The organism is Alteromonas australica, from assembly GCF_000730385.1.
Classification (GTDB): domain Bacteria; phylum Pseudomonadota; class Gammaproteobacteria; order Enterobacterales; family Alteromonadaceae; genus Alteromonas; species Alteromonas australica.
Window position 1 is genome coordinate 1382838 of the sequence record NZ_CP008849.1, and the last position, 115343, is coordinate 1498180.

The 115343-nt window shown below is 45.1% G+C and carries 100 protein-coding genes and 6 tRNA genes (2 of these 106 cut by a window edge); 58 read left to right on the forward strand and 48 right to left on the reverse strand.

What is annotated here, in order from left to right:
* Positions 1 to 272, forward strand: the 3' portion of a protein-coding gene (locus EP13_RS06125) for a serine hydrolase domain-containing protein (protein ID WP_044056522.1). Its footprint begins 1738 nt before the window's first position; 272 of the gene's 2010 nt are visible here — the last part of the coding sequence; the start codon falls outside the window, past its left edge; the stop codon is at positions 270 to 272.
* A gap of 256 nt (positions 273 to 528) precedes the next feature.
* Here EP13_RS06125 and nth read toward each other — a convergent pair whose 3' ends face one another.
* From nth to EP13_RS06170, 9 genes are all read right to left on the reverse strand, one after another.
* On the reverse strand, positions 529 to 1164 hold the full coding sequence (nth, locus tag EP13_RS06130; RefSeq protein WP_044056523.1) for an endonuclease III: 636 nt from the start codon (positions 1162 to 1164) through the stop codon (positions 529 to 531).
* Between the two features lie 30 nt (positions 1165 to 1194).
* Complete coding sequence (locus EP13_RS06135; RefSeq protein WP_044056524.1) at positions 1195 to 1890, reverse strand: electron transport complex subunit E; 696 nt, start codon at positions 1888 to 1890, stop codon at positions 1195 to 1197.
* A complete protein-coding gene (gene rsxG, locus EP13_RS06140; protein WP_044056525.1) occupies positions 1887 to 2540 on the reverse strand; it encodes an electron transport complex subunit RsxG in 654 nt (217 codons plus the stop codon). The genes EP13_RS06135 and rsxG overlap by 4 nt, the downstream gene beginning before the upstream one ends.
* Positions 2541 to 2545: 5 nt before the next feature.
* On the reverse strand, positions 2546 to 3631 hold the full coding sequence (rsxD, locus tag EP13_RS06145) for an electron transport complex subunit RsxD (RefSeq protein ID WP_044056526.1): 1086 nt from the start codon (positions 3629 to 3631) through the stop codon (positions 2546 to 2548).
* Positions 3628 to 5868 carry an electron transport complex subunit RsxC gene (gene rsxC, locus EP13_RS06150; RefSeq protein WP_044056527.1) on the reverse strand — a complete coding sequence of 747 codons (2241 nt, stop codon included), beginning with the start codon at positions 5866 to 5868 and terminating at the stop codon, positions 3628 to 3630. Before rsxC ends, rsxD begins: the two co-directional genes overlap by 4 nt.
* A 3-nt stretch (positions 5869 to 5871) precedes the next feature.
* The gene (gene rsxB / locus EP13_RS06155; protein ID WP_044056528.1) at positions 5872 to 6441 is read right to left on the reverse strand and encodes an electron transport complex subunit RsxB; all 570 of its coding nucleotides are present in this window, start codon (positions 6439 to 6441) and stop codon (positions 5872 to 5874) included.
* Entirely contained in the window at positions 6441 to 7022 is a 582-nt protein-coding gene (rsxA, locus tag EP13_RS06160; protein ID WP_044056529.1) for an electron transport complex subunit RsxA, read from the reverse strand. Before rsxA ends, rsxB begins: the two co-directional genes overlap by 1 nt.
* Before the next feature lie 197 nt (positions 7023 to 7219).
* A tRNA-Asn gene (locus EP13_RS06165) sits at positions 7220 to 7296 on the reverse strand.
* 28 nt (positions 7297 to 7324) lie between these two features.
* Positions 7325 to 7401: transfer RNA gene (locus tag EP13_RS06170), tRNA-Asn, on the reverse strand.
* Between the two features lie 1183 nt (positions 7402 to 8584).
* Here EP13_RS06170 and EP13_RS06175 point away from each other — a divergent pair.
* The 5 genes from EP13_RS06175 to EP13_RS06195 all read left to right on the forward strand — a co-directional run bounded on the left by EP13_RS06175 (position 8585) and on the right by EP13_RS06195 (position 13858).
* Positions 8585 to 9883: an MATE family efflux transporter gene (locus EP13_RS06175; RefSeq protein ID WP_081869563.1), complete on the forward strand. Its 1299-nt coding sequence runs from the start codon at positions 8585 to 8587 to the stop codon at positions 9881 to 9883.
* Positions 9884 to 9898: 15 nt separating this feature from the next.
* Positions 9899 to 11914 carry an excinuclease ABC subunit UvrB gene (uvrB, locus tag EP13_RS06180; protein ID WP_044056530.1) on the forward strand — a complete coding sequence of 672 codons (2016 nt, stop codon included), beginning with the start codon at positions 9899 to 9901 and terminating at the stop codon, positions 11912 to 11914.
* 179 nt (positions 11915 to 12093) lie between these two features.
* Positions 12094 to 13020, forward strand: coding sequence for a LysR family transcriptional regulator (locus EP13_RS06185; RefSeq protein ID WP_044056531.1), 927 nt, complete (start codon positions 12094 to 12096; stop codon positions 13018 to 13020).
* Positions 13021 to 13187: 167 nt separating this feature from the next.
* Entirely contained in the window at positions 13188 to 13460 is a 273-nt protein-coding gene (locus tag EP13_RS06190) for a hypothetical protein (RefSeq protein ID WP_332309689.1), read from the forward strand.
* Positions 13457 to 13858 carry a hypothetical protein gene (locus EP13_RS06195; protein WP_044056532.1) on the forward strand — a complete coding sequence of 134 codons (402 nt, stop codon included), beginning with the start codon at positions 13457 to 13459 and terminating at the stop codon, positions 13856 to 13858. The genes EP13_RS06190 and EP13_RS06195 overlap by 4 nt, the downstream gene beginning before the upstream one ends.
* Here EP13_RS06195 and queC read toward each other — a convergent pair.
* Positions 13855 to 14517 carry a 7-cyano-7-deazaguanine synthase QueC gene (gene queC / locus EP13_RS06200; RefSeq protein WP_044056533.1) on the reverse strand — a complete coding sequence of 221 codons (663 nt, stop codon included), beginning with the start codon at positions 14515 to 14517 and terminating at the stop codon, positions 13855 to 13857. The two genes, EP13_RS06195 and queC, sit on opposite strands and share 4 nt — an antisense overlap.
* Positions 14518 to 14634: 117 nt before the next feature.
* Between queC and queE the strand changes: the two genes are divergently transcribed.
* A complete protein-coding gene (gene queE / locus EP13_RS06205) occupies positions 14635 to 15285 on the forward strand; it encodes a 7-carboxy-7-deazaguanine synthase QueE (RefSeq protein ID WP_044058790.1) in 651 nt (216 codons plus the stop codon).
* A 49-nt stretch (positions 15286 to 15334) separates the two neighbouring features.
* Positions 15335 to 16201 (forward strand): type 2 periplasmic-binding domain-containing protein, encoded by an 867-nt coding sequence (locus EP13_RS06210; RefSeq protein WP_044056534.1) that lies wholly within the window; start codon positions 15335 to 15337, stop codon positions 16199 to 16201.
* Between the two features lie 68 nt (positions 16202 to 16269).
* On the opposite strand, the gene asnB is transcribed toward EP13_RS06210, so the two are convergent.
* Positions 16270 to 17940, reverse strand: coding sequence for an asparagine synthase B (gene asnB / locus EP13_RS06215; protein ID WP_044056535.1), 1671 nt, complete (start codon positions 17938 to 17940; stop codon positions 16270 to 16272).
* Positions 17941 to 18330: 390 nt separating this feature from the next.
* Between asnB and EP13_RS06220 the strand changes: the two genes are divergently transcribed.
* Complete coding sequence (locus EP13_RS06220; protein ID WP_044056536.1) at positions 18331 to 19113, forward strand: RMD1 family protein; 783 nt, start codon at positions 18331 to 18333, stop codon at positions 19111 to 19113.
* Positions 19114 to 19167: 54 nt separating this feature from the next.
* Here the strand turns inward: EP13_RS06220 and EP13_RS06225 are convergent, their stop codons facing one another.
* Complete coding sequence (locus tag EP13_RS06225) at positions 19168 to 20832, reverse strand: M28 family metallopeptidase (protein ID WP_044056537.1); 1665 nt, start codon at positions 20830 to 20832, stop codon at positions 19168 to 19170.
* A gap of 69 nt (positions 20833 to 20901) precedes the next feature.
* On the opposite strand from EP13_RS06225, the gene EP13_RS06230 reads away from it, so the two are divergent.
* Entirely contained in the window at positions 20902 to 21759 is an 858-nt protein-coding gene (locus EP13_RS06230) for a DUF3025 domain-containing protein (RefSeq protein WP_044056538.1), read from the forward strand.
* 23 nt (positions 21760 to 21782) lie between these two features.
* On the opposite strand, the gene EP13_RS06235 is transcribed toward EP13_RS06230, so the two are convergent.
* From EP13_RS06235 to EP13_RS06315, 17 genes are all read right to left on the reverse strand, one after another.
* Positions 21783 to 22484, reverse strand: a complete 702-nt coding sequence (locus tag EP13_RS06235) for a YIP1 family protein (RefSeq protein WP_044056539.1) — start codon at positions 22482 to 22484, stop codon at positions 21783 to 21785.
* 145 nt (positions 22485 to 22629) lie between these two features.
* On the reverse strand, positions 22630 to 24357 hold the full coding sequence (locus tag EP13_RS06240) for an SLC13 family permease (protein ID WP_044056540.1): 1728 nt from the start codon (positions 24355 to 24357) through the stop codon (positions 22630 to 22632).
* A gap of 16 nt (positions 24358 to 24373) precedes the next feature.
* The gene (cysN, locus tag EP13_RS06245; RefSeq protein WP_044056541.1) at positions 24374 to 25789 is read right to left on the reverse strand and encodes a sulfate adenylyltransferase subunit CysN; all 1416 of its coding nucleotides are present in this window, start codon (positions 25787 to 25789) and stop codon (positions 24374 to 24376) included.
* Position 25790: 1 nt separating this feature from the next.
* Positions 25791 to 26582 carry a 3'(2'),5'-bisphosphate nucleotidase CysQ gene (cysQ, locus tag EP13_RS06250; RefSeq protein WP_044056542.1) on the reverse strand — a complete coding sequence of 264 codons (792 nt, stop codon included), beginning with the start codon at positions 26580 to 26582 and terminating at the stop codon, positions 25791 to 25793.
* Positions 26583 to 27179, reverse strand: coding sequence for an adenylyl-sulfate kinase (cysC, locus tag EP13_RS06255; RefSeq protein WP_044056543.1), 597 nt, complete (start codon positions 27177 to 27179; stop codon positions 26583 to 26585).
* Positions 27179 to 28093, reverse strand: a complete 915-nt coding sequence (cysD, locus tag EP13_RS06260; RefSeq protein ID WP_044056544.1) for a sulfate adenylyltransferase subunit CysD — start codon at positions 28091 to 28093, stop codon at positions 27179 to 27181. Before cysD ends, cysC begins: the two co-directional genes overlap by 1 nt.
* Before the next feature lie 239 nt (positions 28094 to 28332).
* Complete coding sequence (putP, locus tag EP13_RS06265; RefSeq protein WP_044056545.1) at positions 28333 to 29841, reverse strand: sodium/proline symporter PutP; 1509 nt, start codon at positions 29839 to 29841, stop codon at positions 28333 to 28335.
* Positions 29842 to 29978: 137 nt separating this feature from the next.
* The gene (locus tag EP13_RS19365) at positions 29979 to 31904 is read right to left on the reverse strand and encodes a GGDEF domain-containing protein (protein WP_269746860.1); all 1926 of its coding nucleotides are present in this window, start codon (positions 31902 to 31904) and stop codon (positions 29979 to 29981) included.
* Positions 31905 to 32146: 242 nt separating this feature from the next.
* Positions 32147 to 32851 carry a DUF3379 family protein gene (locus tag EP13_RS06275; RefSeq protein WP_044056546.1) on the reverse strand — a complete coding sequence of 235 codons (705 nt, stop codon included), beginning with the start codon at positions 32849 to 32851 and terminating at the stop codon, positions 32147 to 32149.
* Positions 32844 to 33401 (reverse strand): sigma-70 family RNA polymerase sigma factor, encoded by a 558-nt coding sequence (locus tag EP13_RS06280; RefSeq protein WP_044056547.1) that lies wholly within the window; start codon positions 33399 to 33401, stop codon positions 32844 to 32846. Before EP13_RS06280 ends, EP13_RS06275 begins: the two co-directional genes overlap by 8 nt.
* 171 nt (positions 33402 to 33572) lie before the next feature.
* Positions 33573 to 35417 carry a DUF885 domain-containing protein gene (locus EP13_RS06285; protein WP_044056548.1) on the reverse strand — a complete coding sequence of 615 codons (1845 nt, stop codon included), beginning with the start codon at positions 35415 to 35417 and terminating at the stop codon, positions 33573 to 33575.
* Between the two features lie 67 nt (positions 35418 to 35484).
* Positions 35485 to 37221, reverse strand: a complete 1737-nt coding sequence (locus EP13_RS06290; RefSeq protein WP_044056549.1) for a BatD family protein — start codon at positions 37219 to 37221, stop codon at positions 35485 to 35487.
* The gene (locus EP13_RS06295) at positions 37222 to 39174 is read right to left on the reverse strand and encodes a vWA domain-containing protein (RefSeq protein WP_044056550.1); all 1953 of its coding nucleotides are present in this window, start codon (positions 39172 to 39174) and stop codon (positions 37222 to 37224) included.
* 3 nt (positions 39175 to 39177) lie between these two features.
* Positions 39178 to 40194, reverse strand: a complete 1017-nt coding sequence (locus EP13_RS06300) for a vWA domain-containing protein (RefSeq protein WP_044056551.1) — start codon at positions 40192 to 40194, stop codon at positions 39178 to 39180.
* Entirely contained in the window at positions 40187 to 40729 is a 543-nt protein-coding gene (locus EP13_RS06305) for a DUF4381 domain-containing protein (protein WP_052364311.1), read from the reverse strand. The genes EP13_RS06300 and EP13_RS06305 overlap by 8 nt, the downstream gene beginning before the upstream one ends.
* Positions 40729 to 41691 (reverse strand): DUF58 domain-containing protein, encoded by a 963-nt coding sequence (locus EP13_RS06310; protein WP_044058793.1) that lies wholly within the window; start codon positions 41689 to 41691, stop codon positions 40729 to 40731. Before EP13_RS06310 ends, EP13_RS06305 begins: the two co-directional genes overlap by 1 nt.
* A 3-nt stretch (positions 41692 to 41694) precedes the next feature.
* Complete coding sequence (locus EP13_RS06315; protein ID WP_044056552.1) at positions 41695 to 42651, reverse strand: AAA family ATPase; 957 nt, start codon at positions 42649 to 42651, stop codon at positions 41695 to 41697.
* Between the two features lie 308 nt (positions 42652 to 42959).
* On the opposite strand from EP13_RS06315, the gene fadI reads away from it, so the two are divergent.
* From fadI to EP13_RS06330, 3 genes are all read left to right on the forward strand, one after another.
* Positions 42960 to 44270: an acetyl-CoA C-acyltransferase FadI gene (gene fadI / locus EP13_RS06320; protein WP_044056553.1), complete on the forward strand. Its 1311-nt coding sequence runs from the start codon at positions 42960 to 42962 to the stop codon at positions 44268 to 44270.
* Between the two features lie 19 nt (positions 44271 to 44289).
* On the forward strand, positions 44290 to 46428 hold the full coding sequence (gene fadJ, locus EP13_RS06325; protein ID WP_044056554.1) for a fatty acid oxidation complex subunit alpha FadJ: 2139 nt from the start codon (positions 44290 to 44292) through the stop codon (positions 46426 to 46428).
* Positions 46429 to 46627: 199 nt separating this feature from the next.
* Positions 46628 to 46810, forward strand: a complete 183-nt coding sequence (locus tag EP13_RS06330) for a hypothetical protein (RefSeq protein ID WP_231497932.1) — start codon at positions 46628 to 46630, stop codon at positions 46808 to 46810.
* Between the two features lie 156 nt (positions 46811 to 46966).
* Here EP13_RS06330 and EP13_RS19295 read toward each other — a convergent pair whose 3' ends face one another.
* From EP13_RS19295 to EP13_RS06340, 3 genes are all read right to left on the reverse strand, one after another.
* On the reverse strand, positions 46967 to 47137 hold the full coding sequence (locus EP13_RS19295) for a hypothetical protein (protein WP_172655504.1): 171 nt from the start codon (positions 47135 to 47137) through the stop codon (positions 46967 to 46969).
* Between the two features lie 196 nt (positions 47138 to 47333).
* Positions 47334 to 51881, reverse strand: a complete 4548-nt coding sequence (locus tag EP13_RS06335; RefSeq protein WP_044056556.1) for an EAL domain-containing protein — start codon at positions 51879 to 51881, stop codon at positions 47334 to 47336.
* 192 nt (positions 51882 to 52073) lie between these two features.
* A complete protein-coding gene (locus EP13_RS06340; protein WP_044056557.1) occupies positions 52074 to 54821 on the reverse strand; it encodes an insulinase family protein in 2748 nt (915 codons plus the stop codon).
* 169 nt (positions 54822 to 54990) lie between these two features.
* On the opposite strand from EP13_RS06340, the gene sixA reads away from it, so the two are divergent.
* Positions 54991 to 55506, forward strand: a complete 516-nt coding sequence (sixA, locus tag EP13_RS06345) for a phosphohistidine phosphatase SixA (protein WP_231401150.1) — start codon at positions 54991 to 54993, stop codon at positions 55504 to 55506.
* A gap of 163 nt (positions 55507 to 55669) precedes the next feature.
* Entirely contained in the window at positions 55670 to 55858 is a 189-nt protein-coding gene (locus EP13_RS06350; RefSeq protein WP_044058795.1) for a hypothetical protein, read from the forward strand.
* On the opposite strand, the gene EP13_RS06355 is transcribed toward EP13_RS06350, so the two are convergent.
* Both EP13_RS06355 and EP13_RS06360 read right to left on the reverse strand, forming a co-directional pair.
* A complete protein-coding gene (locus tag EP13_RS06355; protein ID WP_044056558.1) occupies positions 55855 to 57147 on the reverse strand; it encodes an HlyC/CorC family transporter in 1293 nt (430 codons plus the stop codon). The genes EP13_RS06350 and EP13_RS06355 overlap by 4 nt on opposite strands.
* A 129-nt stretch (positions 57148 to 57276) precedes the next feature.
* Positions 57277 to 58068 (reverse strand): cytochrome C assembly family protein, encoded by a 792-nt coding sequence (locus EP13_RS06360; RefSeq protein WP_044056559.1) that lies wholly within the window; start codon positions 58066 to 58068, stop codon positions 57277 to 57279.
* A gap of 299 nt (positions 58069 to 58367) precedes the next feature.
* Between EP13_RS06360 and ffh the strand changes: the two genes are divergently transcribed.
* Positions 58368 to 59804, forward strand: a complete 1437-nt coding sequence (gene ffh, locus EP13_RS06370; protein WP_044056561.1) for a signal recognition particle protein — start codon at positions 58368 to 58370, stop codon at positions 59802 to 59804.
* 52 nt (positions 59805 to 59856) lie between these two features.
* Here ffh and EP13_RS06375 read toward each other — a convergent pair whose 3' ends face one another.
* Entirely contained in the window at positions 59857 to 60888 is a 1032-nt protein-coding gene (locus EP13_RS06375; RefSeq protein ID WP_052364312.1) for a hypothetical protein, read from the reverse strand.
* A gap of 387 nt (positions 60889 to 61275) precedes the next feature.
* Here EP13_RS06375 and EP13_RS06380 point away from each other — a divergent pair, with 387 nt between their 5' ends.
* From EP13_RS06380 to EP13_RS06400, 5 genes are all read left to right on the forward strand, one after another.
* Entirely contained in the window at positions 61276 to 64986 is a 3711-nt protein-coding gene (locus tag EP13_RS06380; RefSeq protein WP_044056563.1) for an ATP-binding protein, read from the forward strand.
* Positions 64983 to 65618 carry a condensin complex protein MksE gene (locus tag EP13_RS06385; RefSeq protein WP_044056564.1) on the forward strand — a complete coding sequence of 212 codons (636 nt, stop codon included), beginning with the start codon at positions 64983 to 64985 and terminating at the stop codon, positions 65616 to 65618. The genes EP13_RS06380 and EP13_RS06385 overlap by 4 nt, the downstream gene beginning before the upstream one ends.
* Positions 65615 to 66835, forward strand: coding sequence for a hypothetical protein (locus tag EP13_RS06390; RefSeq protein ID WP_044056565.1), 1221 nt, complete (start codon positions 65615 to 65617; stop codon positions 66833 to 66835). The genes EP13_RS06385 and EP13_RS06390 overlap by 4 nt, the downstream gene beginning before the upstream one ends.
* 293 nt (positions 66836 to 67128) lie before the next feature.
* Positions 67129 to 67551: a tellurite resistance TerB family protein gene (locus EP13_RS06395; protein WP_044446678.1), complete on the forward strand. Its 423-nt coding sequence runs from the start codon at positions 67129 to 67131 to the stop codon at positions 67549 to 67551.
* Positions 67548 to 68765 carry an alpha/beta hydrolase gene (locus EP13_RS06400; RefSeq protein ID WP_044056566.1) on the forward strand — a complete coding sequence of 406 codons (1218 nt, stop codon included), beginning with the start codon at positions 67548 to 67550 and terminating at the stop codon, positions 68763 to 68765. Before EP13_RS06395 ends, EP13_RS06400 begins: the two co-directional genes overlap by 4 nt.
* A 7-nt stretch (positions 68766 to 68772) precedes the next feature.
* Here EP13_RS06400 and EP13_RS06405 read toward each other — a convergent pair whose 3' ends face one another.
* The 4 genes from EP13_RS06405 to EP13_RS06420 all read right to left on the reverse strand — a co-directional run bounded on the left by EP13_RS06405 (position 68773) and on the right by EP13_RS06420 (position 76373).
* The gene (locus EP13_RS06405) at positions 68773 to 71877 is read right to left on the reverse strand and encodes an efflux RND transporter permease subunit (RefSeq protein ID WP_044056567.1); all 3105 of its coding nucleotides are present in this window, start codon (positions 71875 to 71877) and stop codon (positions 68773 to 68775) included.
* Complete coding sequence (locus tag EP13_RS06410; RefSeq protein WP_044056568.1) at positions 71870 to 72925, reverse strand: efflux RND transporter periplasmic adaptor subunit; 1056 nt, start codon at positions 72923 to 72925, stop codon at positions 71870 to 71872. The genes EP13_RS06405 and EP13_RS06410 overlap by 8 nt, the downstream gene beginning before the upstream one ends.
* A 104-nt stretch (positions 72926 to 73029) precedes the next feature.
* Complete coding sequence (locus EP13_RS06415) at positions 73030 to 74805, reverse strand: ABC transporter transmembrane domain-containing protein (protein WP_044056569.1); 1776 nt, start codon at positions 74803 to 74805, stop codon at positions 73030 to 73032.
* 290 nt (positions 74806 to 75095) lie between these two features.
* A complete protein-coding gene (locus EP13_RS06420) occupies positions 75096 to 76373 on the reverse strand; it encodes an O-acetylhomoserine aminocarboxypropyltransferase/cysteine synthase family protein (RefSeq protein ID WP_044056570.1) in 1278 nt (425 codons plus the stop codon).
* A gap of 254 nt (positions 76374 to 76627) precedes the next feature.
* On the opposite strand from EP13_RS06420, the gene EP13_RS06425 reads away from it, so the two are divergent.
* The 7 genes from EP13_RS06425 (at position 76628) to EP13_RS06455 (ending at position 81574) form a co-directional block, all read left to right on the forward strand.
* On the forward strand, positions 76628 to 77260 hold the full coding sequence (locus EP13_RS06425; RefSeq protein ID WP_044056572.1) for a DsbA family protein: 633 nt from the start codon (positions 76628 to 76630) through the stop codon (positions 77258 to 77260).
* Between the two features lie 79 nt (positions 77261 to 77339).
* On the forward strand, positions 77340 to 78662 hold the full coding sequence (locus EP13_RS06430; protein WP_044056574.1) for a M20/M25/M40 family metallo-hydrolase: 1323 nt from the start codon (positions 77340 to 77342) through the stop codon (positions 78660 to 78662).
* Positions 78663 to 78865: 203 nt separating this feature from the next.
* Positions 78866 to 79117: a 30S ribosomal protein S16 gene (rpsP, locus tag EP13_RS06435; RefSeq protein ID WP_044056576.1), complete on the forward strand. Its 252-nt coding sequence runs from the start codon at positions 78866 to 78868 to the stop codon at positions 79115 to 79117.
* 23 nt (positions 79118 to 79140) lie between these two features.
* Positions 79141 to 79662, forward strand: coding sequence for a ribosome maturation factor RimM (rimM, locus tag EP13_RS06440; RefSeq protein WP_044056577.1), 522 nt, complete (start codon positions 79141 to 79143; stop codon positions 79660 to 79662).
* Positions 79663 to 80424, forward strand: a complete 762-nt coding sequence (gene trmD / locus EP13_RS06445) for a tRNA (guanosine(37)-N1)-methyltransferase TrmD (RefSeq protein ID WP_044056578.1) — start codon at positions 79663 to 79665, stop codon at positions 80422 to 80424.
* A gap of 18 nt (positions 80425 to 80442) precedes the next feature.
* Positions 80443 to 80802, forward strand: coding sequence for a 50S ribosomal protein L19 (rplS, locus tag EP13_RS06450; RefSeq protein WP_044058798.1), 360 nt, complete (start codon positions 80443 to 80445; stop codon positions 80800 to 80802).
* Between the two features lie 130 nt (positions 80803 to 80932).
* Positions 80933 to 81574, forward strand: coding sequence for a trimeric intracellular cation channel family protein (locus EP13_RS06455; RefSeq protein ID WP_044056580.1), 642 nt, complete (start codon positions 80933 to 80935; stop codon positions 81572 to 81574).
* Between the two features lie 226 nt (positions 81575 to 81800).
* Here the strand turns inward: EP13_RS06455 and EP13_RS06460 are convergent, their stop codons facing one another.
* Entirely contained in the window at positions 81801 to 82520 is a 720-nt protein-coding gene (locus tag EP13_RS06460) for an enoyl-CoA hydratase/isomerase family protein (RefSeq protein WP_044056581.1), read from the reverse strand.
* Positions 82521 to 82917: 397 nt separating this feature from the next.
* On the opposite strand from EP13_RS06460, the gene EP13_RS06465 reads away from it, so the two are divergent.
* Both EP13_RS06465 and tyrA read left to right on the forward strand, forming a co-directional pair.
* On the forward strand, positions 82918 to 84009 hold the full coding sequence (locus tag EP13_RS06465; RefSeq protein WP_044056582.1) for a 3-deoxy-7-phosphoheptulonate synthase: 1092 nt from the start codon (positions 82918 to 82920) through the stop codon (positions 84007 to 84009).
* A gap of 40 nt (positions 84010 to 84049) precedes the next feature.
* Positions 84050 to 85198 (forward strand): bifunctional chorismate mutase/prephenate dehydrogenase, encoded by a 1149-nt coding sequence (gene tyrA, locus EP13_RS06470; RefSeq protein ID WP_044056583.1) that lies wholly within the window; start codon positions 84050 to 84052, stop codon positions 85196 to 85198.
* Between the two features lie 76 nt (positions 85199 to 85274).
* Here the strand turns inward: tyrA and pheA are convergent, their stop codons facing one another.
* The 3 genes from pheA to yciH form a co-directional block, all read right to left on the reverse strand.
* Positions 85275 to 86456, reverse strand: coding sequence for a prephenate dehydratase (pheA, locus tag EP13_RS06475; protein WP_044056584.1), 1182 nt, complete (start codon positions 86454 to 86456; stop codon positions 85275 to 85277).
* Between the two features lie 271 nt (positions 86457 to 86727).
* Positions 86728 to 87531: a response regulator gene (locus EP13_RS06480; RefSeq protein ID WP_044056585.1), complete on the reverse strand. Its 804-nt coding sequence runs from the start codon at positions 87529 to 87531 to the stop codon at positions 86728 to 86730.
* Between the two features lie 45 nt (positions 87532 to 87576).
* Positions 87577 to 87909, reverse strand: a complete 333-nt coding sequence (yciH, locus tag EP13_RS06485; RefSeq protein WP_044056586.1) for a stress response translation initiation inhibitor YciH — start codon at positions 87907 to 87909, stop codon at positions 87577 to 87579.
* A 217-nt stretch (positions 87910 to 88126) separates the two neighbouring features.
* Between yciH and EP13_RS06490 the strand changes: the two genes are divergently transcribed.
* The 8 genes from EP13_RS06490 (at position 88127) to EP13_RS06525 (ending at position 96913) form a co-directional block, all read left to right on the forward strand.
* Positions 88127 to 88432 (forward strand): STAS domain-containing protein, encoded by a 306-nt coding sequence (locus EP13_RS06490; protein ID WP_044056587.1) that lies wholly within the window; start codon positions 88127 to 88129, stop codon positions 88430 to 88432.
* A gap of 46 nt (positions 88433 to 88478) precedes the next feature.
* Positions 88479 to 90131, forward strand: coding sequence for an ATP-binding SpoIIE family protein phosphatase (locus EP13_RS06495; RefSeq protein ID WP_044056589.1), 1653 nt, complete (start codon positions 88479 to 88481; stop codon positions 90129 to 90131).
* Positions 90132 to 90228: 97 nt separating this feature from the next.
* Positions 90229 to 90672 carry a tellurite resistance TerB family protein gene (locus tag EP13_RS06500; RefSeq protein ID WP_044056590.1) on the forward strand — a complete coding sequence of 148 codons (444 nt, stop codon included), beginning with the start codon at positions 90229 to 90231 and terminating at the stop codon, positions 90670 to 90672.
* A 218-nt stretch (positions 90673 to 90890) separates the two neighbouring features.
* The gene (locus EP13_RS06505) at positions 90891 to 92972 is read left to right on the forward strand and encodes a putative bifunctional diguanylate cyclase/phosphodiesterase (protein ID WP_044056591.1); all 2082 of its coding nucleotides are present in this window, start codon (positions 90891 to 90893) and stop codon (positions 92970 to 92972) included.
* A 231-nt stretch (positions 92973 to 93203) separates the two neighbouring features.
* Entirely contained in the window at positions 93204 to 93488 is a 285-nt protein-coding gene (locus tag EP13_RS06510; RefSeq protein ID WP_231401149.1) for an EF-hand domain-containing protein, read from the forward strand.
* Positions 93489 to 93586: 98 nt separating this feature from the next.
* Positions 93587 to 94984, forward strand: coding sequence for a sensor histidine kinase (locus EP13_RS06515; protein WP_044056593.1), 1398 nt, complete (start codon positions 93587 to 93589; stop codon positions 94982 to 94984).
* A 1-nt stretch (position 94985) separates the two neighbouring features.
* Positions 94986 to 95576 carry a hypothetical protein gene (locus EP13_RS06520; protein WP_044056594.1) on the forward strand — a complete coding sequence of 197 codons (591 nt, stop codon included), beginning with the start codon at positions 94986 to 94988 and terminating at the stop codon, positions 95574 to 95576.
* Positions 95573 to 96913: a sigma 54-interacting transcriptional regulator gene (locus EP13_RS06525; RefSeq protein WP_044056595.1), complete on the forward strand. Its 1341-nt coding sequence runs from the start codon at positions 95573 to 95575 to the stop codon at positions 96911 to 96913. The genes EP13_RS06520 and EP13_RS06525 overlap by 4 nt, the downstream gene beginning before the upstream one ends.
* Positions 96914 to 96930: 17 nt before the next feature.
* Here EP13_RS06525 and EP13_RS06530 read toward each other — a convergent pair whose 3' ends face one another.
* Positions 96931 to 97860 (reverse strand): DUF72 domain-containing protein, encoded by a 930-nt coding sequence (locus EP13_RS06530; RefSeq protein ID WP_231497933.1) that lies wholly within the window; start codon positions 97858 to 97860, stop codon positions 96931 to 96933.
* A gap of 166 nt (positions 97861 to 98026) precedes the next feature.
* On the opposite strand from EP13_RS06530, the gene aspS reads away from it, so the two are divergent.
* From aspS to EP13_RS06620, 18 genes are all read left to right on the forward strand, one after another.
* A complete protein-coding gene (gene aspS, locus EP13_RS06535; RefSeq protein ID WP_044056596.1) occupies positions 98027 to 99787 on the forward strand; it encodes an aspartate--tRNA ligase in 1761 nt (586 codons plus the stop codon).
* A gap of 3 nt (positions 99788 to 99790) precedes the next feature.
* Complete coding sequence (gene nudB, locus EP13_RS06540) at positions 99791 to 100231, forward strand: dihydroneopterin triphosphate diphosphatase (RefSeq protein ID WP_044056597.1); 441 nt, start codon at positions 99791 to 99793, stop codon at positions 100229 to 100231.
* Entirely contained in the window at positions 100231 to 100749 is a 519-nt protein-coding gene (gene ruvC, locus EP13_RS06545) for a crossover junction endodeoxyribonuclease RuvC (RefSeq protein ID WP_044056598.1), read from the forward strand. Before nudB ends, ruvC begins: the two co-directional genes overlap by 1 nt.
* A 56-nt stretch (positions 100750 to 100805) precedes the next feature.
* Positions 100806 to 101426: a Holliday junction branch migration protein RuvA gene (gene ruvA, locus EP13_RS06550; RefSeq protein WP_044056600.1), complete on the forward strand. Its 621-nt coding sequence runs from the start codon at positions 100806 to 100808 to the stop codon at positions 101424 to 101426.
* 26 nt (positions 101427 to 101452) lie between these two features.
* Positions 101453 to 102457 carry a Holliday junction branch migration DNA helicase RuvB gene (ruvB, locus tag EP13_RS06555; protein ID WP_044056601.1) on the forward strand — a complete coding sequence of 335 codons (1005 nt, stop codon included), beginning with the start codon at positions 101453 to 101455 and terminating at the stop codon, positions 102455 to 102457.
* Between the two features lie 418 nt (positions 102458 to 102875).
* Positions 102876 to 103274 (forward strand): tol-pal system-associated acyl-CoA thioesterase, encoded by a 399-nt coding sequence (gene ybgC / locus EP13_RS06560; RefSeq protein WP_044056603.1) that lies wholly within the window; start codon positions 102876 to 102878, stop codon positions 103272 to 103274.
* Complete coding sequence (gene tolQ / locus EP13_RS06565; protein ID WP_044056605.1) at positions 103264 to 103956, forward strand: protein TolQ; 693 nt, start codon at positions 103264 to 103266, stop codon at positions 103954 to 103956. Before ybgC ends, tolQ begins: the two co-directional genes overlap by 11 nt.
* A gap of 30 nt (positions 103957 to 103986) precedes the next feature.
* A complete protein-coding gene (gene tolR, locus EP13_RS06570) occupies positions 103987 to 104412 on the forward strand; it encodes a protein TolR (RefSeq protein WP_044056606.1) in 426 nt (141 codons plus the stop codon).
* 12 nt (positions 104413 to 104424) lie between these two features.
* Positions 104425 to 105204, forward strand: coding sequence for a cell envelope integrity protein TolA (gene tolA, locus EP13_RS06575; RefSeq protein ID WP_044056608.1), 780 nt, complete (start codon positions 104425 to 104427; stop codon positions 105202 to 105204).
* 4 nt (positions 105205 to 105208) lie between these two features.
* Positions 105209 to 106564, forward strand: coding sequence for a Tol-Pal system beta propeller repeat protein TolB (gene tolB / locus EP13_RS06580; protein WP_044056610.1), 1356 nt, complete (start codon positions 105209 to 105211; stop codon positions 106562 to 106564).
* 40 nt (positions 106565 to 106604) lie between these two features.
* Entirely contained in the window at positions 106605 to 107171 is a 567-nt protein-coding gene (gene pal, locus EP13_RS06585) for a peptidoglycan-associated lipoprotein Pal (protein WP_044056611.1), read from the forward strand.
* A complete protein-coding gene (ybgF, locus tag EP13_RS06590; protein ID WP_044056613.1) occupies positions 107171 to 107965 on the forward strand; it encodes a tol-pal system protein YbgF in 795 nt (264 codons plus the stop codon). The genes pal and ybgF overlap by 1 nt, the downstream gene beginning before the upstream one ends.
* Positions 107966 to 108284: 319 nt before the next feature.
* Positions 108285 to 108360: transfer RNA gene (locus EP13_RS06595), tRNA-Lys, on the forward strand.
* Positions 108361 to 108384: 24 nt separating this feature from the next.
* Positions 108385 to 108460 (forward strand) — tRNA-Lys (locus tag EP13_RS06600).
* An 88-nt stretch (positions 108461 to 108548) separates the two neighbouring features.
* Positions 108549 to 108624: transfer RNA gene (locus tag EP13_RS06605), tRNA-Lys, on the forward strand.
* A 237-nt stretch (positions 108625 to 108861) separates the two neighbouring features.
* Positions 108862 to 109917: a quinolinate synthase NadA gene (nadA, locus tag EP13_RS06610; protein WP_044056614.1), complete on the forward strand. Its 1056-nt coding sequence runs from the start codon at positions 108862 to 108864 to the stop codon at positions 109915 to 109917.
* A gap of 142 nt (positions 109918 to 110059) precedes the next feature.
* Positions 110060 to 110149, forward strand: a tRNA-Ser gene (locus EP13_RS06615).
* A 371-nt stretch (positions 110150 to 110520) separates the two neighbouring features.
* Positions 110521 to 111423 carry an SDR family oxidoreductase gene (locus EP13_RS06620; RefSeq protein WP_044056616.1) on the forward strand — a complete coding sequence of 301 codons (903 nt, stop codon included), beginning with the start codon at positions 110521 to 110523 and terminating at the stop codon, positions 111421 to 111423.
* Between the two features lie 127 nt (positions 111424 to 111550).
* Here EP13_RS06620 and EP13_RS06625 read toward each other — a convergent pair whose 3' ends face one another.
* Positions 111551 to 111979 carry a ferritin-like domain-containing protein gene (locus EP13_RS06625; RefSeq protein ID WP_044056617.1) on the reverse strand — a complete coding sequence of 143 codons (429 nt, stop codon included), beginning with the start codon at positions 111977 to 111979 and terminating at the stop codon, positions 111551 to 111553.
* 298 nt (positions 111980 to 112277) lie between these two features.
* On the opposite strand from EP13_RS06625, the gene EP13_RS06630 reads away from it, so the two are divergent.
* Positions 112278 to 112775 (forward strand): M48 metallopeptidase family protein, encoded by a 498-nt coding sequence (locus EP13_RS06630; RefSeq protein ID WP_044056618.1) that lies wholly within the window; start codon positions 112278 to 112280, stop codon positions 112773 to 112775.
* A gap of 123 nt (positions 112776 to 112898) precedes the next feature.
* On the opposite strand, the gene EP13_RS06635 is transcribed toward EP13_RS06630, so the two are convergent.
* Positions 112899 to 113330, reverse strand: coding sequence for a hypothetical protein (locus EP13_RS06635; RefSeq protein ID WP_156026736.1), 432 nt, complete (start codon positions 113328 to 113330; stop codon positions 112899 to 112901).
* Positions 113331 to 113376: 46 nt separating this feature from the next.
* Positions 113377 to 113613, reverse strand: coding sequence for a hypothetical protein (locus EP13_RS06640; RefSeq protein ID WP_044056620.1), 237 nt, complete (start codon positions 113611 to 113613; stop codon positions 113377 to 113379).
* 195 nt (positions 113614 to 113808) lie between these two features.
* Between EP13_RS06640 and EP13_RS06645 the strand changes: the two genes are divergently transcribed.
* Positions 113809 to 114459 carry an HAD family hydrolase gene (locus EP13_RS06645; protein WP_044056621.1) on the forward strand — a complete coding sequence of 217 codons (651 nt, stop codon included), beginning with the start codon at positions 113809 to 113811 and terminating at the stop codon, positions 114457 to 114459.
* Between the two features lie 58 nt (positions 114460 to 114517).
* Here the strand turns inward: EP13_RS06645 and EP13_RS06650 are convergent, their stop codons facing one another.
* Positions 114518 to 115343: the 3' portion of a patatin-like phospholipase family protein gene (locus EP13_RS06650; RefSeq protein WP_081869461.1), read on the reverse strand. It continues 233 nt past the right edge of the window; the window shows 826 of its 1059 coding nt (coding positions 234-1059); its start codon lies beyond the right edge, outside the window; it ends in the stop codon at positions 114518 to 114520.

A 115343-nucleotide genomic window follows, 5' to 3' on the forward strand; every position in this document is an offset into this window, starting at 1 on the left:
CGCATGAGCAACTAAATGAATATACAGGTAGATACTTTTCCAATGAACTAGAGGTGCTATATACAATAGCCATCAATGAAAAAAATAAGCTGACTGTTAAACTATACACGTCACCAACCCTAGAATTAGTACCTTTGGAACAAGACACCTTTAGTGAAACAAGCATGATTAACACTGATCTAATTTTTATTCGCAACGAAATCGGTAAGGTGACTAAGCTTGAATTAAGTAATGGTCGCACGCAAGGCGTGGTGTTTGAGCGAATGCCCTAACCGAGGTATCAGGCAAGAGAGGACTTAGCTACCTCGTTATCGCGGCGGAGCAGTGATCCCCTAAACTCACAAAAATCTTCAATGATACAATAGCCACAGCGCGGCTTTAGTTCGGAGCAATTTTATCGTAAACACTTTTTACAAAAGTATGGCGTCGCTCCAAGAACATGGCAGAGAATGTTTAAGAGCAAAAGTATTAGTTAAAAGCTACGGTAAATTGATGTAAATAAGCCATTTGAATATTATTCAACTATCTTTATTCTTCAGTTTTATCTTTAAACTCACACAAATCTTCAATAATACAACTTCCACATCTTGGTTTACGGGCAATACAGGTGTAACGTCCGTGCAAAATCAGCCAGTGGTGCACATCCACTTTAAATTCTTTAGGCACCACTTTTAGCAGCTTTTCTTCTACTTTTTCGACGGTCTTACCCATGGCGAATTTTGTGCGGTTGCTTACGCGATAGATGTGGGTGTCTACCGCTATGGTAGGCCAGCCGAAGGCGGTATTTAAAACCACGTTCGCTGTTTTTCTTCCCACGCCGGGTAAGGCTTCTAGCGCTTCACGGCTTTCCGGTACTTCACCGTTGTGTTTTTCAACCAAAATCTCACTCAGCCGATGCACGTTTTTGGCTTTGGAGTTATAAAGGCCAATGGTTTTTATATACTGAGTAAGGCCTTCTACGCCTAAGTCGGCGATAGCTTGGGGCGTATTCGCCACCGGAAAAAGTTTGTCAGTGGCTTTATTAACACCCACGTCGGTTGATTGGGCCGATAAGGTAACGGCGACTAACAACTCAAAGGGCGTTGAGAAGTTTAGTTCGGTAGTGGGATGAGGGTTCGCATCTCGTAATCGAGTTAGAATTTCGCGACGTTTGGCATTATTCATCTGACGTTCTATATCTTCTTAAAATGAAAATTAAACACTTTCGGCGGTTACACGAACACGTTCGGCTTTTTCTTTTACGGTATGCGTTTTTTCAGCAATGCGTGCGTCAACCATATTTTTTATGGCAATGAGTAACCCCATGCCTAAAAAGGCGCCAGGGGGGAGAATTGCCAGTAAGAATGGATAATCTGTTTCAAAAAACACTAGTGTCCAGTTTTGTGCTACTGGGCCGAAAAGGCGGTCAGCACCCGCGAACAGAGTTCCTGCCCCTAAAATTTCACGCATGCCGCCTAGAACAACCAGTACAAATGTAAAGCCAAGCCCCATTACTAGGCCGTCATAAGCGGCGGGAAGGGGCGTGTTCTTCGACGCAAAGGCTTCTGCTCGACCAATAATGGCGCAGTTGGTCACAATGAGAGGGATAAAAATGCCCAGCGCCAAATAAAGCTCGTAGGTGAAGGCATTCATGAGTAGCTGAATAATCGTTACAAAGGCTGCAATAATCATAACGAAAACTGGGATTCGAATTTCGTTACGTACAATATTTCTCACAAGGGAAACGGTGACATTGCTACCTATGAGTACGAGTAATGTAGCCAAGCCTAGCCCAAGGCCATTGATAAAGGTTGCAGTTACCGCTAAAAGCGGGCACAACCCGAGCAATTGCACTAGTGCCGGGTTATTTTTCCAAATCCCTTGCAGGGTTAGATCGCGATAGTCGTTCATGATGACACCTCACTTGTAGGCGCGGTGGTTAGGCAAGCATTAGGAGCAGAAAACAGTTTGCTTTGCTCCTCAGCGGCAAACAGAAGCGCATTTTTTACTGCACTTACTACGGCTCTAGGGGTGATGGTTGCCCCAGTAAATTGATCAAACTCGCCACCGTCTTTTTTTACTTGCCAAGGTGCTAAGGCATCGGCATTAAACCGTTTTCCAGTAAATTGGGTTATCCAATTGCTTACCGATAATTCTATTTTGTCGCCTAGCCCAGGTGTTTCTTTATGCTCTAGAACCCGTACTCCTAGTACTTTGAGCTGGGTGTCTACGCCAATCACTAATTCAATGTCGCCACTGTAGCCATCGGGCGCTGTGGCTTCTAGAACAAGTGCCGAGGGAGCGCCATTTAGCGTGGCACGATATACCCGGTGGGGCAGGGTATTGCCCAGTTGCTTTGATACCACTTCAGTGCAGTCTGCATACATGGCATTGTCATGTAATTTATGGGGAACAACTTCATTAAGCACGCTTAATAACTTACGTGCTTTTTGTTGTTCAATTCGCGGCTCGGTAGCAAAAAATGTCATGGCAATGAGCGCCGTGGTGATTACCGCGAATGTGCCTAACATCAGCCCATTTTTCGCCAGAGTATCTTTCATCTGCGTTAGTCTCCCCGTTGAACCTTGCGAACGCCACGACCATAGGTACGAGGTTTGGTGTAATAATCTATTAGAGGAACAGCCATGTTCATAATAATAACAGCAAATGCAATGGCATCGGGGTAGCCGCCAAAGGTACGTATAATGACCACCCAAAAGCCAATGGCTGCACCGAAAATAATTCGCCCTTTAGGCGTGGTTGAAGCAGACACCGGGTCGGTAGCAATAAAAAATGCCCCTACCATGACCGCCCCATTTAACAGGTGGAAGAGTGGTGATGCAAAGTAATCGCTGTCTACCATGTGAAGCAGCGAGGATAAAATGGCTACTGCTAATATAAGGCTTAATGGAATGTGCCAACCGATGACTTTTAGTCTTACTAGCCAAACGCCCCCTAATAGGTAGGCTAGGCTAACCCAGCCCCATCCGGCACCGGCTGCATCAAAAAAGCCACCTTGAAAAATGGGTTGAACAAGCGATTCAGAATAAGTTAGCCCTTGAGTTAAATTGGTTTTTAATGTGTCCAAGGGAGTGGCCATAGTGACGCCATCGGCAATGGTGCGCAGCTGAGTGACATCGTAGCCGCTGGTGGTATAGCCACTGAAAATTAGCGATACCGAATCTAACAAATTGGGCGTAATGCTGGCATGGGTAACGGGTACTAACCAAAGGCTCATGGCTGCGGGGAAGGAAATGAGTAGCACTACATAGGCAATCATGGCGGGGTTAAATATATTAAAACCTAGCCCGCCATACACATGCTTTGCGACCACAATAGCAAAAAATACACCTGTTACTGTCATCCACCAAGGCAGTGTAGGGGGAATACTTATGGCAATAAGCAGGCCAGTCACTACCGCTGAATAATCGGTTAATGTGCGCTCGATAGGCCGTTTTCTAAGCCATAGTATAATACCTTCAAACACAGTGGCGCTGATGACGGCAAGTAATGCTTGAATGAGTACGCCCCAACCAAAAAAGTACGCCTGCGCCAAAATGCCGGGGAGCATGGCATAAACCACCAAGCGCATAACTTGGCCGGTATCACGCCTTACTCTTTGGTGTGGTGAACTAGATAACGATAATTTCATGAATTTTTCTCACGCTCAGCTTTCGCCTTCTTGGCTTTTGCCTTAGCCACAGCCGCTGCAATTCGAGCTTTTTTCTCTGCGGCGGGATCGGATACGTCTTGCTGCTCAGCCTGTTCACTGGATTGCTCGCTGCTTTGGGAAGAAGGTGTTTTGGTTTCTTCTGCCGTTTCTTGTTGCGTGGCTTTTTTCGCTTTAGCTTTCGCAACGGCAGCGGCAATTCGCGCCTTTTTGCTGTCTGCTTCATCAGTAGACAAACCGGCAGGGGGCCTCGATACAGGTGCGCTTTCTTCTTTAGCGCCGTCGCTAGATGAGTCTGTTTTGTTCTCAGTTGCCGCATCAGACATTGACGCTTTAGCTTGCGCCGCTTTCTTGGCTTTAGCGCGAGCAACGGCGGCCGCTACCCGGGCTTTTTTCTCATCTGCCGCTGATAATTCAGTTTGCTGTGGCGGTGAGTCAGGCGCGTTCGTGGCTGATTCACTCGACGGCGTAGCAGATGTTGTTTCGGCCTGTTGTGCGGCTTTTTTCGCTTTTGCTCGTGCAATAGCGGCAGCAACTTGTGCCTTCTTCGCGTCTTTGGCGCTATCGGTTTCTGTAGACTGGCTTAGGCTTGCTTCATCAGCACTCGCCTGAGCTTGCTGAGCGGCTTTTTTGGCTTTTGCTCGTGCCAATGCCGCTGCTACTTTATCTTTCGCAGCACCGCCTTTAGCGCTCTCAGAACCGCTGCTAGCGGTTGTTGTGGTTTTATTATTAGTGGCGGCTAAACGTGCCTCTTTTGCCTTACGATGTTTTTCTTCTCGTTCCCGTTTTTCTCTCGCTAAACGTTCATTGCGTGCTTCAAATCGTTGTTTGGCTTTTTCTGCTTTATTGCGCTCATCTCTTTGCAGTCTAATTTCAGATTTCGCTTGGCGATAATAGTGAACCAACGGAATTTCACTCGGGCATACGTAAGCACACGCGCCACATTCAATGCAATCGAATAAATCGTACTCTTCTGCTTTGTCGTATTCTTTTGCTTTCGCGTGCCAAAACATCTGTTGAGGCAATAGTGAAGCGGGGCAGGCATCAGCGCAGGCGCTGCAGCGAATACAGGGCCGTTCTGCGTTATCCGCCACAAGTTCTTTTTTGCTGGGAACTAACAAGCAGTTAGTTGTTTTCACCACCGGAATGGTAGCGTCTGCTAGCGCAAACCCCATCATTGGCCCACCCATAATAACCCGGGGGCTTTTTTGTTTTTTAGGTTGGTATTTGGCGGCGTCAAGTAAGTGAGAGACTGGCGTACCTAGCAATACGCGGAAATTTCGCGCATGTTCTACTGCGTCGCCTGTCACGGTAACAATTCTTTCAATCAAGGGCTTACCGTGCAATATAGCATCGGCAATAGCATAACATGTGCCCACGTTAAACATGATTACCCCTACATCGGCAGGTAATCCATTACGTGGAACTTCGCGCCCGGTGAGAACTTGAATAAGCTGTTTTTCACCGCCAGCGGGGTACTTGGTTTCTACTGGTACAACCCGATATTCTTGTTTATCTTGGCAGGCAATATTTAAGGCCTCAATGGCCTGAGGTTTATTGTCTTCAACCGCGATAATAATAGCTTTTGGTGAAACAAGGTGATTGAGAATATCTAGACCTTGTCTAATTTGCCAGGCGTGTTCACGCATTAGCCTATCATCAGAGGTGATGTAGGGTTCGCACTCCACACCATTAATCACTAAGAATTCGACGGGTTTACTGTTTGCGGTTTTTATATGGGTAGGGAAACCTGCTCCACCCATGCCCGCGACACCGGCCTGGCAGATTGCTTCAATAACCTGGCTTTTATCACGCTGCTGATAATCCATCAATGGCGTGAGTTCTCCCCATGTATCCTTGCCATCAGGTTTTATACTCACACACATTTCGGTTAGCCCACTTGGGTGAGCGACTACGTGAGGGGCAATGGCAATGATCTCGCCTGAGGTAGGTGCATGTACCGGCACAGAGTAGGGCGATGTGGTGGTGGATATCGGTTGCCCTTTGAAAACATAATCACCCACGCTAACGCAGCATTGCCCTTCAGAGCCTACATGTTGGCGCAAAGGCAGCACTAGGATATCAGGCATTGGAGCCGTGGCGATTGATTCTGTATTAGACAGCGATTTTTTGTCGTCAGGGTGCACACCACCAGGGAAAGAAAATAGCTTTCCCGCGTTTAATGACTCGATGATGTGATCAAAACTTGGATACTTCAACGCTCAAGACACCATTTTAATAGGAATATCACCCTTGGGTGATGAAGAAAAGTCCCATTTCCATGTAGCAGTTGTCTCTGTTACTGGAACCATGTCTATACAATCTACAGGGCAGGGATCTACACATAAATCGCACCCTGTACATTCTTCTGCAATTACCGTGTGCATGTGTTTGGCTGCGCCAAGTATGGCATCTACGGGGCAGGCCTGAATGCATTTAGTGCAGCCTATACATTCATCTTCTCTTATGAAGGCTACTTTCTTGACGTCTTCTTCGCCGTGGGCATCGTCTAGAGGCTTGGGTTCAACGCCCATTAAGTCGGCTAATTTTTTAATTGTCGACTCGCCACCGGGAGGACATTTGTTAATTTCATCGCCATTGGCAATGGCTTCAGCATAAGGACGACAACCGGGGTAGCCACATTGGCCACATTGGGTTTGCGGAAGCACTTCGTCAATCTGATCGACTAAGGGGTCGGCATCTACCTTAAAGCGAATACTGGCATAGCCTAAAATAAGCCCAAAAAGTAGCGCCAGTGCGCCCAACGCGATAACGGCATAGGTAATGGTCATTATATTTTCACCAATCCACTAAAGCCCATGAACGCGAGAGACATCAAGCCCGCTGTAATCATCGCAATAGACGCCCCTTTAAAGGCCACGGGAACATCGGCTGCGGCCAAACGTTCTCGCATGGCGGCAAATAAAACAAGAACAAGAGAAAAACCTACAGCAGCACCAAAGCCGTAAATTAGGCTTTCAATAAAAGTGTGTTGTTCAGTTAAGTTCAATAATGCAACACCAAGTACCGCACAATTTGTCGTAATGAGGGGAAGGAAAATGCCCAGAAGGCGATAAAGGGTAGGGCTGGTTTTGTGAACCACCATTTCTGTAAATTGTACCACAACAGCAATAACCAGAATGAAGGCTAATGTGCGCAAATAGCCAATACCCAAGGGTGCTAATAAATAGGTTTCTACGAGGTAACTGGTTGCTGAGGCAAGCGTCAGTACAAAGGTTGTCGCCATAGACATACCCATAGCGGTTTCTAGTTTGCTGGACACACCCATAAACGGGCATAAGCCTAGAAACTTAACCAGAACAAAATTGTTTACTAATACTGTGCCTATAAGAAGCAATAAAAAATCAGTCATGAAAATAACAATTCCCGTTTAAGGGCGTGATGGGCGTTGCCCATTTATGAATTCAAAATTTTGGCTGCTATTATCGCCTTTTAAGGGCAGATTAACAACTTGATTGAATTAGGGTTATTTAATGTCTTTATTCGTAAATTTCGAAGGAAATCTTAAAAAGGTCTTGCTGGGAGATTATCGCGTATGAGCCAACTAAGTGGCTCCCCCTCCCCGACTCGAACGGGGGACCTGCGGATTAACAGTCCGTCGCTCTAACCAACTGAGCTAAGGGGGAATCGACACCTAAGTTGTTGATGAAAAGTTGGCTCCCCCTCCCCGACTCGAACGGGGGACCTGCGGATTAACAGTCCGTCGCTCTAACCAACTGAGCTAAGGGGGACCTGCTTTTCAACGGAGGCGAATATTAAAGAGGTACTCGGTTGCTGTCAACAACCTTCCGCATTTTTTTGTGCTAAGTGGACAAAAAATAGCTTTTTAGCGCTTTTGTGCTTAATTAAGCACCAAATGCCGAAAAATAATGGTTATTTATTGAGCCATTGGCGTCACCCACTGAAATAGTAGGCACAGACGTCGATGCCATTTTTTTCTAAGTAAGGGATTTTATTTCCTATCCCGATTATAAAACATCTATAACAAAATAGAATAACAAAAGCTTTGATTACTGAGTGTATATACAGTATTTAATAAATGTGTAACCTGTACGTAAGTATCGCAAGGTTAGTTGTTACTTACCTTACCAAAATCATTTGTCACAAAAAGTAGCGTGGTTACTGGCTTGTAGCTACTTATCCACTAAATCTGTGGATAAGTGTGTTGATAGATGTTTTTTGCCGCCACATGAACACTGATCATGTGGAGTATGATCAACCGCTATTGGTGTTAATTATGTTGTTATTTACATATAAAATAGTCACTTAGGTGTTTTTAATTGATCTGCCTAGATGATCTTTTTAGATCTAGTGGACAAAAAATATCTTGTGTGTTAAATCGCCGAATGCACACTTGGTGAACGATTTTTGCGGTCGCCGCGAAGTGGAATTTACAAATGTTTAACAATCATTGCGTAAAATCAATAAATTACAAATAGCGCTTTCTAAAATACGTGGTGACTTATAAACGACATCTAGATGTCACAAATTTGTCACGGAGCCGAAAGCGTTGGTTAACTATCCCATGGAGTAAACTAGCAGGACTTCGACTGCAAAAACGATCATTTACACGGGTTTCGTTTAATAATTAGACGAAAGTTTAAAAAACACCCCTGCTTTCGTCAAATCGGGTAGGGAGTGAGATGGCCTTCTCTCATTTTAGAAGCTTGGTCGATTTATCGTAGCTTATTAAGAGTGCGTCCCTTAGACTTATGCTCTTTGATTCTTGGAATCGGTAAAATCAATATGCTGCTACCGAGAACGGTGAAGCCCAAAACGTGAGTAGTGGGCTTAGCGCTACATTTAAAACCTATAACACTGAGAGGGCTCGTGAGTAAAAACACGTCTGCTGGCAAAACATCCAGTTTAATTGAAGGTGATATCAGTTCCACATTGAAGCGCATGACCATTCCAATGATTCTGGGCATGATCATGATGATGAGCTTCGGGTTGATAGATACCTTTTTTGTCAGCTTACTGGGCACTGAGCAACTTGCCGCTATTAGTTTTACTTTCCCTGTGACGTTCACCGTGATTAGTCTTAACATTGGTCTGGGCATTGGCACATCTGCCATTATTGGCAGACTACAGGGTAGCAATGATTTAACCTTATCCCAGCATTATGCTACCGGTTCACTCATGTTATCCGCCATATTGGTGGGAAGCTTGGCTTGCGTGGGTTATTTCACGATCGAGCTCGTTTTCTCTATGTTAAACGCCCCAGTTTTATTGATGCCTTATATTTATGACTATATGGGGCTGTGGTATCTCTCTAGCGTTTTTCTCTCGCTACCTATGGTTGGCAATAGTGTACTTCGGGCGTGTGGTGACACGCGTACGCCAAGTGTTGTAATGGCAAGCGTAGGCGGTATTAACGCTATTCTTGACCCTGTCTTTATTTTTGGCTTTGGTCCGGTACCGGCCATGGGCATTCAAGGTGCCGCATTAGCCACCCTGCTAGCGTGGTGTGTGGGCGCGTTTTGGATCCTGTATCTGTTAGCGGTGCAACGTAAATTAATGTTACCTAGGCTGTTGTCTTTTACTGAGTTAAAGGCCAGTAGCAGTGAAATACTGCGTATTGGCCTTCCTGCAGCGGGAGCCAATATGTTAACCCCAATAGCCGGTGGAGTGATGACAGCGGTTGTCGCTGCTTATGGACCCGCCGCAGTGGCTGCGTGGGGCGTAGGGAACCGGTTGGAGTCTATTGCCAGTATTCTTGTATTAGCATTGTCTATGACGCTTCCTCCGTTCATAAGCCAAAATGTTGGGGCAAATAAAATAGACCGGGTGAAACGCGCTTATTCGTTAACTCTCAAATTTGTGCTTTTTTGGCAATTCACCGTATTCGTCATTATGTGGGTGTTATCCACGTGGATAGGCGCTGCGTTTGCGAAAGAACCCGAAGTGTCAGCACTTATTCAGTTATTTCTCATGATAGTGCCGCTAGGCTATGGCATGCAGGGTATTATCATACTTACCAACTCTTCGCTAAATGCAATGCATCGGCCTATGAGCGCGCTAGCATTAAGTGTGATCCGATTATTTGTATTTTTCGTCCCAATAAGTGTAGCCGCGAGTTATTTGTATGGCTTAAAGGGGCTGTTCTGGGGAACAGTTATTGCAAACATCGCAATGGCATGTGTGTCGGTGGTGGTGTTTCAACGAGCAATCACGCAATTCGATGCTAGCGACGTACACAATGAACGCAAGTAAAAAAGGTAGTGTTTAATGAGTAAAGGATTTGAACTCCATTCAAATTACAAGCCAGCAGGCGATCAACCCAACGCTATAGCTACCCTTGTGGATGGGCTAGAGAGTGGGTTAGCCGCGCAAACCCTATTGGGCGTTACTGGCTCAGGAAAAACCTTTACTATGGCAAACGTGATTAGTGAAGTGCAACGTCCTACCTTAATTTTGGCGCACAATAAAACCCTTGCTGCGCAATTGTATGGCGAAATGAAAGAGTTCTTCCCCAACAATGCGGTAGAGTACTTTGTTTCTTATTACGATTATTATCAGCCGGAAGCCTACGTTCCTAGTACAGATACCTTCATTGAGAAAGATGCCTCAATTAACGACCACATTGAGCAAATGCGATTATCTGCGACTAAGGCGCTGATGGAGCGCCGGGATGTCGTAATTGTGGCAAGTGTGTCTGCAATATATGGTTTGGGCGACCCTGAATCCTATATGAAAATGCTGCTCCATTTGCGCCAAGGCGACACCATGGATCAACGGGACATATTACGTCGTCTTGCTGAATTACAATATAAACGCAACGATTTAGCTTTTGAGCGGGGCACATTTCGTGTGCGTGGCGATGTTATAGATATTTTTCCCGCCGATGCAGAAAAGCAAGCGGTTCGGGTTGAGCTGTTTGATGATGAAATAGATAAAATAAGCCTTTTCGACCCGCTTACCGGCGCGGTCGATAAATCGGTTGTCCGGGCAACGGTGTTTCCGAAAACCCACTATGTTACACCTCGAGAAAAGATTCTCGATGCTATCGAGCGTATTAAAGGTGAGCTAAAAGAACGTAAAACTCAGTTGCAACAGGCAAACAAATTACTGGAAGAGCAACGTATCTCTCAGCGTACACAGTTTGATATCGAAATGATGATGGAGTTGGGGTACTGCTCTGGGATAGAAAACTATTCTCGTTACCTTTCTGGTCGGGCGCCAGGCGAGCCACCGCCAACCTTATTAGATTATTTCCCAGCGGATGGCTTAATGTTTATAGATGAATCTCACGTTACCGTATCGCAAGTGGGAGCCATGTACAAAGGGGATAGATCCCGCAAAGAAACCTTAGTTGAATTTGGATTTCGTCTTCCATCAGCGTTAGATAATCGCCCGCTTAAATTCGACGAATTTGAACAAATATGCCCTCAAACTATTTATGTGTCTGCAACGCCAGGCGAATATGAATTGAATAAAACGCAGGGCGATATTGTAGAGCAAGTTGTTCGTCCTACGGGCTTACTGGATCCTGAAATTGAAGTTCGCCCTGTTGCTACTCAGGTGGACGATGTGCTTTCTGAGATTCAAAAGCGGGTGAAAGTTGATGAAAGGGTATTGATTACCACGCTGACTAAGCGAATGGCAGAAGATTTAAGCGAATACCTTAACGAACACGGTGTGAAAGTCAGGTACTTGCACTCAGACATTGATACCGTGGAACGTATCGAGATTATTCGAGACTTACGGATTGGTAAGTTTGATGTGCTCGTGGGAATTAACCTGTTACGAGAAGGCCTTGATATGCCAGAGGTGTCTTTGGTTGCAATATTAGATGCCGATAAAGAAGGTTTCCTACGCGCAGAGCGTTCACTCATTCAAACAATCGGTCGGGCCGCCAGACACATTAATGGCCGAGCCATTTTGTATGCCGATTCTATTACTAAATCTATGCGTAAAGCCATGGACGAAACCGGGCGTCGTCGTCAGAAGCAAATCGAACATAATACGGCGAACAACATTACCCCTATGCGTTTGAATAAGCCTATTACCGATATTATGGATTTAGGCGAGGGCGCTCACCCTGCGTCTGGAAAGGTGCGGCTACGCAAAGTTGAAGAGAAGAAAAAACAACAAAAAGCGGCCAGTGCTACCGACCTTATGGATCAGATTGCAGAGCTGGAAAAGCAAATGTTCAATTATGCCCGAGAGCTTGAATTTGAGAAGGCGGCATCCTTACGGGATGACATTGAAGCGTTAAGAAAACAAGTTGTGGCCCTCTCTTAACCTCTAACTGCTTATACTAAAGTTTTAGTATGAGGTGAGATAACCACAATATTGGCCAATAAGCGAAATTTTTACTGTAAATTACGGTAGAAAGGCCAATTTTATCGTTGTAATAAAAGGACGACTTGCATATAGTCACTTATTGAGTATCTATAACTATACCTAAAACGGGTGACTCTATGCTAAACCGTCTACAGGAATCGGATATAAAGCTACTTCGCGTGTTCTACGCAGTAGCAAGCTGCAACGGATTTACTGCGGCAGAACCAGTGTTGCGTATGCAGCGTCCCAACATAAGTGCTGCCATTAAAAAGTTGGAAGAGCGTCTTGATCTTGTTCTTTGTCATCGAGGCAGAGGCGGTTTTCAAATGACGAAAGAAGGCGAAGTTGTATTCCAAGAAACAAAACGTATCTTCAACGCCTTCGATAACTTCGTATTTAATTTAAAATCACTTCACGATGATTACTCAGGGCACATTACGTTAGTGTTAATGGCAGGCTTACCGCTATCTATGCACTTAGCTGTAAGTAAAGCGGTTAAAAGTACAATGAAAAAGTTTGATGATATTCATGTGAATATCCAAACCCGCTTGTACAATGAAGTTGAGCATGTGGCGTTATCAGGTGAATGTCACTTGGTTGTTTCTACCTATGATATGGTAAAACCTGAGTCGGTTACCTTCCACCCAATTGGTATTGCTACCGAAGGGCGACTTTATTGTGCGCCTACTCATCCGTTAGCCAAATACCGTGATTGTGAATTACCCGACAACGTGAATATTGAGGACTACCCTGCGATTGGTATTTCAGGCTTATCGTCAGCCAATTATATTGAAGATGAATCACGTTTAGCCATTCAAACATTTTCAGACTCTTTTGATGCAGCCATGTCGGCCATTATGACTGGCGAATATGTTGGTTTATTACCAGACTACATGGCTAAAGAGCAGGGCGCGGCACTCGGGCTGGTGCCTATTGCCAACGGCAGTTTGTTTAACTTCAGCCATAATCTATTTGTTATCAACGGAAAAAATACTCGTCTTAACCCTGTATTAAGGCACTGTATTAAAGAACTTACTTACTTTATTGCGGAAAGCCAAAAGTAGGCCTTCCCCCATTTTCTCAGCGAGAATGTATGCCATAATGAATGCCCTAATCGATAGGGCATTTTTATTGGGTAAACGCTATTTTTTTCATAAGTAAATTGTTCGCTTTTTTCTTTGGCGCGTTTAGTTGTTTCGCGCTCCATACCCTGCTGCAAGTCCCAGTAGTATTGGCAGCGGCAATAGTTGGGTTAGCAGGTAGCTTTTGGAATTTCCCAGCATCATATGAACATCACCCACAAGCGGCCATTTACGCGGGAGCCTTTGCTGGCATGTGCTCGGGAAACTACATTGAATCGTGGTGGTTACTTGCACTTATCTGTGTGCTTGGCGCTAGTTTTTATACGGTTACCCGTGGCTTGTTTACCGGCTTTGGAGGTCGGCTAGGTGCAATTGCTTTCGTGGCGGTGGCTGGTGGATTGGTCGTAAGGGACTTTCTATGACGGTGATCCTAATATTTGCCTCTTCGTTGCTTGGTGCATGGTTAACCTATTTCCTTTCACATCACGCTAAGTTTACACCTGTTCGCGCTTCTAGTTTACTCACGTTATTGTTCTATTGCGTACTGTATTTATTGGGTGTAGCTCCGGATATGTGGGCTGCGGCATTTTTTGGTGGAAGTTTTGTAGGAATGAGCGCGCCTCACCGATTTGGAATGATGGCTGTCACTGTGGCAGGTAGCCTGTTTGCTGCCTGTTACGAGGTATTATTGCCGTTTATCGCTGGTGTGGGCGGCGCGCTAGGGGTGAGTGCGTTTCTTTCTGTCGCCGCGGTACATTTTCTCACACGGCTACTTGCTAAGGTGAAGGCGAAAGAAAGCCCCTCACAAAGCACACGTTAGTGTGCTTCATACTCAAGGGGGTCGGTTGCATTGTTGTCGCGAAAGGCTTCTAAGCGCTCTTCACAGGCACCACATTTTCCACAAGCTTTCTCTCGCCCATTGTAGCAGGTCCAAGTTAGCCCATAATCTAAGCCCATTTTCAGTCCATCGGTAAGAATATCGGTTTTACTCACTTTTAAATAAGGGCTAACAATGTCTACCGGGGTGTAGTTGGCAATGTGACAAACATCATTCATTTTTTCAACAAACTCTGGTCGGCAGTCCGGGTAAATAGCGTGGTCGCCAGAATGCGCGCCATAGTACACTTCATTTGCTTCTAAGCTCACAGCGTAACCCACCGCCAATGAAAGTAAAATCATGTTCCTATTGGGTACCACCGTTTGCTTCATGCTAGGTTCTTCGTAGTGGCCTTCAGGCACTTCAATATCTGAGGTTAACGACGAACCGCCAATTAAGGTGTTAATGGCGCTGATGTCCACCACTTTGTGAGGAATGTTTAAAGACCGACATACGTTTGCGGCGTAATCGAGTTCCTTTTTATGACGCTGTCCGTAGTCGAACGATAATGCGTTTACTTTTTTTCCATCTCTTATGGCTTTGTGTAAGACGGTGAAGGAATCCATCCCGCCTGAATAGATAACAACGACGTTTTCTGACATAGTTTTTAAAATTTAAGAAATTATACCCGAATTTTATGTGATCCTTGGTAAAATCCCAACATACAATTGTAAAAGGGCTAAATTTTGTCGACATCTATCACACTCAGCATTAATGAAATGTTTGAAACCATTCAGGGCGAAGGGGCACATACGGGGATCCCGTCTATTTTTGTTCGCTTGCAAGGATGTCCGGTTGGTTGTCCGTGGTGTGATACAAAACATACCTGGACGCTGGATGATGCTCTGGTAACTACAGCGCAAGCCGTCATTGCAAAAAATGAAGAGTCAGAGCATTACTTTGATGTCAACGAAAATGAATTGTTGGCCTTGTTTGCAGCGCAAGGTTATGTGGCGAAGCATGTGGTTATTACAGGGGGGGAGCCTTGTATGTACGATTTAATCCCACTCACCGAGTTATTGCATAACCGTGGCTATACCACACAAATTGAAACCAGCGGTACGTTTGAAGTGCGTTGTGACCCACGTACATACGTCACTGTGTCGCCCAAAATTAATATGAAAGGGGGCATGGAAGTATTGGTAAGCGCGCTAGAGCGGGCCAACGAAATTAAACACCCCATTGCAATGCAAAAGCATATTGATGAACTTGATATCCTGCTAGAAAAAGTGTCATCCCTAGACGGTAAACAAGTGTGTTTACAACCCATCAGCCAACAGGCACGTGCCACCGAGTTAGCCGTCAAAACCTGTATTTCCCGTAATTGGCGTCTATCATTACAGACGCACAAATATATCGGTATTGAATAATAAACATGCTAAGTACTGAATTAATGTTGGATTTAAGGGAGCGGTGTTCATGAAATGTATTTTCACGCTGTTGATGACTTTTTGGGGCTTTCTTTTATCGCCTGTTGCAGACGCTGCATTGTGGACAATTACCTACCCGCGCCCCATTGACGATACAGATGCGCGTACCGAGTACCCTATTGCGTTACTTAAGCTGGCCCTAGACAAAACAGGTGTTAATTACGAGTTGTTACCCTCAGACCGAATTTTGCTTACGGGCAAAGCACTTCGGCAGTTAAGGGAAAATCGCGAAGTGAATGTTGTTTGGAGTATGACCGATACTCAGCGAGAAAAGGATTTGCTCCCTATTCGTATTCCCATTGCCAAAGGGTTAATTGGTATGCGGGTGTTCGTGATTAACGAAGAGAAAAAAGATAAATTCGCACAGGTAAAGTCGAAGGGCGACTTATTGAAGCTTACTCCTTTGCAAGGAGAAGAATGGCCAGATACGAAAATATTGCAAGCAAACGGGTTTAACGTTTTTACGGTGCCAGAATTTAAACAAGCTTACGCGCTGTTATTGCAGGGGAAAGGCGACTTTTTTCCACGCTCGGTGATTGAAATAACAGCTGAAATGGAAACGGCAGGGAGGGGGTCTGTTCTGCAAGTTGAACCCGAAATGGCGCTCTATTACCCCACTGCCATGTATTACTTTGTGAGCAAAAGTAACCCCACGTTAGCAAGGTTAATTGAAACGGGATTAGAGCGAGCTATAGCCGATGGTTCTTTTGATGATTTGTTTCTTTCTACCCACAAAACGTTACTTGAATCTTTAAATATGGATTCTCGACGAATATATACGTTGGAAAATCCATTACTCCCACCGAACACGCCGGTGGGAAATAAGCAATTGTGGTACTCGGTGGTCACGCCATAATATTAAGCGAGTACAAAAAAAACAGGCCGCATAGCGGCCTGTTTTCATTGGTTATACGAAGGGGAGTATTAAGACTCGCCTGCGTGAACGTCTTTCATTGAACGACCCGACGGGTCTGCATTGTTCTTGAAGCTTTCATCCCATTCCAGTGCTTCTACGGTACTACAGGCGATAGATTTACCACCTGGCACACATTTGGCGGCACTTTCTTGTGGGAAATATCCTTCAAAAATGGTGCGGTAGTAATACCCTTCTTTGGTATCTGGCGTATTTACTGGGAAGCGGAATTCTGCGGTAGCGAGTTGTTGATCGCTCACTTCGCCTTCAACAAACTCTCTTATTGAATCAATCCAAGAGTAACCCACACCATCACCAAACTGCTCTTTTTGACGCCATAACACTTCTGCTGGCAAGGTATCACCATTATCAAATGCTTTACGTAAAATCCATTTTTCCATTTTCCCGTCTAGACACATTTTGTCTTGAGGGTTAAGGCGCATAGCAACGTCAATAAAGTTCTTATCTAAGAAAGGCACACGGGCTTCCACACCCCAAGCAGAAGTCGCTTTGTTCGCCCGGGCGCAATCAAACATATGAAGGCGATCGAGTTTACGCACTGTCTCTTCATGGAACTCTTTTGCGTTAGGTGCTTTGTGGAAGTACAAGTAACCACCAAAGATTTCATCCGCTCCCTCTCCTGACAATACCATTTTAATGCCCATCGCTTTTATTTTGCGGGTCATCAAATACATTGGCGTTGCCGCGCGAATAGTCGTGGTATCGTAAGTTTCCAAGTGGAAAATTACGTCACGGATGGCATCAAGGCCTTCTTGAATAGTGAAGTTGATTTCATGGTGAACGGTACCAATCATGTCAGCGACTTTTTTCGCAGCTTTAAGATCTGGCGCACCTTCTAAACCTACCGCGAAGCTATGTAAGCGAGGCCACCATGCATCAGTTTTATCTTCGTCTTCTACGCGCTTAGCCACATATTTTGCGGCAACCGCTGACACCAATGAAGAATCTAATCCACCAGACAGTAACACGGCATAGGGAACATCAGACATCATGTGCGACTTCACTGCTTTTTCAAACGCCACACGTAAATCTTCTAAATTGGTGGTGTTATCTTTTACCGCGTCATATTCCATCCAGTCGCGTTTGTAGTACTTGGTGACCTTGCCTTCTTTGCTCCATAAGTAATGACCTGGAGGGAATTCGCTGATGGTCTTACACATAGGTGCGAGCGCTTTCATTTCAGACGCTACATAGAAGTTACCGTGTTCATCATACCCCGTGTATAACGGGATGATGCCAATATGGTCACGTGCAATTAAATACGCATCTTGTGTTTCATCGTAAAGAACGAATGAAAACATGCCTTCCAACTCATCAATAAACTCAATGCCTTTTTGTTGGAATAACGGCAAAATAACTTCGCAATCAGAGCGTGTTTTGAACGGGTAAGGCTGTGCTAAATTTTCAGCAAGTTGCTTGTGGTTATAAATTTCACCATTCACGGCTAATACTTGGTTGCCATCTTGGCTTATTAATGGCTGAGCACCAGTATCAACGTCTACAATAGCCAGTCTTTCGTGACAAAGAATGGTATTGTCATTATTCCAGATACCCGACCAGTCAGGGCCACGGTGGCGCAGAAGTTTGGATAAATCGAGGGCTTGGGTTCTGAGTTCAGACACGTCGGTTTTGATATCAAGGATACCGAAAATACCACACATAAAACGGATTCTCTCTGTTCACTTGTTGAAAAATTAATGAAGTTTTCTGTCGGGTACTCGTTTAGAGCATGCGAAGGTTTTTGCTTTTATTTTATCTTCTTATTCGCTTGCCCTTGAATGTGCCAGTCTGACAGGAAATTGCAAGCACATTATGATGAGAAAATGGAAATTATTATTCCAAAAACATCGTTACTGGCTAAGGTTGTGTGTTAATTAAACACTTTTGCATGGCGTTTGAATAACCTGCTTAACGGGGGAGCGGGATACGTTGCCGAACCCTATTCATATTTGTTATTTTTATCTTATTGATTTCTATTGGTTTATATTTGTATCCACAACCATAAATTGCGCGCATAATCCTGCCGAATTTTCCACCATTTGGTTTTAGGTATGCCATTTATTCATCATCGTGTGTCAGCTTATCTTGTGCCTGAAGAAATGTTTACTCAGTGTACATTTAATATGCAGGTTGTTCGTTACAGAGACTCCAGCTATTTCCCTTTGCAAGGGGGAGAAGCGTGGGTATTTGCGTATGGGGTTATTATTTTCTGGGGCGCTGAGGACGTGGAGCGCACACTTTTATTGCAACAACTCAATCTATCGGGGGCGCTATTAAATACGGAACATCAAGAGCATTTTCATTTCGAAATTACCGAGGGCGGGTTAAAAATTCAGCATGACATGATTCACCTTGGGGATAGTGAACCGCTGTTACGACTGTCTATTAGCCATGCAATTGCTCAGTCACTGAAACTTAATGAGTATGAACAACAAGCGCAAACAACCATCTCTCAGTACGCTTATCTTCCAAGAGCGTTGGCGCAAACAGGAAAGATAAATTTGAGTCGTTCAGCACTGGCGAAAATCCGTGGTCATTTATTCAGTACTAAAAGTGACATCTTTTTACATTACGGCTTGTTGGATACCCCAGAGTTTTTTTGGGAATATCCCGAATATGAATACGCCTATAGTGCAACTGCCCGTTATTTAGATATTAGTTCTAGAGTAGGCCTATTATCCAATAAGCTGGATGTGATCCATGAGCTTTTCGAGATGTTAGCGGATGACTTAAATCACAAGCATTCCTCGTTTCTAGAATGGATAATTATTTTGCTTATTGCATTTGAAATTGCGACCTTCGGAGCCGAAGAACTTAAAGCCATCTTCATGTGAAAAAGCCCGCCAGTTTTTTTAGCCTGGCGGGCTTTTGTTGCTATAGCAGCATTCTTAGTGGGTACGCTGAAACTCGCTAGTGGAGCGCCACGCAGGCCATTTGTCTGCGTTGGCGACGTTTACGCCAACGTCGAATAGCATTTGGGTATCTTCAACCACACCGCCTAAATCCCAGTCTTCACGGTATTCATCGCAAACTTGGTGATAACAACCCGTTTTGATGACTTTCATACGCTTGCGGTATTTTGCCACCTCTTCATTTAAAGGCTCATCTCCGCCTTCTGCGTAGAGTGCAGGTACACCTTGTTTGGCGAAACTGAAGTGATCTGAGCGGTAATAATAGCCTGCTTCGGGTCGATCTTCCTGAGTGAGCGTACGCCCTTGCTTCGCGGCTGCTTTTTCAAGGTAGTCTTCTAATTCAGATTTCCCCATGCCGACCACTGCTACATTTTTTGTTTTGCCCAACACATTCATGGCATCCATATTGATATTCGCGACGGTTTTATCCATGGGAATAACAGGATGAGTGGCGTAGTATTTACTGCCGAGTAAGCCTTGTTCTTCGGCAGTCACGACGAGAAATGACACTGAACGCTTTGGTCGAGGCGTTAGGTTGGCATAGGCTTTTGCCATCGTAAGAATTGCGGCAGTACCTGTTGCGTTATCTAGGGCGCCATTGTAAATCTGATCGCCTTCTTTGCTCTCATCTTTACCTAAATGATCCCAGTGAGCTGTATAAATAACATGTTCGTCGGGAAGTTCAGCACCAGGCAAGGTGGCTATCACATTGTGACTTTCTGACTTTTTGAATGTATTTTTAACAGTAACTGAAGCGGTAAGGTTCATTGGCTGATGATAAGGACCTTGCATCGCCTTGGCCTTTTCTTCATAAAAATCTAGTCCAGCATCGCTAAATACTTTTTGTGCTGCATCAAGGGTTAGCCAGCCTTCCATCGCAACACGGCTAGCCCCTTTATCTTCGCTAACTAAACCATATTGTGGGCCACTCCAGCTATTGGCAACCACCGACCAGCCATAAGAAGCCGGCGCTGTTTCGTGAACGATGATTGCACCAGCGGCGCCTTGGCGGCTAGCTTCTTCATATTTGTAGCTCCATCGACCGTAGTAAGTCATGGTGGTGCCTTGAAATTTGCCGCTTTCGGGGTTTTCAAAACCGGGATCATTGACCAATATCACCACGGTTTTGCCTTTTACGTCGAGCCCTTCATAGTCGTTCCAATCGTACTCTGGCGCATTTACACCATAGCCCACAAACACCAACTCGGAGTCTTCAAGCGCAATGGTGGCTTGCTCACGTTTTGATGAGGCAACCATATCCTTTTTATAGGCAAATTGGTTATCGCCAATGGTCATTGTCATATCTGGATCGGCGGTAATTTCCATTAAGGCGACTTTTTGCAAATAACTGTCGCCGTTTCCAGGTTGAAGACCTGCGTTTTTAAACGCATTAACGAGGTATTCGATGGTTTTTGTTTCACCAGGTGTGGTGGGCAGACGTCCTTCAAATTCATCGGAAGACAAGGTTTTAAGCGGTGCACGAATATCGCTATCGGATATACCTGAGTAAATCGCCTCAAAGTTGCTGCTTTGCACTGCATCAGGCTTAGCATCATTTTGAACGCCACTGTCGTTATTAGGGGAGCAAGCAACTACACTTAATAGGGTAGGTACAAGCAAGGGCAAAAACATTTTTTTCATTGTTAGTCTCTGTTTGCTCTACAATATCACCCAGTATAGAGAAAACCGTATTTCAACCCAATAGTTTGTATGAATTTCAGTGAATTGCTTTGGCAACCGGATGTTTTACGCACCCAGTGTGCACAGCCAGTATTAGCGGTGCTTAATCATGCTGGCTTACTTGATAGTGCTTCTTTTCCCAGTGCGCATCAACTTAACCAAGTGGCTAGAGCATCAAGGGAAGTGTGGCATGGCCCCGAATTTAAAGCGCAAGGTGAATACCCAGAATCGGAATCTCGGTACTACGAAGCGATTATCGCTGAGGATAGCCAAGTGCCCACACGAGAAAACAGTTGGCATGACTTATTCAATGCGCTTGTGTGGATTCAGTTCCCCCGAACAAAGGCGCTACTGAATAGATTGCATATGGAAGATATCAATCTAAAAGGCGCGCATCCAAGAACACCGAGACGAAATAGGATCACCCATTTTGATGAATGTGGTGTGGTCATCGCCGTAGAAGAAGATCACCTTCAAAAAGGTAATGTGTTGCTTAGCCAACTGGCTCACCACCAGTGGAATCAGGTCTTTTTAGAAGAGCGCAGCGCTTGGGGAGAAATCCTCCATCCATTTGTTTTCGGGCATGCGAATTTTGAGATGATGTTATCGCCTTTTGAAGGGTTAACTGGCAAATGGTTGGCAGTTAAAGTGCCTAGGGGCTTTTCTAATGAGAACGTAGAAAGGCAACATGAACGCTTGGATGTGGCTTTGTGTGAGCGTATTCAAGCCCTAGACAACTTTAATCGTGCGCCACTGCTGAAGCCCATTCCACTGCTTGGTATTCCTCATTGGTATCAGGAACAAACGCCGTGTTTTTACGAGAATAAGGACTATTTTCGTCCGATGAGCGTGTCTTCTAAACCTAGCGTGCAGTTGCCACTGACCTAACATCAGCGGCAACGCGCTATGGTTTATGTGAGGGCGAATAGGGCAAACAAGGACGTGAAAAACACCGAGGGAGCGGCGGCGATGATGACGCTCTTTTTCGTTGAAAACGAAGTCCAACGAGCAATACCAACAGCCATCAAGTAAATAGACCAAAGGGTAATTAGACTTAATCCCGATGCGACACCGTACCACTGAGATGACATTTCAATACCCAGAACAAAAGCCAATGAGAAGGGGGCCAGTATCGCGGGTGAAACTTGGTGATCGGCCCAAAATAGCAATAGTGCTACTGCGACCAGAGAGTTAATTACCGCGGGCATCGCAGTCCACCACATGAAACCGTACCAGTCAGTAAACCCGAATACATGGCTATCGTCATTGCGCGTGCAAAGATGAAGGTAAAGAGCCATGATGGCCTGAATTACAATAAAGCCTATGCCAGTAAATACGACATGCTGAAGCATAAACGCAGAACGGGTCATAAATGCACGGCGCTGGTCAATTTCTGCAGGGCTTAAATCGCCTTCCGTGGAAATGATTAAATCTTGATACCAGGCAATATCCACAAAGTTGACAAACAAGTATTGTGGGAGTAATGCCATAACAATAACGACGATAAAGGCGACCCAAGACCAGTTGTTTTTCTCACCAACTGCCGTAAACACGCCGCCCGGCTTGAAAAAAATATCGTTACACGCTTGAAGGGGGTTAGTAACTGAGTGCATCCTATGCTCCAGATTTTTATGGGTTATTTTTTTTAATTGTAAAACCTAGACTACTGGCTATTTCTGGCTAAGTACAGGCGTAGAACGAAAAAAAGAGACACTCTTTGGTAAAAAAATGTGTCTCTTTTTTGCTTTAATTATCCACTTATTGCAGATAGGTAAAGTTGAGTAGTATTAGCACAATACTGCTATACAGTGCGGATACCGGTAAGCCTATCTTTATAAAGTGCTTAAATTGATAATTTGCAGCGTTAAACACTAGCAAGTTAGTTTGATAGCCAAAGGGCGAGATGAAGCTTGCACTTGCCGCGAAGGCGACGGCTAACGCAAATGGCATTAGCGGAGCGCCAATAATCTCTACCAACCCGTAGGCAAACGGAAACATCAAGGCTGCCGCTGCGTTATTGGTCACAAACTCGGTAAGCACGAGTGTTGTCACGTAAACCACAATCAACGCCACAAACCAATTGGTGTCTGCGAGAAATGGCATTAAGTGAGCGGTGGTGTTACTAATGACCCCCGAGCTCTCCAGCGCAGTGGCTAGGCTTAATGCACCCACAATCACAATAATCAGGTTGAGCGGTAAATTACGCTTCATTTCACCATTGCTGGTTACTCGGGCACCAATTAACACTGCCGCTAGAACAAGTAAGCCCATGGCTAGTGAAACCAAGTTTGATGCAGCTAGAGCGACAATCGTGATAAACCCACCTAAGGTGATCCACTCTTGCTTATTTGACAATGGGCGGGCAATGCGTTGCTCAGACAGAATAAAGAAGTTCTTATTGAGGTTTTGTCGGGTGGCAAAGTCAGGTCCTGCAGCCAGCAACAGATAATCGCCCGCTTTCAGCTTTATTTCACCGAGTTTGCCGGATAATTGCTCACCGTCTCGGCGAATAGCCACCACCGCAGCATCAAAAAGTGCGCGAAAGCCCAAGTTTTTAATGGTTTGACCTATCACCTGTGCACGGTTGGCAATCACTACTTCAGTGAGGCTCTCTCTTAACACACCATCGGTTTCAGCAAACATGCTTAACCCTTTTATGTGGCTAAGGTTTTCAAGCTTTTGTACATTGCCAGAAAAAATAAGTTTGTCTTGCTCTAAAATTATTAGATCGGGAGAAACCGGAGAGATCAGGTTGCCATCTCTAACGACTTCCACGAGAAAGAGTTCAGGCAAGTTTCTTAAGTGGTTTTGCTCAACGGTTTTGCCGATAAGTTCAGACCCCGCCTCGACTTCCGCTTCAACCATGTACTCGTGGTAGTTATTGTTTTTCCCCGAAATGGTGGGCAGTAATGGCGTAAGAATAAACATCAGTAAGCCACAACTAAGACCTGCAATTGTGCCATACAGTGTAAAGTCAAAAAAGTTAAATCCTGGGTGACCATGTTCTTGAAGAAAACTATCTACAATTAAGTTAGTTGAGGTACCTATTAACGTAACTGTGCCTCCAAGAATAGCGGCATAGGAGAGCGGGATCAGTAAACGCGACGCAGCATGATATTGGTTTTGTTTGATAGGCCCAATGAGACTAGCCACAATGGCCGTATTGTTCAGTAACGCAGATGATACAAACGTTAACGAAAAAAGCCGCCAATACGACTGCTTAAAATTTGGCGTGACGAGCTTTCGCCCAATACGTTTAATCAGTGCTGTTTTATCTATAGCGCTGCTGACTAGCAGCAATAGGACAAGAGTGATCAGACCTTTGTTGGTCAGGTTTAGCAAAATATCGTCCAGCGTGAGTTGCTGCGTAAGCAGCAACCCTAACACTGCACCTGAAAACACAGTTGAAGGGCGTTGATGACTAAAAACCAACGCCAGTATCGTACCGGCGAAAATCGCCAGTACGATGAACTGGTTTATATCCATTTATGTCCAGCCCTGTTTACAGCTTGCTAATATCCACAGAGTTCCAATGTGGGAAGTGTTTACGAACCAGTGCATTGAATTCTAATTCGAACTCAGAGAAGTTAGGTGATTCGTGTTGTGCATCAGCAGCAATAGCGTCAATCACCATACCCGCACCCACGGTGCCATTGGTCAGGCGGTCAATCACTATAAATGAACCAGTTGGACGGTTACGCTTGTAAGGGTCGCAGGCGATAGGCTGAGTGAATTTAACGTCTACCACGCCAATTTCATTCAGATTCAAGTGCATTGCGTCTTTTTCATCAAGGGTGTTTACATCAATCTGATTGTCGATGTGGGCAACCACACCTGTCGTAGACTTAGTCGCAAATTTAAACAAGTATTGCTTGTTTGGCATTAACGGCTCTTCTGACATCCATACGAGGTGCGTTTTAAATTGTGTAGATAACAATGGAAGGTTATCTGACTTTACAATCATGTCGCCACGGGAAATGTCAATTTCGTCTTCAAGGGTTAATGTCACCGCTTGAGGCACGTATGCGCGCTCTTGATCACCTTCAAAGGTCACCACTTGCTTAACCTTGGACGTCTTGCCCGAGGGTAACGCGGTAATTTCGTCACCTGGAGCTACTTGCCCAGACACTACCGTGCCAGCAAAACCACGGAAATCAAGGTTGGGGCGATTAACATATTGAACAGGGAAGCGGAAATCTTCGTGATTGTCGTCTTCACCAATTTCAATGTTTTCCAGCATTTGCATCAATGGCGTGCCATCGAACCAAGGTGTTTTTTCACTTTGGCCCACCACATTATCGCCTTCTAGCGCTGAAATAGGGACGAATTGAATATCAGGTATATCAAGTTGCTCAGCAAACTTCAGGTAATCTTGCTGAATTTGGTTGTACACCTCTTCGGAATAATCCATTAAGTCCATTTTGTTAATAGCCACAATAACGTGCTTAATGCCAAGTAGTGAAACTAAGAAAGAGTGACGCTTAGTTTGCACTTTAACGCCGCCACGGGCATCCACAAGAATGATGGCAAGATCACAGGTTGAGGCACCGGTAACCATGTTACGGGTATATTGCTCGTGTCCTGGGGTATCAGCAATAATGAACTTACGCTTATCTGTAGAGAAGTAGCGGTAAGCCACATCAATGGTAATACCTTGTTCACGTTCTGACTGAAGGCCATCAACTAAAAGTGCCAAATCCACTTTTTCGCCAGTGGTACCCACTTTCTTACTGTCTTTAGTAATGGCAGCAAGTTGATCTTCATAAATCATTTTTGAATCGTGAAGCAAGCGGCCAATAAGGGTGCTCTTGCCGTCATCTACGCTACCGCAAGTAAGGAAACGTAGCATGTCTTTTTGTTCGTGTTGCTCTAGGTAAGACAGAATGTCCTGTCTTAATAATTCGTTTTCGTTGTTCATGTTATGCGCTCACAAGGAAAAAGGGGTTTAACACTGATTCTTTTTGGTTATAGGTCAAAGCATCAGCATTGTTATCTAGTGGGTTTGCTGGGTCGAGAACGGTGACATTCGCGCCTGCGGCGAGAGCCACAGCATGAGCTGCACCGGTATCCCATTCAGACGTAGGGCCTAAGCGTGGGTAAAGATGCGCTTCACCTTCTGCTACTAAACACAGTTTAAGCGAGCTGCCCATGGCCACAAGTTCAGTGTCGCCAGATAATTGGGCAAGCAAGTTTTGTATTTCAGGGCTTTGATGTGAGCGGCTGCCCACAATCTTCCATACTTCGCTTCCGTCATGCTTACGAGCAGAAATCGGGGTGAATGCACCGTCTACCTCTGTCCATGCACCTTCACCTACTACGCCGACATAACTTTTATTAAGCGCTGGAGCATACACAACTCCCAGGGTAGGTTTACCGTCTTCAATAAGGGCAATGTTAACTGTGAATTCACCGTTTTTCTTAATGAACTCTTTGGTACCATCTAGGGGGTCAACCAGCCAATAAGATTGCCAGCTTTTACGTTCATCCCATGCAATATCTGCTGATTCTTCAGACAAAATAGGTAAATCTGAAACTGACTCAAGGGCGTTAACAATGACGTTATGTGCGGCTAAATCAGCTTCTGTCAAAGGGCTGGTGTCTTGTTTCTCATAAATAGCGAAATCTTTTTCATAAATCGCCATTATTTCTGCACCAGCGTCTTTCGCTATACCCAAGATGGATTGGGTTAATGAATTAATCGGCACTGACATTTATACGAGTCCTTTTTCTTGCAGCAAAGCATACAAACGTTCAACGGTTTGCTCTGCTGGCTCATCCTGATAGGTGAGGTGAATTTCCGGCGCTTCTGGCGCTTCATAGGCCGAATCTATACCGGTGAAATCCTTAATCTCTCCGCTACGCGCTTTTTTGTATAAACCCTTAGGGTCGCGGCTCTCGCAAACTTCAAGAGGTGTGTCGATAAAGACTTCCACAAATTCACCTTCTTCAAGCAAACTGCGGCAGTAGTCACGATCCGCCTTAAAAGGGGAAATGAACGCAGTGAGTACAAGGGTTCCAGCATCTACAAATAGCTTAGCGACTTCGCTAATGCGACGAATGTTTTCAACACGATCTTTATCACTAAAGCCTAAGTCTCCACAAAGTCCGTGGCGCACGTTGTCACCGTCAAGTAAATACGTGTGCTTGTTTTGCTCGTGAAGCTTTTTCTCAAGCAAATTGGCTAGCGTCGATTTACCTGAACCGCTAAGGCCTGTAAGCCAAAACACCCGTGGGTTTTGGTTCAGCTTTTCAGAACGTGTTGTTTTATTGACTTCGTGCTTATGCCAAACAACATTGTCGGTGGCCATTAGAAGTACCCTTCCATTTTTTTCTTCTCCATAGAGCCCGCACTGTCATGGTCGATAACACGGCCTTGACGTTCAGAGGTCTTAGTAAGAAGCATTTCTTGAATAACTTCGGGTAAGGTGGCGGCTTCTGACTCTACCGCACCTGTAAGTGGGTAACAGCCTAGCGTACGGAAACGTACAGAGCGCATTTCTGGGACTTCACCTTCTTCAAGTGGCATGCGATCGTCATCAACCATAATAAGTACGCCATCTCGCTCAACCACTGGGCGAGGCTTAGACAAGTACAATTGAGGAATATCAATGTTTTCAAGGTAGATATATTGCCAAATGTCTAGCTCAGTCCAGTTAGACATTGGGAATACGCGAATGCTCTCGCCTTTATTAATTTGCGAGTTATAGATATTCCAAAGTTCTGGACGCTGATTTTTTGGATCCCAGCGATGGTTTTCGTCACGGAATGAGTAAACACGTTCTTTCGCCCGTGATTTTTCTTCATCTCGACGTGCTCCACCAAATGCTGCGTCGAATTTGTATTTGTTCAGCGCTTGCTTTAGTGCAGCTGTTTTCATGATGTCAGTGTGTTTAGCCGAACCATGAGTAAAGGGGCCAACACCTTGCTCAACACCTTCTTCGTTAATGTGAACAAGCAAGTCAAAGCCGTGCTTTTCTGCTTGTTCGTCGCGGAATTTGATCATTTCACCAAATTTCCAGGTGGTGTCTACGTGCAAAAGCGGGAAGGGGATTTTACCCGGGGCAAAGGCTTTACGGGCAAGGTGAAGCAATACAGAAGAGTCCTTTCCAACAGAATAAAGCATCACTGGGTTTTCAAACTCAGCGGCGACTTCACGGAAAATTTGGATACTCTCGGCTTCGAGTTGTTTCAAATGCGTTACAGACGGGATACTAGCAGTCATTTTGAAGTCCGATTTATGTTATATGCAAAAAAGTTATATGCGGGTTATTTTTCTGCATAGAAGATAACATATTCATTTAGTCCCTGGCTAATGCCATTTTGATATTTAAAATACTTCTGTTATTCCAAGAAATAAATCTGTCATGCAATTGAAGCATAAGTCACACGCGGAGGGAGAATAGAGACAAAAAAGCCCCAGAAAGGTAAACTTTGCTGGGGCTCTTATGAGTAACGGTTAAGCTATTTTCTTGCGTTTAGTTTTTGCTGGAATAAATCGAAGGTATTCACCACGCCGTCACGAGGCGTACCTGATTTGCTCAAAATCATAATGGTTAAACTCGAAAGAATGAACCCAGGTACAATTTCGTACATCCAGTCACCTAAAGGTTGCCCTGCAATTTCGATGGGTAAGTAAATCCAAAGTAATACTGTGACCGCTCCCACGACCATGCCACCGAGCGCAGCGCGACGGGTCATTTCTCGTTTGAACAAACTAAATAGTACCAGTGGACCAAATGCCGCACCAAAGCCCGCCCATGCATTACTGACTAAGGTGAGGATAGTGCTGTCTCTGTCGTAGGCAAGAAAAATAGCCACAAGTGCTACGGCCACCACGCTTACTCTTCCTGCGATGACCAATTCTTTATCGGTAGCATCGCGGCGCACGAATGCTTGATAAAAATCGCTAGTCAATGAACTTGAGGTAACTAACAACTGAGATGAAATAGTACTCATGATGGCGGCCAAGATTGCGGCGAGTAAAAAACCACCAATGAAGGGGTGAAACAAAATTTGCGACAAGTAAATAAACACCGTTTCAGGGTCTATGGTGTTATTGTTGCCTGTGACATATGCCAGCCCGAATAGACCTGTCATTAAGGCCCCGATAATAGACACAATCATCCAACTCATGCCTATGTTACGCGCCGTGGGGATATCATCAACAGAACGAATTGCCATAAAGCGCACAATGATATGAGGTTGTCCAAAGTAACCTAACCCCCAAGACATGAGCGACACAATGCCAATAAAGGTAAGTGCTTCGTTTGAAGAGGCATCCATAAAGGCATCAAATAATGCGGGATTAATGTTGTCCAAAGCATCTATAGATGCACCTATGCCACCGAGTTCGGTAATCACCACCGCAGGCACCATGATTAACGAAATGAACATAATGCAGCCTTGCACGAAATCGGTCATGCTGACAGCCATAAAACCACCCACCAAGGTGTAGGCCACTACCACACCTGCGGTAACGTATAAGCCGGTTTCGTAGGTTAAACCGAAAGAGGTTTCGAAGAGTTTTCCGCCAGCCACAACGCCTGATGAAGTGTAAAGCGTAAAGAAGATAACAATTACCACCGATGCGATAACTCGCAATAATCGTGAATTATCGTTAAAGCGGTTTTCGAAATAGTCAGGTAATGTGATTGAGTTATTGGCGACTTCGGTGTAAACGCGGAGTCGGGGGGCCACTAACATGTAATTAGCCAGTGCACCGAGTGTAAGCCCTACAGCTATCCAGCCAGCAGAGAGGCCTGATACATACATGGCGCCCGGTAAGCCCATTAACATCCAGCCGCTCATGTCAGAGGCGCCAGCAGACAATGCTGTGACAGCAGGGCCTAATTGTCTACCACCTAGCATATAGCCTTCAACATTGGTGTCTGTTTGCCGGTAAGCAAATAAGCCTATACCTAGCATCACTACAAAGTACAAACCCAACGAGATTATCGTGCCAGTATCCATATAAATTCCCTGTGTTTTTTATTTCATGCTAACACCAATGGCGCAGAGTCTCTATGCCAGTGGAACACCTTGCACGATTTCTATACGATGTTGGGGAAATAAAGGATTATATAAGGCGAGTAGCAACTACACTGGGGTTAAACTTGCTCTGTGAAATACCTTTGTATTGATACGGTTTCTATTTTGCCTCGGCCGGCATTTTTCGCCTTATAAAGCAGGTGGTCGCAAGCTTTTATAATTTTTTCGATATTCTTCTCGCCTTTAATTTCGACCACTCCGGCTGAAAAACTCACTGAGAAAACTTCGTCGGTTGCTTGCCAGTGGGTGTGTAATTCCATAGAACGTTTTATATCTTTAAGCAGCGTAGCTGCGTTGTCTTCATTGGTGTCATGCAAATAAAGCAAAAACTCTTCTCCGCCATACCGACAAAAGGTGTCCGTTTTGCGAATACGTTCACGGGTAACTCTACCAAAGGTAGACAATACTTCATCGCCCACTACGTGGCCGAACCTGTCATTAATTCGTTTGAAATGATCAAGGTCGATAAGTACTAGACAAGAAGTCACCTTAGAACTCATCGGTTTCGACACGGCTCGAAACATGGCTCTGCGGGTAAAGGCACCGGTAAGATCATCAATGTCGCCGAGTTTCGCCTTCGAGCGCTGACCACGCCAGAACCAAAACAGTAGCAAGGTGGTTAACGCCGCCACCACACCAAACAATATGGCTTGTAGTCGTTCTGCTTTTAAAGCGAGGTTTTGTTTGTCTTTACTGAGCGCCAGCCTTTGCAGTTTGCTAATGGTTATATCACGCTCTAAAGGAGAGTCGTTGACAAGGTTATCAAGTTGCTCCGGCAAGTTGCGAGATTGCACCAGCAAGTTTTCATATTCTTGCTGATGAAACAGAGCTTTTTCAAAATCGCCCCTTAGTTTATAGATGTTTCTAAGCTGCTGATGCTTATTCAATTGGATGGGCGTATCGTAAAAAGAAGAGGTTGCTCTCTCATTCATAGTTGAAACGTAGCGATAAATTGTATTTTCGAATTCTTTTTCTGACCCTACTATTGCCGCACGAATTGCGCTCAATTCTTCATAGGCGGGTGCAATACTATTTGGCAATTGAACATCTTTGTACTTAGCTAAGTTTTCTGTGAGGGATAATATATTTGCACGATCTAGCGTTGTGTTTCTTTGTAAATAGATATTGGTTTGAAGCCAAAGACTATAAAGTGTTTGTTCAAGACTGAGGTTTTCTTTAGAAACTTGCTTGGCTTCCTCTGCCATTTCAATCGCTTTATCAAACTCTCTTAGTTGCACAAATGCATTGACCACACCTGTAAAGTGGTAAGCGTTTAGTTCTGAGTGTTTCTTTACTTCTTCTAGCGCGTATTGTTGATGCTTCAATGCCCGGTTTACGATATTTAAGCTGACATAGGCGTCGGCAAGCCAAGAGTGTGCAAGCTTCTTATCAAGAATTGTTTCTAAACTATATTCTTCATCGAAAGGCAAAAGGTAGGGTAGGGCATACTCTAGTTCGACAACGGCTTTCATAGGGTTTAGTTCCGAGTATTCCATGGCAAGCCAGATACTCGCTACAGCCGCAGCTTCGGGCTCTCCGGTTTCTAATGCTTCTTTTTTTAGAACATAAAGCTGCGGAATACTATGTTTTAACCTTTCACTATTTTCAACATAGCGGTTGGCTGCTTGAGATAGGATAAAAAGGGCTCTCAATGCAACGTATCGCTTAACATTTATTTCTTTCACATATTTCCAATCAGACGCCGACACGCTACCTATTGGTTCTATAGGTAACCTTGGAGTGTCTGAATTAGTTGCTGTTATTTCATAGAGTACAGCTCGAATAACACTGCCTAGCGTTGAACTGTCTTGCTGAATATTACTTTTAATAATGAGTGAGGTTATTTCGTCATTACTAAGCCCAAATGGACTGTTCCACATATAAACGACTGTGTTTACAAGATTGCCCAATTGGCGAAACTTTTCTTCTTCAGCCGTCTGGTTGATATTGGCGGTGGTGGGAAAGGCTGAAAATACTAAAGCCAAAAAGAGGATTAAGTAGGGTCTGAATTTTATTTTTAGGTGACAACAGGGCGCATACATACAATGAGCTCTACTTCTACTTAACAACTGCCATAAAGCAGGTGAGTTTTAGTTTACTGTAACTGGTTAGACCTTAGTATAGGTTATCTCGGGGCATTTGAATACCTGTACGAGAGGACAGTACTGAAAATAAAAAATCGGCCTGCTGGGCCGACTTTAAATTTTTATTTTCAATAGCTTACTGATTAAATCGAGAATTGGATTTTTTCCGACACTTGCTTTTTCATTTCACTGAGGTCAGCGTCTTTACTGCCTACAACCATGACATTGGCATGGGTTAACTCCATGCTCTCACCGTGATATTGCTTGTCGTCAAACTCACTCGGTACACGAATATCCCCACGCTCAGGTACGATGAACACAGACATCTTTCCTTGTGGCGTATTCACAATAAGGTGCAAGCTTCTAACGGTACTTAAATGGCAGTAATTAGCCACTTCCACATCACCTATCATGTCGGTAAAGCTAGCGCCAAAACTGGCGAGTTTTGCGTTTACCATCTCTAAGTTCACTGGCAGCAGGGAATGCGCTCGCTCAGTTTCTGCATATTGCATATGAGCCAAGGCTTGTCCGCCAATGCTGATTGGCTGGTGGTACCACATTGTGAATCCAATACCAAAGGTAAATGCCACCGATGCCGCTAATGCCATATACCATCTACTGCGTTTTTGATACCGTTTGAATTCGCTTGCGGACTGTTGCCATATAAGACGATGGGATAAGTCTTCTGGTACATCAACCTTCACCGCTTTTCTTAATTGTCGGTCTAGCTGAATTTGCTCATTCCAAAATTTACGCTTGTTGTCGTCCTGTTTTGCAGCATCGACAACGTCGTTGTCAGTCGTTTCTGGATCGGCATAAATTCTGCGCCTAAATTCTAACTCATCCATTTATACGACCTCGCTGTTCACTCTCATTTTCCAGTGATTCTCTTAATTGATTCCTAGCTCTAAACAATCGCGTCATCACGGTGTTTTTGTTTAAACCGAGTTGATTAGCAATCTCTTCTCCACTGTAGCCAAAGATAAGCTGAAGTATCAAAGGCTCTCTATATTCCAATGTTAAGCTACCTAGGAGTCGGTGAAGCTCTCTGTCTTGAATATCTTCATCAGCGCGCTGGGTATCATCGTGAATACTGACATCCTCAATGTCGACAACGTCTAATTGCTTACGCTCGAATCGCCGGGCGTTTTCGCGCCTGAGTATGGTAATTAGCCAAGACTTTGCTGCTTTTTCGTCATTTAACGCGTCAAGGGAGCGCCATGCGCGAAGAAATGTTTCTTGCACAATGTCCTCAGCTACGCTTCTGTCTTTGACCAACCAGTAGGCGTAACGATATATGTCTGCATGAAAAGCTTTTACAAGCGCCTCATATCTTTTTTGTTTTGCGTTCATGCTGGATAAGACCTGAACACCCTCAGATCTATTTCGTGCAAACATTAAAAAATCCGATATTTTCTATTAGAATTTTATTATGGCATAAAAAAAGCACTTTAAACTTAACCTAAAGTGCTCATTCATATGGTTTATCGGCGATTTTTGGGCATTGCCCAGCTTAGGCTGTCTATGTGCCTGTTTAAATCTGAATCGCAATGCCAACGCGTAAGATAGCTATTTCTGCTCGGCAATCCATTGATTAACGTTTTCTTCCAGTATTGATAATGGAACAGGGCCGTATTTCAAAACCTGGTCATGGAAGCCTTGCCAGCTAAACTTATCGCCAAGTTCTTCCATGGCTTTATTTCTAAGTTCCATAATTTTAAGTTTGCCAATCATGTAAGCGGTGGCTTGGCCCGGCATAGCAATGTACCGTTCGATAGCTTTTTGTGCATCGTATTTGGCATTAGGGGTTTGCGCCACCAAATAATCTACCGCTTCTTCTCTAGACCATTTTTTGACATGAATACCCGTATCAACCACTAAACGACATGCTCGCCATAATTCCATCGCTAAGCGTCCAAAATCTGCATAAGGATCACTATAAAACCCCATGTCTTTCGCTAGTTCTTCAGTATAAAGGCCCCAACCTTCAGTGTAGGCAGTGAACGAAAGAAATTTTTGGAACTGGGGAATGCCGTCTAATTCTTGAGCGATAGCTCGCTGCATATGATGACCCGGAATTCCTTCGTGATAGGCGAGGGCTTCTAGCTGGTAGGTCGGCATCGCGTTCATGTCGTAAAGGTTAGCGTAATAAATACCGGGACGGCTGCCATCTTGCGCAGGGCTTTGATAAAACGCTTTGCCTGCGGATTGTTCTCTAAACGCTTCTACTCGTTTGACTATCATGGGCGCTGACGGAAGTATGCCAAAATAGTCTGGTAGCGCCTCTCGCATTTCGTCAATACGCTGTTTTGCCGTGTCTAAGTACGCTTGACGCCCTTCTGGGGTCGCTGGAAGGTAGAATTGCGGATCTTCTCGCATGAATGTAAAGAAGTCTTGTAAACTACCTTCAAATCCCACACGTTTCATAATTTTGCGCATGTCGTTGTGGATGCGTTCGACATTGTCTAAGCCTAACTGATGAACCTCATCAGCGGTAAGATCGGTAGTCGTAAACCATGCCAGGCGATTTTGATACCAGGCTTCTCCATCGGGTAAACGCCAAACGCCGTCTCCCTCGGGAGACAGCGTTTTCTGGTGAGCTAAGGCATCAATAAAGTTCTCGTAGGCCGGCATGACAGACGTGACTAACGCTGCTTTTGCTTCACCTAATAATGTATTTTTTTCCGCCTCATCTATGGTTAATTGGCTCACTTTATTTTGGAAATCTTTCCACAGGGTAGAGGGAGTGTCACTGGTGTCGAAAGGCGCGCCGGAAATGACATTTTTTGATGCCTTAATCATTTGGTCATATGCCCAAGCGGGTGGGAATACGCCGGCTTCCTCTCTCAGCTTCATTTGACCAATAACCTGACCTAAATAGGTACGTACATTATCGAGTCGACTTATATAGGCTTTGGCATCGTCTTTTGAATTGATTTTATGAATATTGATCAGGAAACTGGGTATTTGGGTATGGGCAGCCCGAAACTGATGCACGATATACTTGTGATGCCGAAATTTGTCATTTGCAAGGTCGCGTTCTATCCCTAGCTTAAACAAGCGAAGACTGAGTTGTTCCTGCTTCGACAATTTAGCGGTATCGAAGTGCTCAATGGTTTCAAGTCTGTTTTTAAGGATGGCTACGCGACTGTCCATTTGTGTTTCAGAAACGTCGTCCCATTTATCATAATCCCATTTTTTCCCAAGACGACTTTGAAAAGTAGGCGAGCGTTTAAGATCTTCGTCGAAAGTGCGCTCGAAAAAGGCTTGCAAACGTTGGGATTCAGTCTGACCTGCAGGTCCATCAGCTTCGGCACTAACAGTGGTGTTTTGTGGAGGGGAAGCCGGGGTGCAAGCAGTGGTGGCCGCGACTAGCAATGCCAGTGACGAATAGGCTATCGTTTTTATACTCATGGTGTCTCCCTAAGGTATAAGTGCAGCAGTTTTACTGCTGCTTATTATTTTATTAGTGGGTTAACGCTCAAACACTCGGGTAAAGTGGTGCGAGGGACTGAGGCCCTGCGCGTTGACTTTCCTTTGCTTTTTTTCTGGCAACTTCAATTGCTTGAACGAAGGCCTTGTCGTCCCATTGCGTACTGCTTTTACCAAATCGCGCACTAAGTAGATCATTGTATGGCTGTTGAATGCCCTGTGTTTCAGTAAACTGAGAGGGGCTGATAATACCCTTAGCGTCCGGGTAAAGTAATTTCAACCATTGCTGTAGTGCAGCACTGATATCCTGGCTGTTTTTTGTGCGTATTGTTTGCTTTAACTGTTTGAACGCGTCTGCTTCAGATAGGCTATTTTTACCCGTTGACACCAGGCTAGCTGAGCTGCTGGTGGAAAGGGAACGGCGTTTTCTGTAGGTTATCGCCCAACCCATAGCGGTTAACACCCACAACACAGCAAACAGCCATGTCAAATAGGAAGGTGTAGACGAGATGTCACTGGCAGGCTTGTTATCCGTATCGAATGAATCTGGTTTTTCTGGCGCTTGAGACGTTGGGTTATCCAACGCTGACGAGGGTAAAGGCGCACTTTGTGACGGTTGGCCGGCGACTGACGGTGCGGCAGGCGACACCGAAACGGTTCTGGCAGGTAGCGTGGCATACTCGGTTTTTTCAGTCACAGTATTAAACCAAGGGATAGTGACTTCAGGGAGCACGATATTGCCCGCTTGCGTAGGAATAAGGGCAAGGGACGACATTCGTTGCGCGATGAGTGCATTATCTTTCTCCACCGTGGTCGTGGATGATTGATCGGGATAAAGTTTGAAGTTCGGCGGGTAGAATTCAGGAATGTCAGGCAATTGCTCTTCTACCACACCTATCGCGGTAAGTGTTACCACGCGAGTGATGGGCTCGCCAACGGTGAAGGTCTCTCCTTGCGGCCACTCTTCGTCTAAACGTACCATTTCTGAGGGAAGCCAGGGGTAGTCGATGTTCTTAGGAATAGGGTTTACTTGAATGGTAATGTCAGGCCCGACTCTGTTTACCTGTTGCGTACGATTGAAAAATCCGAACCGTTGATTCGTATTTGGCGCTGCGACTTCCCCTGTAAAGATTGGGCCGCGAATGGTAAATTCGCCAGATGCTTGCGGCACTATGGCAAATTTCCGTTCAATAATTTGATAGCGTCTGCCATTGATAATATCTGTGTACTGCGCATCATCACCCAATTGACGAATATCAGCATTGGGCATTTCTGGGCTTTGAAGGCTTCCTCGTTCAATGTTTGACGCAAGGTGTAACTTCACGGTGTAGAGTAACTGTTGATTTAAATAGGCTTCTTGCAGATCGATGTCAGTGGTCACAAAATAGTCTCGAGCCACTTTATCTGATTGTTGAACAGGGATCACCTTCACCGTAATAGGCTGAGTCTGTTTTCCTTCAATGGTAAATGAAGGAATGGTATAGCTGCCTTCTTTACGTGGAAAGAGGGTAGTGACCCAGGTTGTGGTTCGCTTAGTATCAAAATTAACAATGGATGTTTGGCTATTGACGGAAGTTCGACCCACCACAAAGTCTTTAAGTAACGCGGAACTGTCAAAAGCATCTCGATTGGCGCTACCATTTGCCGTGATAGTTAGCCGTATGGCTTCGTCTACCATAACTGGGTTTTTATCTATGGTTGCTTGAACTTCTTCTACCTCTGCCATTGCCACTACACTGTGGAATACCATAAGAAACAAGGTGGATGTGAATATTAACGCTCTCATTTACCAATCACTCCGGTTTGAAGGCATGCGCTGACGTTGTCGTTTTTGTGCTTCTAGCTGCATTTTTCGTTTTAATAAAAACGCAGGGTCATCAGGAACTTTCCGCATTAAATTCTCTATTCGCTGTTGTTGTTCTTTTTCTTCATCGGTGAGTTCACCGGCTTGCCCTTGAACAGGCTGTTCGGCGCCGTCCTGCTGCTCTTGTTGCGCAGATTGTTGAGGGGGTTGAGCCTCATTTTCAGTGTCAGAATCTTGGTCCTCTGCATTGCGACTTTCACTCTCTGATGGGGAATTTCGCTCATCAGTGTCGCTTTGTTGATCCCCACTTTGGCCGTCTTGATGCTCACCCGCTTCATTATTTTGTTGCGACTGAGACTGCTGATCACCATTACCTTGCTGATTCTCGTCAGTTTGATTTTCATTGTTTTGATTTTGCTGACTATCTCCGTTTTCAGATTGATCCTGAGGATTGTCATCGCCATTTTGTTGCTGCTGCTGCTGCTGCTGCTGCTGTTGCTCCTGTTGCTTTTTCAATGCTTCAAGCAAAGCCTTATTCTCTGCGGCATCTTTGTGGCCGAGGTCTATCGATAATGCCTGTTGATATCGTTCAATGGCTGCATCGAGATCGCCCATTTTAGCAAGGGCATTACCCTGATTATAAAGTGCGTCAGCGCCGTCTACTTGTTCAAATGCACGCAGCGCATCTTCGTAATTGCCCGCTTTATAATGTGCAGCGCCCTGCCATTGGGGGCTCTTAAACGTATTTGCCGCATTACCAAAGTCGTCGCCAGCGTAGTGAGCAAAGCCTTCCTGGTCGCGATTCAAAAATGGTTTTTCCCACCACGACAAAGGCGGGCTTTCATTTTCAGTGGTGGGTTGAACCGGCGCGCTTGTATGCGCATAGCTGGTTTCCGTGGAAAGTGGCAGGTACAAACCTATTAGTAAGCAAATCACCACCCCTTTCCTAAATCCATAGGCAACAAAGGGCAATAGTAGTAGCAGGAGATAAGGGCCTAGCTCGCTCCATCTGTCGCCATTGTTATCTTTGCTGTCATCACTTTCGGAAGATTCACTGTCTGAGGAAAATCGATCTACTGACACCAACCCTTTAATATCACTATCATTGGTGGCCAAACGTTGAAAAGTTCCGCCTCCTGCACGTGCAATACTGGCGATAGCATTCTCATTGACCCTTGGGACGACTATGCCGCCACTGGCATCTTTAAGCAATTCGCCATTTACCTGTTTTATTGGTGCGCCATCTTTGGTTCCCACTGCAAGTACATTAAGCGTAAAAGGTAACGTCTTCACAAAGCGTTGGAGTTCAGTTTGCTGTTTGTTATCAATGCCGTCGGTAATCCAATAGATGGCGCCTTTACTGTAGCCTGCATTAGTAAGTAGCTCTGCAGCCCGTTCAATACCTAACAGTGGATCACTGCCAGGAACCGGCATGATTTCTGGTGAGAGGCTGGGTAATAAGGCGGAGATATTTTGTGCATCCTTCGTTAAAGGGCTGATGACGAATGCGTCTCCAGCATAGGCAACGAGGCCCATTTCACCTTCGCCTATATAGTTTACAAGGTCGATGGCTTTGTATTTAGCGCGAGTCATGCGATCAGGAGTGACATCAGTGGCGCGCATAGACAACGACATATCAAGCACAATGACATGGCCATTTTTCAGTTGATATACCGGTTGTGGCAAGCGCTCCCACGTGGGGCCTGCAAGGGCTAAAAGAGCAATTATCCACACTACAAGTAAAACTGAATACGCGGGCTTCCTGACTTTTTGTGTTTGACCTACCAACATGTGATCGTATAGATGTGCTGGAATAACCGATTGCCAGCCCGATTGTTTTTTATGCGAAACAGTTAACCACAGCCAAACCAACAGCGTGGGGATAATAGCCCAAAGCCATTCAGGTCGAATAAAATGAAAATCGTGAAGTGGCATACTTTATTCAACCTCCTTTTTGGGTAACCTAAGCTGGCGCAATGCGCCCGTAAGTAAGTGAACCAGCGCCCAGCCCAGTGACAAAATGAAAGCCAATGCTAAGGGGTAATAAAATAAAGAGGTCAGTGGCCGCATTTTACGTGTTTCGCCTTCAATGGGCTCAAGGGTATCTAAGGTGGCGTAAATAGCTTCTAGTTCATTGACGTCTCTTGCCCTAAAGTATTTTCCACCTGTCGACTCGGCAATGTCCATAAGCATGTCTTCATCGAGTTCTTGAGATGGATTGACTTGCCGACTACCGAAAAAGCTTTGAATCAGCATTTGATCTGCCCCAACTCCAATGGTGTAAACTTTTACCCCTTTTTCTATGGCTAAGGTTTTCGCTTGCTCAGGGGTAATATTACCCGCCGTATTTTGCCCATCAGTGAGTAGAATAAGAACGTTGTTTGACTCATCTTTTTCATCAAACCGTTTGACTGCTAAACCTATCGCATCACCAATGGCAGTTTGTTCGCCCACCAAACCGATCACAGATTCACTTAATAAGGTTGCCACAGTATCTCTGTCGTAGGTAAGCGGTGCTTGTAAATAAGCAGTATCAGCAAACAGAATCAAGCCAAGTCGATCGCCCACTCTTCGCTTGATAAAATCAAATAGCACTGATTTTGTCATGGTGAGACGGTTCACTTGACGGCCATTTAACTGCATATCGTCAATTTTCATACTGCCTGAAAGGTCGACAGCCAACATCATTTCACGACCTTCGCTAGGTATACTTATAGGCTCCCCCAGCCACTGGGGGCGTGCGGCTGCAAGTACAAGCCCCAGCCATATGGCAGAGGCGACCAAAAGCGGTACCTTACGAGATTTAGTTGCCTGGATGCTAGTAACCATGTTGGGTCTTAAAGCTGGCACTCTCAGCGCTGCTAAGGCGCTTTTTTGCTTGGGTTTAACAAGCCATCGAATGATAAAGGGGAGGGGAATAAGGCAGAGCACCCACCACCAAGCAAATTCAAACATGACTTACCTCCGCGGAGGATGTGTACGCATGAGCGCGGCGATTGTTTTTCTTAAAGTTGGCGTGTTTAAGCCAGTGCTTTGCTGCGCTTTTACAACGTGTAAATTGCGTAGCGTCTACCGAAGGTGAATACAGCTGTTGTGTCAGTTGTTTAAGCCCCTCATTACATGTACCAAGTTTAGATTTAGCGACTTGGGCTAACATAAATTCTAACCAAGGACGGCCATAAAGGCTGGCGACATCTTCGTTAGAAAAATAGCTTTTGCTGGTGCGCTTTAATAGGCTATTTATCTGCATAGGCCAATTTGCATCGGTTTCGCTGATGTTTGATAGCTCAACAAGAGCAGCCTTGCGGGCGCGGTTAAATGCGCGGCGTCGTAACCAAAACACCGCTAAAGTACTAATGGCGACGAGAAGTAGAACCAGCAGTGTCCACCATCCCCAATCGAGAGGCCACCAGTTTATCTGTGAAGGAGGGTGAATGTCTTTTAGTTGCGCTAGTGGATCGGTTTGCGCAGCGTTCGGGCTCATTTGCATTACATCACTTCCCGTTGCATGGCTTGAAGCTGTTGATCAAGTGGGAAACCCGATGACACGTGAAATCGCGCGATGTTCGCTTTCTTCAAGGTGTGTTCTGTATCTTGCCGGGTTTTTGCACGCCATTGCTCGTATGCCTTTTGTTCGTTGCTGTCGCCTAGTAACCAACTTTGTTGATCTGTGCCGTCGGAGACTTTAACTTCTTGTATTTTTGTCGTGGATGGTAAGGCTAATTCGATTGGGTCTTCCACTACGATGGCGCGGACTTCACAATGTCGGGTTAACTGGCTAAGGTGTTGAAGCGCTTTCGCACTTAAATTTTGAAAGTCGGACACAAGATAAACCAAACTGCCTGGTTTAGCTAAACGCCTTGCTCTTGCACATGCGTCAGCAAAGGCGTTAAGGCTTTCCTCACGATTTACCGTGGAAGCAAGACTTGATGAATGAACGTCTTTAAGCTCGTGGCATATATGCAAAACCGCTTTTTTGCGGGTCAAAGGTTTAACTTCCTTGTGCCGTGCTTGGTTAAACACAATTGCGCCGACTTTGTCGCCACGGGCAGCAGCAGACCAACTTATGAGTGCAGCCGTATGGGCGGCTTGCACGGATTTAGTCAGTAGCTTCGTGCCGAACATCATTGAGGGCAAAAAGTCGCAAAAAAGAAAGACAGGACGCTCCCGTTCCTCGCGATAAATTTTTGTATGTGTTTTACCTGTTCTTGCCGTTACACGCCAATCAATTGCCCTAATATCATCGCCGGGTTGGTAATGTCTGGCTTCGTCAAACTCCATGCCTCTACCTTTATGTTTAGTAAGGTAGCTACCGGCAAGTTTGGCTTGTGGTGCCCGCTTTGGCACTAAGCTAAACAGTTTTGCCAACTGTTGGTAGCGAAGTAGCTCAGGCGTAGAGAGGCTAACGCCATTGCTTTTCAACAATTGCAGTTGAGTGGTTAGGGTATTCATCATTTATGGAACTGCGACGGTAGCAACAATCTTATCGAGAACATCATTAACCGTAACGCCCTCAGCTTCAGCCTCGTAAGACAAAATAATACGATGGCGCAATACATTGTGCGCAACTGCTTGAATATCATCCGGGCCGACGAAATCTCGACCGGCTAACCAGGCATGGGCCCTAGCGCATTTGTCGAGGCTAATTGTGGCGCGCGGGCTCGTGCCAAGCGCAATCCATTGAGCCAGGTTAGCATCGAAACGTTCAGGCTTACGGGTGGCCATAATAAGCTGCACTAAATATTGCTCTAGCTCGGGTGCCATATGCAGACCCAGGGCCGCTTTTCTTGCACTAAAGATATCTTCTTGTGAAAGCGTAGGCGGTGTCACAGGAGGAGCAGACAGGGCTTCTCCACGAGTAAGTCTAAGTATTTCCAACTCGGTTTGTGCGTCTGGGTAATCAATATCCACATGCATGAGGAAGCGGTCTAATTGCGCTTCTGGTAGGGGATAAGTCCCTTCTTGCTCTAGCGGGTTTTGTGTTGCCATTACTAAAAACAGTGGGGGCAGCGGGTAAGTTTTACTGCCTACCGTAATTTGACGCTCAGCCATGGCTTCTAATAAGGCTGACTGAACCTTTGCCGGTGCCCGGTTAATTTCATCGGCTAGCACTAAATTATGAAAAAGAGGGCCTTTTTGAAATACAAACTCACCGGTCTCAGGGCGGTAGATATCTGTCCCAGTAAGATCGGCAGGAAGCAAATCTGGGGTAAACTGAACGCGATGAAAATCGCCGTCTACGCCATTGGCTAATGCATTGATAGCACGTGTCTTGGCAAGTCCTGGAGGACCTTCCACGAGCAGGTGCCCATCGGCCAATAGTGCAATAAGAATACTTTTTGTAAGTGCACTTTGACCAATAATCTGCTGATCTAAGTACGCATGTAATTGCTGAAACTGCTGTGCCGCCATAATGCAAACGTTCCGTTAAAATTCTAGTTATAGGAAAAATTTAGTCGTTAAACCTAAGGGGAACTTAGGCATTCATGAAGATTTATACAAAACAGACTATGGTTTTCATATATGGTTCATTTTACCCAATCTCAAGGCCATAAATCGATTCTCATGAAATTCTGCTATAAGACGGTAAAGATTTCAGCTGAAACTATGATGAAGGGGTGGATAATTTGCTATTTTGTTCATTGTTTGTAAAAATTAGGTTCATTACAGGTCAGACCACTTGCAATTGCGTAAGTCTCGGTCATTAACTTAGGTGCAATATGGCTACAAAACAATCAGTTACTACCCGAGAGGGTGATCGCATCGCCATTGTCGCGGGGCTTCGTACTCCGTTTGCGAAAATGGCAACATACTTCCACGGTGTCCCAGCAGTCGATTTAGGTAAAATGGTCGTTAACGAGCTTCTCGTGCGTCATGGCATTAAAAAAGAGTGGGTTGACCAAGTGGTATACGGCCAAGTCGTGCAAATGCCAGAGGCCCCCAACATTGCTCGTGAAATTGTTTTGGGCACCGGCATGAACGTTCATACCGATGCTTATAGTGTTTCACGAGCGTGTGCGACGAGTTTTCAATCCACTGTAAACATCGCTGAAAGTATGATGGCAGGCACTGTCCAGGTAGGTATAGCCGGTGGAGCCGACTCCACATCTGTCTCACCTATCGGTGTATCAAAAAACCTTGCCCGCGCTTTGGTCGATTTGCAAAAGACAAAAACACTGGGTCAAAAACTGAATATCTTTAAGCGCTTAGGCTTAAAAGACCTGGCCCCTGTGCCTCCTGCGGTAGCGGAATACTCAACCGGCTTATCTATGGGGCAAACGGCAGAGCAAATGGCAAAAAGCCATCAAATCTCTCGCCAAGATCAAGACAAATTGGCTCACCGTTCTCATAGCTTAGCGGCAGAGAGTTGGGAAGCGGGCAAACTGTCAGGTGAAGTCATGACAGCTTATGCTGAACCTTACAAAGGCGCACTAGAGCGTGACAATAACGTACGCTTTGACTCTAAGTTAGAAGGCTACGCAAAACTGCGTCCAGTGTTTGACAAAAAGTATGGCTCGGTTACAGCGGCTAATGCTACACCGTTAACCGATGGGGCCTCTGCAGTTGTAATGATGACAGAGAGTCGCGCAAAAGCGCTTGGTTACACACCATTAGGCTACATTAAAAGCTATGCATTTTCTGCTATTGATGTTTGGGAAGATATGCTGATGGGACCCTCCTACGCAACGCCAATTGCCCTTGATCGCGCAGGAATGACATTAAACGATTTAACGTTGATAGAAATGCACGAAGCGTTTGCTGCGCAGACCCTTGCCAATGTTAAGATGTTTGCTAGCGACAAATTTGCCCAAGAGAAGCTAGGACGTACTAAAGCCACTGGCGAAATCGATATGGACAAGTTTAACGTAATGGGTAGTTCTATCGCCTATGGTCACCCATTTGCGGCAACAGGTACGCGTATGATTACGCAGATGCTCAATGAACTGAATCGTAGAGGCGGCGGAACGGGCCTTGTTACTGCGTGTGCTGCAGGTGGTCTAGGTGCAGCCATGATTGTGGAGACAGAATAAGATGAGTCAGGAAATAGACATGACAAATGACGTTCAACCAGCTTCTGGTGCATTTACGCTAACCAAGCAAGACAACGGCGTAGCCATCTTGACAATGGATGTGCCTGGCGAGTCTATGAACACGCTTAAAGCCGAATTTGGTGAAGAAATTTCATCGATGCTTGATGATATTGATGGCGACAGCAGTATTAAAGGGGTGGTGTTAACCAGCGGAAAATCTAACTCATTTGTTGCTGGTGCAGACATCTCAATGCTGGCAGCGTGCGAGAGCGCTGAAGATGCAACCGCAATTGCCGCCGGTGGTCAGGCCATATTTGACCGTATCGAAAACATGAAAGCCACGTTTGTTGCTGCTATTCATGGTCCGGCGTTAGGTGGCGGGCTAGAACTTGCCCTTGCTTGCCATTACCGAATTTGTACTGATGCAGCGAGCACACAAGTTGGTTTGCCTGAAGTGCAACTGGGTTTGTTACCGGGAAGTGGAGGAACACAACGTCTACCTCGCCTTATTGGTATTCAACAAGCCATGAAAATGATGCTAACAGGCTCTTCTGTTAGGGCGAAGCAAGCTAAAAAATACGGCATTGTTGACGATGTTGTTCCCTATAGTGTGTTGCTTGAGGTTGCTGAACAGTTTGCGTTAAAACGCAAGCCTGAGCGTGAAGCGCCACAAAAAGGTCTGATGAACAAAATGCTAGAAAATACCGGGCCAGGTAAAAGCATGATGTTTAAAAAGGCGAGAGAAGCTACCTTTGCGAAAACAAAGGGTAATTATCCCGCGCCTGGATACATTATCGACGTGATTGAAACCGGCGTTAATGATGGTATTCAAGCAGGCCTAAAAGCTGAAGCAGAAGCCTTTGGTAAGCTGGTCATGACGCCAGAATCTTTCCAACTTCGTCAAATATTCTTCGCTACTACAGAGATGAAGAAAGAAAATGGTGTTGAGGGTGTTAAGCCTGAAAAAATGAATAAAGTAGGCGTGCTGGGTGGCGGTTTAATGGGAGGCGGAATCGCTTACGTTACGTCAACAAAAGCCGGTGTCCCTGTACGTATTAAAGATGTGCGTGCTGAGGGGATTGCTAATGCAATGAAGTACAGCTACGACATATTAAATAAAAAAGTCAAAAAACGCTTTATTCGCAATAGTGAAATGCAAAAACAAATGGCGTTACTCACGGGCACCTTGGATTACAGTGGCTATCAGGATGCCGATATTGTCGTGGAAGCGGTATTTGAAGATTTAGATTTGAAGCAAAAGATGGTGGCGGATATTGAAGCTCATTGTCAAGAAAGTACGATCTTTGCGTCCAATACGTCATCTATTCCTATTACGCAAATTGCTGCGAAAGCGGCGCGCCCAGAAAACGTGATAGGTCTACACTACTTTTCTCCAGTAGACAAAATGCCGTTAGCCGAAGTTATTGCACATGAAAAAACCTCTGACCAAGTGATTTCTTCTACCGTTGAGTTTGCAAAGAAACAGGGCAAAACACCGGTTGTAGTTAAAGATGGCGCAGGTTTTTATGTTAACCGTATTCTTGCCCCCTATATGAATGAAGCTGCGAGCCTCATTCTAGCGGGAGAACCTATTGAGCATATTGATAAATCATTGGTTAAGTTTGGGTTCCCAGTAGGGCCTGTTAAATTACTTGATGAAGTGGGTATTGACGTGGGAACGAAAATTATCCCATTCTTAGTTGAAGCCTTTGGCGATCGCTTTACAGCGCCATCTGCTTTTGACAAAGTCCTTGCTGATGGCCGCAAAGGGAAGAAGAATAAAAAAGGTTTTTACTCATACGAAGGCAAAAAGCCGGGGAAAGAAGTGGATGAAAGCATCTACTCATTGCTTGGTTTATCCCCATCCTCAAAACTGAGTGAAAAAGAAGTGGCTGAACGTTGTGTGTTAATGATGCTAAACGAAGCGGCCCGATGTCTTGATGAAGGCGTCATAAGAAATGCCAGAGACGGAGATATCGGCGCTATTTTCGGTATTGGATTCCCGCCGTTCTTAGGCGGACCTTTCCGTTATATGGATACCCTTGGTCTATCAGATGTTGTCGCTCGATTAAATCACTATGCGAGCACCGTAGGTGACAAATTTTCTCCTGCGGACTTACTGGTGAAAATGGCCGAGGGTGGCGAAACATTTTATTAATTTGTAGTTAAAATGTTAAAAGCCGGGCTTGCCCCGGCTTTTTTGTGCGTATGCGCCAAAAGTGATGGTTTATTCATCAATTTTGCGGTAAATTCCGCATCATAAATAACATTAAGTGTCAAATTTTTGGCGTTCAATTAAGAAGTTAACTGCGTTTTTATAGATAGAGAGTGATTACTGAATAATGTGGACAATATTAATGATTAATTTAGTGATCAGCGGTTTACTGTATATTGAGGCGTTAAAGTGGGGAATGCCGGCTAAGCGGTGGTGGTGTGCCGGGGTGGTTTTTGGCGTTGCATCTTTGCCCATGTATAGCATTGCTAAACATATTCATTGGCGCCGTGCCGTAGGTTTCAATAACCTGTATATGGCTGCGTAACACGTCTCTAGGGCCAAAGGTAATCATACCTAATCGCGTATGCCTGACTACCCACAATTCGCCGTACAGCGTGTCTGCGTGTGTAAATCTCCTTCCTACATAGTAAGCATAAAAAAAGAGAGTCTATGCTCTCTCTTTTATGAATACTTCTCAGTCTTAGATAGCGTAAGGCCAGCCCACACCATTACCTGATTTTGGGCGGTAGCTGTGTGGTTGAGACACTGTTTCTTTTTTCTGCTCAGGGGCTTTATCAGCGCCTTCTTGTTTATCAGCAGCAACAGGGGCAGCGGTAGATAATACTAGTGCAACAGCATATTCTTTTAACATTCTCATTTTCCTCTGATTTTTATTTTTGAACAAACAAAGCCGACGGAAAAGGTTTTCATCGGTACAGAGGTATAAGCTAAACTTGTGCCAGTTTTTATTTTGCTTTAAATACAGTGGCTTAAGTTGATTTTTTGAAGGAGAGGCTATTTTATTGACGTTTTTTTGCCGCTTTTGTCTAATAGACTAAAGGAGAGGGTCAAATATTTGAATGCCCTAGCAGGTTGTGTAACTGTTGGTTTTCCGACAGCAGTTTTTCGAAGCGATCGGCATTAATGGGGCGGCTATACAAGAAACCTTGCAGCATTTCACAGTCATAGCGGCGTAAGATACTGAGCTGCTGTTCGTCTTCGACACCCTCAGCTACTACTTTTAGACCGAGGTTATGGGCAATGCTGATAATGGCGGCAGCCATATGCCGGTCTACGTTACTTTTGGCAATATCGTCGATAAACGCTTTATCTATTTTTAGTGTGTTTAGCGGGAAGCGTTTTAGGTAGGCGAGGGACGAATAGCCTGTACCAAAGTCGTCTAACGCTAAATGAATTCCTTTTTCACGAAGCCGGCGCATCATTCTTAGCCCGTTCTCTGGGTTTTCCATCAGAGTGCCTTCAGTAATTTCACACTCTAGATGTAAAGGCGACAGGCCTACTTCATTCAACACTTTGTTGATTCTATCATCTAGGTCGGGCAGTTCGAATTGCTTGGCGGAGATGTTCACGGCCACTCTGCCGGTGAATATACCTTGGTTAACCCAGCGCTTCGTATCCGCACACGCTTTTCGTAAGACTTGTTCTCCAATTTCGATAATTTGGCCGGTCTGCTCGGCCAATGGAATGAATTGCCCAGGGCTTACTATGCCTTTTTCTGGGTGTTCAAAGCGCACTAGCGCTTCCATGCTTACCAACTTCCCAGACGCAATATCTACCTTGGGTTGATAATAAACTGTAAATAAATCATCTTTTATACCTTGGCGGATCAAGTTTTCAATTTGTAACTGTCGGACCGCGTTTTGGTTCATCTCGCCACTGAAGAACTGATAGCTATTGCCGCCATTGTTCTTAGCAAAATACATGGCCGTATCGGCATTTTTCAGCATTTCTTGTGGTGTAGTGCCGTCGTTGGGGAAAAATGCAATGCCAATACTCGCACCTAATACAAATTCTTGTTTATTTATAATAAACGGGCGAGACAAAGTATCGAGTAAATTTTGGGCGTAATGGGTAACGGTGTGTATATCGGCACTGTCTTCCATTAATACACTGAACTCATCTCCCCCTAGGCGGTAACAGGTTGCATTTTTACCAGTAATACGCTGAAGACGTTTCGCAATTTGCTTAATTAAAATATCACCGGTTTGATGCCCCAATGAATCGTTAATCTTTTTAAAGTTATCCATGTCTAAGCATAGCAAGGTGTGTGGTGCGGCTTTCCTGACTAAGTTTTGGTGGCTTGCCTGATAGAAAGACCGATTAGGCAGTTCAGTAAGCGGGTCTGTGTTAGCTAACTTTAATAGCTCTTTTTCGGTACTTTTACGAGAGGTAATGTCGCTAAATACACCTACAAAATGACTGATGCGCCCGTCTTCGTCGTGCACGGCATCAATATTTAGCTCCATCTCAAAGCGTTCGCCATTCATGCGCACAGATTCTACCTCGCCAGACCAATTGCTTTTAGTCCTTAAGGTTTTTTTAATTTCTTCTGTGAACGCATCTGGGTAAAGGTGGAAGTTCATGTAGCTGGCTAAGGCCTGCTCACGGGTTTCTCCCGTGTATTGGCAATAGGCGTTGTTCACTGAAATAAACTTAAATTGCGTGTTGGTAATAAATACGCCTTCTGAAATGTTTTCAATAGAGCGCTTAAACAAATTAAGTTGTTCTTCGGCCTCTTTCAGGTGGTTAATATTTTTTAGCGTTCCTGTCATCCTTACGGGTTGCTGATTGTGGTCCCTTTCAACCACTTTCCCTCTATCTAATATCCAAACCCACTGATTTTTGAAAGTTTTGGCTCGGTAAGCTAACTCGTAAAAGTCACTTTTTCCTTCTAAGTGCGCTCTTAACGCATCTTTGACCCGCTGAATGTCATTAGGGTGTATATTGGCGTCAAAGGCGCCTGTGGTTCTAATGTCATCCTGAGGAAAGTCCAGTGTACCCCAGGTATTAGCCCGATAAACTTGGCCGCGATAAACGTCCCAATCCCACAGCTCATCGCCAGAGCTCCACAGGGTTAGCTTCAACCGCTCTTCAGACTCTTTGATGGCCAATTGATTAGATTTTCTCAGTTGATACTGGCGAATAACAAAGGCAAGTACCACGGTAAGAAGCAGCGCATAAAATACCAATGCAACAGTGTGTAACCAGGGTGGGCGCGCAATTTGAATGGTTAGTTTACGGCTGGGCGACCAGTTTTTACCTGGCTCTTTTGCTTGTACTTCAAAGGTGTAATTACCAAAAGACACATTATTAAACTGGGCAGTGTGCTGTCCCCCAATATTTGTCCACAGTTTGTCATAGCCCGCCAGTTTGTACCTGTATTGCACTTCTTCTGGGTACAAAGGGTTCAGTAAACCAAATGAAATACTAAAGCGAGATTCATGGTGCTCTAGCAGGGTGCTGGACGTATAGGTAATATTCTGTCGACGAGATAATCCTTTCTCTTTTGTTTGGTTTGTGCCAAGTTCAAAGGGAGAAGAGGAGTGCCCGAATACACTAAACTCAAAAAGTTCAGGTAAGCGGGTAGGGGGCATGGCTTTGGTATTTCTTTGGGTTCTTGCTCTTACTTTGTTAAACCCTTTATTTCCACCAAAATAAATGTCTCCCGTGTCAGTGGCTAACACCGCACTTTCACCTAAAGAGTTAAACTCTAACTGAATATTCGACACCGTCGTTATTTCACGTAAAGACGGTAATTCAACTTGGTGTACGCCAGCGCTGTCTGCGTACCAAATAGCATTGTTTATGCCAATGGAAGAGAAAATATAGCCATCTTTATCGTCCCGGGCTTGTTTTCGCACCACGTTGTAGGTTGTTTTATCTAGTTCGACCACCCCGTCAGAACGGGTGGTTAACCAGAAGGATTCTGCTGTTTCATACACGCTATATACCAGTGAATTTAACCCATTGGTAGAATCGAGGCGACGTAAAATTTTGCCGGATTTGGGGTTAAACAAAACTAACCCTTCTTCGTGGCGCAACCATATATTGCCAGCACTGTCAGTGTAAATAGGAAGATGGAACGTATCTTCAATACCAATATCATACGCCGTTATTGCATGTCTGCCAGTGTCGCTGGCAGTTGCTGTCGTATCCACAGAATGCAGGCCTTTATTTACTAACCAAACCCATAACGACTGACCATCGTAATGGATATAGTCGACAAAGTTACCCTCAAAAAAGGTGTCTTCTAAGACCAAGGTGTTTTGCGTGTATTGATACTTTCTAAGGCCGTTAGAGGCGGCTGCCCAAAAGCCATCGTTTCTGTCGATCACAAGGTCCCAATAGGTAACATTTTCTGCTTTTTCTGGGCGAGAAGGGAGGTAGCTAATATTGCCACTGACCTTTTCTAATTTACCAATACCATTTTGCTGTGAAGCAAAGAAAACGCTGTTATCACGGGATTCAGCAAGGCCCCAGATGATAGCGCTTTCCGCGGAGCTTTGTTGGGTGCTGGTGCTCGGGAAGAACTTAACTTGTGAATAGGTTTTATTGTACTTAAAGGCCCCTTGAGAGGTGGCTAGCCAAATGCTACCCGACCTATCTTCGTGTAAAGAAAAAATAAAGTCTTCTGTTAAGCCTGTTAGTTGACCGTTGTCCGCATTGATTCGTGTAAAGGAACTGCCATCAAGTTGCGTGGAGGGGTTGTCAATAAAGTCGGCTATTAAAACGCCATCATTTTTTGAGCTTAGCCATAGCCTATTTCCAACAGTGAGGATGGTAGTAATAAGAACATGACTGTCTGAGCCAAATTCTGAGAATTTAATATGATTAACCACATTGCCATTGGCAGCGAGTACGATGACACCATTATCGGTAGCTAGCCAGTAGTGGTTATCCAGTATCTTAATATCATTGACTGTTGTATCCGTTAAGAAAATACCCCAAGGATTGATTTGGTCACTTTGATAGAGAGTTCCAGACGACTTATCGTATATGAGTGCAAAATTTTGATTAGAACCCACCCAGATTCTGTTTGGTTCGTCAAAAATTACGCGCGTTCCCACTGGCGTGGAATAAAGTTGGGTCACTATTTTTACGACACCCGTTTTGGGGTCAAGAGAATACAGGTACTTGGGATCTGTAAATAAAATCTCGCCAGACTCACCTTGCGCTAAGGCCATCACCGAGTCGAACTTCATTACAGTGTTGTCTTTGGTGAAACGTTCAAAATCGTCGGTTAACGGGCGGTATTTTGCTAGTCCTGAATGCGTGCCTACCCAAAGGTCACCGTTGTCGTCTACCAGTAATTTGTGAATCAAACCACTAGGCAGCGCATTGGGGTCAATATCTGACGGATGATATTGTTGGATATCGTAGCCTGAATAGCGGTTTAATCCGTTCATAGTAGCCAGCCAAATATAGCCTTTGTTATCTTCAGCTACATCAAGCACTACAGTATTGGATAAACCATCTTGTTTATTTAATTCAGTAAATTGAAGGTCAGCGACCTCTATAGCTGTCGCATCGGAGAAAAAAGTTCCGATGATTTGCAGCCACAATATCAATACTGAGCAAGCTAGGGTTGAGCGCACCTACACACCTTTGGCATTACACCTTATCATTATAATTTCTATTAGGACTGGCCGAATCCCTAACAACCAGGATAACAAATATGCCCAATTAAGGTGCTAGCTACAAGGACTTTTTATTTATATGGAAATGATGGTTCAATTGTTGACCAAATACCGATTATTCTTCCCCACTTACCTTTAAAATAGTGAATCTTAGTAATAAGGTACTTGCGCCTTAAACTCAGAGATACTTCTCACCGTTCTTTCTTCCGGTGTCTCTAAGTCCTCAAATTTGCCACTGGCATATAAAATTAGTTCACCACAGTGCTCACGCCTGGCTAGTTTGTGCGCGTAAAGCTGAATCTCTTCAAAGGTTAACGCGTCAATACAGGCCGCTAATTGGCTGTTTCTATTAAAGGCGAGGTCGTGGGTGCCCAGTGCTACCCAAAGACGCTGAGATTTCATCGATAAGGTTAAATCTCTTTCTTCCAATTGTTTCAACATATTTTGTTTAATGGTGGGCCAATAAAAACGGTAAAACTCTATCTCGTCTAATTGTTGAAATAGAAAACTGGTCATGGCATCCAGTAACTTCTTGGGCGAGGTACTTGGGCTTTGCACGTAGAATGCCATACCCGGATGCTGATTGTGAGGAACATAGCCGGTGCCAACGATATAACCTAATTGCTGTTCGGTGCGAAGCGCATTGAAAAAAGGCGCGGCAAGCATTTGCTCTAAGACCATGCATAATGCTGTGTCAGTTAAGCTTGGCGAAGGGGCTTGAAGATAAAGCACCACAGCGGCGTCGTCGTGCTCGCAAGGCACATGATGATATAGGGCTTCGCCAGCAGATAATTTAGACACTGCGCGGGATAGCGGTTTTCCATTTGCGTTTGTGCATTGCGTCACTAGGGCGTCGGCAAAGGTGTTAGCGTGCTCAAGGCTCCAGTTTCCGTGCATAAAACTATCTACGTAATAATGACTAAATGCTTCTTTGCATGTTGCCAGCATTGCCTCGTAGGTAGAGTGAGTGACGGCGTCCAATAACTCAATGGGGGCTTGTGTGTTTCGTTGTATCAGCACGCTAAGGCGAGAGAATAAGCGGTTGGTGGGTTTATTCAATAGCGAATTTTGCAAACTCTGTAATTGTAATTCTTTGTAGTGCTCAAAGCTTTTTTGCGTTGGGGAAAAAGCCGTTACCGCGTCGAGTAACTGATTCACTAATAAGGTTTGCTGCTCGGTAAAGCCCCGAGTATGAATAGTAAAGCCAGCTTGGTGACCATAAATACGGTAATGCAAACCCGCAATTTCAGCGCGATAGTATTTTGCTTGTAGATAATCGTTAAGTGCGCTCAACCAAATGCGTTTAGCAGCAACCGCCGCCAGCGAACTGGAAAATGCCGCCATATCAAATGAGATATAAATATCGCCTTTAGGGCTAAAAAACTGTTGGTCTTGTGCAAACCAAAACCGTAGTCCTTCCTTATCGATTAATTTATTGGGGGTACCATAACCCGCTTCGGGCAGCACCAAATGATACGCGTTGCTCAAATAGGGGTTAGGTGGTGGTAAACGAAGCGAGTCCATGAGAGGAGGATGATTCAACGAATACAGCAGTGAGGGAGAAAGCGGCTTTACACTGTAATGAGCGTCGTAAAATGCGCAGCTTTTATCTGTGAAAACGTCGGGTGATATAATTTTTAAACGTAGGTTTTGAGGCGCAAAAAATGACAGTGCTTCATTAAGCTTTTCTGCGTTAAAGCTACCAATGGTAGAGCGTAAACTATTAATTTCTTTAGGTGAAAATATAAACCGGTGTTGCGCGTATTCACTCACCAAATTTAGTGGTTTCACATTTTCTTCGTAATCGAGCGCCAAAGCAGTAAGTTGCGCTTTTTCTTCATACCGCCAGGGTTCATCGATGGAAGACTTGATCAGCTGAAGGTAGCTGAATAGGGCTGTAAGAATGTCCTCTTTCGCCGCGAGACCTTCTTGTGTTAGCTGAAAGCTTATGTTGAAGTCTTTAAACTTATCGCCCTCAATGCCTGAACCAGCGATGAGATTAACGGCCCAGTTTCGCTGCTTTAGAAAGGCCAGTAAACTACCTTCACCTTCATCGCCAAGTAAATGACTCACGTAATTGAGCGGCTTGGTTTCAACGTCGTTATGAATGCCTGGCAGCGCGAAGGTTACAATCATTCGTCTCGCTTTTTGCAGCGGCTTTATATTTATTTGAATGCCGAGTTGCTGCTTTGTATACAAGTCAGGCCAGTTGTCATTGGCTAATTGGCCCCGCTCTAAGCCAGCAAACGCTTGGGTAATTAACGCTTCTAGTTGCGCTTCAGGTACTGGGCTGGCTACGCACAAACACATATTTGACGCACAGTAATAGTTTTTATGCAGCGTTTTCAGTGCCGTGCGCAGTTCCGCCACACTGAATGCTGAAAATATATTGGTGTTACCAACTGAGAACTTCGTAAAAGGGTGGTGTGGGTTACACGTTTCCTTATGAATTTGATAAAGGCGGCGTAAGTCGTCTTTTTTCTTAAAATGAAATTCGGCGTCAATGGCATTAATTTCATTGACCAAGGCCGTCTCATCCAAGATGGGTTGGCGTATCATATTGGCAAACGCTGGCAATGTTTGAATAATTTTATTGCCATCACAGTGATAGTGGTAATTGGCATATTCGGTGCCAGTCCATGCATTAATACTCCCACCATGTTGCTCAATATAGCTGTTTATAGCGTTGGGCTTGGGGAAGTGACGACTCCCCATAAACAGCATATGTTCAAGCAAATGCGCCAAACCTTGGCAATCTTCAGGGTCGTAAAAGTGTCCCGCTCTCACTGATAAAGATACATAAGACGTATCGCTTTTAGGCTGATGACAAAGCATCACGCGCAGTCCATTTTTCAAGGTGAAGTGATGTGCGCTTTCAAAATCTATAAGGTTGTTCACATGATCTCGATACAAATATTCGGGTCAATAAATTCAGGAAACCGCGAACTTCTTTTCTCCCTGACATGTAATAACACAATTTTATCCCCAATATAGGGTTAATTATGCTAGGCGTAACTTAGTCTCTCTGCTATCGTTAGCGCATATAATTAATAGTATGCGTAATGTTATGTCAGGTCAAAGTAGCAACGACGACATTTATCTCTTTATCATGCGTCACGGCGAAGCTGAAATGCCCCGCCATGATGATAAAAGTAGACAACTAACATCGCTAGGAAGGCATCAGTCAGCAGTAGCGAGTCAGTGGCTAGCTTCCCACTATTGTCAGGATAAAAAGGTGGGGCTTGCGTTGGTTAGCCCTTACCGTCGAACTCGTCAAACCTTGGATACGGTGTCGTTAGACATCGTTGCCGACAAGGTTGAAATAAGTGAGGATATTGTGCCCGACGGTTCAGCAGAGCTTGTCGCAGATTATCTCTCAGCGCGATTACATAGCGCGGCCAACAGTACATCCCCCCTTAAACGCATTTTGGTGGTAAGCCATATGCCGTTAGTCAGTTACTTAGTGGACGAGCTCTGCGAGTCTTACACCACTAGCCTTTTTGCCACAGCGTCGGTGGCCGTTATAAAATATTCTTTGCAAACGCAACGGGGCGAATTGGTCACGCACTACCAAGGCATCTAACTCGTCGCAGGTGTTTAACTCGCTTTGCCATGGTCAGTGATATTTGGCTATTCAACGCCGCACATTTTTAAGCACATTTAATGGAATTAATCCTCTAGAAGTTGGGAATGCGACCGATAACCCTATTGAGAGCGTCAAGGTTTATTCTATTATAGGGCAGGAAATGACTACCAAATCTATTCCTGAACTTCTCAAACGATCACTTCAGTCCCATATGGCTGAGGCTGACCTTCGTGAGGATGAGGAGTTACAGGACATCATGGAGAAACTTTCTTCGCTATCTGACAAGGTGGCCGCCGCAAAAGCGCAAGCACTTGCCAGACGTGCGAGAAAAGCAGTGGATGAAGCTTAATCTGAGGACTGAGATTGAGGTGCAATATAACGTTCAGGCATTACCCGGACGGTTTTAATCATGTTTTCTGATATATCTACAATTTCTAGGGGATAACCGGCTAACCTAACGCTCACTTTGTTTTCTGGAATTTCCTCTAGATATTCCAATAGTAGGCCGTTCAATGTTTTAGGCCCTTCTATTGGTAGATTCCAATCCATTTCTTTATTCAAATCACGAATGTTGGCACTTCCGTCTACCAGTACCGAGCCATCCTGTTGTAAATGTGCTTCTTTACTGTGATCAGGCACCATGCTTGTTGTAAAGTCACCGATGATTTCTTCGAGAATATCCTCAAGCGTCACAAGCCCCATGATATCGCCATATTCATCCACCACTAACGCAATACGTTCTTTTTCTGCTTGAAACTTATACATCAGCGTATGCAGTGGGGTAGACTCAGGAGTAAAGTAGATTTCTCTAACTGCACGCAGCAAGCTCGACTTGGTGAATTGGTCTTTAGACAGCAATCTAAGTGCATCCCGCGCATGGACAAAACCGACAGAGTCGTCAATGCTATCGCGATAAAGTAAAACTCGCGTATGTTGCGCATGGGTCAATTGTTTTTGAATTTTACGCCAATCATCATTGATATCGATGGCCACAATTTCCGCGCGTGGAACCATAATATCTTCGGCGGTGACGTTTTCTAAATCTAAAATGCTGACCAGCATATCTTGGTGTTTTTTCGGAATTAAACTGCCTGCTTCATAAACCACAGTACGCAATTCTTCTCGGCTAAGTGAGTCATCACTGCCATTCACTGGATTTATTTTTAACAGTGCGAGAATGCCATTAGTAATGCCGTTGATAAAGGCAACAAATGGATAGAGGACGGTCAGTAGCGGCAACAATATCACCGAGCTCGGAAAGGCAATCTTTTCTGGGTACAACGCCGCCAATGTTTTTGGCGTCACTTCCGCGAAAATTAATAATATAAGGGTTAGCCCAAAAGTTGCTGCAAATATACCCCAGTAGTCGCCGAATAACCGAATACAGATAATTGTGGCCAATGATGATGCCGCAATGTTGACCAAGTTATTGCCAATAAGAATTAAGCCAATGAGCCTGTCTGGGCGATCGAGCAACTTTTGCACACGTTTAGCGGCACTGTTACCTTCATTTTGTAAATGCTTGAGTCGATAGCGGTTTATCGACATCATGCCGGTTTCAGAACTAGAAAAATACGCAGAAAGTAATATGAGTACGCCGAGCGCGATAAACAGCGTACTCGTAGATATGTCGTCCAACTATTGGTTTCCTATCAGGTAATGGTATTCAAATGTAGTAATTTGAGGTGGGGGTTTCAAGTAAAAAATACCCCCCGTGAGTCACTCTGTGTTATTTACAACAATCAGGTTAGCACAGCCCACTTGCCACTAAAGCAATATTTCTTTGACTAACTTGCTGCCAAAATAGGCTAAAGAAAGCAGCAGGACACCTAACACGGTTAAAATAATAACCTGTCTTCCTCGCCAACCTCGCAATTTTTGGCCAACAAGCAATATGAGGTATACCACTAAAGCGGAGATGGAGAGCACAGTTTTGTGTGCATACGTTTTGTTAAACATATCCTCTAAGAAGATAAAGCCACTTAATAGCGACACAGAAAGTAGACAGGTTCCAGCCAAAATAAGTTTAAACAGAATACCTTCTACCAACATTAACGGGGGCAATGATGAATGAAGCAGTGCCGCACCTTTTTGTTTTAATCGGTAAGTGATGTAAGACATCTGCAACGCATAAAGAAAAGCAATCACCAATGTGCAATAGGCAAACAAAGACAAGCTGATATGAATAACTAAGCCCGGCTGTAGTTCAATATGCATAATATACGACACGGGTATCAGTAAAGAGGCAAGTACACTCAAGCTAGCAAACCCGAATACAACGGGTAATAAAATTAAATTTGGAATGGTACGGGCGAAGACTAACATCGACACAGTGATAATCCACGATACCAACGAGAGTACATTGGTAATACTCATGTTTTGCCCAGTGGCGCCCATGATGGCTTCTAGTAAAAATACCATGTGTGCGATCACCCCAATACCGGCAATCGTCAATCCCGCGGTTTTATTGGGGCCTTCTTGATGTACAAATTTACCTAGCAGCACGAATGCAGACAGCGCATAAAGCAAGGCGGCTGCAAGTGCGATAACAGTGATCATGATTGTTCCTGCAAAAAAATGGTGGCTTACACCAATATGCCGCTATTGATACTGGAAAAGACAGGGAAATTCAACCATCTCCTTGTTTTTCTATAAATCGATCCCACCTAAAAAATTCATTAGATCTTTGTAAAAGCGCAAGGTTGAGCGTGCGTACCAATGAGATTTTTCCTCTCACTGCCTTTCAATTGGCCGTACAAATTAGAATCACAGAATTTGTGTCATTTGACGGTACGTTAACCATGTCTTTTGCGTTACAATGGCGTCATTACGTCTGAAATAAGTAGAAGTTTCATACTATGTTTGAAAATTTATCTGAACGCCTTGGTCAAACGCTTCGTAATGTGAGCGGCAAAGGGCGATTGACTGAAGAAAATATTAAAGAAACCTTACGCGAAGTGCGTATGGCATTACTGGAAGCCGATGTCGCTTTGCCAGTGGTTAAGTCATTTGTTGCACAAGTTAAAGAACGCGCTGTAGGTACCGAAGTCACCAAAAGCCTTAAGCCTGGTCAAGTTTTTATAAAGATTGTTCAATCTGAACTTGAATCAGTCATGGGGGAGGCTAACGAAAAGCTCAATCTCGCCACGCAACCTCCTGCTGTTATCTTAATGGCCGGTCTTCAAGGGGCAGGTAAAACCACCTCGGTGGGAAAACTCGCCAAATACTTGACCGAGCGCGAAAAGAAAAAGGTTATGGTGGTGAGTGCCGACGTTTATCGTCCGGCAGCAATTAAGCAGTTAGAAACCCTTGCTAACGAAGTGAATGTTGCTTTTCATCCTTCAACCATTCTTCAAAAGCCTATCGACATTGTTGAAAGTGCCATCGATGAAGCAAAGAAAAATTTCTTCGATGTACTGCTCGTAGATACGGCGGGTCGATTGCATGTCGACAGTGACATGATGAATGAAATTCAAGAATTACATGGTGCGGTTAAACCGGTAGAAACCTTGTTCGTGGTTGATGCTATGACGGGGCAAGACGCGGCGAATACAGCGAAGGCGTTTAATGATGCACTTCCTCTCACTGGGGTTATCCTTACCAAAGCAGACGGTGATGCCCGAGGTGGTGCGGCGCTGTCTGTTCGCCACATTACCGGTAAACCTATTAAATTTATCGGTATGGGCGAAAAGGTGGATGCTCTTGAGCCTTTCCACCCTGAGCGTATCGCGTCACGAATTTTAGGCATGGGCGATGTGCTTAGCCTCATTGAAGAAGTTGAGCGCAAAGTTGATAAATCTAAAGCTGAGAAGTTGGCGAAGAAAGTCCAAAAAGGCAAAGGCTTTGACTTGCAGGACTTTAAAGATCAGCTTGAGCAAATGAAAAACATGGGCGGCATGATGGGAATGCTTGATAAGCTTCCTGGTATGGGGGCCATGACGGACAAAATCAAAGATCAAGCGAATGACAAGCAGTTTAATCAGATGGAAGCCATCATTAACTCGATGACGCCGGCAGAACGCGCACGACCTGAAATTATCAAAGGTTCACGTAAACGCCGTATAGCGGCAGGATCTGGTACCCAAATCCAAGATGTTAATCGTCTTTTGAAGCAGTTTACGCAAATGCAAAAAATGATGAAGAAAATGTCTGGTGGCGGAATGAAGAAAATGATGCGCCAAATGAAAGGTATGATGCCTCCAGGTGGTGGCGGATTTGGAGGTCCAGGCGGTCCAGGTGGATTCGGCGGCGGTCCAGGCGGTTTTGGCGGAGGAGGCGGTTTCCCTCCGCGTTAGAACATAGTAAGAAGCAGACAAAACCTCAATGTCGAAAAGGCATTGAGGTTTTTTAATCTGGGGTGCCCTTACGTACGACAAAATCCGCAAAGCGAACTTGCTCTTCGTCCGCTCTGAGTTTTTCTATTTCAGCGGTGGAGCGATAAATACCCCATTTAGGGCGAATAAAGTCTTCCTCTGACACGCCTCGCCACATGTCGATATTCGATTCATCTACATCAATAATAACAGCGTCATCACGCAATCGTGTAAGCACCATTTTAAAAGTACCTTCTTCACTGAACGTGGATTGCACAAAGACATGTACCCACTCATCAGCAATATCGCTCCAATTGGTTTTTACCAAATAAACATCATCAGTACGGGTGCCGTCTGGGTTGTTGCCCGTACTGTGCCGCACTTGTAGTTCTTTGCCTGAACTGTCTTTTTCTACTGCTGATAATGTGATGACGGGTTGGTCGTCATTGCCATTGCTGTCATCTTCGCTATCGTTACGGGCTTTCAATTGAAAAAAGTGACTAAACTTGCTGGTGAGCGACATTTCACTGGAAACATGAAAATACCATTCGAATTGCATGGTTTCATCTTTAAATCCCAATACCTTATTGTCGCTTTTGTCATAACTTTTAATTTCATTTCGTTGACGGTCCGATTGAACGCCATTGTTAAAATCTAAGTCTCGATGGGCTAGAAACACAAAATGATCACCTACTATATCGTCGGTATCTTCTACAATATGCGGTGTGTCTGTGTGATCTCCCTCAAAGAGGTCCGGGGCCTCAATACTACCCTCTGCGAATACGGCTTCTATGCGTTCATAAGTATTGTCTGGCGTACCGGGGCCATCGGCACTCAGTGTTACTTCACTTAAGCTGGTAAAGCCGGTTTCTACACTATTGTCTGTAGGCGGTGGCGTGGTCTCTTCGGAGGTACTGTCATCTGAAACTGGGCCTGTATTGGCCGTGCTAGTTGACCCTCCGCCACCACATCCCTTTATACAAAGCATGAGTAATGCCACTGCGATAAAATAAATAACCACTTTATATTCGTTATCAAAGGCGTTTTTTCGGGCAGGCTTTTTCATTTTTGTTAGTCAGATGTTTTTAATTGGTATAATAATGTTATTAAATTGGTAATAGATCAAGCGTTTTATTGGTTAGGTTTGTTAGAGGTAAGTAGGGCATGCTTGTGTTTCGTATGGCCTGAATGAATGCCTCAGCAGGTTGAGTAAAAGTCCGCAACAAGCATTGAAAAAGGGGAATGCAGGCTAAAAAGTGATCGCTTAATACTGTGAATCTCTTCTCTGCAATAAACCATCTGTGAAAACACCCGAATTCGTAATACACTCCACGGTTAGCTAAACGTTTTATTCGCCTTGTGGTTAGCATTTGCATACCGACGTTAAGGCACACTTTGCACATCATGCCCAACAGTAAATCGTGTGCACAGTGAATTTATTTATAGGAAGTATATGGCAGGCTTAAATCGTATTATTCTTATCGACACCCACCTTCCCGGTGTGGTTGAATTAAAGCTTGATGGTCACACAAACATCTGCGGAACCAACGCTTCGGGAAAAACGACACTACAACGTTTAATCCCTGTTTTTTATGGCGAGTATCCAAGTCGTGTGGTTCCGGCCACCCGAGATAGCTTTGAACGTTGGTACTTGCCTCGGCTTTCTAGTTTTATTATCTATGAATATACCCGCGCTGAGGGCGATTTATGTCAAGCGGTATTAAGTTCTAATGGTACAGGGGTTAATTACCGCTTAATTGGGAAGCCCTTTGCTATTGAAGACTATTTAATTGCCCAGAAAAATGGCAAGCATGCCAGTGTTAGTAGTGCTGAATTAGCCCGCGCAATGAAGCGCAACAATACGATGGTGACCAGTTTACTCACCACAAAAGATTTTAGAGCGGTTATTCAAAATGACCAAGGGGCGCTAAATCAAAGTAGCAATGCACGAGAATTACTTGGCTACGCTAAAATATTCAGCCTTTGTGCACCGTCGAAACACATGCGTCACATTGAAAAGTTGGCGAAAGCTGTGCATTCCAAAGAAGGGAAGATGGAAACCATCAAAGCGATGATCGCGGCTATTTTGGAAGAAGATGGAGTCACGCCGCCTACCTCGGGTTTAAGTCGTCACAGAGTTGACGACTGGATTAAAGAGTGCCAGTTAATCAAGCAGTTTGATCATATTCGCCCGGAATTTAGCAAGCTTGAACAAGCCGAAATGGCGCTAACGAGCACTGAGCAAGTTCTCGCAAATTTAAAGCACAGCTTTGAGCTTGATAAAACCTTTCTCGCCGCGCGGGTGGAAAGCACGAAAAGTGCCCTAGATGACAACAGTTTTCAGCGTAAACAAACGGATAGCGAGTGGAGTGACACACGAGATCATTTAAACCAAGTCATTTCATCTGCGCGAGCCGATGTAGAAAAATTTACCAGTGAACTTGATACCGTCGAACGTGAATTCGATAAGTGGCAAGATGAGAACATAGAGCAGCTTAAAGATGATGTTGCTAATTTATCTCAATGGTACAGCGCCCGAGAGTTAGCTGAGGGGCGTTATCAATTATTAACCGAGAAACATCAAGATATCGAATCGGCATACAACAAGCGCATCGCGGAGTTAGGTGAAAAGCTGTCTATTCGGTTAGAAGAAATGTCGGCGGCACGGCAAGAGGCGGCAGAAAACAAAGCACAGCAGCAGCAAAGTGAAAGAGAAGCCTTAAGTAAAATTAGAGATGATTACTCGGGGCAACTAGCAACATTGCAAAGCGACTATTCAGCCACGGAAAATGCACTAAAAGTGACCGAGGCCGAACTAAAAGCGTCATTGACCAATGCAGGATACAATGAATTTGAACAGTCGCAATTAGACTTGCTTGATGCTGCCATCAAAGAAGCTTCGATTAATGAAGATTCAGCAAGAGCGGAATTGAGACTTGCCCAACAAGCCCATAACAAAGCCATTGAATTTCGCAAAGAGTGTTCACACGCGCTAGACAAAGCGCGCCACGCTTTCCAGCAGGAAGAAAAAGCGGTAAATAAGATAAATGGCTTACTTTACCCAGGCGAAGGGTCGTTATTAGAGTTCCTACGCGCCAACGTTGATGATTGGGAAGTTTCATTAGGTAAAGTCATTCGCCCCGAACTTTTAGAGCGCACCGATCTTACCCCCACAATGCGTAGCCAAACGGCGGAAGAAGCCAGCAGTTTTATGGGCGTTGAATTAGCGCTATCGGCGCTGGAGACACCCGATTACGCATTAACCGAGCAAGCGCTGAAGCAACAGTTACAAGAAGCCGAAGTTCGTCAAGCTGCGGCATTGGCGGCGCAGAATGAATGTGAGCAGCGACTGGCAAAAGCAAATGAAGACGTTCGAAATGCTGAGCTTGTGGTGACGCAAAAAGATAACGGCGTGAAAAGTGCAGAAGCCACACGAAAACGAGCGCAACAAGACAGAGACAGCGTTTTAAGTGAATACCAACAGGCACTAACTGCCCGTAAGAAGAAAGCAAAAGCTAAACTTGAAGCGAATCAACAACAGCAAAAACAAGCTAAAGCACAATTTGAGCTTAGCCGCGACGAAATTAAAGATCAGCAACGAGAAGCTGAAACAGAACATAAGTTTCATTGGCAGCAATTAATAGCAGATAGTGAAGCACGCCTATCACAACTCGATAGCGATATGCGCAAAGCTAAAGACAGTGCCACGCAAGATAAAAAAGATATGCAAGACTGGCTGGAAAGTGAGCTTAGTCATCGCGGTGTCGATGTGGATGAAATTGGCCAACTGAAGAAACACATCAATAAACTTAAAGATGATATTTCACGCACTGAAACCCATCGTCACAAAGTGGCTGATTACGATCGCTGGTATAAAAATACGTTCACGACGCAAAAGGTGGTTTGGCAAGAAGGACTGTCTAAAGCGCGTAAATTACTGGGCGAATCAGAACGTAACTTAGCGGCAAAACAAAGCACTTATAAAGCAACGCGAGAGCAGTTACAAGACCTCCACGGGCAGCTAGAATCTACACTCAAAACCGCCAGCGAATACCTAGAGCAAGTGAATACACTAAGTAAGGCATTGGCGAAGCTTACATTACAAGCGGGTGAAGAAAGTAGCGATATCAAACATGATGATATCAGTATTGGCCAGCGTATTTCACAAGTACAAAGCCAATTACAAGAACGGGATAACTTACTCAGTGACATCCGTGCCTACGTGGAACGCTTTGACCAACTTATTGCCGCCCAAGCGGGTACAGGTTTGTCTGACACATGGGAGCGGGCGAGGGAAGAATGCGCCACCATTAATGCTCATGGCGTTAAAAGCTTTGATCATCGTCGTATGGTGAAGCACTTATCGCAGCTGTTAAATGTCATTGTGCCGCAAAAACTCCAGGGCTTGCGCGAACAAGGCCGTATTTTTGGCGCAGATTTGTCACAATACTATTTTGTGTTGGCCGACATCGATAAACGTATTGTGACGCAAAGCAAGCGTATTACCCAAGAAGTTGATAGCGAACTCTTCTTAGATGGCGTTTCCGATTCAGCCGTTAAAATTCGTTCAAAAATAAGTGAACTAGAGTTCTGGCCAGAACTAGAATACTTCCGCAAGCTCTATCAAGATTGGATGGAGGCTGGTGCGAATACCCTGCCGGATGACGAGTACGGAATGAGTATGCGTAAGGTATTAGATATTTTAGGTCGCGCTGCACTCACAGGCGGTATTAATAAGTTGCTTGATATCGAGTTACATTTGCGTGAAGGCAATAGTGACCTAATTATTCGTACCGACCGTCAATTAAATGAGTCTTCCAGTCATGGTATGGCCTACCTTATTCTGTGTAAGTTTCTCCTCGCATTTACCCGTTTGTTGCGTGGAGATGTGGACGCTACCGTGCATTGGCCCATAGATGAACTTGGCACGTTACACCAAAGTAACGTGAAAAAGATATTTGATGCGTGTCAGAACAATAATATCAGTGTGGTGGGGGCGTTTCCTAACCCTGAATCAGAAGTACTTACACTGTTTAGAAATCGTTATCTCATCGACAAAGTCACTCGACAATTGCAAGTGGTTCAACCAAAAACAAGCGCCATTGCCGAGCGTTTGAAAGCCAAGCAAGTTGGTGAGCCGAAAGGTCAGGAGGCGTCATTATGATGACAGAACAAGGTTATGTATTGAGCGCACTATTGCAAGGTGCATTCATTTGCCAAGTGACAGACGAAGAAGCCTGGCGCTTTTTGAAAAGCAGAGACAATGCGCAACAACTTGAACCTCATTTAAATTTATTGAACCGTACGTTATCAACCACCGCTGACGGCGATGTTTTCTTCGCCAGTTACCTCACTATTGGGGAACCAGAGCGGAAAGTTCTGACACAGCAATTTCAGGACACTGCATCAAATTTGATCCCCTTGGTTGAATGGCTTTTATTGGTTCAACAGGCCAGCGAGTCAGATATGCCGGTGACTATGGGCAATGCTATTCGTTTGAATGAGCTACAAACCACCATCGAAGATACGCCTGCGTATGCAGAGCAGTTAGAGAAAATTTCTCGTTATCGCATGTTTGGTTCAACCAGTGTCAATCTTGACGGACAGCTTAAACAAGTCTTTAAGCGGCTGACAGAATTAGGTTATTTGTCGAAACCTAACTCGGAGAAGCAAATTTATTTAGCCACAGGTAAGGTGGAACATCTTTATGAGATGATTCGTTTTATCGATGAAACGGAAGCCCTGAGTTTATCAGAACAGGCGGAGGCGGCTATTTCGCAAGGAAGCTTGCTATGAGCCAAGTTCTTATTCAAGCCGGTACAAAGCTACTCAATGCCCTAGGGCGGCATAGTGAGCTTATTATGCAGGCTTATATCAACGGCACTGTTAACGAGCAAGATTACTCGCCCAAAATCCTTGAGCAACTGGTGCAATTGGGTGTGCTTTGGCGGCCAGACCCTCAAAGTGAGTTACGCTTAAAAAGCGCGGTAAGAACCTTACTAGAAGGCAGTTTACAAGATGAGCGGAATCGCACCATCAATGCCAATATTGGAGCCTCGCTGGCAAGCCTTAAAACCTTAGCGGAACATTACAAAGAGTCACTTCACTATAATAAATATAATGAAGCCGCTGCTTATATGAGCGATTTGACTGAGCATGTTTATCAGCTATCAGAGTCGCTTTCAAACAGTGTTCGAGTCATGTTTAGCCGCATCAACAATGAATTTGGTTACGTGTCATCGGTTGATGCAAAAATACGGGAAAACGAGTTAGCGCAAGGGCAGGTCACAGATTTACTGTCTCAATTAGAATGCTTCCGTTTTGATGAATTGAGTGAAATTGCAGGCTCAAATAGAGAGCTTCGACACTTGCTGGTGGTTTCTCTTCAGCAACGGTTTTCAAAGGCCGCACAGGAACTGTCTGTGGTACAAGCAAGGTTGCTCGACCTGCTGGGCCGTTTTAGAGAGTTTAGAGGGCGCACTCGATTGCTCAAAGGGTATTTGTTGCATATGGAGCAGCAACCGGATTTTGTTCCAGGCAATTATGCGAATTTAACCCACGTGCCTGTATTGTTTAATCAAACCGCCAGTATTATTAAGCCTGCTTCGGTTGACGTGAATAGCGTTGAGCATGAAGAAGATTACCATAGTATGGTTGCTTCATTATCCCATATTCACAAGCGTCAAGGACAGCAAGAGGCCGAGAATAAACAACAGGATATTGACGTAACAGAGCAGTCAACAGTGGCGCTTGAGAAGGATCCACTGCAAGCGGCAGTAGAGGAATACTTCTGTGATGTTATTGACTCAGGGCAGCCTAAAACTGCGCTGACCTATTACCAAGAGAAAGCGTTAAGTTTCGATAAAGAGGTATGGATTTATCAGGTAATTGGGGGGTATCAAGCCTTAGCCGACCAGGAAAAACAATTTTTTGCGCTAGATCCTCATGGAGAAAACGATAAAACCTATACGGGCAACTTCTACATCAATGATATAACGCTGGGCCTCCGTTAAATTCAAGGCGCGCTGCATGTTAATCGCTAATGGTAGCGCGCCACCCATTAGTCTGAAACATTGTACAACCCTAGCCAAAATGATGAGTTTCTCTGCTTGGCTTTTCAATGAAATCTTCTATACTATTTACTCGTTTTTACAAAAACTTAACATGATGAACTAAATTGTTCATCATGACGTAATACTGCTGTCAACGAGCTCAGCTAATTTGTTGGCACAGCGTAAAACAAGTGTCTCGCAGGATGCGGACAATGTAGTGGTACCGGTGCGTACGGTACGAAGGGGATACAAATATGCAACTTTCACAGCAACAAAGCTTTAATCAAGCGCTAATCAAACTATCAGTATTGTTATATCAAGTAGACGGTATGGTAACGCTATCAGAGCAAGATTACCTAAATTCAGTGGTTGAAGAATTAGACTGGCAAAGCCCAATATGTCCTGAAGCGTTTCTGACTGACACCATCTATCAAACACGCAACGCCATTGATACTGGTGATACGTTGCAATACATGCGGAGTTTAAAAGACGACCTTCTTTATGACGCAGAGAAAACCTTAGAAGTCGCCATGGCGATAACAGGGGTGGATGGAGAGCGAAGTGAAGAAGAAACGGAGCTTTTATCTGTCCTTACCCATAAACTTCTCGCAAAAGCGTTAGTATCGGGTAAAAATGGTGACCATAATCATCACGGAGATACGATTCGTCATCAATGAAGCTATTCACTATTCGTAAGCGCCCCGTAATCACCCTGATTGCTGGGGCATCGTTACTTGCTTTAGCAAGTTGCCAATCGGTCAAATCTCCCCAATTTTCTGCATCCCACGACAATTTCCCCACTGGGGTTGCCCCGTTTGATGAATACCAAGCACAGGTTAAACAATGGATAGAAGCTGAACGGTATTTTGTCGGTGAAAATCCAGCTGAAGAAATTGCAATGAATATGCCTTATGAATGCGGTATCAGCAATTCCGACACCGGTGTGTTATTGGTACATGGTTTAGGCGATTCTCCCTATTTTTTCCATGATGTGGCTAATGCGCTTTGCCAAAACGGTGTGAGAGTGAGAACCATTTTACTGCCAGGGCACGGCACCAAGCCTGGAGATATGTTGCGTGTTTCCTACCAGCAATGGCAAGATGAAACTGACTTCCAGCTGGCTTCGTTTGAGAAAGAGGTGAATACCCTCTATGCAGGTGGCTTTTCCACCGGGGCAAATCTGGTCACCGTTAACGCATTTGATAATGATGCCATCGCAGGCTTGTTGTTATTTTCACCCGCCTATAAAGCGCGCTTTTTCGTGTCAAAATTGACGCCTTATGTGGATTCACTGTTTGTATGGCCAAACATAGAAAAGGAAGACAACCCAAGCCGATATAATTCTACCGCCATGCCAGGATTTGCAGCCTATCAAGAGAGCGTAAATGCTTTACAGGCGAGGTTTAAGGAACAACAGCTTGATGTGCCCGTGTTAATGGTAGTGGCAGAAAAAGACAGTGTGGTGGACACACATACCGTTGCTACTCAATTTCATTCGAAGTTTACCTCTTCACGTAAGTGTTTGTTATGGCAAGGCGAGCAAATGCCAATGTTAGAGGGTCAAGCCGCCGTTGAAACGTCTAATCTAGTATTACAAGCCATGCAACTGCCAGATAAAAGCATTAGCGCCGCCTCGCATATGAGCGTACTTTTCTCAGAGAGTAACCCTTTGTATGGCACAGCATCTGATTTTCGTATTTGCGACAATGGACAATCTTCAGAAAAAGAACAAAGGTGTATCGCAGGGGAGGAGGTGTGGTATGGCCCTTGGGGCTATACAGACGAAAACCATGTATACGCTCGGTTAACTTACAATCCTTATTTTGACGAGCTTATTGAGAATGTGTTGGCCTTGACTCAAGAGGAAAAGGCCAACCACTATTGCTTATGAATTCAGGTTATACGTGTTCGCCAGCGGCTTCCATTTCACGCTCTAACCGGTCGGTTTCATCGGCTCTAGGCTTAGTAAATCGAGCAAGAGCCAGATAAAGTACCGGGGTTAGATACAGGGTAAACACCACCGCTATGCCTAAGCCGCCAAATACTACCCAGCCAATGGCGTTACGTGCTTCGGCGCCTGCGCCAGTAGAAAGAATTAAGGGAAGGCCACCTAATATGGTTGACACCAGTGTCATCATAATAGGGCGCAATCTCACTTTACCTGCCTCTACGATGGCATCGTAAACACTCAAACCTTTGTCTCTGAGCTGATCAGCAAACTCTATTAACAAAATGGCATTTTTGGCTAAAAGGCCAATAAGCATAACCAAGCCTATTTGCGAATAAATGTTAATGCTGGTGCTCGTTAAATACAGTGCGTAAATGGCAGCTGCGATCCCAAAGGGGACGGTCAGCATGACCACGACAGCGCTATTCACACTTTCAAACTGAGCCGCCAATACCAGCAATACAATGACGAAGGCAAGTACATAGGTTAACGCCACTTGTTGCGATGTCTCTTCGTAGGTTTGCGCTTCGCCTAAAAAGACTAAGCCGATGCCATCAGGCAGGTTCTGCTGCGCTAGGGTGCGCACGTTTTCCACCACTTCACTTAACGGAATGTCTTCAGGTAATTCCATTTCTACCTTAATGGCACGTCGCTGGGCTTGGCGTTCAAGCTCGGCAGCAACGCCTTCTTCCGTGATGTACGCCAAACTCGAAAGCGGGATTAAGTTGCCATCGTTACTCTTAACGTACAAGTTGGTTAAGTCTGAAGGGTTCACCGTGCTTCTATTGTTTGTCTGCAACATAATAGGAATAGCTTGGTCGCCCACATTTAAATCAGCGATATCATCACCATTCACTGCCGCGGTGAGTGTGCTGGCAATATCACTTAACGGCACGCCCAGTTCTTCTGCACGGCGTCTATCAATGTTAACGCGCATTTGTGGTTGTGTAGGGTCATAGCTCACACGGGGTCGGCCAAGTTCAGGGAGTTCGCTTTCAAGGGTGGCTGCAAATGCCATGGCGGCTTTATGAATGTTATCGTAAGTATCGCCGGTAAGGGCAATTTCCAAACCGCCACCTTGGCCACGTAAATTCAAACTGTTGCCACCAAAGGCGTTACCCGGAGCGCCAGGAATATTTTGTAACCCAGGACGGATTTCAGATACCACATCTTGAAGGGATTTATCTCTGTCATCCCAGTGCTGTAAAGGGGCGGTAATGAAAACGATATTCGGGTCCCACCTACCTACTACCGTATAAATTGAATCTATGGTGCCGTTTTCAACATATGGCAGCAGCATCTCTTCCATTTTTTCGGCTTGTCTATCCATGAAGTTTAAACCAGCCCCATCGGGGCCCCGTGCGAAGATGCGAATAGTGCCTCTGTCCTCACTGGGTAAAAGCTCATTGTCGATATTTTTCGCCAGTAAATAAGCGCCACCACCAGCCAGTAAACTCAGGACACCAACGAGCCATGCATATTTTAGTGCTTTGACCAATGTATATTGGTAAACACGAAGACAAGCGTGGCCAAATCGGCCAAACGTAGCGTGAAAGAAGCCAGACTGTTTTTGCTTTTTCACTGCTAATCGAGCGGTTAATGCTGGCACCAGAGACAAGGCGACAAAAGAAGAAATAATCACAGCGCCAGCAAGTACTCCGCCAAATTCCCTAAACAATCTACCCGCGGTAGACGGCAAAAACGCAATGGGGATGAACACCGAGGCCAATACCGCCGTGGTAGCAATAACAGCAAAAAAGACCTCACGTGTACCCACCACAGCCGCGGCTCGGGCACCGAGACCCATGCCACGTCGGCGCTGGATGTTTTCAGAGACGACAATGGCATCATCTACAATCATGCCGGTGGCTAACACCAGTGCAAGTAACGTAAGAATATTGATGGAAAAACCCATGGCCCAGATAATGCCCAATGCGCCAGCAAGTGAAACCGGTATTGAAAGAGCAGGGACTATGGTGGCCCGCCAACTGCCGATAAATACCAACAAGGTCACGACAACAAGTGCCACGGTTAAGCTAAGTGAAACCACCACTTCTTTAACTGAGTCGCGAATAAATTCGGCATCATCAGCAGTCACGACAATATCCATGTCGGTAAAGCGTTTATCAAGGTCGGCTACCATTGCCAGCACTTCATCAGAAATTTCTATGGTGTTTGAGCTCGCTTGTCGAATAACCCCCACCCCAATAACCGGTTGCCCATCTAAGCGCACAACACTTGAGCTGTCCGCTGGACCAAAATACACACTGGCCACGTCGTTAATGCGTATATCGCCACTAACGACAATGTCGCCAACATCTTGAGCTGATACCGATGTCGCATCAGCACGTACAATCAATGCTTGATCTGCTGACTGAATACTGCCGGCCGGCACATCAAAAGGCGCAAGGACTAGGGCGTCGGCAATATCGGTCATCGACAAGCCGAAACTGGTAAGGCGAAGCGGGTCGACGGACACTCGAAGTACGCGGGCGCGATCGCCGCTTAAACTCACGTCTGCCACACCTGGAATACTTAAAAACAAGGGCGCAACGTCGGTATCTACCCGTTCGGTCAGGGTTTCCATATCTAACGTATTGCTCGAAATAGCAAGACTAACCACGGCTTGGGCGTCGTTGTCGGCGCGGATAATAGAAACTTGTTCCACGTCTTCAGGGAGTTGTCGTTGAACTCGGCTAACCGATTCACGGGTTTCGTTGGCCGCGTCTTCTAAGTTAATGCCGGGACGAAACTCTACACGCACTCGGGCTGAATTTTCTTCGCTTTGGGCATAAATATTTTTTACACCGCTTACCCGTGCCACCGCGCCTTCTAAACGGCTTGTCACTTCCGCGTCTACTGTTTCAGGGGAGGCACCAGGGTAAGAGGCGGTCACCGTCACTGTGGGTGTATCAACATCGGGGAGTTCCCTTACCTCTAGGCCGCTTAGTGCGGCTAAACCGGCAATGGCAATCAGCAGATTTAAAACAACAATCAGCACCGGTCGACGTATGGATAATGAAGGTAAATCATTCGTCATCGGCGCCTTACTCATTGCTAAGGCTCCCGGCTAGCTCAGTGGTGATGGCTTGCCCAGTGCGAAGTCGTTGAACACCCTCTGAAATTAGGGTGTCACCTTCTTCAATATCGCCAGAGACTAAGATAGTGCCTCGAAGGCGTTGGTGAACACTTACATCCACTCTCTTTGCTTTGCCGTCTTCTGCTAGCCAGATATAAGCGCCATTAGCGCCCCACAGCAAAGCGGCTTCGGGAATGGCCGCAAATTTGTCACCTTTGATGCTCAAGTGCACGCGAAAGCTCATACCCGGACGATATTTATCTGCAGAATTGTCTAATAAAGCCCGTGCCCGTAGGGTTCGGTCTGTCTCATTGATACGAGAATCCACTTGCGCAATTTCTGCTTTCAGGGTGTTTTCCCTATCAGTCCAAGGTTCAAGGGTAACCTCGGGCGCATTGAGTAAAACTGGCAAAGCGGCTTCAGGCGCTTTGAAATTAATAAATAGCTTAGAACGATTATCAATGGAGGTGATGACGGTTTGTTCGTTGATGCGGTCACCTTCTTCAATGTCGGTGATGCCAACAACGCCATCAAAGGGCGCTACAATATGCCTGTCTTCTAAGTCCACCTTTGCTTCCTCAAGCGCTACCTCTGCGAGGTCTCGCTGCGTTCTGGCTAAATCCAGTTCACTAATAGGCACCGCGCCTTTTTTATAGCTTGACGCTAAGCGTTCCAGGGTTCTTTGGGCATCAGCAAGGGTAAGTTCTGCGCGTTTGACGGCCACTTGCTGGCGTCTGTCATCCAATCGAACAAGTATTTTACCTGCCTCAACGGATTGACCCGGTACAAAGTGAATTTCTTCAACCTCGTCTGAAACAGGGGAGAAAAGCGTCACTGAACGCACGGCTTCCGCGCTTCCAACGGCTTCCACATTGCGCGTTTCGTGCATAAAAGTGACAGGTTGAGTTACCACAAGCTTTGCTTGTTGATCACCTACATACTGGCCAAAGCTTGGCGCGCTAGCTACCGCCAGTGCGAGGCAACATAGAGAAGCCCTAGCATACTGGTTAAACACATTTTTCATTTTAAATCCCGAAGCGTTTTTTATTTTTATTTGTTGAATAGGTTTGGCTAAAAAATCGCCGATATAGCCTGCTCATTTTAGTACTGTATAGCACCATAGGCGGTTCAGCTAAGCAATTGCAGTTCAGCGTATTCCCTATACAAGGTATCGCTTTTCATCAATTCACTATGGGTGCCTGTGGCTACAATTTTGCCATCATCCATCACAACAATACGATCGGCATGCTGCACAGTGGCAAGGCGATGGGCAATGACAATGCTGGTCTTTCCTTGCATGAGACGATTCATGGCTTGTTGAACCATGCGCTCGCTCATGGCATCTAAGGCGCTCGTCGCTTCATCGAGTAACAGTATAGGCCGATTGGCTAAAATGGCTCTGGCAATGGCGATACGTTGCTTTTGTCCACCCGACAATTTCACGCCTCGTTCGCCAAGTTCGGTGTTATAACGATTGTCTAAATTGTCGATGAATTCATGGGCGAAAGCCTGTTTAGCAGCACTTATCACATCTTCATCCGAGGCATTTTCATTTCCATATCGAATGTTTTCCATCACACTATTTGCGAACACCACGGGTTCTTGCGTGACAATTGCAATTTGCTGTCTAACCGTGGGCAAGGGCAAAGATGAGATAGGCACGCCATCAAAAAGTATATGGCCCTGCTGGGGGTCGTAAAAACGCATGAGCAACTGGAATAGCGTTGTTTTTCCCGCGCCACTAGGGCCAACCAGTGCCAAGGTTTCTCTCGCATTAATATGCAAACTTAGCTCATCAAACAGTGGGGCTTGGTTTGAATAGGAGAAGGATATTTTTTCGAGTGTAATGGTTGGCGCATTAGAGGTGCGTGTAGCGTCATGTATCCCTGGTTGAGCATCGGTGCTATCAACACTGATTATATCGGGTTGAGTGTAATACAATTGGTAGAGGCGTTCGGATGCACCCACCCCCCGTTGTACTTCACCGATAACTTCACTGATTGTGGCAATGCTGCCTCCAGCCATGACTGCATAAAATAGAAAAGCGGACAATTCACCAACGGTCATGCTGCCTTCAAATACTTGTCTAGCGCCCACCCAAGCAATGAAAATAATCGCGGTCATGCTCAGGCACATAATGCAGCCTATGAGCAATGAGCGATAATGAATACGCTTTTTCGCTGCGGCCATGGCAAGTTCTACTCTAGACGTAAAATGGGCCCGTTCTTTGTTTTCAGCGGTGTAGGCTTGAACCGTCATAATTTCATGTAAGCTTTCATCGATATGCGCCCCTAAATCCGCTACTTTGTCTTGGCTTAGTTTTGCATATCGACGAACCTGTGGAGCCAGGACTTTAATAGGTACAAGTACAGCGGGTACTGCCACAATCACGCAAAATGTAAGCAGAGGGCTGGAAATGCCCATCAACACCAGGGCGCCACAAAAGGTGACCACCGAGCGCAATGTCATGGATAAACTCATCCCTACTACTGTTTGTATAATAGTGGTGTCACTGGTAAAACGAGAAATCACTTCGCCAGTGCGAAGTTCGGCAAAAAAAGAGGGGGGTAAGGATAATAAATGGGCATACACCTGTTTGCGAATATCGGCACTAACCCGCTCACCTAGCCATGTCATTAGATAAAATCGAGCATAGGTGGCAAGACAGGCCACAAGGGTGATCCCTAGCACGATGACCGTGGCCTTGTTTAATGTTTCTGGTGCACTTTCTACAAAACCACTGTCGATAGCATACTTAATACCTTGTCCGAGCATTAGCCAGGCAATAGCGGCAGTAAACAAAGCAACGACGGCGCCAGCCACACGTTTCTTATACTGATATAAATGGGAACCAATCCATTGCAATACTTGCTTTGTAGACACTTCATTGAGCGATGTAGCCAAAATAACCTCTTTGTAATATTTCGAACTTTTTTTGGGGCAACCCTGCACCTGTAACCCACGAATTATGTGTCGTTTACGTATTCGTGAGTTCGGCAGAAATTAGGAATACTGAAGACTATACGCTGAATTGACTGATGTTGATTTACTCATGCGACTATAGATGCAGTAAATCAGGTGGGTGGAGCTGAAGTGAAATATAGAGGCCATTATAAGGAGGAGATTTGGGGTTCTCGTCTGCGTGTCGAACCCCAATATTGGTCGTCTCAGTAATCAAGTTACTAGGTTAATATTTAGCGCTGGCTGGCGGCCAATGCTTGTTCAATATCAGCCACAATATCGTCAATATGTTCTATCCCCACAGAAATACGAACCATATCTTCGCTAACGCCCGCAGAAGCCAGTTCTTGAGCATTTAACTGACGGTGGGTAGTACTTGCCGGGTGGCAGGCGAGAGACTTAGCATCGCCAATATTAACTAAGCGTAGAATTAACTTAAGTGCATCAATAAATTTTGAACCTGCAGTAATTCCACCTTCAATACCAAAGCTGATGATACCCGCTGCTTTACCTCCACAAATACGCTGGCAAGTATCGTAGTGCTCACTAGTAGGCAAGGCCGCATAGTTTACCCAATTCACGGCAGGGTGCTTTTCTAGAAAGGCGGCCACTTTTTCTGCGTTTTCGCAGTGGCGTTCCATACGTAGTGAGAGGGTTTCTAGCCCTTGCATAATATTAAAAGCGCTTTGCGCTGAAAGTGCCGCGCCTGTATTACGAAGCGGCACCACACGACAACGACCAATGTAGGCTGCTGGACCAAGTGCTTCTGTGTAAGTGACGCCGTGATAGCTAGGATCTGGTGTTGTCAGCATGCTAAATCTATCGGCATGAGCGGCCCAATCGAATTTACCCGAATCAACAATAATCCCACCTATTGTGGTGCCGTGGCCACCAATGTATTTTGTGAGTGAATGCACGGCAATATCGGCACCATGATCGAATACACGGCATAAAACCGGGGTTGCAACAGTGTTGTCTACAATGAGTGGCACGCCAGCCTCGTGGGCAATATCCGCCCAGCGTTTAATATCTACTACGTTGCCCGCTGGGTTACCAATAGATTCGCAAAATACTGCTTTCGTGTTTTCATCAATTGCCGCGGCTAGGCCATCGAAGTCATTGGCTTGTACAAACTTGGTGCTAATGCCTTGGCGTGGAAACGTGTGGGCGAATAAATTGTATGTGCCACCGTATAGCTGCCCCACGCTCACGATATTACTACCCACTTCAGCAATAGCTTCAATGGCGTAGCGAATGGCGGCCATGCCAGAGGCCACCGACAGGGCGCCAACGCCCCCTTCTAATTCTGTTAGGCGTTGCTCTAATACTGCATTGGTGGGGTTCATAATGCGGCTATAAATGTTACCTGGCACCTTTAAGTCGAATAAATCCGCGCCATGTTGGGTGTTATCGAACGTGTATGAAGTCGTTTGATAAATAGGCGTGGTTGCCGCTTTCGTGGTTTCTTCGCTAGTATAGCCTGCGTGTAATGCTATGGTTTCAGGTTTCATTGAACATACCTTAAGGAGTTAGAATTTCTATTTGGACGTTTAGACGTCTATCTAAGGTAGTGTAAAAATGAGCACTTGTGAAGTCTTAAATGGTATGTTGTAAATAAAAAGTTATAACATCTAAGGTTTCCACATAGGGCAAGTGAGGCGTGCCTCATTTGAGAGGGGGCGTGTTCTCTATTGATAGAACGTGAATCACTTAACATGGCCTTGCCTCGCCAGCATGAATTAAAGAACGAACAGGAATTTGAATAATGCCACAAGATAGCCAAGCCATTCTCTTCTATGTGCACGACCCCATGTGCAGTTGGTGTTGGGCGTTTGCCCCTACTTGGGCAGAAATAAAACAGAATTTGCCAGAACATATAAAGGTACGCTATTTATTAGGCGGTCTAGCGCCTGACTCTAACGAGCCGATGCCTAGCGCAATGCAGGCTGCTATCAGCGGCTACTGGCGAACTATTATGCAAAAAGTTCCAGGCACACAGTTTAACTTTGATTTTTGGGAAAAATGCGAGCCTCGTCGTTCAACCTATCCCTCTTGTCGGGCAGTTATAGCAGCCAGAAACCAAGACGTTACCAAAGAATTACCCATGATCAGTGCCATTCAGCACGGGTACTACCTCAATGCTATGAATCCATCGGACGATAGCACCCTAGTGACATTGGCCAGTGAGATAGGCCTGAATAGCACACAGTTTGAAAAAGACCTAAATAGCCTAGACACCCAAAACCAACTTATTGAAGAAATCAACATGGGGCGAGCCATTGGCGCGCAGGGTTTTCCTAGTTTAATTTTAAAGACGCCCAAAGGCTATCAATACCTTCCTCATGACTATAACGACGCCACCTTTACATTGTCTCGGTTGTCTAAACTCGCTCTGTAAGCAACCTCTGTACTTTATCGAGTGGGCGCTTTACTCTCGTTATTCATCGTTCTTACTATGCTCAAGAGATAATCCAGTAATGATAAAATTTATTAAAAGAATCAACGTTAATACGTTGTTAGTTAGCCTTCTTGTGTTGACCAGTCAACCTTGTATGGCAAATAGCAACGATATTGAAGAAAAGATAGTTCATCACATCAATCAACACCTTCAACAATCTCAAGCATTGCTAGAAAAAACCGTTAACATCAATAGCGGCACCATGAATTTCTCGGGAGTAAAAGCCGTAGGGGCAGCCTATGCAACCGAATTTGAAGAGTTAGGGTTTGAAACCCTGTGGGTTGATGGTAGTGAGTTTAATCGCGCTGGTCATTTAGTGGCAAGCTATGGCAACATGGGGCCGAAAATTTTGATGATTGGCCATCTAGATACTGTTTTTGCGAAAGATGATCATTTTCAAACCTTTTTACCAGTGGATGATACCCACATTGCAGGGCCAGGGATAACTGATATGAAAGGTGGCGATGTGATTATTATCTCCGCGCTTAGAACCCTCAAAGCCCTTAATTTATTAGACAAGGTTAACATCAAGGTGGTGATGACGGGGGATGAGGAAAGTAGTGGTAAACCCTTGTCGTTATCGAAAAAAGCGCTAATTGATGCGGCGAAATGGGCTGACATTGCATTGGGCTTTGAAGATGCTGATGGCGATATAAAGACCGCGGTTGTTGCCCGCAGAGGGTCTATTAACTGGCAGTTAGAGGTAACAGGGAAGCCAGCCCACTCCTCACAAATATTTACTGACCAAGTAGGCTATGGTGCGGTATTCGAAACTGCACGTATTCTAAATGCATTTCGTGAAAAGTTAGCAGGTATAGGCAATATTACGTTCAACCCAGGCCTGATAGCGGGTGGAACTGAAGTGAGCACCGATGCTGAAACCTCTACATTGCAGGCATATGGAAAGACCAACGTGGTGGCCAAAAGCGTAGTGGTAAAAGGCGGAATTCGCACATTGTCGTTGCAGGAACTAGAGCACGCGAAGCAGGTGATGCAAGAAATCGTGGCAGATAGCCTATTGCATACTTCTGGGCGATTAACGTTCGAAGAAGGTTATCCGCCAATGGCGCCGACAGATAAGAACTACGCGTTACTTGAAATGTATAGCGATGTGAGTGAGTCGTTGGGCTATGGCCCAATTGCACCTGTTAACCCACGAAATGCGGGCGCTGCAGATATTTCATTTGCGGCAAATTATGTTGAAATGGCGATTGATGGCCTAGGCCTTATGGGTGAGGGCGGACACACCAAAGATGAAGTGGCTGACATGACAACCTTTTCGCAAAATATGCACAAAACGGCGGTATTGCTTTATCGTTTAGGCGAATACGGAATTCAATAAAATAACAATAGGTTACTGCACTCACGTGGAGCATTGTGCTCCAAGCGGGTGTTTGTTCACTAAATCCCCTTCAATATTGCATTTACACTTGCATTCACCCGCTATATCCGTATAATTCGGCGGCCTTCCAATTGGCGTCTAATTTTTAGACGTTAATCGAAGGCTTAAGTTAACGGTAACGCTACAACGAGTTTGAGGCATTTATGGTTACTATTCGTTTACAGCGTGGTGGCGCGAAAAAGCGTCCATTTTATCAACTAGTGGTGGCTGATAGCCGTCGTGCAAGAAACGGTCGTTTCATTGAAAACATCGGTTTCTTCAACCCAACTGCACAAGGTCAAGCGGAACGTCTTCGCATCGATCTTGAGCGCGTTGAATACTGGGTTGGCGTAGGCGCGAGCTTATCAGAGCGCGTTTCTAGCTTGGTAAAAGAAGCTAAAAAATCTGCAGCGTAAGCTGTTTTAACTGGTGAGTATAGATGAGTCTAGCGTCTGACAAAGTGATTGTTGGCAAAATTGGCGCACCTTACGGTGTTAAAGGTTGGGTCAAAATCAACAGCTATACAGAAACACCAGCAGGTATTTTTGAGTACTTACCATGGTTTCTTGGTGAAGAAAAAGAATACCAAATTGACCAATGGCGACCGCACGGTAAAAGCCTCGTTGCAAAAATTGTGGGCGTTGATAGCCGAGATGATGCAGAACGTATCAAAAACTTGGATATCAACATAAATGCTTCACAGCTGCCTGATTTAGGTGACGAAGGTGTTTATTGGCGTGAGCTCACCGGCATGCAAGTGGTAACAACGCAAGGTTACGACTTAGGTGTGGTGAAAGAAGTGTTTAATACAGGTGCGAATGACGTGATTCACGTTAAAGCAAATGTGGGCGATGCTTTTGGTCAAAAAGAAAGACTTTTACCTTTTGTATTTGATGAAGTTGTACAAGAGGTAGATAAGGAAGCGAAGGTCATTAAAGTTGACTGGGATCCGGGGTTTTAAGTGACGCCGGAAAAGTGGTTTGGTGTTGTTAGCCTGTTTCCAGATATGTTTGCCCCTTTCACCCAACAGGGTGTGATTGGACGAGCAGTTAAGTCTGGAACTTTATCGGTTGATACCTTTAACCCCCGTGACTTTACCCATGACCGCCATCGAACAGTAGACGATCGCCCCTACGGAGGCGGCCCCGGCATGTTGATGATGGTAAAACCGCTTACCGACGCAATACAAGCCGCCAAGAAAGTGGGTGGCGAAAATAGCAAGGTGATCTACTTATCACCCCAAGGGAAACCCCTTGATCAAGCTGGCGCGCAGCGCTTGGCTAATATCGACCGCACTATTTTAATATGTGGTCGATATGAAGGTATCGACGAACGTGTGATCGAACGCCATGTAGATGAAGAAATTTCTATTGGTGATTACGTGTTAAGCGGCGGTGAATTGCCTGCAATGGTCTTAATGGACGCAGTTGCACGGTTAGTTCCTGGCGTGTTGGGGCATAAAGCCTCAGCAGTAGAAGATTCCTTCACTGACGGTCTTTTGGATTGCCCGCATTATACGCGGCCCGAAATACTTGATGGTCAAAAGGTGCCCGAGGTGTTGTTAAGTGGTGATCATGAAAAAATTAGGCAGTGGCGATTGATGCAGTCTTTAGGTAGAACCTTGCAGCGTCGCCCTGATTTGTTAAATCACCTAGCTCTGACTGAGGAGCAACAACGTTTGCTTGATCACTATCAAGCACTGTTGCGGCAAGATGACAGTTAACTAGGACGAGAGGATATGATGAGCAAAGTCAGTCAAGATATCATCAAGAAAATTGAGCAAGCACAGCTTAAAACTGATGTACCTGAGTTTGGTCCAGGTGACACAGTAGTTGTTAAAGTTCGCGTTACCGAAGGTGACAAAGAGCGTCTTCAGGCTTATGAAGGTGTTGTTATCGCTAAGCGTAACCGTGGTCTGCACTCGTCTTTTACCGTACGTAAAATTTCTAGCGGCGAAGGCGTTGAGCGTGTGTTCCAAACACACAGCCCGGCAGTTTCTTCAATCGAAGTTAAACGTCGCGGTGCGGTTCGTCGTGCTAAGCTTTACTATCTACGTGAGCGTTCAGGTAAATCTGCACGTATCAAAGAGAAGCTTAACTAAGATTACTAATCCTTGCGTTATTGTTAACTTCGAAAAAACCCGCTTTAAGCGGGTTTTTTTGTGCCTGTTAATCCGATCTATTCCCCCGCTAATTAAGAATAAAAGATATGAACGTCGGGAGCGCAACGGAATGACAACAGAATACTTTCACTTTCTTGGCGTGTTAGGGGTGGCATTTTTTGCCGTTTCAGGCACCCTGCTTGGGCACGAAAAAAAGATCAATGGGTTTGGTGTCGTGGTTGTGGCGGCAATGACAGCACTGGGCGGGGGCACGGTGAGAGACGTGCTTTTAGGTGAACCTATCTTTTGGATCAGTAGCCCTGATTATCTCCTTTCCACCTATTCTGCCATTATCGGTACCATTTTGTTTATCCGCTATATGCCACCGCTATCGAATTACTATTTCATCTTTGTTGATGCCGTGGGGCTCGCCATTTTTAACATCATGGGCATAGAGAAAGCCTTAATCAATGGAAGCGGTATGATTGTCGCTATTACCATGGGAATGACGACGGGTATATTCGGAGGACTTATGCGAGATGTTGTGTGCAGAGAAATTCCCTTAGTTATGCAGGGCGATGTGTATGCCTCGGCGTGTTTAGCGGGTGGGCTTAGTTATGCGGCGCTATTCTCGTTAGATATTCCCTACGTTTGGTGTATTGTCGGTTCCATCTTGGTCACTGTTTTGTTGCGAGTTGGCTCTGAGCATTGGGGCTGGCGTGTTAATCTTTTCAAAAAACGCAACGCAGCGCCTAGCGAAAAAGTGCCATAAACGCGCCTCTTAAACAGTTGAAAATTTCATCTTTTATGCAGAATAGTTATTCTGCTGTTGTGTAAAATGACAATAACGTTCGCCCGTGGGAACAATAGACAATGCAAAAAAGATAGAATGAAGAATTGCACCATGTAAATGGTGAATTTTTTCGAAGTGCTCAATTGGCCAAAGCATGATTGCTTTAATTGCATCGCCTATGGGCGGTCTTACTTGGCGCTTTTTGCTATACCATCAACAGTAAGTTATCAATAAAGTGACCATTTTCATTATCGATTGTGTCAATCATTGACTTGTGTAACCTTTTTTTATGCTCGCCAAATATGCTGCGTTTTTTATCGAAGGTTTTTGCGTAGTTAATTGCACCTTCCATTAAGGTTTCTTGTGAGTCGAACGCACGTTCAATCACATGATCCTGCTCCAGTTCAGTACCAGAAACCCGTCGCCCCGATAACTTCATCTCGTTGAAGCGATAGTAAGGCATAGCCTTTTTAACGAATTCGATCATGCCGGGTAAAAACGGAATAGATAAATCTACCTCAGGAAAGCAGAAAAACCCTTTATCTGCGCGCATAAAACGAAAATCGCAGGCACAAGCGAGAATGGCACCATTGCCAAAGGCATGACCGTTAATAGCAGCAATCACCGGAATAGGGTAAAGCAACAAGGTTTTAAACACCTCATCCATAGTGTGCATAAAGTCTTTAATATCGTCGAATTGCTTATGCTGCATAGCGGGCATTAACCAGTCTGTATCTATGCCCAAACTGAAGTATTTTTCATCGTCCGACGTAAGCACTAGCGCGCTACAGACCTCATTGGCGAGTATGTCTTCAAGGCGCGCTAATAAATGTTGCGCAAAGGCTGGGTTGTGACGGTTTTCACCTGCCGTCAGGGTGAGTATGGCAACGTTACCTTCAAAGGTGAGTTGGGAAAGAGCATGCATATTTTTTTCACTTCTACTATCAATGTTTGGGCGTATCTTGCAACACTTTGATAGGTTTTAAAAATCAATACTATTTATTTTATTCAATTAAAAGGGGCTGGCGCTTTGGCGTATGCTTAGCGGCCTTAGGATAAATCCACGGCGGCAAAATGCTCACAAGTGATTAAAAAGTGCGCAGGCGAGTGTCTTGCATGCCTTATTTTCATGCGCTTTCGCTACGAATCTATCCTAGATTAAAGTATTATGTGCAAAAGCTTGCGCTGTTAATCGTAAGTTGTTAAAAAGTCAATGACGTTAAAGAAATATAGAAGCGCCTTCTTGTACAATTAAGTTTACACTAAAGTACGCCCTCTTTTAACGTTTACATTTTTCTTGTTTTAGTAGTTAAGAGAGCCCCATGATTAAGGACACTGTAAATAATATCCACGTTAGTGCCGAAGACGTGTTGATAACCCCCGAAGCACTTAGCGCAGAGTTACCGGTTTCAGATAAAGCGTTAGCCGCTATTTCTGAGTCGCGCAAAATTGTTTCTGACATTATTCACCGCCGTGACCACCGCATGCTTGTGGTATGCGGCCCGTGCTCAATTCACGATATTGAAGCGGCCAAAGCCTATGCGCTTAAATTGAAAGAGCTGCACGAGTCATGCAAAGACACGCTATTTATTGTTATGCGTGTTTACTTCGAAAAGCCAAGAACCACCACGGGCTGGAAAGGATTGATTAACGACCCACATATTGATGGCTCATTTGATATCGAAACCGGCTTGCGTAAAGCCCGTGAATTACTGATTTGGTTAGCTGAATTAGAACTGCCTGTAGCTACTGAAGCATTAGACCCAATTAGCCCGCAATACTTGGCTGAGTTATTCAGCTGGTCTGCGATAGGTGCACGTACCTCTGAGTCGCAAACTCACCGTGAAATGGCCAGTGGCCTTTCTATGCCTGTGGGTTTCAAAAATGGGACAGACGGTAGCTTAGACATCGCAATAAATGCACTTAAATCGGCGGCATCAGGTCACCGTTTCATGGGTATCAACAAGCAAGGTCAAGTGAGTGTGATTGCAACCAGTGGTAACCCAGATGGGCACATTATCCTGCGTGGTGGCAAACAACCTAACTATGATTCTGTGTGCGTGTCTGAGTGCGAGTTAGAATTACAAGAAGCAGGGCTAACAGCCGGTTTAGTGGTTGATTGTAGCCATGCTAATTCATCAAAAGACTATCGTCGACAGCCGCTCGTGGCGCAAAACGTAGTGAATCAGATCTTAGAAGGTAACCAATCTATCATCGGTGTTATGTTAGAAAGCCACCTTAAGGCTGGCAACCAAAAGGCTGACGGTAAAAAGCCGGAAGAACTGGAGTTTGGTGTTTCTATTACCGACGGTTGTATTGACTGGGAAACCACAGAAACATTGATAAGCCAAACCAGAGATAAATTAATAACTGTGTTACCCTTACGTCAAAATAAACGCACAGACGTGGCCTAATAAGGCAGCCGTGCATTTTTGATTTGAAGGATGACAGGTAATGGCAGATTTTTCGCAGCAATTGAACACGCTGCGTGAAGGAATTGACGAGCTGGATTCACAGCTCGTTGAGCTTTTAGCAAAGCGCAGTGCGCTAACAACGCAAGTCGGACAAATTAAAGCCGAAGCTGGAATGCCAGTTTATGTGCCTGAAAGAGAAAAAGCCCTCATTACGTCTCGCCGTGCGCAAGCAGAAGCACAAGGTGTATCGCCCGACCTCACCGAAGATTTACTACGCAGAATCATGCGTGAGTCCTATCATACTCAAAACAATCGATATCGCTGTGTTAACCCGTCTTTAGGGCAGGTTGTTGTCATTGGTGGTGCTGGTGCTTTGGGTAAGGTATTCGTGGGTTTATTCGAACGCAGTGGCTATCAGGTTACCGTTGTGGAACAAGAAGACTGGCAATCAGGCGATGCCCAGCAAACCTTAAGTCAGGCAGCATTAGTCATTGTTGCCGTGCCTATCAATGTGACTGAGCACGTCATTGCGCAACTTACCATGCTGCCAGAGGATTGTATCCTCGCGGACATTACTAGTATCAAAGATAAGCCACTTAAGGCCATGTTAGAAGCTCACCAAGGCCCCGTGGTTGGATTACATCCTATGTTTGGCCCAGATGCACCGGGAATGATTAAGCAAGTTGTGGTGGTCTGTGATGGCCGTCAACAGCAACGCTATCGCTGGTTAATTGATCAAATGCGTATTTGGGGCGCCACTATTCATCAAAGTACGTCGCAAGAGCATGATAAAGCCATGGCCTATATTCAAGTCATGCGCCACTTTAATACCTTTGTGTATGGAGCGCATTTAAAGGGTGAAAACCCGGATCTTGAAAGCCTCACTATGTTTAGCTCTCCCATCTACCGGCTTGAACTGGCAATGGTGGGGCGATTGTTTGCACAAGCTCCCGCGCTTTACGCTGATATTATCTTTAATAATCCAGATAACTTTGCCTTGTTGCGCCGTTTTTATGACAGATTTGGCCTGGCTTTGACCTTGCTTGAACAGGGTGACAAAGACGCCTTTATTGCTCAATTTTCCGATATTGGGCAATGGTTCGGCGAGTACGCAAAAACCTGTTTAGTGGATAGCAAACAGTTGCTATTGAAAGCCGATGATGGACAGCTACTTCGCAATAAAACGTAGTGTTGTTTTAAGGCAACGGCAGTCTAATAAAATAGCGACCTATTGGTCGCTTTTTTGTGCGTGAGAACGCCGTGAATTATTCCGCTAGGGCGCTGGCCGCCGCCACTTTGGTGGGACTGATTTCTTCACTTGGGTAGCACCCGAGGACTTTGATATAGCGAGTAATAGGGCGCAATGCATCTATGGCATTTTGCACAGGTCCATCTTCTACATTGCCTTCTACATCAATGTAAAACATTTCTTCCCATGGGTTGCCGGGAATTGGGCGAGATTCAAGCTTAGTCATGTTAATGCTATTGTCGCGCAGGACTAACAGGGCTTCGACTAACGCCCCGGGTTTTTGTATTGTCGACATGACCAAGGTTGTTTTAGCCGGAACTTGAAGCGGCACAACAACAGGCTGACGTGCGACAACAATAAAGCGGCTGTGGTTTTCTTTTTGATTGGCCAAGTTGCTTTTTATTGCCGTAAGCCCATAAAGGTTACCACCGGCTTCACTCCCAATTGCCGCTACGTCATCACGCTTCATTTCGCTGACAGTAAGCATGGCCGAAGAGGTGCTATCCATGGTTTTTACTTCCACATTGCCAAGCTCTGCAAGAAAGTGGCTGCACTGAGTAAATACCTGAGGGTGAGCGTACAAGGTTTTAATTTTGTCTATGCTTGTGTCAGCTCCCACCAACAGGGTATGACGAATAGGGTGGGTAAGCTCCCCAATAATGCTAAGTTGGGTATGCTGAAGCTGGTCGTAAACTTCATTAATACTCCCCGAGGTTGTATTTTCAATGGGCAATACCGCGTAATCGGCTTCTGCATTTTCTACTTTTTGAATTATTTCGCTAAAGCTTTGGCAGCCTATTTCCAATAGCTCGCCCGGGCGACGTGAAAAATACTTCTGTGTGGCTAAATAGGAATAAGAGCCTTTATCACCTAAGAATGCTACGCGATTCAATGGCAGCGTACTGCCAGGGTTAGCGCGCTCGGCCAACATGGCTTGTTGATTAAGTACAGAATCTTCAATGATGACATGGAAAATCTGAGTCACGTAGTGGGGATCTAGGCCTACATCCTTACCTTCTTTTATCAGGCGAACAAGCAGCTGTTCTTCACGCTTTTGATCGCGTACAGGAATGTGATGCTTAATTTTGGTCTCAGCAACTTCGTTAGTGAGGGTTCGACGTTCAGCCAGTAGCGTAAGAAGTTCGCTGTCTAAGGCGGTTATCCGTTCTCTTACGGCGTCTAAAGCGTTCTTTGACATAGTTTTCCACTTGTTGATAAAAGCTAAAAAAAAACCTCCCGTTGAGGGAGGTTTTTATGCATGTAGCTGCGCCTCCCTATTTAAAGAGCATAAACGCAAAAAAGAAAGCTACTGCATACATATTATTCTGTTTCATGCCTCAAACTTTATGCTTGCACGTGCGCTCTGTCAACCATTTATTACAATGGTGAAAAGAGAAATTGTACTTACCTCTTGATTCAGTGCGCATAACAAGATAGACGAGCGCGCTATCTGACCAGCGCGAAGCAGATTATTCGTTGCCTAACAGCGCTGCTAACATCTGGCGTACTTCTGTAGGCTCGAAGGGTTTGTCACATAAGGCATTAACGCCCGTCTGCTGGATGTTGGCCATGTGGGCGCTGTCCGCTGACTCCGACGTCACCATAATAATAGGAATGTGGGTGGTTTCTGGGTTAAAGCGAATAAACTCTGACAACTCTCTGCCATCCATTTCCGGCATGTTGTAGTCGGTTACCACTAAGTCGAAGGCCTCATCTTTAATAAAGGTAAGTGCCATGGCCCCGTTTTCGGCTTCCTTAATGCGCTGTAAACCCATCCCTTCTAGTACGCGACGAATATGGTTACGTGCTAGTTTACTGTCGTCTACCAGAAGCACACGTACATCATGAATATCAAACAGCTCAAGTTCTAGCTCATCGTGATTGATAAGATCTAAGCTGGCGTTAAGGGCGCGAGATAAGTGCAGGGGCTCGAAGGGCTTGGGAAGAATAGCGGCAACACCGGCTTGCTTAAACTCTTCCAATTTGCTGATTCGGTTTTCACTTGATACCAACATAAAAGGAATCGTTTTAAACTCGTCGTTTTCCTTAATAAATTTCAATAAGTCTATGGCGGTGCCATCTTCAAAGTACATGGCACTTACTATTAAATCCGCGCCATGGGCTTTCACTGCTGACATTGCCTCTGAAAGGGTACTGACGGGGTCAATTTCCTTTACTTTCTCTTTAAGCAATAAAGTAGTGATAATTTTACGTTGAGTATCCGAGGGCTCAACGAGAATAATGTGTAAATCAGAAATTGACAGCTTTTCCATTCCAGACTCTTTTTGTTATTTATTAAGGAAATTGAAGGTTTATTGTTAACCTCCAGCGATTTTAGCGCTAAAGCCTTTTGCTTGCAGCAAGCCTTTTAGTTTTTCTCGATCGTCGGTTTGTACTTCGATAACGCCGTCCTTGACAGCGCCACCACATCCGCACTTTTTCTTAAGCTCTGTACCGAGTTTTTTTAACTCGTCTGGGGCTAAGTCTAGTCCTTTAATAAGAGATACGCCTTTTCCTTTCCGACCTTTTGTCTCTCTATGAATGCGTACAATACCATCTGAAGAAACAGAACGCGTTTCTTCTTTAGGCGAGTTTTTTATTTTTCCACTTTCTGTGCTGTACACCAAAAGTGCGTCTTGCCAATCTTGCATATCACCTCCTTAAAGTGCTCATGACCCCTTTTATAGCCAATGATGTGCTGTCTAGCGTTAGACCAATTGATAAAAACACATCGCTGGCATAGGTTTTAAACTAAGCTACTATGAATGATAGCAAATAAGCGCTTACTTTCTTATCAGAAACTCTTTTTTAGATGACCGTTATTGGAAATTTTGCGCACCAACCGCACTTGCGAATAATGGAGGCATTATGGATGTGAATACTCGCGTCAGTGGCGACAATCAAACCCTCATAGTGGATATAGGGGAAAAGTTCGATTTCAGTAAAGTCGAGGCGTTTCGTGCAGCATATAAAGACTTGCCTAGCGGTATTAACCATATCTCGGTAGATTTAGCGAAAACAGAATACATGGATAGCTCTGCCCTCGGAATGCTGTTAAATATGCAAAAGGCGCTGACAGGGAAAGATCTCACTTACAGCATTGTAAACGCTAGACCACCTGTTGCGCGTATTTTGCAAATTTCCCGATTTGATAAAAAGTTTACGCTACGATAATGGGCGACAGTTTATTAATGCCGCGAATTTTAATTGACGTAATAGCATGAAAATACTGATTGTTGATGATGAGCAAATTAATCGTACACTGTTATTGTGCATGTTGCGTGAGGCCGGATTTACCGATTGCATTGAAGCTGAAAGCGGAGAAGCCGCGCTAGATATCATCGTCCAACAACCTCCCGACTTAGTCTTGTTGGATGTTATTATGCCGGGCTTAACCGGGTTTGAGGTGGCGCCAAAAATAAGAGAGCATGTTAAAAACCGCTATCTTCCAATATTATTCATTACAGCATTAGACGATAAAGAAAGCTTAGTCAGATGCCTCGAAGTTGGCGGCAACGACTTTGCCACCAAGCCGTTTGACAAACATATTCTAACCGCGAAAATTAAAGCCCATGAGAAAATTTGGGCGTTAAGCGCTCGAATAGAAGAGCAAAACAAAGCGTTACGTTTCTACCAACAAAGAGTGGCTCGCGAACATGCCATTGTTGAGCACATCTTCAGCCACGCCATTGTTAATGAAGACGAGATCCTCACCTATTTTGATCATCACCTAGCGCCTGCTGAAACCTTTAATGGTGATGTGTTTATTTGTAAGCCCAGCCCAAGTGGCGGACTCTATTTTCTCGTGGGAGATTTTACCGGCCATGGCCTTGCCTCTGCCATTGGCGCACTCCCCGTCACCCGCGCCTTTCAGGAAATGACCGCGAAAGGTCTCGCGGTGAGTGAACTCGCGTTAGAATTAAACAATGTGCTTTTACGCTTTTTACCTGCCGATATGTTTATGGCGGCAGTGATTGGTGAAATTGGTGCAGACGGCAAGCGCCTTACGTTGTGGCAGGGAGGGATGCCAGAAATGTTGTTGGTCTCCGAAAATGGAGACGTCCGCCGTTTAAACGCCAAGCATATGGCATTGGGTATTCTTGAAAGCCAAGAATTCAATAGTGATAGCGACACGTTAACCATGCGCCATGGCGACCAACTCGTTTGCTATACCGATGGTTTGATGGAAGTCACCAACGATAAAAAAGAAATGTTAGGAGAAGAGGGGATTCGGCAGTGGTGCCTTCATAGCGCGGTGGTCACTGCCAATGGGCTTTATCAACATGCGAAATCCTACAATAATCATCATGTTTTCGATGACGATGTTACTGTTGTGGTGTTTAAAAGCCAGCCGTTGGCGTTACACAAATGCGCCCCTGTTGAATTAGATATTCCGGCCTCTATTGATATAGCGTTGACACATCAGCATTTAAAGCTGGAAGGAGTATTACAGCGGGTGTTGCAAGTCGCATCTCAATGCAGTGGAATCCAGTTGGTGCGTTCAACCTTATTTACGGTTATTTCTGAAATGTTTAGCAATGCGTTGGAACATGGCATTCTAAAAATGGATTCATCAATTAAACATTCAACAGAAGGGTTTGCTCACTACTATGCTGAGCGGGAGTTACGTTTAGCTGCGCTTGAGCATGGTTTTATTAATATTAACATCACAGCATTACCTACAGACAACCTCATTAAAGTGTCGGTTAAAGACAGCGGTGAAGGCTTTGAATACCAGGCTTCTCCTCAACCCAGTGAAGAAGCGACGTTTGGACGTGGGTTAGCGCTGATAAAAAGCTTATGTCATGACATTCTCTTTGAAGAAGGTGGCAGCAAAATAATCTGTTTACTAAAGACAAACGTTACTAACTGAACGATGTATCTCTACTTTTGAGCGCATACGCGGCGTATTTATTCAAAGTTGTGATATGTAGTGAAAACGAATTGAGTAAAGTTAGGAGTAAACCGTTATGTTGCGTTCGTTACTGCAATTATTTGAGTCTCATGCGTCCACACAAGAACCTGAGCTTACCGTGGAACTTGCTACCGCTTCACTATTAAGTGAGATTATACGCGCAGATACAAACATCGAAGAGGCTGAGTTAGAAGCTTATAAGAAACAGCTTTATAGGCAATTTTCCCTTTCCCAAGAAGCCCTGGCGACCTTAGCGAAAGAAGGGCAGGCTTCTGCTGAGGAAGCGGTAGACCTGGTGCAATTTACCCAAGTCATTAATACGCATTGCGACAATCAGCAAAAACACACCATATTAAAAAGTTTGTGGGAAGTCGCCTATGCAGACAACGCGATTGCGCCTATTGAAGAACATACTATTCGTCGCATTGCAGACTTGCTTCACATACCCCATAGTCAATTTATTAAAACCAAATTGGCGGTTACCGATGGTGAAGTGTAAGTATAAATACGAATAACCCGAATCCCTCCTTATTGGGTTGACGAATATCAACCCAAACTTGCGATGAAACGGCTAAACATTCACCTTTTAATTTAAAATATGCTATAAACGTCGGCTTTATTTTACTTGTCAATTAGTCAATAGTTGGTATTTTTTAAGTTGCAGTAGCTTTTCTGACCCAAAACACGTTAAACGGGCAGAAAGATGAGGACGTTTAAGTGTTTAAGTCTATCAAAGGGCCTGTGGGTATTATCATCACAGTGTCGTTGTCTTTAATGGCGTTATTAGTTCTGTGGTTGGCAGTCAGCGAGCACAAAATCACCTATGTGGCGTCAGCGAAAGAGCATGCCAGCACTTATAGTGAAGCGGTGGCGACGATGATTCAGCCCCACATGACAGATGTAAACCTGCCTGAAGAATTTACCCAAACAATTGTTTCTCTGTTCAGCACCAATGACCATTTTATTGGGGCCCGTATTTATAACAGCGACGCTACACTCATAAAAGAACAAGCTGGGCGAGTAGGCCAACGGCTTATCGAGCCATTCTTTCAACAGGCTGACGTTCAGGCCTTACCAGAGGGCAGCTCGTACGATCAGCATGCAATTGCGGTAAGGCATACGATTGGGGAAGACATATACCCCGATGGGTATCTGGTTTTATTTTTTGATACCAAATCGTCGGTGTCTAGCGGTATTTCCTCATTACTTTGGCAAATCTTTCCGCTTGTTTTTGCATTTTGGTTGTTTTGCGTACTTTGCAGTTTGTATTGGATACACCGTTTACTAAAGCCGCTGACGAATTTAACGTCGTTTACGCACTCGGTCATCGAAACAAAAGACTATGCGCTTAGAAACCACCTAGTGGACAACAACGAAGTGGGAGCCCTTGGCGACAGCATTAACCGCTTGCTTGAAATGATTGAAGTAGAGCTACTTATTAATCATGAACAAAAACAAATATTAATTGAACAGCAAGACGAAATGTCTCGATTAGCGAATTATGACAGTTTAACCGGCTTACCCAATCGCCAGTTTGTACTTGATAACCTTAAACTAGAGTTAGCCAGAGCAAAGCGTAACAATGATGATTTAGCCTTGCTGTTTTTTGATTTAGATGGCTTTAAAGGCATTAACGATTCATTAGGTCATGAAACCGGCGATTTAATTCTTATTGAAGTGGCAGATAGGGTGAGCGACCTGGTTCGCGAAGGGGATCTTGTGGCGCGTTTAGGCGGCGATGAGTTTCTTATTTTACCTGACCGCGATGTGAGAGATGCCAGTATTGAAAGTTTAGCCTCTCGTCTTATTGCTGCATTTGAACAACCTTTCAACCTAAGAGGCTTGTCGCTGACGGTGGGGGTTAGTGTTGGTATCGCCAAAGCAGCAGATGCGCACTACAACTTAAGTGAGTTAATGAGTAATGCTGACCTAGCAATGTACCGTTCAAAGGCAAAAGGGCGGGGCAGTTTTACCGTATTTACCTTGGATATGGTGGCTTCCCATAAGCGGAAGTTGCATTTAGCGAACGCCATTGAGCAAAGCCTAAGCCAAAACGAGTTTGAGGTGTACTACCAAGTTAAGGTTAATAAGCACGCTGAGATAGTGGGCTTAGAAGCCTTGCTACGTTGGGAACACCCAGAATTCGGTATGGTAATGCCGAGTGAATTTATTCCAATTGCTGAACAAGGCGGAAAGATAAGTGCCATAACGCAATGGGTAATAGAGCGTGTTAGTGAAGATTTACCCCGTTTACGGCAGTGGCTAAATAAGCGGTTTCGGGTGTCCATTAATTTATCAGGGCATGATTTACGCAACAGCCATCTATTCGATAATATTTATACGGTGTTCCAATCGTATCAGGTTAATCCCGAATACGTAGAATTTGAAGTGACAGAGTCGGCCTATCTAGAAAACTTTGCGTTATCCAATAAGTTTTTTAAACGGATGAGTAATATGGGCTGTGCGATTGCGTTGGACGACTTTGGAACCGGCTATTCATCGTTAAGTTATCTTACGCAAATAAGTATAGATACATTAAAAATAGACAAGCAATTTATACGGGAATTGGAAACCTCTGAGCGCAGCCAACTGGTGACGGGGGCAATTATAGATTTAGCTAAACGGCTATCTTTGAGTGTATGTGCAGAGGGCATTGAAGGTCCGTTCCAGTGGCAATATCTCACCGTACACGGGTGTGATCAAATTCAAGGTTATATGTTCAGTAAACCTGTCCCCCTTTCTACTTTACTTGAAATGCCCGCCGCATTTGATGTTGCCGCTTTGGTGAATAAGCAATAGTGTTTGTGTTTCAGGCTCTCCCGATTTACACAACTATGGGTGAAAGTGTTACCAATAAGAGACATAGTGTTAAGCGTTAAACGGAAAGGTGGGCGTTAAGTTGTTATTATTTATGGTTTATTTTGCATTGGCGCGAAATTAGCTATGCTAATAATGAGTGACGCGCCAGGGGTTGAGTAAAAAGAAGAGCGCAATAAGGGATTTATAGATATGCAGCAATGCGGAGGATTCATGATGAAACGGCGAGAGAAAGTATTTTTATTGTTACTTACCATAGCAGCCCTTCAAGGGATTATGGTGGCAGAGGCAAACGCCACCGCCGCACAACGGTTAATGCAGCAATTAGACGTTAATAAAGACGGTGTCATATCACTGAAAGAAGCGGTACGTCATACTGAGCTTTTGCGTAACTTCGGATTAATTGACGACAACGAAGATGGCAAATTAACGGAAACTGAGTTGGCAAAAAGTAAACTCACCCCAGGCAGTACCGCTCCTAACAAAGCGGGGGATTAGTCCCGTAGGGCAGATGACCTTCCCGACACATTTTATCGGTAAGGTAATAATTTAGAAAGGATAAGGTTCTGATCGACAAATTCTCGTTTGGCGAACGTCTGGTTCAATTCGGTTCGCTACGCCAACTTACGTTAGGCAGCTTTGTACTGGCACTTATTCCACTCATTGCATTGCTTTGGCAAAGTCAAAGTGATCTAGCGAAAGTGGGGAAAATGACCACGTTAGAAACCCGTTATGTGGTAGACGTGGTCGGCGATATGCAGCGTTTGGATGGTGCGGTGACGGCACTAGAGCGTAGTATTCGTCAATTTACGGTGATTAGAAATGAAAAAGTCGCTGCGCTGTCTGATAACGCCCTCGACCAATTCGCAGTGGCGGCTGATAATTTATGCCAAGCACTGTCGGTTCCTGCCACTTGTGACCCGCTCTTCGAACAATTGTCTCAGCTATCAGACTATCGAAATATAGAAGATCAACTCTTACTAAATGCCTATTTAGCGTCGGTGTCCAGTAGCGTTACTGCGCTACGAGGGGAAGTTGAAAATGCCATTGCAAACCGCGTTAAAGTTCAGCAAGACGATTTAAACGCCATGCAAGCGAAGCAAGCGTGGTCAACAGCCATGCTGGTGAGTGTGTCTTTGTTGCTAATATTACTTGGCAGCCAACTTATTGTTAATCCAGTCAATAAATTAAAGCAGATTATTCGTATTGTGGCTCACCAAAAAGGGGACTTGCCCCCATTATCGCGCCACGCCCCCAGAGAGCTGATTGACGTTGAAAAAGATCTTCACTGGTTGCATGACAGGCTTCAGCAGCTAGAACACATCAGAACCGCATTACTGCGCCATGCAGCCCATGAGCTGAAGACGCCACTGGCCAGTATTAAAGAGGGGTGTAGTTTATTGTCTGAAAATGTGGTGGGTGAATTAAATAATGCTCAGCAGGAAGTGCTTTCGTTACTTACCGGCAGTACGCAACGCCTGAATACCTTGGTGGAAAAGCTATTAGACTACAACTTACTATTGCAACAAGCGCAACCCAAACACGTGCAAACGCAACCTAAAAAGCTGGTGGATGCCTGTTTGGAAGACTATGCACTGGCATTGCAAGAACGTGAAGTCATCGTGAATGTTGATGTAGATAGCGCATGGATTGATGAAGAATTATTTCGCCGAATTCTTGATAATTTGGTGTCCAATGCTGTGGCACATGGTGCATTGGGTAGACCCATCAACGTACATATTTATCAAGCGGGCAAGTTCACTGTATTAGACGTTGCCAACCGAGGCAAAAAAATTCCTCAGTCCTCGGTGGCTACCCTCTTTGAACCTTTCACACGAGGTGCGGAGCCTAGAAACGACAATGTTATTGGAACAGGACTAGGGTTGTCGATAGTTGCCGATTGTGCGCGCTTAATGCACGGCGATGTTAAGGTAGTTGATGTAGACTATGCCGATGTATGCTTTAGAGTGACAATTCCGCAACAGGAAAAATAAAATGAGAATAATAGTATTGATGCTGGCGATTGCGTTGACGTCAGCGTGTAGTGTCCTGTCAGAATCTAAAACGGCTGAGGTGACGCCGCAAGAAACACCCCCGACTCAGCCGCAAGTTGTTGAGCACAACGTTTGCTGGTTTACCCATGCGCCAGAAGGTTTCCCTGCGAATTGCGATGTCAGGTTTTGGGTGAATTTGTGGTTAGATGCTGACAGTACGCCGTGGAGTGAACGAAAAGAAGCCATCGCCCAATTAGGGAAAACCGAGGAAGACAAACTGCGTCAGTTTTTTCTCACCTTACCGACAGATACACCGTATCAGGATAAACTGCGTGCCCAGCTAGCGTTAGACGATATTACCGGTCAATTTACTGAACTGTCTAAAACCTTACTGTTAACCATTGCTGTTAAACCGAATAAACAGCAGATGGAACTAGAATCGGCCATGAGCGTATTGAGTAAAGAAAATGCGCACAATGCGCTGGCATTAAAAGCGTTACAAAAAGAACTAGACGCACAGCAGCGTAAATTAGAAGAATTATTACAAATAGAAGCAACACTGATGGACAAGAGCAGGAGTAATCAACAGTGAATGAGCCCAATATCGACAAGCCACAGCTACTGCTAGTAGATGATGATAAAAGCCTTTTGCGTCTATTAACCATTCGCCTTGAAGGAGAAGGTTATCAAGTGACCGCTGTTGAAGACGGGCAAAGTGCACTTAAAAAATTACAAAACGACAGTTATGACGTGGTACTCAGCGACCTTCGTATGCCTGGGTTAGACGGCCTTAGTTTATTTGAAGAAATCATGGGCATCAGAAAAGACATACCGGTTATTTTGATGACAGCCCACGGCACCATTGCCGATGCTGTTTCTGCCACGCAGCGCGGTGTGTTTGGCTTTCTACCTAAACCGGTTGATCATGACGAACTGCGTACGCTTTTGCAAAAAGCGTTGAGTCAGTCACAAGCGGCTCAGCCTGGGGATTGGGCGAAAGATATCATCACTCGCTCGCCAGATATGCTGAATGTACTTGACCAAGCCTATCGTATTGCACAGCGAGAAGTGTCTGTACTGATAAGCGGTGCTAGCGGCACAGGTAAAGAATTATTAGCCAATGCGATACACAAAGCGAGCAACCGAAACAATAAACCCTTTGTGGCCATTAACTGTGGCGCACTGCCGGAAAACTTGCTGGAATCTGAATTATTTGGTCATGCCAAAGGGGCATTTACAGGGGCGGTATCAGCTCATCCTGGTTTGTTCCGAGAGGCCGATGGGGGCACCTTATTTTTAGACGAAATTGGTGATATGCCAATGACGTTACAAGTGAAGCTATTGCGGGCCTTACAAGAACGTCAAATCCGGCCAGTTGGCAGCAGTAAACATGTCGATATTGACGTGCGTATTATCTCGGCCACGCACAAAGATTTACATAAAGAGATGGAAGAAGGTACTTTTCGGGAAGATTTATATTACCGACTAAACGTGGTGAATTTAAAGCTGCCTTCTCTTAAAGCGCGCAGTGAAGACATACCTCTGCTTGCACGTTCACTGCTTCAACAAAGTGCTCAGCGTCATGGGGTTAATGTTAGCCAATTCTCCGATGATGCGATGCAGCAGTTAGTCACATCGTCTTGGCCTGGGAACGTGCGTCAGCTGGTGAATGTGGTTGAACAATGTGTGGCGCTTACGCAAACGCCGGTTATTCCACTGCATTTGGTTGAGCAGGCGTTATCTGCCACCAAGCAAAGTTGGCCTACACTGACTGAAGCCAGAGACGCGTTTGAGCAACAGTATTTATTCAAGTTACTTAAAATGACTGATGGCAACGTGACTCGTGCCGCAGAGTTAGCCGGTAGAAATAGAACTGACATGCACAAGCTGATGAAGAAACACGAACTCGATGCGGCGGATTTTCGCTAACGGCTATCCACGCTGCATTAAAACAAGGCATCTTGTGTGGGGTTCACCTTTAGCGAAAGGTTAGGTAAAGGCGTTGTTGGGAAGGCGGTGTTATACATATCGATGAATAACTGCGCCAACCAAGGGGCGTCTTTATTGTCTGGACGATGACAGAACACGTAAGGCGTTTTCCCTTGGCAACGCCACTGATGCACTTTCGTTACCCAAGGTCGTAAGCAGCTTTCGTTGTCTACCTCGTTATTATTGCCGACAAAGCGCACAACTGGTTTATCGCCGGTTGCAATGACATTCACAGGCACTCGGGGTTTCTTTTCTCTTACCTCTTTTAATAGCGTGTCGTGACAAGGGCCGGTGAAAAGTGCCCGGGTATCCATCATGATGCGGTTCGCATTATTCCTAATTAGTAACTGGTTAAATGCCTTTTCTGCTTCACCCTTGGCAAAAAAATCAAGGTGCCTAACTTCCACACCTACGCTTATAGTGTCAGGCAGCATTGTCAAAAAGCGCTCGAGGTCATTGAGCTTTTGAGGGCCAAATTGGGAGGGGAGTTGCACCATCATTAGGCCCAGTTTGTTTTTTAACCCAGCCAACAGAGCTAACTGCGCTTGAACGTCTTCCTCGCAATGCTTCAATTGATGAACATGAGTGATGTTTTGACTAAATTTAAAGGTAAACGAAAAGTGCTCGGGTACAGAAGCAGCCCAGCGTTCTACCGCATCGGCATGAGGAAGCGAGTAAAAGGTGGTATTCCCTTCAACCGTATTACATTCTTGTGCGTATTGAACGAGCTGACTTTGCGCTTTTGGCAGGCCGGCAAACCAGGTTTGCGGCCAATGGCTATGCTGCCACATAGGCAAGCCGATAAAAACGGGAGGGAGGGAATGGGCGTTGTGCGTGATACCAGAAACCTCATTATTGCCAGAAGTGGGATAGTTTACATTTGTCATTGGGCTTTACGGCGCATTTGTTTATACTATGCGGCCTTTAAACTAATACATTGAGCAAGATGGTTACGCCGCGCAAATTTGAGCGCCATTGTAGAGCATTTCTAACGCGCTACAAAGCCAGTTAACCATAGTGTTAAGCAAGAAAAAATATCAGGGGTCAAGGACCATGCGCACAGATTACTGTGGGAATATCGATTCATCTTACATTGGACAAGAAGTCACGCTTTGTGGCTGGGTTAACAAGCGTCGCGACCTAGGTGGCGTTATCTTTATAGATCTTCGCGATCGCGAGGGCATTGTACAGGTTGTGTTCGACCCTGATTTACCTGATGTATTAGCGGTTGCCAATACGCTACGTAGTGAATTTTGCGTTAAGCTAACGGGGAAAGTTCGTGCACGTCCCGAAGGCCAAATGAATAAAGATATGCGCACGGGCGGAATTGAAATTCTAGGGACAGGCCTAGAGGTCATCAATAAAGCGGATGTGTTGCCTCTTGATTGGAATCAGGAAAATTCGGAAGAGCAACGTCTTCGTTATCGCTACCTTGACCTTCGTCGCCCTGTAATGAGCCAGCGCTTGCAATTTCGTGCCAAAGTTACTGGTGCTGTTCGTCGCTTCCTAGAAGAAGAAGGCTTTTTAGATATTGAAACACCTATTCTAACCAAAGCAACCCCTGAAGGTGCGCGGGATTATTTAGTTCCTAGTCGTACTCATAAAGGCGAGTTTTTTGCCCTGCCGCAATCTCCTCAGTTGTTTAAGCAACTGCTGATGATGTCGGGCATGGACCGTTACTATCAAATTGTAAAATGTTTCCGTGACGAAGATTTACGCGCCGATCGCCAGCCAGAATTTACTCAAATTGATATCGAAACCACGTTTTTAGATGCAGACGGTGTTATGTCTATCACTGAACGCATGATTCGTGATTTGTTTAGTAAAATGCTTGATGTTGATTTAGGTGACTTCCCGCGCATGACTTACGCCGAAGCCATGCAACGTTTTGGTAGCGACAAGCCTGATTTACGCAACCCATTAGAATTAACCGATGTGGCAGACCTGCTTGAATCCGTTGAATTTAAAGTGTTTAGCGGACCAGCAAAAGACCCGAAAGGCCGTGTAACTGCTATACGTGTCCCAGGCGGTGCGTCGCTGTCACGTAAGCAAATTGATGAATACACAAAGTTTGTGGGTATTTATGGTGCGAAAGGCTTAGCCTGGATTAAAGTCAATGAACTCGCACCAGGCCAAGAAGGTTTGCAATCGCCTATTCTTAAGTTCTTAAGCGAAGATATTACTGATGCCATTATTCAGCGCACAGGTGCGCAGGCTGGTGATATTCTGCTGTTCGGCGCAGATAATTATACCGTAGTGACTGAAGCCATGGGTGCGCTTCGCCTTAAGCTTGGCGAAGACTTCGACTTACTCGACGGTGACTGGAAGCCACTTTGGGTTGTAGACTTCCCAATGTTTGAAGAGTTTGATGGCCAGCTTCATGCTATCCACCATCCTTTCACTGCACCTCGTGGATTAACACCTGACGAGCTTAAAGCCAACCCCGTTGATGCATTGTCAGATGCTTACGACATGGTACTAAATGGAGTAGAGCTTGGTGGTGGTTCGGTACGTATTCACAATGAAGACATGCAGTCGGCTGTATTCAATATTCTTGGTATTGACGACGAAGAAGCGAAGAACAAGTTTGGTTTCTTACTGGATGCACTTCGTTTTGGTGCGCCACCACACGCAGGGCTTGCATTCGGGTTAGATCGCTTGGTTATGCTTATGACCGGGGCAACCTCTATTCGTGATGTGATGGCATTCCCTAAAACCACCACGGCAGCGTGCCCGCTAACGTCCGCCCCAAGCCCTGCTAATCCGCAGCAGCTTGAAGACTTAGCTATCGCCACGGTGAAGAAGCAATCTTAATTTATGGCCTATAAAAAGCCAGAATCAGCGCTGGTGGTGTTGTATGACCAACACCACCGAGTGCTATTGCTGCAGCGCAAAGACGATCCCACTTTCTGGCAATCGGTAACCGGTGCGTTGGAAGAAGGGGAGCTTCCCGCTGAAACGGCGCGTCGTGAAGTGGCAGAAGAAATTGGTATCGATGCCAATATTCACGGCTTTGTGTTGAATAACCATAACAAACAAAACAAATACGAAATACGTAACCGCTGGCGTCACCGCTATCCTCCAGGTACGGTATTTAATACCGAGCACGTATTCTCATTACAAATAGACAGCGCGCTTCCGCTCGTGCTTACTGAACATCTTCAGTATGAATGGGTGTCCAAAGAAGATGCATTAGCCCGTTTGTGGTCCCCCTCAAATAAAGAAGCGGTATCTTTGTTTGTACCGAGTGTGCCTTAATGGTTATACTGGGTATAGATCCAGGTTCTAGGATTACCGGTTACGGTTTAATTGCGCGAAAGCAAGGTAAATTGGTGTATGTAGCCAGCGGTTGTATTCGTGTTGGTACGGCAGAATTACCCGCGCGATTAGCGAATATTTATACTGGCATTAGTGACATTATTCGACAGTATTCGCCTGCGCAATTTGCAATTGAGCAAGTCTTTATGGCGAAAAACCCCGATTCAGCTTTAAAGTTGGGCCAAGCAAGAGGGGCAGCGATAGTGGCGGCAACGCAGGCAAGTTTGCCCGTGGCTGAATACAGTGCAAGGCAAATAAAGCAAGCTGTGGTAGGAAAGGGCAGTGCCGATAAAACACAGGTGCAACACATGGTGAAGCATCTATTGAATTTAAGTGGTACGCCACAAGCCGATGCGGCTGATGCCTTAGCGGTTGCCTTGTGTCATGCCAATACTGAACAAAGCCTTATTAATATGGCGGGGCAAGCACGTAAAACGGTACGTGGCCGACTACGGTAATCTGCTAGAACCAATCCTAACTTTCGCTTTTATAAAGCTAAGCAAAGAGACTTTTCATGATTGGACGAATTCGCGGTACGTTGGCTGAAAAACAGCCACCAGAAATTCTTGTTGATGTAGCCGGTGTTGGCTACGAAATTCATATGCCTATGACCAGCTTCTATCAACTTCCCGCAGTAGGCGACGAAGTGGTGGTGTATACCCATTTCGTGGTACGGGAAGACGCGCAGTTACTCTTTGGTTTCGCCGATAAGATGGAGCGAGGCTTGTTTCGCGAATTGATTAAAGCTAATGGTGTCGGTCCAAAACTAGGGCTTGCTATATTATCGGGTATGTCAGCATCGCAATTTCTTGCCAGTGTACAAAACGAAGATGTGTCAGCCTTAGTGAGCTTGCCCGGTATAGGTAAAAAAACTGCAGAACGTTTGGTGGTTGAACTTAAAGACAGATTAGCTAAGTTTGGTAAAGCACAAAGTATTGCAGTACCGCCACCGAGTAGCGATTTGTTATCTGCCAATACCTTTGTTGAAGTGAACGATACCCGTGAAGAAGCACAAAGCGCGCTTATTGCACTTGGCTACAAACCTGCGCAGGCGAGTAAGCTTGTCGACAGCGTGTATAGCGAAGGCATGGAAAGCGAAGCGCTTATTCGTGAAGCCCTCAAAGCGGCCATATAAATTACATTTAAATAAGCAGAGCAATCATGATAGAAGCCGACAGACTTATCACGCCGGATGCTAGCAGCGAAGATGAAGTTATCGACCGCGCCATTCGGCCAAAAATGTTGGACGATTATACCGGTCAGCCCCATGTGTGTGAGCAAATGGAAATCTTCATTCAAGCGGCACGCAATCGTGACGATGCCTTAGATCACCTGCTCATTTTTGGCCCGCCAGGATTGGGTAAAACCACGTTAGCCAATATTGTGGCTAACGAAATGGGCGTGAACATTAAAACCACCTCAGGCCCGGTACTTGAAAAGGCAGGTGATTTAGCGGCCTTGCTGACAAACCTAGAGCGTAACGACGTACTCTTTATCGACGAAATTCATCGATTAAGCCCCGTTGTGGAAGAAATACTTTATCCCGCCATGGAAGACTATCAACTGGATATTATGATTGGCGAAGGGCCTGCGGCTAGGTCAATTAAGCTGGATTTACCTCCGTTTACTCTCGTGGGCGCAACCACCCGTGCTGGCTCTCTAACATCACCGCTAAGAGACAGGTTTGGAATAGTACAGCGTCTGGAATTTTATTCCGTTAAAGATCTCACCAGCATAGTCGCACGAAGCGCAAGTTATTTGAATTTATCCATGAGTGAAGAAGGCGCTCAGGAAGTCGCCTGTCGCTCAAGAGGTACGCCTCGTATCGCAAACCGCTTACTTCGACGGGTGCGAGATTATGCTGAAATTAAAGCCGATGGCACGGTGGGCGCTGAGATAGCGGCTAAAGCTCTCGATATGCTGGATGTGGATAAAGAAGGCTTTGATTACATGGATCGTAAATTGCTAACTGCCATTATAGAGAAGTTTGACGGTGGGCCTGTAGGGTTGGATAACTTGGCCGCCGCCATCGGTGAGGAAAAAGAAACCATCGAAGACGTCATTGAACCGTTTCTTATTCAGCAGGGGTTTTTACAACGCACTCCCAGAGGCCGAATAGTATCGCAACGAGCCTATCTTCATTTTGGTTTTACACCTTCAAATTAAGCCTTTTCTAATGGCAGTGTTAAAGCACTGCCATGTTTTATTCAAAACAAAGGATTGAAAGCAAAAAAAAGCCCGCTCATTTGAGCGGGCGAAAACAACAAGTGTTGAAGGAAATAAATCCAGGGAACTCATGTCTTACAAGAGAAAAACTCTAGCGTAACCGTGCTTGCCACCATTACGCTCTGTACGACTGATGCTGCGTATTATAGGTAAGCGCAGAATTCTTACAATTGAGTAAAATTGTTTTAATTCATTAGAATATCTAATGTGTTATTTGTATGTTAATCGTGCGTCAAAAAATGATTTAAAGTGGCGTTTATAGTAGGATGTGGCGGTGAAATTTAGCGATGAGTTGCCGTTGGGTTGTGCGTTATTTTTGTATATATAGATTAATTTTATTGACGGTAAAGGAATAGTTATGCATCGACATCAGGTGAGGGTGTATTACGAGGATACCGATGCAGGTGGTATTGTGTACTACGCCAATTATTTAAAGTTTATGGAGAGAGCCCGTACAGAGTGGTTACGTAGCTTAGGCTTCGAGCAAGACACATTAATGGAACAATCGGTCGCTTTTGTCGTCAAACGCGTTGAAATGCATAATTATGCGCCTGCTCGGTTTAATGAGTTGTTGAGTATTGATTCTCAGGTTGTAGAATTAAAAGGCGCTAGCATGACGTTTAAACAAACCATTAAAAATAAACAAGAAACGATATTGGTCACCGCCGAGGTGCTCGTTGCTTGTGTTAATCTGGACTCAATGAAGCCCAGACGTTTACCACGTACATTATTAGGGGAAATTTCGCGTGTCATCTGATCTTACTTTTATCGGACTTTTTCTACAGGCCAGCTTTATCGTTCAACTGGTCATGCTGCTTTTATTGAGTGTATCCATTGCCTCTTGGACATTTATATTTCAAAGAAGTAGAGCGTTATCAGGAGCACGAGAAGAAATGCGCCAGTTTGAAGACAAGTTTTGGTCAGGAGCAGATTTAAACCGTCTTTATCAAGAACTTTCTGCGCGAAACAACCTGACTGGCATGGGCAGCATCTTTTGTGCGGGTTTTAAAGAATTTGTCCGTTTGAGGAAGTCGAACACCAGCACAAATGGTGTGGTTGATGGTACCTATCGTGCTATGAGGGTTACCATGTCGCGCCAAGTAGAAGAATTAGAGAGTCGACTGCCTTTTCTCGCCACCGCAGGGTCCATTAGCCCGTATATTGGCCTTTTCGGAACCGTATGGGGAATTATGAATGCCTTTATCGCGCTAGGTGAAGTGCAACAAGCCACCTTGGCAATGGTCGCGCCAGGTATTGCTGAAGCTTTGATTGCCACAGCGATTGGTTTATTCGCGGCAATTCCTGCTGTTATTGCATACAACCGCTTTAGCCATCAGGTTGAGAAGTTAGAGAATAACTATGGCAATTTCATGGAAGAGTTTTCTGCCATATTGCACCGCCAAGCCATGGCGTCGCAAGCACAACAACCACAAGCCTAAGCTAACTTCACACACGAGCGAGGACTTGTTATGTACGTGAGAAAACGCAGAAGACCGGTTTCAGAAATAAACGTAGTGCCTTACATCGATGTTATGTTGGTACTACTCATTATTTTTATGGTGACCGCACCATTAATATCACAAGGGGTAAAGGTAGATCTTCCTAAAGCAAGTGCCAACCCTATTGAGCAAGAAGACAATCCCCCCATTATTGCGTCGGTAGACGTGAAAGGCCGCTATTATTTAAATGTTGGTGATGACCAAGAAACCCCTATCGACAAAGACGAACTTGCAGCAATAGTGCAAGCGCAGCTTCAAAAAGATGAAAACACGCCAGTGGTAGTGAAGGGAGATGGTCAGGTTGCGTACAACGAAGTGATTCAATTAATGGTGCTATTGCAAAGTGCGGGTGTACCCTCAGTTGGGTTAATGACAGATCCTGTAGAGCCGGAGTAGGGTAACCCTTTTATGACAGCATCATCTGTTGCCATTTATAAATCCCTAGGGCTGCACACGGTAGTGGCGGCCCTGTTGCTAATTAGCGTCAGTTTTTCGCCAGATCCCTTACCTAGTCTTCCTTCAAATGCACCGTTAATTGAAGCAACGTTTATAGATGCACAAAAAATTGCCGATACTAAGCGTGCCCAAGCTCAAGCAGAAGCGCAAGCGCGTGCCAAAGAAGCAGAGCGCCAGCGTAAAGCACAAGAAGCCGCAGCTCAAAAGCGCCAGCAGGCGCTAGCCGCTAAGCGTGCGAAGGCAGAACGGGAAGCAAAAGCGGCAGAAGCGAAGCGGCAAAAAGAATTAGAGCGATTAGCCGCGCAAAAAGAGAAAGAACGCAAAGAAAGAGAGGCCCGCGAGAAGGCGGAAGCCTTACAAAAAGAAAAAGACGCGAAAGAAAAAGCGGAAATGGAAAGAATAATGCAAGAGCAGTTAGCACAGGAGCAAGCGGCGCAGCAAGCTAGACGTCGCAAGCAGGTGCTCACTGAGGTAGAGAGGTACACCGCGCTTATTCAACAGACTATTAAGCGTAACCTCTATTATGACGATAGTTTTGAAGGGAAGGTGTGCCGGCTAAATATAAAGTTGGCGACCACAGGGTTCGTCACCAGTATTCGTGTACTTGGCGGTAATGATGCCTTATGTCGCGCCGCCGAGAGTGCCGTCAGGCGAGCAGAAGAGCTACCAGTGTCAACTGCGCCAGATGTGTACGAACAGCTAAAAGATATCAACTTAAAAGTGGAACTGTAGTGAAATGAAAATACGAGGTTTATGGATAGCAGCCATTGCAATGGTGTTTAGTGCTAAGGTGTTCGCTACCTTGGAAATAGTCATCACAGAAGGGATGAACAGTGCTCGGCCCATTGGGGTTGTTCCTTTTAAGTGGAAAGGGCAAGGGGCACTACCCGGTGAAATCTCAGAAGTGGTGATGGCCGATTTAATGCGCAGCGGTAAATTTAATCCGGTGTCCACCAATGACATGCCACAGTACCCTGAAACGGCAGAAGATGTTGATTATAGTGCTTGGGCCACAATGGGGGTGGATACCGTGCTTGTGGGCAGTATTGATGAGCAGGGCGCAAACAAGTATGTGGTGTCTTACCAGCTTATCGATGTGCTGAAAGGGCAATTAGATGGTGGGCAAGCTCAAGTGCTTAAAAACGGTGAGCTAGTCACCAGCAATAGCCATGTTATTGTTGCACGCCAGGCGGTAATTGATGGTCAAGATTTCCGTCAGTATGCACATAGAATTAGTGATGTCGTATATGAAAAACTGACAGGAGTACGCGGCGCATTCCTTACACGCATTGCTTATGTCATAGTACGGGACAGAGATACGCACAAAAAGCCGTATCAACTTGTTATTGCCGATTATGATGGGGAAAACGAAACGCGCTTACTTTCGTCTCCTGAGCCGTTGATGTCGCCAGTATGGTCGCCGGATGGTGAAAAATTGGCTTACGTTAGCTTTGAAAATCGTCGCCCGCAGATATTTATACAGGATATTTACACGAGTGAGCGTACCCGCGTTACCGATTTTCCTGGTATAAATAGTAGCCCGGCGTTTTCGCCAGATGGCAAGCAACTTGCTATGGTGTTGTCGAAAGATGGAAACCCAGAGATCTATATCATGGATCTTGCGACAAAAAACTTGCGTAGAATTACACGTAATCGTGCGATTGATACTGAGCCTGCCTGGCTGCCAGATGGTAGTGGGTTAATTTTTAGCTCGGAACGGGGTGGTAAACCCCAGATTTATAGCGTAAATTTAGATTCTAAGAAGGTAAGACGCGTTACCTTCGTTGGTGAGCAAAACCTCGGAGGTACAATTACCCCTGACGGAAAGCAAATGGTGGTGGTCAATCAGACCAATGGGAACTACCATATTGCTAAGCAACCGTTAGACGGTAGTTCACCTCAAGTGCTGACAAGAACCTATTTGGACGAGTCGCCGAGTATTGCACCCAATGGCAGTATGATTATATACAGCACCCTACACGAGGGTACACAAGTGTTATCGCTTGTTTCTCTTGATGGGCGTTTTAAAGCTAGGTTACCAGCAGCCGATGGGCAGGTAAAAGCACCAAGTTGGTCACCATTTTTGTTCTAAACACTGATACAGTAAACAATAAAATTTAAGGATTAGTAGGATGCAAATGAATAAAGTAATGAAAAGCTTCATTATCGCTTTGCCAGTGGTGACAATGATGGCCTGTTCTTCAGGTCCTAGCGAAGAAGAATTAGCCGCTGAGCGTAACCGTTTAGCACAAGAACAAGCCGCCGCTGAAGCAGAAGCCCGTGAAGCAGAAGCTGAGCGTGTGCAAGCAGAAGCTGCACAGCGTTTGAAGCGTCAAGAAGAAATGGTTCAGCAAGAAATGGAAGCGCTGAAGAACGAACAAACAGTTTACTTCGACTTCGACAGTTCAGGTATTAAACCTGAGTTCCAACGTTTGCTTGATAAGCACGCGGCATTCTTGGTGAAAAATCCAGGTACGAAAGTGACAATTGAAGGTCACACTGACAGCCGTGGTACCCCTGAGTACAACATTGCGCTTGGCGAGCGTCGTGCCCAGTCAGTTGAAACTTACCTAATGAATGCTGGCGTAAGCAGCAGCCAAATTTCAGTGGTTTCTTATGGTGAAGAAAAGCCAGCGGTAATGGGTTCTACTGAATATGCATTCGCACAGAACCGTCGCGGAGTGGTTGTTTACCGATAATGGCTTATCCCTCTTTAAGACAACTTAAATTAGGCGTCACCTTTGGTGCCGCCTTTGTCGTCTCCAGTTACGCAAGCGCGCAAGCACCCGTATACGATGCTAACGGCGGTAACGATCTCGAGCAGCGCATAGCAGTATTAGAACGGATCGTAAAAAGCCGCACTGAAATGCAGCACCGTTTGCAAGCTCAGCTAGACAATATGCAAAATGAAGTTGATGAACTTCGTGGTGCGGTAGAAGTGAATACCAACGAGCTGGAAAAAGTGTTAGAGCGCCAACGGGAGCTGTATCTAGAAATAGATAAGCGGGTAGAAGCGCTTAAGCAAAATGGCGTCACAAGCTCCACAGGTAACGCCGTTACGTCGTCGGTAAGCGCATCAGGAGCCACGCCAAGCCAAGCGCTACAGCAAGGTACCCAGCAGGGTGAGGAAGACGCCTACAACAGCGCTGTGAACCTTATTCTTAAGTCACGGGAATACGACAAAGCTATTCCTGCGTTTCAATCGTTCATAGAACGCTTTCCTAATAGTGAATATGCGCCGAATTCGCACTATTGGCTTGGGCAATTGTTGTTTAATAAGCAGCAATGGGCAGAAGCCAGTGAGCAGTTTAATACTGTCGTGACGCGCTTTACTGATTCTAGTAAGCGGGCAGACGCGTTATTAAAGCTAGGTGTCATTGCTGAACGCACGGGTAATATTAATCAAGCGAAACAGCTATTTCAGCAAGTTGTCGATGAGTATCCAAACTCCTCGGCCACGCGATTAGCATCATCGAGATTAAACAACCTTTAAATAAAAACCTCTCATTTGAGAGGTTTTTTTTAATCTAGCCTAAGAAAATTTGTGTACTCATACTAAGTACTTAGGTTTGAACAAACTTTTTGCCTATGAGTAGGACAGAAGTGTACAAAAAGTAACGTCTCGATTCATCCCAAACTCAACGTTATCTTTGCCGTAAAGGAAGAATAAACGAACGATTTGTACTGATTTTGACCGCTTGGAAGGTTTTTGACAGAAAAATGAAAATAAAAAGGGGTTTTGGGTTGCGTCAGAAAAAAATCTGAGTATTATATGCCGCCGTTGCCAAGACACAGGCAACGGTAGGAAAGAAGGGTCGTTAGCTCAGTTGGTAGAGCAGTTGACTTTTAATCAATTGGTCGCTGGTTCGAATCCAGCACGACCCACCACTTCTTCTCCTAGCTCAAAATGATGGGTCGTTAGCTCAGTTGGTAGAGCAGTTGACTTTTAATCAATTGGTCGCTGGTTCGAATCCAGCACGACCCACCATCATTTCAAAGCAAAGCAACCAGTTCAAGCCCATAAAAAGCTTGTGGTTCGGTTCAAAAGAACACGAACAGTTGTTGTGTCACTTGATGGGTCGTTAGCTCAGTTGGTAGAGCAGTTGACTTTTAATCAATTGGTCGCTGGTTCGAATCCAGCACGACCCACCATCAAGTGCGTATTTATTCCCTCCCATGCTTTGTCAAAAAATACTCTGTTAAACGTTAATGCTAGTCATACAGATGATCAATCGTCGCATAGGGATGTTAACCCCGCTGTACGCTTTATATTCAATTTTTTAGAATAAAACCATTGAAAAAAACATCATTGTACTTATCTAAGTAGTGTGTAATTTTTATGACAGTTGGGTATAATCCACGCCCTTGTCGCAACAGAGATGTAGGTCAATGTCAGTAGCTTTTCGTGTGGAACAGGTAGAGTATCCGTTTCCAGCTAAACCACAGCCATTATCAGATGCCCGTAAGGCAGCACTTAAAGCTGAGATTAAGTCTTTGCTTAAAGCGCGCAATGCCGTATTAGTGGCACACTATTACACCGACCATGAAATTCAGGCCCTAGCCGAGGAAACCGGTGGGTGTGTAGCAGACTCGTTAGAGATGGCGCGTTTTGGACGCGATGCACAAGAGCAAACCTTAATCGTGGCTGGCGTACGCTTCATGGGTGAAACCGCTAAAATTCTCAGCCCTGAAAAAACAGTACTGATGCCAACCCTAGAAGCAACGTGCTCCTTAGACATTGGCTGCCCGGTAGAAGAGTTCAGTGCTTTTTGCGATCAACATCCTGATCATACCGTCGTGGTATATGCAAATACATCGGCAGCAGTAAAAGCGCGTGCCGACTGGGTAGTCACATCTAGTATTGCGTTAGAAATTGTTGAGCACCTAGACAGCGAAGGCAAAAAGATAATTTGGGGCCCGGATCGTCATTTAGGCTCTTACATTGCGAAACAAACGGGTGCCGACATGCTTATGTGGCAAGGCGAGTGCATTGTGCACGATGAGTTTTCAGCGCAAAAGCTGGCAGACATGAAAGCCCTGTATCCAGATGCCGCTATCTTAGTTCACCCTGAATCGCCAGCCAGTGTGGTTGATATGGCCGATGCCGTCGGCTCTACCAGCCAATTAATTGCAGCGTCACAAACCATGGACAACGATACCTTCATTGTGGCAACTGATAAGGGTATTTTCTACAAGATGCAGCAACTTACGCCTAACAAGACCTTTATTGAGGCTCCAACAGGCGGTAACGGCGCTACATGTAAAAGTTGTGCTCACTGCCCTTGGATGGCAATGAACGGCTTAGAAGCGATTAAGGCCTCGTTAACAGAAGGCGCGAGTGGCCACGAAATTTTTGTAGACGACAGTTTACGAGAACGCGCCCTTATCCCACTCGATCGCATGTTGGCATTTTCCGCCGATTTAAAAGCAAAGCAGGGTTTGTAAACTCAAGCGTTCATTAAATGGGCAGTTGTTCGATTTTTTTAAGCTACGTCTTGATTAACTAGCCCGCTTTACCTACTATACGCGCGCTGCAACATTGCAACACAGAGTTACATGTTTTGCTCAATGCAAAACAAGACAATTTGGAGAGGTGGCTGAGTGGCTGAAGGCGCACGCCTGGAAAGTGTGTTTAGGGTTAAACCTAACGAGGGTTCGAATCCCTCTCTCTCCGCCAAATTCGAAGAACCGGCTTTGCGCCGGTTTTTTTGTGCTCGTAATAAATATACTCACTATATGTCATGTGGCGATTACTTTTTCATGCTCCGCCTTCATTGCTACACACGTTTTCCGTGTATATTATTTCCATAATAAGTAGGTTTTACTGAGCACAGAAATATTGGGGTCAATGCTGCTAGATTTTAAACGTAAATCTACCCATCTCCTTTCTTACTTTTCTTTATTTTTCAACAGCTAATTACAATATCTTGCCATTTATAGTGTGCCTAGTTAAACGGTTGTTCTTTTCTACCCTTCGGCATGAGTCATGCAGGCTGAGAAGGTGAGTGATACAAATGATGACGTGTATTTCATTAAGGAGGAGCAATTATGTCGAAGCAAGACCAATACACGATGACCGATCCACGTACTCAGTACGATAGCGAGCATACCCACTATAACAGTGACCAACCTGACCCCGCTTTGGATAAAAAATTAGACCCATCGGCAGATCACGGAGAAACCACATATCGTGGGAGTGAGCGACTGAAAGGACGCAAAGCGCTGGTGACTGGCGGTGATTCAGGCATTGGACGTGCAGTGGCTATAGCCTTTGCCCGAGAAGGCGCAGATGTCGTGATTAATTACCTTCCTTCTGAAAAAGTGGACGGGGAGTCGACATTAGAAATATTGAAAGAAGCGGGTGTTAGCGCGAAAGGTATCGCCGGCGATATCAAAGAAGAAGACTTTTGTGTTTCTCTGGTTGATGAAGCGAAGGGCTTCTTAGATGGGTTAGATATTGTTGTGAACAATGCCGGTAAACAACAGTTTGTGGAAGATATCGAAAACTTAACCACAGAGCAGTTTAGAACCACATTCGAAACCAATGTATTTGCTATGTTTTGGATCACTAAAGCTGCTGCGAAATATATGCCTCCCGGTGGCAGTATCATCAATTCCACGTCGATTCAAAGCTATCAACCATCCCCAGGCTTACTAGACTACGCTTCAACCAAAGGGGCCATTACCTCATTCACGAAATCCTGCGCGAAAATGCTGATTGAAAAGGGCATTAGGGTTAATGGCGTTGCGCCAGGTCCCATATGGACACCCATTCAGCAAAGCGGTGGACAAGCGCCAGGCAAACTCCCCAATTTCGGTGAAAACACGCCAATAGGTCGCGTTGGGCAGCCTGCAGAACTCGCGCCTGCATACGTGTATTTGGCTTCACAAGAATCTAGTTATGTCACTGCAGAAATCTTAGGGGTTACAGGGGGCAAACACCTCCCTTAGCCTACGACTCTAGTTGATAAACGAGAATTAAAAAAAGGGCGATGAATATCGCCCTTTTTTCTGATTTGCATTGTCGAACTACGACTCTATTGCATGGAAACAGAGGCAGTCCCAGTTAACACTATTGCTATTGTCGCTCTGCTGCATCAGAAAACCATTGCTTATGGCGCTTCTCATCAGCCCAGTGTCTTTCGATTATGACGCGTTCTGCAACAGAGAAGTCTTCGTGATCTAATGCCTTTTCATAGGCTTTTGTCGTTACCTCTTCATTAACTACCATGGCTTTTAAGACAGCTTTGTCGTTAATAAGGCCTGCAATGACAACTTTCCCTTTAGTCAGTACTTTCTTAAAATCTGCGTCAGTTACCTTATCTTCACCCCGTTGCGTCAACATATTGTTAAGCGCGTCGATGTGAGACTTGTGATCGTCTCTAAATGTAGCGATGGTTTCCTTCAAAGTAGGATCCTCAATTCGCTCGAGCGAGGCCTCATAGGCCGCTAAGGCATCAAAATCTAAATGACATAGTTCCGACAACACTTTTGAAGTTGAAGACATGATGTTCTCCTTGACATGCCAATTAAAATAATTTGTACGAGCAAATTCACAAAGAGATTAACTATTTTTTATATTCAAGCATTGGCCAGTGGGCTGACGCTGTCTGCTAACACCAAGTAAAGCATAAAAAAATGGGGTCAGAGTACTTTTTCGATTAAACGTTGGTGCGTTTAGAAATGTACTCTGACCCCATTAATTCAATGGCCTCAAAATGTACTCTGACCCCATTAAATGAAAAGGTTTCGCTGCTTGTTTTTCTTAATTACTTTATAATTCTCTTTATAAAGGAGAATAGAAAGTGAATGAATATGCGCGGTATTTTAATGGCTACCCTTCGAACCTTGTTGAACAAGCGCTTCAGCTTATTGCGGATAAAAAGCTAAATAATTACCTCGTTAAAAAATACCCGAATGCGCATAATGTGACGACTGATAAGCTGCTTTATCGTTACGCCACCGACTTGAAAAAACAGTATTTAAAGAATGCGCCCCCGTTTGGGCGCGCTGCATTTAAAAAGCAGGGGGATATGATAACCAACGCGTTGGGTACGCATACCTATCGTATGCATGGCAAAACTCGTAAGCACGATTTAGCCATTAACAGCGATTTACTTCACGCCCCAGAGCCATTATTAAAAGCGCTTGTGGTACATGAACTGGCGCATTTTAAAGAAAAGGACCACAACAAAGCGTTTTACCAACTTTGCTGCTACATGGAGCCTAATTACCATCAACTAGAGTTGGATTTACGATTGTTTTGTGTTGCCGTCGCAATGGACGAAAATCCATACACGTAATTGTTTAGCGATAACCGGGGCAAAAATAATGGGGTCAGAGTACTTTTTCGATTAAACGTTGGTGCGTTTAGAAATGTACTCTGACCCCTTTTTTACGTGGTGGCGAAGTCATTTGGCTTATTTTTAAAAGCCTACAATCTTCTCTCTTCCCGCAGTGACAAGTTCGCCGTCTATTTCATCATCGAACGAGAACGAATAAATGATCCAGTCATTCACGGGGCGATAGAACATAAACTCTAGTCTCACTGGTTGTCGTTCATAAAGCACCATATAGCTTACATATACTAGCCTGTCGGCCACCTCGTGCTCGCCTAACTTAACTTTGCCGTGGTAATCACCCACTAAGCTATTTAAATTCTGAAGTTGTATTTTTACATTGTGTATATCATCAGACTTTTGGTCCATCCACTTGTTGGTGGAATAAATGGCGTCTACGGCTTCATTAAATTTCCCTGCTTCATACAGCGAAAAAAACGTTTCTATTTCATCCTCAAAAGCGAATGAGGAGTGACTAAAACTCAGCAACAGCAATGCTAAAACTCGAATTCTCATCATAAGTGTCCTTGTTTTTAGGGGGATGTACAAAGTCCCATCCCTTCGATTAGGGTTGGTTTTCGTTTTGGTTGGGAATATCGTTACATACTTGGCAGGCAATGTTTTTGCGAAAATTATATGCACGGCGTGCGGCAAAAATGGAGAGTGAAATGACTGTCCAAATGACACCGAATTCCACAGAGTAACCGAGAGTTTGGCCTTTTAAGTACTGAACTCCAGCCAATAAAACGAAAATAATTGGAAAGGCGATACCGTATTGAGCGGCCCATTTTTTTATTGGCATTGGTTGTTCCTGTTACCCACTGTCTCGTCCATAAAAAGCGTGCTTGCATCGGTGGACACCGGAATTGAATTTGCGGCCCACATACTGAGATTAGAATAGCGCTTCTGGTTTAATATTTATACTAGAAAAATGCTACTCTGTGGACAAAATTCACTTATGAACTCTTAATGTTATCGCTAAATAAGGGCAATTTTTATGAAGGCCGTGCTGTTCGACCATGATGGGACGTTAATTAATTCTGAAGCCATCCATTTTGATTTGTGGCAACGCTTTTTATCACACTACGGCGTCAGCATAACCAGCGATTATTACAATGAACAAATGGCTGGTGTATCGGTGCGTGAAAATGCCCCTGACATTATCAAAGCATTCAATTTACCCCTTACGCCACAAGCGCTGTTTGAAGGTCGTAGAGCCCTGACTTTAGATTATTTAAGCACACAAGCGTTCCCGCTTATGCCCGGCGCAAAAGAGGTGCTGTGGCAGTGTTATCAGCAGGGCATACGGGTCGCTATCGTTACCGGCGGGGCCAGGGCTTCAGTAGAGCGCACGCTCAAAGACTATGGGCTATCAAAGTGGGTAGAATGCGTTGTATCTTCGGATGATGTAGCGACAGGAAAGCCGGCGCCAGATTGCTACCTTAAGGCGCTTCGCCTCATGGATCTTAGCGCAAACGAGGCTGTGGCCGTTGAAGATACCGGTTTTGGTGTAGCGTCAGCGGTAGCGGCCGGAGTGGCGTGTGTGGCTATTCCTACCCCTTTATCGTCCCACCACGACTTTTCTGCCGCTCGCGCACAATATGCCTGTTTACTCGACTGGTTTAACCAAGAAATTGGACAGTCATAAAAAATTGGCTGTTAAATGAACCTAAATCCGCTACTGTCAGCGTCACTTCATCTATTGGCTACTGTGCTAGCGCTTGGTTGTTCTGCTGCTGGGCGCGCGCCGTGGCCCTGCTACTCACCATGGCGGTTAATTCATCCGTAGACGACGCAGTGCGCTTTTGAGATAGCGGTTTTGTATACTGATTAAGGTAGCTTAATCCTGCTTTGACGCCTAAATTGTAATCGAAGCGTAAATCGCCATCGGTGCTGCCAAGTAGTTTGCTTTGCAACTTTTCTGGCGCGAAAATTTGAACGATCTCCACGTCTTTAGGTGGGTTAGCCAAGAACGCCAATTCTCGTTGGTATGCCTGCTCATGCTGCAGTAAAAAATCGATGGTTTTAGGGCAGTGGCCAGAGACGCACACTAGGGCGCTCACTTTTGCTAACCATGCTGATTGCGCTTGAAATTTCTCATCCACCGTACGTATAACGACAATCTTGCGCGCGCCGCGCTTGTACGCTTCAGTCACCGGCAAAGGCGCCGCTAACCCACCGTCTAAATAAAAGTCAGTATTCGGTTTTTGCGTGTCTGAACACCCTTCGGTCACTAGGGGCACACCTTGCTTATATAAATAGGGAAGGGCACTGGAGGCCTTTATCACCTCTAACCAATGGTTTGCCTTGGCTAGTGGGTTGAAATAGTAGGCTTTTCGATTACGCGCATTGGTTGCGGTAAACAGTACTTCTCTTTGTTTGGCATTGTCTTCAGCAGTGGCAAAATCTAACCGTCGGTTAGCTTCTTTGGTTTTGTCGAAGTACCAATCTAAGTCAACAATGTGTCTGCCTAGTAGGCTTCTTCCCACGTGGAAAAAGCGCTTGTGGCGAGACAAGCCGCGAATAAGGCGT

Coding starts and splice junctions, on each gene's coding strand:
- nth (WP_044056523.1), bottom strand. CDS start 1,164: ATGAATAATGCCAAACGTCGCGAAATTCTAACTCGATTACGAGATGCG.
- EP13_RS06135 (WP_044056524.1), bottom strand. CDS start 1,890: ATGAACGACTATCGCGATCTAACCCTGCAAGGGATTTGGAAAAATAAC.
- rsxG (WP_044056525.1), bottom strand. CDS start 2,540: ATGAAAGATACTCTGGCGAAAAATGGGCTGATGTTAGGCACATTCGCG.
- rsxD (WP_044056526.1), bottom strand. CDS start 3,631: ATGAAATTATCGTTATCTAGTTCACCACACCAAAGAGTAAGGCGTGAT.
- rsxB (WP_044056528.1), bottom strand. CDS start 6,441: ATGACCATTACCTATGCCGTTATCGCGTTGGGCGCACTGGCGCTACTT.
- rsxA (WP_044056529.1), bottom strand. CDS start 7,022: ATGACTGATTTTTTATTGCTTCTTATAGGCACAGTATTAGTAAACAAT.
- EP13_RS06175 (WP_081869563.1), top strand. CDS start 8,585: ATGATTCTGGGCATGATCATGATGATGAGCTTCGGGTTGATAGATACC.
- uvrB (WP_044056530.1), top strand. CDS start 9,899: ATGAGTAAAGGATTTGAACTCCATTCAAATTACAAGCCAGCAGGCGAT.
- EP13_RS06185 (WP_044056531.1), top strand. CDS start 12,094: ATGCTAAACCGTCTACAGGAATCGGATATAAAGCTACTTCGCGTGTTC.
- EP13_RS06195 (WP_044056532.1), top strand. CDS start 13,457: ATGACGGTGATCCTAATATTTGCCTCTTCGTTGCTTGGTGCATGGTTA.
- queC (WP_044056533.1), bottom strand. CDS start 14,517: ATGTCAGAAAACGTCGTTGTTATCTATTCAGGCGGGATGGATTCCTTC.
- queE (WP_044058790.1), top strand. CDS start 14,635: ATGTTTGAAACCATTCAGGGCGAAGGGGCACATACGGGGATCCCGTCT.
- EP13_RS06210 (WP_044056534.1), top strand. CDS start 15,335: ATGAAATGTATTTTCACGCTGTTGATGACTTTTTGGGGCTTTCTTTTA.
- asnB (WP_044056535.1), bottom strand. CDS start 17,940: ATGTGTGGTATTTTCGGTATCCTTGATATCAAAACCGACGTGTCTGAA.
- EP13_RS06220 (WP_044056536.1), top strand. CDS start 18,331: ATGCCATTTATTCATCATCGTGTGTCAGCTTATCTTGTGCCTGAAGAA.
- EP13_RS06225 (WP_044056537.1), bottom strand. CDS start 20,832: ATGAAAAAAATGTTTTTGCCCTTGCTTGTACCTACCCTATTAAGTGTA.
- EP13_RS06230 (WP_044056538.1), top strand. CDS start 20,902: ATGAATTTCAGTGAATTGCTTTGGCAACCGGATGTTTTACGCACCCAG.
- EP13_RS06235 (WP_044056539.1), bottom strand. CDS start 22,484: ATGCACTCAGTTACTAACCCCCTTCAAGCGTGTAACGATATTTTTTTC.
- EP13_RS06240 (WP_044056540.1), bottom strand. CDS start 24,357: ATGGATATAAACCAGTTCATCGTACTGGCGATTTTCGCCGGTACGATA.
- cysN (WP_044056541.1), bottom strand. CDS start 25,789: ATGAACAACGAAAACGAATTATTAAGACAGGACATTCTGTCTTACCTA.
- cysQ (WP_044056542.1), bottom strand. CDS start 26,582: ATGTCAGTGCCGATTAATTCATTAACCCAATCCATCTTGGGTATAGCG.
- cysC (WP_044056543.1), bottom strand. CDS start 27,179: ATGGCCACCGACAATGTTGTTTGGCATAAGCACGAAGTCAATAAAACA.
- cysD (WP_044056544.1), bottom strand. CDS start 28,093: ATGACTGCTAGTATCCCGTCTGTAACGCATTTGAAACAACTCGAAGCC.
- putP (WP_044056545.1), bottom strand. CDS start 29,841: ATGGATACTGGCACGATAATCTCGTTGGGTTTGTACTTTGTAGTGATG.
- EP13_RS06275 (WP_044056546.1), bottom strand. CDS start 32,851: ATGGATGAGTTAGAATTTAGGCGCAGAATTTATGCCGATCCAGAAACG.
- EP13_RS06280 (WP_044056547.1), bottom strand. CDS start 33,401: ATGTTTGCACGAAATAGATCTGAGGGTGTTCAGGTCTTATCCAGCATG.
- EP13_RS06285 (WP_044056548.1), bottom strand. CDS start 35,417: ATGAGTATAAAAACGATAGCCTATTCGTCACTGGCATTGCTAGTCGCG.
- EP13_RS06290 (WP_044056549.1), bottom strand. CDS start 37,221: ATGAGAGCGTTAATATTCACATCCACCTTGTTTCTTATGGTATTCCAC.
- EP13_RS06295 (WP_044056550.1), bottom strand. CDS start 39,174: ATGCCACTTCACGATTTTCATTTTATTCGACCTGAATGGCTTTGGGCT.
- EP13_RS06300 (WP_044056551.1), bottom strand. CDS start 40,194: ATGTTTGAATTTGCTTGGTGGTGGGTGCTCTGCCTTATTCCCCTCCCC.
- EP13_RS06305 (WP_052364311.1), bottom strand. CDS start 40,729: ATGCAAATGAGCCCGAACGCTGCGCAAACCGATCCACTAGCGCAACTA.
- EP13_RS06310 (WP_044058793.1), bottom strand. CDS start 41,691: ATGAATACCCTAACCACTCAACTGCAATTGTTGAAAAGCAATGGCGTT.
- EP13_RS06315 (WP_044056552.1), bottom strand. CDS start 42,651: ATGGCGGCACAGCAGTTTCAGCAATTACATGCGTACTTAGATCAGCAG.
- fadI (WP_044056553.1), top strand. CDS start 42,960: ATGGCTACAAAACAATCAGTTACTACCCGAGAGGGTGATCGCATCGCC.
- fadJ (WP_044056554.1), top strand. CDS start 44,290: ATGACAAATGACGTTCAACCAGCTTCTGGTGCATTTACGCTAACCAAG.
- EP13_RS06330 (WP_231497932.1), top strand. CDS start 46,628: ATGATTAATTTAGTGATCAGCGGTTTACTGTATATTGAGGCGTTAAAG.
- EP13_RS19295 (WP_172655504.1), bottom strand. CDS start 47,137: ATGTTAAAAGAATATGCTGTTGCACTAGTATTATCTACCGCTGCCCCT.
- sixA (WP_231401150.1), top strand. CDS start 54,991: ATGTCAGGTCAAAGTAGCAACGACGACATTTATCTCTTTATCATGCGT.
- EP13_RS06350 (WP_044058795.1), top strand. CDS start 55,670: ATGACTACCAAATCTATTCCTGAACTTCTCAAACGATCACTTCAGTCC.
- EP13_RS06360 (WP_044056559.1), bottom strand. CDS start 58,068: ATGATCACTGTTATCGCACTTGCAGCCGCCTTGCTTTATGCGCTGTCT.
- ffh (WP_044056561.1), top strand. CDS start 58,368: ATGTTTGAAAATTTATCTGAACGCCTTGGTCAAACGCTTCGTAATGTG.
- EP13_RS06375 (WP_052364312.1), bottom strand. CDS start 60,888: ATGAAAAAGCCTGCCCGAAAAAACGCCTTTGATAACGAATATAAAGTG.
- EP13_RS06380 (WP_044056563.1), top strand. CDS start 61,276: ATGGCAGGCTTAAATCGTATTATTCTTATCGACACCCACCTTCCCGGT.
- EP13_RS06385 (WP_044056564.1), top strand. CDS start 64,983: ATGATGACAGAACAAGGTTATGTATTGAGCGCACTATTGCAAGGTGCA.
- EP13_RS06390 (WP_044056565.1), top strand. CDS start 65,615: ATGAGCCAAGTTCTTATTCAAGCCGGTACAAAGCTACTCAATGCCCTA.
- EP13_RS06395 (WP_044446678.1), top strand. CDS start 67,129: ATGCAACTTTCACAGCAACAAAGCTTTAATCAAGCGCTAATCAAACTA.
- EP13_RS06400 (WP_044056566.1), top strand. CDS start 67,548: ATGAAGCTATTCACTATTCGTAAGCGCCCCGTAATCACCCTGATTGCT.
- EP13_RS06405 (WP_044056567.1), bottom strand. CDS start 71,877: ATGAGTAAGGCGCCGATGACGAATGATTTACCTTCATTATCCATACGT.
- EP13_RS06410 (WP_044056568.1), bottom strand. CDS start 72,925: ATGAAAAATGTGTTTAACCAGTATGCTAGGGCTTCTCTATGTTGCCTC.
- EP13_RS06420 (WP_044056570.1), bottom strand. CDS start 76,373: ATGAAACCTGAAACCATAGCATTACACGCAGGCTATACTAGCGAAGAA.
- EP13_RS06425 (WP_044056572.1), top strand. CDS start 76,628: ATGCCACAAGATAGCCAAGCCATTCTCTTCTATGTGCACGACCCCATG.
- EP13_RS06430 (WP_044056574.1), top strand. CDS start 77,340: ATGATAAAATTTATTAAAAGAATCAACGTTAATACGTTGTTAGTTAGC.
- rpsP (WP_044056576.1), top strand. CDS start 78,866: ATGGTTACTATTCGTTTACAGCGTGGTGGCGCGAAAAAGCGTCCATTT.
- rimM (WP_044056577.1), top strand. CDS start 79,141: ATGAGTCTAGCGTCTGACAAAGTGATTGTTGGCAAAATTGGCGCACCT.
- rplS (WP_044058798.1), top strand. CDS start 80,443: ATGAGCAAAGTCAGTCAAGATATCATCAAGAAAATTGAGCAAGCACAG.
- EP13_RS06455 (WP_044056580.1), top strand. CDS start 80,933: ATGACAACAGAATACTTTCACTTTCTTGGCGTGTTAGGGGTGGCATTT.
- EP13_RS06460 (WP_044056581.1), bottom strand. CDS start 82,520: ATGCATGCTCTTTCCCAACTCACCTTTGAAGGTAACGTTGCCATACTC.
- EP13_RS06465 (WP_044056582.1), top strand. CDS start 82,918: ATGATTAAGGACACTGTAAATAATATCCACGTTAGTGCCGAAGACGTG.
- tyrA (WP_044056583.1), top strand. CDS start 84,050: ATGGCAGATTTTTCGCAGCAATTGAACACGCTGCGTGAAGGAATTGAC.
- pheA (WP_044056584.1), bottom strand. CDS start 86,456: ATGTCAAAGAACGCTTTAGACGCCGTAAGAGAACGGATAACCGCCTTA.
- EP13_RS06480 (WP_044056585.1), bottom strand. CDS start 87,531: ATGGAAAAGCTGTCAATTTCTGATTTACACATTATTCTCGTTGAGCCC.
- yciH (WP_044056586.1), bottom strand. CDS start 87,909: ATGCAAGATTGGCAAGACGCACTTTTGGTGTACAGCACAGAAAGTGGA.
- EP13_RS06490 (WP_044056587.1), top strand. CDS start 88,127: ATGGATGTGAATACTCGCGTCAGTGGCGACAATCAAACCCTCATAGTG.
- EP13_RS06495 (WP_044056589.1), top strand. CDS start 88,479: ATGAAAATACTGATTGTTGATGATGAGCAAATTAATCGTACACTGTTA.
- EP13_RS06500 (WP_044056590.1), top strand. CDS start 90,229: ATGTTGCGTTCGTTACTGCAATTATTTGAGTCTCATGCGTCCACACAA.
- EP13_RS06510 (WP_231401149.1), top strand. CDS start 93,204: ATGATGAAACGGCGAGAGAAAGTATTTTTATTGTTACTTACCATAGCA.
- EP13_RS06520 (WP_044056594.1), top strand. CDS start 94,986: ATGAGAATAATAGTATTGATGCTGGCGATTGCGTTGACGTCAGCGTGT.
- EP13_RS06530 (WP_231497933.1), bottom strand. CDS start 97,860: ATGACAAATGTAAACTATCCCACTTCTGGCAATAATGAGGTTTCTGGT.
- aspS (WP_044056596.1), top strand. CDS start 98,027: ATGCGCACAGATTACTGTGGGAATATCGATTCATCTTACATTGGACAA.
- nudB (WP_044056597.1), top strand. CDS start 99,791: ATGGCCTATAAAAAGCCAGAATCAGCGCTGGTGGTGTTGTATGACCAA.
- ruvC (WP_044056598.1), top strand. CDS start 100,231: ATGGTTATACTGGGTATAGATCCAGGTTCTAGGATTACCGGTTACGGT.
- ruvA (WP_044056600.1), top strand. CDS start 100,806: ATGATTGGACGAATTCGCGGTACGTTGGCTGAAAAACAGCCACCAGAA.
- ruvB (WP_044056601.1), top strand. CDS start 101,453: ATGATAGAAGCCGACAGACTTATCACGCCGGATGCTAGCAGCGAAGAT.
- ybgC (WP_044056603.1), top strand. CDS start 102,876: ATGCATCGACATCAGGTGAGGGTGTATTACGAGGATACCGATGCAGGT.
- tolR (WP_044056606.1), top strand. CDS start 103,987: ATGTACGTGAGAAAACGCAGAAGACCGGTTTCAGAAATAAACGTAGTG.
- tolA (WP_044056608.1), top strand. CDS start 104,425: ATGACAGCATCATCTGTTGCCATTTATAAATCCCTAGGGCTGCACACG.
- tolB (WP_044056610.1), top strand. CDS start 105,209: ATGAAAATACGAGGTTTATGGATAGCAGCCATTGCAATGGTGTTTAGT.
- pal (WP_044056611.1), top strand. CDS start 106,605: ATGCAAATGAATAAAGTAATGAAAAGCTTCATTATCGCTTTGCCAGTG.
- ybgF (WP_044056613.1), top strand. CDS start 107,171: ATGGCTTATCCCTCTTTAAGACAACTTAAATTAGGCGTCACCTTTGGT.
- nadA (WP_044056614.1), top strand. CDS start 108,862: ATGTCAGTAGCTTTTCGTGTGGAACAGGTAGAGTATCCGTTTCCAGCT.
- EP13_RS06620 (WP_044056616.1), top strand. CDS start 110,521: ATGTCGAAGCAAGACCAATACACGATGACCGATCCACGTACTCAGTAC.
- EP13_RS06625 (WP_044056617.1), bottom strand. CDS start 111,979: ATGTCTTCAACTTCAAAAGTGTTGTCGGAACTATGTCATTTAGATTTT.
- EP13_RS06635 (WP_156026736.1), bottom strand. CDS start 113,330: ATGATGAGAATTCGAGTTTTAGCATTGCTGTTGCTGAGTTTTAGTCAC.
- EP13_RS06640 (WP_044056620.1), bottom strand. CDS start 113,613: ATGCCAATAAAAAAATGGGCCGCTCAATACGGTATCGCCTTTCCAATT.
- EP13_RS06645 (WP_044056621.1), top strand. CDS start 113,809: ATGAAGGCCGTGCTGTTCGACCATGATGGGACGTTAATTAATTCTGAA.